Here is a 113358-nt window from a genome sequence, read left to right on the forward strand (position 1 = left end):
CCGATGCGTGCGGCCGAGGAAGCCTGGCGCTTTCGCACCGGCAATCGCTAGCGGGTCAGCGTCGACGGATCGTTGAACTGAACGCCCGGGCCGACGATGACCACCCCGGCCATCAGCACCGCCGCCGTCGCCGCAAGGGCGGCGGCGCCCAGGGCTGCAGCCGCGCTCGGGCGAGTTTCGACCATGACCAACTGCGCCTTTGCGGCAGCGATCTTGGCGGCGATGTCTTTTTCGGCGGTCAGTTTCACGCCCGCATCCTGCGTTCGCGCGGGTTAAAATGCGCTTTACCGCCGCGCCGGCTTGGCGCGGAGGCGCGTCGCGCCTAGAAGCCAAGGCATGATCCTCGTCGTCGATAACTACGACAGCTTCACCTACAACCTCGTCCACTACCTCGCGGAGTTGGGCGCGCCGACGCATGTGGTGCGCAACGACGACCTGACGGTGGACCAGGCGTGGGCGCTGAACCCCGCCGCCGTCCTGCTGTCGCCCGGCCCCTGCGCGCCGGACCAGGCCGGCATCTGCCTGTCCCTGATCGAGACGGCGCCGGCCGCCATGCCGATCCTGGGCGTCTGCCTGGGCCATCAGGCCATCGGTCAAGCATTCGGCGGCGAAGTGATCCGCGCCAAGACCCTGATGCATGGCAAGACCTCGCCGATCCTGCACGAGGGTCACAGCGTCTTCGCCGGCCTGCCCTCGCCCTTCACCGCAACCCGCTATCATTCGCTGGCCGTCAGGCGCGAGACCCTGCCTGCGGACCTGGAAGTCACCGCCTGGACCGCCGACGGCGAGATCATGGGTCTTCGGCACCGCAGCCGCCCGATCCACGGCGTGCAGTTCCACCCGGAATCGATCGCCACCGAACACGGCCACGACATGCTGGCCAACTTCCTCGACATCGCCGGCGTGAAGCGCCTCGCGGCCGCCTGATCGTGGCGGAAGGGTTCAAGCCGATCCTGGCCCGGCTGGTCGAGGGCCAGCCGCTGACGTCGGAACAGGCGCACGACTTCTTCGCCGCCTGCCTGCGGGGCGAGCCGACGTCGTCCCAGGTCGCCGCCGCCGTCACCGCCATGCGGATGCGCGGGGAGACGGTGGACGAGATCGCCGCCTTCGCCGCCGCCATGCGCGAGGCGGCCCTGACGCTGGACCATCCGCACGAGGTCATCGACACCTGCGGCACCGGCGGCGACGGCCAGCACACCTACAACATCTCCACCGCCGCCGCCCTGGTGCTGGCCGGAGCCGGGCTGAAGGTCGCCAAGCATGGCAATCGGGCGATGTCTTCGAAATCAGGCTCTTCGGACGTTCTGTCGATCCTGGGCGTCAACCTGATGGCGGATCGGGCGCAGCAGCGGCGCGCGCTGGACGAGGCCGGTATCTGCTTTCTGTTCGCGCCCGCCTATCACGGGGCCATGCGTCACGTCGGCCCAGTGCGGGCCGAGATCGGTTTTCGCACCGTATTCAATCTTCTGGGGCCGCTTTCGAACCCGGCGTCTGCAAGACGTCAGGTGATGGGCGTCTATGATCCCCGTCTGCTGGAGCCGCTGGCCCAGGTGTTGGGACGGCTGGGCGCTACGCGCGCCTGGACGGTCCACGGCCAGGGTCTGGACGAACTGGCGACCTCCGGCCCGACAGACGTGGCCGAATGGAAGGACGGGGCGATCCGACGTTTTCAGGTCACGCCCGAAGACGCCGGCCTGCCGCGCAGCCCCATCGACGCCATTCGCGGCGGCGACGCGGAAGAGAACGCCGAGGCTCTGCGCGCCTTGCTGGCGGGCCAGAACGGCCCCTATCGCGACATCGTCCTGCTGAACGCCGCCGCCGCCTTGGTCGTGGCCGACAAGGCGGCCGATCTGGCCGAAGGCGCCGCCCTCGCCGCCGCCGCCATCGACGACGGCCGGGCCGCCGAGGCGTTGGATCGTCTGGCCCGCATCACCACCACTCCGCTGGACCCCGAAGCCGACGCATGACCGACGTTCTCGACCGCATCGCCGCCTATAAGCGCGAGGATGTCGCCGCCCGAAAGACGGCCACGTCCCAGGACGCGATCGAGGCTCTGGCCAAGGCCGCCTCGGCGCCGCGCGGCTTTCGCGCCGCGCTGGAGCGGGTCGGCGAGGAAACCGGCCGCCCCGCCCTGATCGCCGAGATCAAGAAGGCCAGCCCGTCCAAGGGTCTGATTCGCCCCGATTTCGATCCGCCCGCCCTGGCCCGCGCCTATCAGGCCGGCGGCGCCGCCTGTCTTTCGGTGCTGACCGACGGTCCCAGCTTCCAGGGCGACGACGCCTATCTGGCCGCCGCGCGCGACGCCGTCGTCCTGCCCTGCCTGCGCAAGGATTTCCTGGTCGATCCGTGGCAGGTGGCCGAAAGCCGCGCCCTCGGCGCCGACTGCATCCTGGTCATCCTGGCCATGATCGACGACGCGCTGGCGGCCGAACTGCTGGCGGAGGCCGAACGGTTCGGCATGGACGCCCTGATCGAGACGCACGACGAAAACGAAATGGCCCGCGCCTGCGCCCTAGGCGGCGATCTGGTGGGGGTCAACAACCGTTCGCTGCGGACGTTCGAGGTCGATCTGGAAGTGACCGAGCGTCTGTCGATGCTCAGCCCCGTGCGCGCCCTGCTGGTCGCGGAAAGCGGCATCTTCACGCCGGACGACGTCGCGCGCGTTTCCGCCGCCCACGCCCAGGCGATACTGGTCGGCGAAAGCCTGATGCGTCAGGCCGACGTCGAGGCGGCGACGCGGACCCTGCTGGCGGCCTGAAGCGCGCCCCTTCCGGTCAAACGGACGGTCGAGCGAAGCCGTTAAGTTGACATTAGGAAGGAACACTTACAGAACATCGTCAATGTTCACGGCCCGTTCCGATTCTGCGGAGGGGCGCTTGAGGGCTTGGCGATGCTCACGCGCAAACAGCACGAACTGCTGATGTTCATCCACGAACGGATTCAGGAGACGGGCGTCTCCCCTTCGTTCGACGAGATGAAGGAGGCGCTGGACCTGGCCTCCAAGTCGGGTATCCACCGGCTTATCACGGCGCTGGAGGAGCGGGGCTTCATCCGTCGTCTGGCCCACCGGGCGCGCGCTCTGGAAGTGACCAAATTGCCCGAACAGGCGACTGCCGGCGCGCCGCGCGGCCGGGCCGGGTTCAAGCCCGACGTCATCGAAGGCGGCGCACCCGCACGCGAGGCCGCGCCCATGGCCGCCAACGACACGCGCGAACTGCCGCTTCTGGGCAAGATCGCCGCCGGCACCCCCATCGCCGCCATCCAGCACGAGCAGGAGCGTCTTCCCGTGCCGGAATCCATGCTCGGCAAGGGCGATCACTACGTCCTGGAAATCGAGGGCGATTCGATGATCGAGGCGGGCATATTGAACGGCGATCTGGTCGTGATCCGCCGGGGCGACACTGCGACGAACGGCGAGATCGTGGTGGCCCTGGTCGAGGGCGAGGAAGCCACCCTGAAACGCCTGCGTCGCAAGGGCGGCTCCATCGCGCTGGAACCCGCCAATCGCAACTACGAGACCCGCATTTTCGGCCCCGATCAGGTCGAGGTTCAGGGCAAGCTGGTCGGTCTCATGCGCCGCTATCACTGACGTCGGGGTCGGGCTGGCGCGTCCAGGGACGGTTTCCGCGCACGTCGGTCGTCCGGACCGCACGCCAGCCTTCGCCGTCGCGCCACAGCTCGACCGCTCCGCCCCGGGCGAAATCCACGCCGTCCAGAACCAGACGGTCGGCGCAGGATGCGGGCAGGTTCGTAACGACAGCCCGCACGCCGACGACATCGGCCGCTTGGCACAATGAAGCCAGACGCTCGGAATCGGGCGCCCGCTTTCCCCACCACAGCGCGACCGGACCGGCAGCCGCGCTTTGAGGCCGGCACGAGAAGCGATCGCAGGTCCAGCCGTCCGCATCGCGTCCGATCAGCGCCATTCCCCGTCGACGAGACCACAGGTCGGCGGCGAATTCCCGTACGCCCGGCCGGACCACAACCGCCTCGCCCTGTCGGCTGAAGGCCGCGTTGGTTCCGCCGTCGCCGATCCAGAGGTCCGGCGCCGGCGGCCTGTGCCAGATCAGCACCGCCGCCGCCAGCGGCAGGCCCAGCCAACGCAGCCGCCCGCGCCACAGACAGATGAACAGCACGCCCACGAAAGCGATGAGCAGAACGAAATCGGGCGCGCTGGGTATGGTTCGAACGGCGCCCGGTAGATGCGCCGTCCACGATCCGATCGCCAGCATCAGATCGACGCCCCATCCCGCCACGGCCAGGAAGGGACCGCCCAGTCCGACGGGCTCCAGCACCGCGCCCAGCGCCAACGCAGGCATCAGGATGAAGTCCGCCACCGGCGAAGTCCCCAGATTGGCCAGCAGGCCGTACATGGCGGTGCGGTTGAAATGCTGCATGGCAAACGGCCCGGTCGCCAGACCCGCGACCACGCTGGCCGCCACCGCCGCCGTGATCCAACCTGAGAACCTTTGGATCGCCAGAATCGGCCAGGGGGCGGAGATTTCGCGCGGACGTTTGGGCCAGGCCTCGACCAAGGCCACCAGCGCTGCCGTCGCGGCGAACGACATCTGAAAACCGGGCGTCACCACGGCCTCGGGCTGGAGCGCCAAGACGACGAAGGCCGCCACCGCCAGACCGTGCATCGTCACCGCCTGCCGATCCAGCAGGATGGCGAGAAAGGCGATGGAGGCGGTGATGGCCGCCCGCTCGGCCGGCGGCGGCGCGCCGGACACCACCAGATAGGCGGCGATGGCCGACAGGCCCGCCAAGGCCGCGACCTTCTTGCCCGGAACACGCAGCGCCAGCCAGGGCCAGGCCGCGACGCCCAGCCGCACGCCGAAGAAGACGAACCCGCCGACGATGGCCATGTGCAGGCCCGAAACTGACAGGATGTGCGCCAGCCCGGAATCGCGCATTACATCCAGGTCTTCCTGATTGATCCAGGTTTCGTGGCTGGTCGTCATGGCCGCCGCGATCCCGCCGGTTCGCTCGCCCAATCGCGCGACGATCCGCCGGGCCAGACCATAGCGCGCGCCGTTGACCGCCATCTCCAACCGCAACCGCCATGGCGCGTGCGGCAAGTCGGCGGCGCGCGTCTCGCCCAGCGCGAAGGCCACCCCGCCCATGCCCTGGAAGAAGGCGTTGCGGCCGAAGTCATAGGCGCCAGGGCTGGCGGGCGCGGGCGGCGGGTTCAGAATGGCGAACAGTCGGATCGCCTCGCCCGGACGCGGCGGCTGGCCGCGCACCGTGGCTCTCAGCCTGACCGGCGTCTGATCCGGCGACAGGCCGCGAATCCAGACCGGGGCGATCACCACGCGCGCGCCGCGCTGGCCGGGGCTGTCCACATCGACCACCCAGGCCTCGATCACCGTCGGTTCGCTCAGCGTCGGGGCAATGGGGGCTGCGACGAAGACCGTGCGCGCCTTGGCCGCCGCCAGCCCGGCCGCCAGACAGGCGATCATCAAAAGGGGCCATGTGACCCGGCGCGACCGTCCCGCGCCCTTGGCCGCGCCCCAGACCCCGAAGGCCACGACAGCCGCCAATCCCAGCGGCCAGAACGCCGGCTCGAACCGCAAGACGAAATAGACGGCGCATCCGCCGCCGAACGCCACCGGCCCCCATAACCGCCATCTCGACGCCTGGGCGGCGACCTGATCGACCAGCCAAGATCGCAATCGCGCGCCGGGGGTAGGTTTTGCCGCATCGGGGCGTATAAGGGCCTCGCCTACGGACCCCTCCCCCATGACCCTGCCTTCCTCGACTGTCGTCACCCGCTTCGCCCCCTCGCCCACAGGCTATCTGCATATCGGCGGGGCGAGAACCGCATTATTCAACTGGCTGTACGCCAAGAGACACGCAGGACGTTTCCTGATCCGTGTCGAGGACACCGACCGCGAACGCTCCACCGACGCGGCGGTCAAGGCGATCTTCGACGGCCTGAGCTGGCTGGAGCTGTTCGCCGACGAGGAGCCGGTGTTCCAGTTCAGTCGCGCCGACCGGCACCGCGAGGTGGTCGATCAGTTGCTGGAAACGGGCCACGCCTATCGCGACTTCGCCTCGGCCGAGGAAACCGGCCGTCTGCGCGATGCGGCCAAGGCCGAGAAACGCAGTTTCGAATCGCCCTGGCGCGACCGCCAGCCCACCGTGGACGATCTGGCCCTGCCCCACGTCGTGCGCTTCCGCCGGCCGCAATCGACCACGGTGACGGTGCCGGACGAGGTTCAGGGCGCGGTCAGTTGGTCGACCGACGATCTGGACGACCTGGTCTTGCTGCGTTCGGACGGCGCGCCGACCTATAATCTGGCGGTCGTGGTGGACGATCACGACATGGGCGTGACCCACGTCATTCGCGGCGACGACCACCTGAACAACGCCGCGCGTCAGAGCCTGATCTACGACGCCCTGGGCTGGACCCGCCCGGTCTTCGCCCACATCCCGCTGATCCACGGCCCGGACGGCGCGAAACTGTCCAAGCGTCACGGCGCTCAGGCGGTCCATGAATACGCCGAAATGGGCTATCTGCCCGAGGCGATGCGCAACTATCTGGCCCGCTTGGGCTGGGCGCACGGCGACGACGAACTGTTCAGCGACGCCCAGGCCATTGCTTGGTTCGATCTGGCCGGCATCGGCAAGGCGCCCGCGCGGCTGGACTTCGACAAACTGGCCCACGTCAACGCCCACTGGCTGCGTCTGGCCGACGACGAACGCCTGGCCAAGCTGGCGCTGGACGCCCACCTGCAGAAGGGTCACGCCCTGGCCGAGGCGGACGAGGCCCGGCTTCAGCGCGCCATGCCCTTCGTCAAGGACCGCGCCAAGACGGTGCTGGATCTGGCCGATCAGACAGCCTTCGTGCTGAAGACCCGCCCTCTCACCCTCGATGACAAGGCCCGCGCCCTGTTGTCGGGCGAGACGATGGACCGCCTGTCACGCCTGCGCGACCGGCTGGCGCTGTTCCAGTCCTGGGACGTCTTCGCCCTGGAGGCGGAGCTTAAGGCCTTCGCCGAATCCGAGTGCGTAGGCTTTGGAAAAATCGGCCCGCCGATGCGCGCGGCGCTTACCGCAGGGTCAGCTTCGCCCGACATCGCACGAACTTTATCCGCTCTGGGACGCGACGAAAGTCTCGGGCGCTTGGATGATGCGCTGCAACAGACTAAGTGATCACCCACAAACCGAAAAGCGCCCGAGGCCTCCCTGCGCCTGGACGTATGATGCAAAGGGGCATTCATGACTGAACAAGCCAAAACCGCCGGCTCGGCGACCTTGTCCTTCGAGGACAAGACCATCGAGTTGCCGGTCCTTTCGGGCTCCACAGGCCCGGACGTCATCGACATCCGCAAACTCTATGCGGGGACGGGCGCCTTCACCTTCGATCCCGGCTTCACCTCGACGGCGGCCTGTGAATCGGCCCTGACCTATATCGACGGCGACGCCGGCGTGCTGCTGCACCGCGGCTATCCGATCGACCAGTTGGCGTCGAAGTCCAACTTCCTCGAAGTCTGCCACCTGCTGCTGCACGGCGAACTGCCGACCGCCGCCCAGTTCGAGAAGTTCGAAGAGAACGTGACGCGGCACACCATGCTGCACGCCCAGTTCGACCGCTTCTTCGAAGGTTTCCGCCGCGACGCCCACCCGATGTCGATCATGGTCGGCACCGTCGGCGCCCTGTCGGCCTTCTATCACGACAGCCTGGACATCCATGATCCGGTGCAGCGCGACATCTCGGCCATCCGCCTGATCGCCAAGATGCCGACCATCGCGGCCCGCGCCTACAAGTACCACGTCGGCCAGCCGTTCATCTCGCCGCGCAACGACCTGTCCTACGCCGAAAACTTCCTGCGCATGTGCTTCGCCGTGCCGGCCGAGGACTATCACGTCGATCCGGCCCTGGTTCGCGCCATGGACCGCATCTTCACCCTGCACGCCGACCACGAGCAGAACGCCTCGACCTCGACGGTGCGTCTGGCCGGTTCGTCGGGCGCCAATCCGTTCGCCTGCATCGCCGCCGGCATCGCCTGCCTGTGGGGCCCGTCGCACGGCGGCGCCAACGAAGAGGCGCTGAACATGCTCAAGGAAATCGGCACGCCCGACAAGATTCCCGAGTTCATCCAGGGCGTGAAGGACCGCAAGTACAAGCTGATGGGCTTCGGCCACCGCGTGTACAAGAACTACGATCCGCGCGCCAAGGTCATGCAGCAGTCGGCCTATGAGGTTCTGGCCGCCACGGGCCGCGAGAACGATCCGCTGTTCCAGGTCGCCAAGGAGTTGGAGAAGGTCGCCCTGTCGGACGAATACTTCACCTCGCGCAAGCTGTTCCCGAACGTCGACTTCTATTCGGGCATCACCTTGTCGGCGATGGGCTTCCCCACCACCATGTTCACCGTCCTGTTCGCCCTAGCCCGCACCGTGGGCTGGATCGCCCAGTGGCAGGAAATGATGGCGGACCCGTCGCAGAAGATCGGCCGCCCGCGTCAGCTGTACACCGGCCCGACCGAGCGCGACTATGTGGCGATCAATCAGCGCGGCTGATCGAAGGCTCAAACGCTGAACGACAGAACGCCGGGGTTTTCCCCGGCGTTTTTGTTTGGGCGCTCAGACCAGTCGCAGGTCGCGGAAACGGGCGGCCAGGTCGTCCAGATCGCGGTGCATATGGGCCACGCCGATGGCGGCGGCGCCCAGGGCCATGTCGTCGCCCTCGACCGCGATGGACAGCGCCAGGCTCTGGTCGATAGGCCCCAGAGGATCGGCCGCCTTGCCGCGCGACAGCCCCTCCAGCCGTTCGACGGCGCGGGCCGCATCTTCGGACCAGGGCGCCAGCCGGCCATCCGCCCCCTCGTCATGAAAACCGCGCCCCAGGATGACGATGTCGCTGCGCACCCGCCAGAAGGCGCGAACCAGGGCGGCGCGGTCGGCCGTCTCGCGCTGCACGCCGGGGAAGTCGACGACGTTCCTGGCGGCCTGTCCCAGGGCGTCCAGCCGGCGCTTCAGGTCGGCGTGACGCCGCGTGATCTCGGCCGCATCCCTGGCGTCGCCCTTCGCGACGAGGGCCAGCAGGACCGCCGCCTCCCCGGCCGCCTCGCGCGCCTGCAGGGCGAAGGCCTGTCGGGCATGGCGGGGGAACAGGGCCAGGATGGCGATCACCCCGACGCCGCTGCCCACCAGAATCTCCATGACCCGGTCCAGCGCCAGCGACGCCGGCCCTTCCGAACCCGCGCCCCCGGCGATGACGATGGTCGCCGTGACCGGCGCGATCTTCAGCCAGGGTCGCCCGGCCCCGAAGAAAGCCAGAACCGCCGTGGAAACCGCGATGCTTAGGGCCAGGCTTTCCATTCCTGGCGGTCGGACGAAGGCGATCGCCGCACCGACCAGGGCGCCGGTCACTGTGCCGATGGCCCGGTCCCGCGCAATGCCGACCACGCCGCCCCCGACGCTGGCCTGGACCACCACGATGGCGGAAATCACGCTCCAATAGGGATGGGGCAGACGCAGGAGCGTCGCCAAATAGAGCGCGGCCGTCGCGGCCACCGCCATCTGCAGGGCCGCCCGAACCTCGGCCGCGCGACGGGGGCTGAGGGCGCGGGCCATGTTCAGCCGGCCTTGGCGGCGATGACGCGCAAGACGGCGTCGGCCGCGAGTTCCGACGGATCGGGTCCGCCGCGCCCCATCTGGTCCAGCGCCGCCGTCTGACGCCGCGCCTGCTCTCGCGCGATCCCGGGATCGGACAACAGACGACCCACGGCGGGCGCCAGCAGGGCGGGCGTCGCCTCCTGTTGGATATATTCCGGCGCGATCCGTTCGTCGGCGGCGACGTTGAACAGGGTGATGTGCTTGGCCGTCACCATCCGCTTCATCAGCGGATAGGACAGGCCGTCGATCTTGTAAGCGATGACCATGGGCGCCCCGGCTAAAGCCAGCTCGGTCGAGACCGTGCCGCTGGTCGCCAGGGCGACGTCGGCGGCGCGCATGGCGTCGTATTTCTCGGCCTCGTCCACCAGATGCACGCGGAAGGGCCAGGTCGCGATCCGACCGGCCACGTCGCCGGCGACCGTGCCTGCGGCGATGACGGCGATCTCAAGGGCCGGATCGGCGGCCTTCAGCCTTCGCACCGTCTCCTCGTAAACGGGCGTCATGCGCGCGATCTCGCTGGGGCGACTGCCGGGCAGGACCAGCAGAAGCCTGGCGTCCGCCGCTATGCCGCGTCGTTCGCGAAAAGCCGCCCCGTCCGCATGGGCCATGTCGATATGCAGGGCGGACGAACCGACCACGGTCGTCGCCAGCCCCTCGCGCTCGAACCAGGGCGCGTCGAAGCCGTAAAGAGCCAGCAGATGATCGACCGCGCCAGCCAGCGTCCTGGCCCGGCCGGGACGAGAGGCCCAGACCTGCGGGCCGACATATTTGATCAGAGGCACGTCGGGCCGGGCGGTGCGAATGGCCTTGGCGACGCGGATCGTGAAGCCCCAGCTGTCGATCAGGACCACGGCGTCGGGCTTCTCGCGCTCGGCCAGAGCCGCCGTCTCCGCGACCCTCCGCTTGACCTTGCCATAGGCGCGCAAACCGTCGATCCAGCCCAGGATCGACAGTTCGGCGATGTCGAAGGGGCTGACGACGCCCTCGGCCGCCATGCGCGGCCCGCCGACGCCCACGAAGGTCACGTCGTCACCCAGCCGCGTCCTCAGCGCCTTGGCCAGGCCGGCGCCCAGGGCGTCGCCCGACGCCTCGGCGGCGACCAGCATGATCTTCAGCGGCCGGCTCACCGTTCCTCGCCCCAGACGAACAGGCCCAGACGATCCGCCGCCGCGACGATGGCGGAGCGGTCGATCAGGATCAGCCGACCGGCGACCCCGCCGATGCCCGCCAGTCCCGCCGCCGCCGCCAGTTCCACCGTGCGCGGGCCGATCACCGGCATATCGACGCGCAGATCCTGGATCGGCTTGGGCGCCTTGGCCAGCACGCCCTTTCTGTCGGAGGACGAGCCCCGCAGATCGGCAGGCAGCTCCGCGACGCGCCCCAGCATGGCGTCCGTCCCCTCTTGCGCCTCGACCGCCAGAACCAGTCCGTCGCAGACGACCGCCCCCTGGCCGATGTCCAGTTCGCCCGATCTTTCCGCGACATGCAGGGCCTTCTTCAGGTCCGACAACTGTTCGGGGGTCGGCGTCCTGACGCCCAGAGCGCCGGCGCCCAGCATCTCTCCACCCAGAATGTCGTCGGCGCCTTCCACGGCGAAACCCTCTGCCTCGAACACCGACAGGATCTTGCGCAGCAGGGCGTCGTCGCCCCTCGACGCCGCCGCCACGATGCCGGGCAGCAGGGTCGCGCCCTTGAAGTCGGGCTTCAAGGTCTTGAAATCCGGGCGGCTGACGATGCCCGCCAGACAGACGGCGCCGCACCCTTGCGCCTTCAGCGCCTTCAGGATCGCCCCGATCTGGGCCATGCCGAAATCGTCGCCGGGCCAGCGCGCCAGATGCGGATCGGCGAAACCGTCCAGCCGCACAACATAGATCGCCCGCCTCTCGGCCTCGCAACGCTGGGCCACCGCCTGGGGCAGGTCGCCCCCGCCCGCGATCAGGCCGAGCTTGACGCTCATTCCGCGTTCGGCAGGCACAGCGGCCGCTTGCCGCCCTCGCGGATGAAGGTCAGGATTTCGACGATCTCGGGCAGGTCGGCATAGTCGGCCGCCACCCGATCAACGCGGCCGGCGAACTCGCCCCCGCCCTCGAACAGCTCGCGATAGGCGGCCAGCAGGCGCCGCACCTGATCCTTGCCATAGCCCTTGCGCTTAAGGCCGATCAGGTTCAGCCCGCGCAGCCGCGCATGATTGCCCCAGGCCGAGCCATAGGGAATGACGTCGCGCGTTACGGCCGCCAGCCCGCCGATGATCGCCCCCTGCCCCACCCGACCGTTCTGGTGAACCGCGCACAGGCCTCCCAGGAACACCTTGTCCCCCACCTGAGCATGACCGCCCAGGGTGGCGTTGTTGGCCATCACGACATTGTCGCCCACCACGCAGTCGTGACCGACGTGGGCGCCCGTCATGAACAGATTGTTCGATCCGACAACGGTCACGCCCGTTCCCTGCGGCGTGCCCCGGTTGAAGGTGCAGTGTTCCCGGATCAGATTGTTGCGCCCGATCTCCAGCCGCACCGGCTCGCCCTTGTAGCCATTGTGCTGCGGATCGCCGCCGATCACGGCGAAGGGATGGATCGTCGTGTCCGCCCCGACCGTCGTGTCCTGCTGGACCACCACATGGCTGACCAGACGCACGTTGTGGGCCAAGGTCACGTTCGGCCCGACCGTACACCACGGCCCGACCTGCACGCCGTCGGCAAGGACGGCGGAGGCGTCGACGATGGCGGTCGGGTGAATGCTCATCCGGCGGCCGGCTCCGGCACCGTCACGACCATGGCCATGAACTCGGCCTCAGCGGCCAGCTTGCCGTCAATGAAGGTTTCGCCCCGGAACTTGTAGGCGTCGCCGCGCGCCTTGATCACCTTGACCTCCATGCGGAGTTGGTCGCCGGGGCGTGCAGGCTTGCGGAAACGCACGCCGTCGATGGACATGAACATGATGACCTTGTCCGCCACCGCGACGTCCAGCGTCTTGGACATCAAAAGCGCGCCGGTCTGGGCCATGGCCTCGACGATCAGCACGCCCGGCATGACCGGATCGATCGGGAAATGGCCGGGGAAGAACGGTTCGTTGTGGGTGACGTTCTTGATCCCCACGATGGAGGTCCGGGGCACGAATTCCTCGGCCTTGTCTACCAGCAGGAAGGGATAGCGGTGCGGCAGCCGCCGCATCACCTCGGCGTAATCGATCTTGCCGTCTTCGCTCATCCCTATGATTCCTTCGGGGCCTTCTTTGATGAGGCCTGTTTGGCGAGCCAGACGGTCTCGCGCAAGAACTGTCGGATCGGACGGGCGGGATAACCCGACCAGGTTTCGCCCGCCGGAACGTCGGCCAGCACCCCGGCGCCGGCCGCGACGCGCGCGCCCTCGCCGATGGCGGTGTGGTCGCCGACCCCCGCCTTGCCGCCGAAGATGACATTGTCCCCGACCGTGACCGAGCCGGAAATGCCCGTATTGGCGGCGAGGAGGCAGTTGCGCCCGATGACGCAGTTGTGGCCCACCATGACCAGATTATCGATCTTGGTGTTCTCGCCGATGACCGTGTCGTCATAGGCGCCGCGGTCGATGCAGCTGTTGGCGCCCACCGTCACCCCGTCCTGCAGGATGACCCGGCCCAGCTGCGGAATGTCCATCACCCCGGCCTGGGTGCCGGTCGCGCCGAAGCCCGCCTCGCCGATCCGCGCGCCGGCGTACAGTTTCACGCGGTCACCGATCAGGGCGAAGCCGACGCTGACATTGGCGCCGATCACGCAATCGCGGCCGATCTGGACGCCGGGGGCGATGACGCTGTTGGCCCCGATGCGAGAGCCGCGACCGATGCGGACGCCCGCGCCCAGCACGGCGCCCGGCTCGATCACCACGCTGTCGTCCTCGGCCGCCTCCTCGCGCGAGATGGCGGCGTCCATCAGGATGGGACGGTGCAGCAGGATCGACGCCCTGGCCCAGGCGGCCTGGGGCGTGCGCGAAACGATAATGGCCGCGTCCGCCGGCGCCGCGTCCACGGCCTCCGGCGGCACGATCACGCAGCCGGCGCGGGTTTGCGTCAGCGCTCCAGCGAACTTGCGGTCGCCCAGAAACGCGATCGCGCCCCCGTCCGCTGAGGACAAGGGCGCGACGGAGGCGATCATGCGATCCCCGCCCCGTTCGACCTCCCCGCCGATCCTGGCCGCCAGATCGGCGACGTTGAGGGCCGGCAGGGTCTCGAAGAAGCGGGAATCAGGCATGGAGTCTTAGCGCGCGGCGGCCGGTTGCTGGGCCTGCGTCTGAGCCGGGACGGTCATGCGGTTGAAGCTGAGCGTCGGCAGGGCGGTGTTCAGGCGCTGGATGGCCAGGTCGGTCAGGTCCATGGCCGGGTTCATCATGAAGACGCTTTCGCGGTCCAGCAGCAGGCCGCAGCCCTTTTCCTGGTACAGGGCGGTCAGGATGGGCGACACGGCCTCGGTGATCGCCTGGCGCTGCATACCCAGGGTATAGCGCAGCTCGTTCTCGCGGGTGGCTTCCAGCTGCTGGGCTTCCTGCGCGCGTTGCTGCAGGGCCTGACGGCGCTGTTGCAGCTGGTCGGCCGACAGGCTGGCGCCCGAGGTCTGCAGCTGCTGGGCCTCGCTTTGGATTGCGGTGGCGTAGGGTTGCAGTTCGCCCTGAACTTCCTGGGCCAGTTGCTGCATCCGGGTTTCGACGGCCTGACCGGCCGACGACTGGGCCAGCAGACGGGCGTTGTAATAGACGCAGACGCCGGGGATCACCGGGCCGGGGTTGGTCGGCGCGGCGGCGGCCTGCTGGGTCGTTGCGGCCGAAGCGGCCGAGGCGAGAAGCGAAGCGGCGGCGGTCGCCGCGATGATGAGAGCTTTCATGGGATTTCCTCGTGCGGTCGAAAGCGCCGCGATTAGAACTGGGTGGAGGTCGAGAAGCGGAAGGATTCGGTCTTGTCGTAGTCTTCCTTGGACAGGACCTTGGAGATGTCGAAGCGGATCGGACCCATCGGCGACTTCCAGTGGATGCTGACGCCGGCCGACGCGCGCAGGGACAGCTCATCGGCGATGTTGGGGTTTATCGTGCCGGCGGTCGTCAGCTTGTAACGATCGTCCAGCACGCCCAGCGTCCCGACGTCCGCGAACAGCGAAGTCTTGATGCCATACTGTTCGGGCAGATAGTTCGGCACCGTCAGTTCGACCGTGCCGATGGCGTAGAAGTTGCCGCCCAGGGCGTCGGTCGTCCTCAGGTCGCGCGGCCCCATGCCGGCGGTCTCGAAGCCGCGGAAGCTGTTGCCGCCCTTGAAGAAGCGGTCGTTGATGCGGATCGGATCGCCGTTCCAGCCCGTGACATAGCCGGCCGAACCCTGCAGGCTGACCACCCAGGCCGGCGTGATGCCATAGTACCAGCTGGCGTCCGCCTCGGTCTTCACATAGTTCACGTCGCCGCCCAGACCGGCCAGATCCTGGCGCAACGAACCGGCCCAACCGCGCGTCGGACGCACCGGATCGTTGGTGTAGTTCATCTGCAGCGTATAGCCGATGGACGAGTTGATGTAGCTTCCGACCTGGTCGCACAGCGCCGACGATCCCTGCCCCGCGCCCGCGCAATAGCCGGCCGGTACGATGATCTCGTCAGACTTCAAGAAGTAGCGCGTACTGAGCAACATATTGCCGTTCAGCGGATAGGACAGGCGCAGGCCGCCGCCGGTCGAACGGTAGTCATAGGACGAATATTTGCTGAGATCGTAGCGCGAGTGGAACAGGTCGAAGCCCGCGCGCAGGTCGCGGCCCAGGAACTTCGGCTCGGTGAAGCGGAAATCGACCTGTTGACGCAGCGAACCCCATTCCAGGCGCGCGACCACGTTCTGGCCCCGTCCCCGGAAGTTCCGCTCGGAAATGCCCAGGTTGACGGTGAAGGAGTCGACCGAGCTGAAGCCCGCGCCGACCGACAGTTCGCCGGTGGGCTGTTCCTGCACATTGACGTTGATGATCGAACGATCGGGCGCGCTGCCGCGCGTTTCCTCGACCTTCACGTCCTTGAAGAAGCCCAGGGCGCGCAGGTTGTTGCGCGACCGCTCCATCAGGGCGCGGTTGAAGGCGTCGCCTTCGGTCAGCATCAGTTCGCGACGGATGACCGGGTCGATGGTGCGGGTGTTGCCGACCACATTGATGCGGTCGATGTACACGCGCTGACCTTCGGAGACGTTGAAGGTCACGTCCACCTTGTCGGTCTCGGGATTGGCGCGATAGGTCGGATTGATCTCGACGAAGGCGTAACCGGCCGAACCGGCGGCGAAGGTCAGGGCGTCGACCGCCTGTTCGATCTTGTCGCTTTCGTACAGGTCGCCCGAGCGGATCGGGATCAGACGCTGCAGGAAGTCGGCGTTCAGACGGTCATTCTGGGTGACGACCTTGACCTCGCCGAAGTTGTACTTGTCGCCTTCGTTCAGCGTCAGGGTCAGCTGGAACGCCTGATCGTCAGGCTGCAGTTCGGCGACCGAAGACACGACGCGGAAGTCGTAATAGCCCCGGTTGGTGTAGAACTTGCGCAGCTGTTCCTGATCGTATTCCAGGCGGTTGGGATCGTAGTTGTCATTGTTGGAGAAGAACTTCCACCAGGTCGACTTCTCAGTCACCATCACGCCGCGCACGTCGCGGTCGGAGAAGGCGTGGTTGCCCAGGATGTTGATCGCGCTGATGCCGGTCTGCGGCCCTTCGTTGATCTCGAAGATCACGTCCACGCGGTTTTGATCCAGCTGGACCAGCTTGGGCGTGACGGTCGCGGAGATGCGGCCCTGCAGGCGGTACAGTTCGACGATGGAGCCGACGTCTTCCTGCACCTTGGCGCGGGTGTAGATGCCGCGCGGGGCCAGCGTGACCTCCTTGGTCAGCTTGTCCTGCGACAGCGCCTTGTTCCCCTCGAACACCACCTGGTTGATGATCGGGTTTTCCTTGATCTGGACGATCAGGTCGCCGTTCTGCACGCCCAGTTGCACGTCGGCGAACAGGCCGGTGCGTGACAGGGTGCGAACCGCGACGTCCAGAACCGAGGCGTCCACCGCGTCGCCGGGGCGGATCGGGAGATAGGACAGGACCGTCGTCTGGTCGATCCGCTGCGCGCCCTGAACCAGGATGCGGTTGATCGTGATCGTCTGCGGCGCGGCGACCTGGACGTGCGGAACCTGTTCGGCGGCGGCGCCTTGAGCAGCGGGCGCAGGCGTCGGAGCCGGCGTTGCGGGCGTGGCTTGCGCCGGCGCGGTCTGGGCCAGGGCGGGCGCGCCGAGGCCGGCGGCGACGGCCAGCGCCAGCAGGCTGGAACGGGTGCCAAGTCGGACGGCGGCGCGAGAGGTCATGTCATTCATTCGGGAAACCATCGGGGGCTGGCGTCGGCTCACGAGACGAGCCCGCCGAGGAATTGGAAGAGGTTTTGCTTCTGTAGGTCGTTAAACGTCGCGAACAACATAAATCCCGCCAAAAGCGCAAGGCCTGCACGATAGCCCATCTCCTGGAACCGCGCCGACACAGGTCGCCTGGCTACGGCTTCGTAACCGTAGAAAAGCAGATGCCCGCCGTCGAGGATCGGAATGGGAAGCAGGTTTAGAAAGCCGATTCCAATCGAAAGTATGGCGGCTAAGGTCGTCAGCGTCAGCAGCAGGTTGGAGGCGATCGCTCCGGGTTGGGGATCGGCCTTGATCGCCGCCGTGGTCAGGGCCCCGGTCGCCTTGGCGATGCCCACCGGGCCGCTGAACTGATCGCCGGACTCGCGGCCGGTCGCCAGGCGCCCCAGATAGGTCAGGGTCGAGCCGATCACCTCCCCCGTCTGGCGCACGCCCTCGACCACGGCGCCGACCGGGCCGTATCGCACATGACGAACATCGGCGGCGGTCGAACCCAGGCCCAGGCCGATGCGGCCCACCTTGACGCGGCCGGCGACGGGATCGTTCTCCTCGCGCCGCTCGGGAACCGCCGTCAGATCAAGCGTCTGCGCGCCGCGCTCGATGGTGAAACGAACCGGGTCACCGGTCGACAGCATCACAGTGCGCGTCACCGCGCTTCCGTCCTTGATCGGCTTGCCGTTCACGCCGGTGATCAGATCGCCGACCTGGAAACCGGCGGCGGCGGCGGGCGATCCCGCCTGCACCAGAGCCACGCGCGCCGGGCGCAGTTCCACGCCCACGGCCATGAAGACCAGGGCGAAGATGGTGATGGCCAGGATGAAGTTGGCGATCGGTCCCGCGGCGACGACCAGGGCGCGCTGCCACAACGGCTTGAAATGGAAATAGTCACGCTCGGCGCCGGGACCGCGCTCGGCGACGACCCGTTGGCGCAGCTTGTCCAGCCCGGCCTGGTCCGGCACGCTGGACGCATCCAGATCGCCGGAAAACTTCACGTAGCCGCCCAGAGGCAGCCAACCCAACCGCCATTCGATGCCGTGGCGATCCGTCCGGCTGAACACGGCCTTGCCGAAGCCGACCGCGAAGCGATCCACCTTCACGCCAAAGGCGCGCGCGACCAGAAAGTGACCCAGTTCGTGGATGGTGACGATGAAGGTCAGCACCAGCAGGAACGAGGCGATGGAGATCAGAACCTGACCCAGGACGCCCAGCATTCGAAAATCGTCTCCCCTGGCCTGCTATTCAGGCCGCGTTCGCAAGACCGGCGATTACGGAACCGGCCATTCGACGTGTCTCGGCGTCGACCGACAGGGCCGCGCCGCAGGCGTCTCCAGAGCCGAAAACCATCCCCGCTTTCGTCGCACGCTCAAGGGTTTCGGCGACGACTGCGGCAATATTGAGAAAGGCCAGCTTCCGGTCAAGGAAGGCGAAGGCGGCGACCTCGTTAGCGGCGTTGAACACGGCCGGCGCCGCGCCCCCCGCCTTCAACGCCTGACGCGCCAAATCCAGGGCCGGGAAACGCGCCAGATCGGGCGCCTCGAACGTCAGTCGCCCCAGGGCGGCCAGATCCAGCCTGGGCGCCGGCCAGGCGATGCGATCCGGCCAGGCCAGGGCGCAGGCGATCGGCGTGCGCATGTCCGGCGGCCCCATCTGCGCCAGGGTCGATCCATCCACATACTCCACAAGGCTGTGGATGATCGATTCCGGGTGGACGACCACGTCAATCCGGTCCTGCGGCATGTCGAACAGATAGGCCGCCTCGATCATCTCCAGGCCCTTATTGGCCATGGTGGCGCTGTCGACCGAAATCTTGGCGCCCATGCTCCAGTTCGGGTGGGCCACGGCCTGTTCCGGCGTGATCGCGCCCATCCGCTCTCGCGGGGTCTGGCGGAACGGCCCGCCGGAGGCCGTCAGGATCAGCCTGGACACCCGTGCCGGCGCCTCGGCCGGAAAGACCTGAAAGATGGCCGAATGTTCGGAATCGACCGGGATCAGACGCCCCCCTGCCCGCCTGACCCGCTCGATCAGGGCGGGACCGCAGCAGACCAGGCTTTCCTTGTTGGCCAGTGCCAGGGTCGCGCCCGTCCCGGCGGCGGCCCAGGCCGACTTCAGACCGGCGGCCCCGACGATGGAGGCCATGATCCAGTCGGCGGGGCGGGTCGCCGCCTCGACGATGGCGGCCTCGCCCGCCGCCGCCTCGATCCCCGTTCCGCTCAAGGCGGCCCGCAAATCGTCCAGACGCGCCGGATCGGCGGTGACGGCCACGCGCGGCGTCCAGCGTCGGGCCTGTTCAGCCAGTCTGGCGATATTGGCGCCGCCCGTCAGGGCCTCGACCTCGAACGCCCCGGTGCCCGTGGCCTCCGCCTGGGCCATCAGGTCCAGCGTCGAGGAGCCGACCGATCCGGTCGCGCCCAGCACGGTGACGCGGCGACGGATCACGCGGCGCGCTCCAGCATCAGAACCAGCAATCGTCCGGCCGCCACCACGACCACGGCGAACATCAGACCGTCGACGCGGTCCAGCAGGCCGCCGTGTCCGGGAATAGTGTTGCCCGCATCCTTGACGCCGAACCGCCGCTTCAGCGCCGACTCCCACAGATCGCCGGCCATGGTGGCCAACGCCGCCGCCAGCCCCAGGATGGCGCCCCAGACTACGGTCAGGGCGCCCATATCGACCCAGGCCGTCATCAGCGCGCCGGCCGCCGCGCCCGCGACGATGCCGCCGATGAAGCCGGACCAGGTCTTGTTCGGTGAAAATCGGGGCCACAGCTTCGGCCCGCCGAAGGTCGATCCCGCCAGATAGGCCACGATGTCGGCCGACCAGGCCACGGCGAAGACCAGCACGGTCCAGTGCAGGCCGATGAGGCTGTCCACCCCGCGCAGCCAGATCAGCAGGACGGCGGGCCAGCCCAGATAGAGGACGCCATAGGCGGCATCCAGCGCCTCCTGCCCCCGGCTGCGGGCATAGACGCCGGCGGCGGCCGCCCCGAACACCAGCATGATGAAGGCCACCGACATCACGCCGAAATGGGCGCTGATCACGGCCGCGACGACGCCGAATCCGACGGCCCCGCCCATGACGCGGCGGGCGTGGGGCGCGCTCATCGCCGCCCATTCGAACGCCAGAACGATGCTGGCCGCCACCATCAGCCCCAGGAACCAGACGCCCCCGGCCCAGGTCGCAGCCACGGCGGCGGGCGCCAGGACGACGGCGGATGCGGCGCGCAGCGCGATGTCGCGGGTCTTGACCGGCATCAGGCGGTTTCGCGCAAGGCCGCGTCCTCGCGGCCGCCATAGCGCCGCTCGCGCCGGCCGAACGCCGCGACCGCCTCGGCCAGGGCCTTGGGGCCATAGTCGGGCCACAGGATGTCCTGGAACACCAGTTCGGCGTAGGCGGCCTCCCACAACAGGAAGTTCGACAGCCGCTGCTCGCCCGACGTCCGCACGATCAGGTCCAGCGGCGGCGATCCCGCCGTGGCCAGTCCGGCCTCGAAGGTCTTTTCGGTCAGCGGTTCGGTCGTCTCGCCTGACGCCAGACGCGCCATGTGCCGCCGCGCGGCATCCACCAGATCGGCCCGCCCGCCATAGTTGAAGGCGACCTGCAGCAGGAAGCGATCATTGTGCGCCGTCTGCGCCTCGGCCTTGTCGATGATGGCGGCGATGTCGGGGGGCAGGCCCTCGCGCCGGCCCAATATCTTCAGGCGGACGCCGGCCTTCTCCAGCCGCGCCAGATCGCTGGCCACATAGGTCCGCACCAGACCCATCAGGTCCGACACCTCTTCCTCTGGCCGGCTCCAGTTCTCGGTCGAGAAGCCGAAGACGGTCAGGCATTCGATGCCCAGGTCCGGCGCCGCCTGGATGGTCCGTTTCAACGCCTGAACGCCCTCGCGGTGGCCCAGGGCGCGCGGCAGCCCCCGCGCCTTCGCCCAGCGGCCGTTGCCGTCCATGATGATGGCGACATGGCGCGGCCCATCGGAACGTGGGCCCTGGCCCGAAGGCGCGGCGCGGTCTGCCGTCATCTGTCGTGCGATCCCTTCGGGCCCAAGCCGTTTCGCCTCAGACCTGCATGATCTCTTGTTCCTTGGTCTTCAAGGCCTCGTCGATGCGCTTGATGGCCGCGTCCGTGTCCTTCTGGACCTCGGTTTCCATCTTCTTCTGTTCGTCCTGGCTGATCTCGCCGGCCTTCTCGGCCTTCTTCAGATCGTCGTTGGCGTCGCGACGGACGTTGCGGACGGAAATCTTCTGCTGTTCGGCATATTTGCCGGCCAGCTTGACCAGATCCTTGCGGCGTTCCTCGGTCAGCGGCGGCACGGGGATGCGCAGGGTCTGGCCGTCGACGATGGGGTTCAGGCCCAAGTTGGCGTTGCGGATGGCCTTTTCGACGGCGACGACCATGCCCTTGTCCCAGACGCTGACGCTGATCATGCGCGGCTCGGGCACGCTGATGGCGGCGACGGCGGTCAGCGGCGAGGCCGAACCATAGGCCTCGACCCGCACCGGCTCCAGCAGTCCGGCGTTGGCGCGTCCGGTGCGCAGGCCGCTGAACTCTTCCTTCAGGGCGGCGACGGAGCGGTCCATGCGGTCGCGATAGGTCTTCAGCTCGGGTTTTGCCATGATCTTGGTCTCTCTTCGTTTTTCCTGGTCGCGCGAACGCTTACGCGGCGTCCTGAATGACCGTGAACGTGCCTTCGCCGGTCAGGGTCCGGCGCAGCGAATTGTCTTCCCGGATCGAGAAGACCACGATGGGGATGCCCGTGTCGCGCATCATGGCGATGGCCGAGGCGTCCATGACCCGCAGATCCTTGGCCAGCACGTCCTGATAGGTCAGGGTCTCGTAACGGGTCGCGGTCGGGTCCTTCTTGGGGTCGGCGGTATAGACGCCGTCGACGCTGGTGCCCTTCAGCAGGGCGTCGCACCCCATTTCGGCGGCGCGCAGGGCGGCGCCCGAATCCGTCGTGAAGAAGGGGGCGCCCACGCCGGCGGCGAAGATCACCACCCGCCCCTTTTCCAGATGACGCAGGGCGCGACGACGGATGTAGGGTTCGGCGATGGCGGCCATCGGAATGGCGCTCTGCACGCGGGTCGAGACGCCGATCTTCTCCAGCGCCGACTGCATCGCCAGGGCGTTCATGATGGTGGCCAGCATGCCCATATAGTCGGCCTGGGCGCGCTCCATGCCCGCCGCCGCCTTGGACAGGCCGCGGAAGATGTTGCCGCCGCCGATGACCAGGCAAATCTCGATCCCCTCGGCCGCCACGTCGGCCACGGCCTTGGCGACGGTGTCGACCGTCTTCATGTCCACGCCGAACGACTGATCCCCCATCAGCACCTCGCCGGAGACCTTCAGCAGGACGCGCTTGTAGCGGAAGGTTTTGGGGGCGTCGGGCATGTGCGGAGAGTCCGTTGGCTGCTGCGCCCTTGAATCAGGCGGCTTCTTATAGACGAAGGGCGCGCCGGCCATCAAAGCCGAACGCGCCCTTCTGATACAAAACCCTCACGAATGAGGGGATAGGGGCTTAGGCGCCGCCCATCATGGAGGCGACTTCCGACGCGAAGTCGGGGCCTTCCACCTTCTCGACGCCTTCGCCCAGCGCCAGACGGACGAAGCCGGCTAGGTGCAGGTTGGAGGAGCCCAGTTCCTTGGCCGAGTTGGCGACCAGCTGTTCGATGGTCACGTCCGGGTCCATGACGAACGGCTGCTTGGACAGCACCACGTCCTTCTGGAACTTGTTGATCTGGCCTTCCACGATCTTGGCGATCATGGCTTCCGGGCGACCTTCTTCCTTGGCCTTTTCGGTCAGAACGGCGCGTTCCTTCTCGATGGCGGCGGGGTCCAGGTCGTCAGTGTTCAGCGACAGCGGGGCGGTCGCGGCGACGTGCATGGCGATCTTGCGGCCCAGTTCGCGAAGCGCGGTCTTGTCGCCCTCGCCTTCCAGGGCCACCAGCACGCCGATGCGGCCCACGCCCGGCGAAACCGCGTTGTGGACGTAGGTCGAGACGACGCCTTCCGACACCGACAGACGGGCGGCGCGGCGCAGCTGCATGTTCTCGCCGATGGTGGCGATCATGTTGGTCACTTCGTCCTGGACCGTCTTGCCGGATTCCAGTTCGGCGCCGTGCAGCGCCTCGACCGTATGGTGTTCCAGGCCCAGTTGGGCGAACGACTTGGCGGCGTTCTGGAACAGCTCGTTACGGGCGACGAAGTCGGTTTCCGCGTTGAATTCGATGGCGGCGGCGACTTCGCCCTTGCCGTCTTCCTTGGACGCCACGGCGACCAGGCCTTCGGCGGCGACGCGGTCGGCCTTCTTGGCGGCCTTGGACAGGCCCTTGGCGCGCAGCCAGTCGATGGCGGCGTCGATGTTGCCGTCGTTTTCCTGCAAGGCCTTCTTGCAGTCCATCATGCCGACGCCCGAACGCTCGCGAAGCTCCTTCACGAGGGCGGCAGTGATCTCGGCCATGTTCTTCTCCTTGGGGGATTCGTATGTGGGAACGGCCGGACTGACTTAGCCCGGCCGTGTGTCAGTTCGTCAGGCGGCGTTCACGCGAACGCCGCCGTCCGGGGCGATCAGCCCGCAGCCTTCTCGGTTTCGACCGCGTCGTTGGCTTCCGAAGTGGCGGCCTGGGCGGCCTCGTCGGCGACGGCGGGTTGAGCGGCGGCTTCCAGTTCGGCGGCGGCGCCTTCCGTGCCGGCCGGAGCGGCGTCAGCGGCGACCGGAGCCGAGGCTTCGCGCAGCATCGGCTCGACCGGGGCTTCCGAAGCGCCCAGGTCCACGCCCGAGGCCGAGGCGCCGGCGGCCAGACCGTCCAGAACCGCGTCCGCGATCAGGTCGCAGTAGGTCTGGATGGCGCGGGCGGCGTCGTCGTTGCCGGGGACCGGATAGGTGATGCCGTCCGGGTCCGAGTTGGTGTCCAGGATGGCGATGATCGGGATGTTCAGCTTGCGGGCTTCCTGGATCGCGATCGCTTCCTTGTTGGTGTCGATCACGAACATGATGTCCGGGATCGAACCCATGTCCTTGATTCCGCCCAGCGACAGTTCCAGCTTGTCCTTCTCGCGCTGCAGGGTCAGCAGCTCCTTCTTGACGCGACCTTCGCCGCCATTGTCAAGAATGGCTTCCAGTTCACGCAGACGGGCGATCGAGCCCGAGACGGTGCGCCAGTTGGTCAGCGTGCCGCCGAGCCAACGGTTGTTCATGTAGTATTGGGCGCAGCGCTTGGCGGCCTCGGCGACCGGCTCGGAGGCCTGGCGCTTGGTGCCGACGAACAGGACGCGGCCGCCCTTGGCGGCGACGTCGCGCACGGCCACCAGAGCCTGGTGGAACAGCGGCATCGTCTGCGACAGGTCGATGATGTGGATGTTCGAGCGCGAACCGAAGATGTAGCGGTCCATCTTCGGGTTCCAGCGGTGCGTCTGGTGGCCGAAGTGGGCGCCCGCTTCCAGCAGGGTGCGCATCGAGAATTCAGGCAGAGCCATGATCGTTCAGTCCTTTTTCCGATCAACGTGGCGCGGGGGATTAAAGGTCGAATGACCCTCGGAATGGTGCGTATCGGGATTTCTCCCCGAATCGCGCCTCACCCGCGTTGCGAAATGCGGGGCCATGTAGGCGGAACGGCCCCAAATAGCAAGCGCTGCGTCGCACAGCAGAAAGGCGGCCTCTGTCGAGACCGCCTTTCCGTTTCAAGCCTTTGACGCGACCTTACTTCATCGCATCCAGCAGGGCCTGGGCGCGGTCGCGGTGCGCGGTCACGGGCGCGACCAATTCGCGGGCCAGGGTCGATAGGGCCGGCGCGTCCGTATTGCCGGCGAAACCGTTGAGCAGGGTCAGGGTCTCGTTATGGGCCGCGACCTGCTGGTTCAGATAGACCTTGTCGAAGTCGCCCGGCGTGGCGGCGTTCAGATTGTCGATCAACCCCTTGCGGCGTTCGTCCAGCGCGGTCGGGACGGTCACGTTGGGACCGGCGGTGGCGACGGCGGCGCCCAGCTTCTCGCCGGCGGCCGTGTGATCCTTGGTGATCATGGCGGCCAGAGCCTTCACATCGGCGTTGGTGGATTTGGCGGCGGCGATCTTGGCCGCTTCCAACTCATACATATTGCCGGTTCCAAGGCCGGTGACGAAGCCATCGACGGTGTTGGCGCCCATGGTCATGGCCGAGGTCTGGCCGACCACGCCCGAGGTCGCGTCCTGGGTGGCGTTGACGGCTTCGCTGGTGTTCTGGGCGGCGCTGTCGCCGCCCTGGTTGCAGGCGGCGAGAAGGGCCAGCGAGGCGACGCTGGCGATGGCGAGATATTTCATTGGAACAGTCTCCCTATGGACTGACCAAACCCATCACGCGGCCGTGAGGTTCCGAAATATCAAAAGCTTAGCTATAAGGTTACAGGGTGAAAGGGCTGACGAAGGAAACGCCGACTTGACGCTGATGGTCGCCATACCGGCTCATGAGGCGAGTTCGGGAAGGCTGTATTCCAGATCGTAGCGGTGTTCGCCCTTGTCGATCGTCAGGTGGAAGACGCCGCTTATGCCCGCCAGATCCCCCGTCCCCGAACCGGGAACGATGGTGATCAGCAACGCCTGTCCCTCCGCCGTCATGACGCCTCGATGGACCAGCACGAAACTGCCGTTGCGCCCGTTCACCGCGCCCGTCACGCGCTCCATGGCGACATAGGCCCCGGACTGACCGTCGCGGACGGCCAGCATCTCCCCCGCGCCGGTTCCCTCGATCCCGCCGTGAAAGGTCTTGGCCAGGATCATGCGGCCCGGCAGGTCGGGGGCGGCGTCGGAGTCCGCTGGCGCGGGCGTTATGGAGACCTGGAAGGTTCCGGCGGCGTGCGACATTAAGGTTTTCTCCTAAATAGCGGGCGGCTTGGGATCGGCGGCGGCGGCCCCGGTCAGACCGAGACTCAAAGCCAGAAGCGCGCCGATCATCAGGCGTCCTCCAGCATCACGACGCCGGGCGCCGACTTCAGCGCCCCGCGCAGGGCGCCGTCCAGGCGATAGCGGCCGGGCAGTTTGACCTCGACCTCCCTCCCCTGCTCCAGCCCGGCGATCATCAGGGAAATCTCTCCCCCCTTGCCGATGGCGCCGGAGCGGGCGCGCTCCAGCCGCCCCTTCAGCGCCTCGGCGTCGGCGGTTCGGGCCGAGACGTGGATGCGCAGGCCGATGTTGGCGTCGTCCAGCAGATTGTCCATGCGCGACGCATCGTCGCCGAAGAACCGCACCTCGCCCTCGGACGCCTTGGCACGGACACGCACCATGACCGAGGCGCCCGGCTCCAGCACCTCGCGGCATTTACGCAATTGTTCGGGCGGGAATAGGCATTCGAACTCGCCCGTCGGGTCCGAGAAGGTGACGAAGGCGAATTTCTCGCCGGTGCGGGCGCTGGCGCGCTCTTGCTTGCGGCGGACCACCCCGGCCATCTGGAACGCCTCGTGCCCGCCCTCAGCCAGAGGAATGGCCTCGGCGACGAAGGTGACGCGCTTGCGTTTCAGGGCCGAGGTCATCTCGTCCAGCGGGTGGCCCGACAGATAGAAGCCGACGGCCGACAGCTCGTGATCCAGCCGTTCCGGCCCGACCCAGGGTTCGACCGTCTTCAGGCGCGGCCGCGCGGCATGGGCCTGATCGCCGCCGAACAGCGACACCTGGGACGACGCCCGCTCGGCCGCCACGCTCTGGCAATAGGCCATCAGCACATCGGCCTGTTCGACCAGCTGGCGACGGTTGGGATGGATGCTGTCGAAGGCCCCGGCCTTGGCCAGCCCCTCCAGAGCGCGCTTGTTGACGCTGCGCGGATCGACCCGCTCCAGGAAGTCGAAGATGTCCGCGAACCGGCCGCCGGTCTCGCGCACCTCGATGACGTGTTTCATCGCCTCCAGGCCCACGTTGCGGATGGCGCCCAAGGCATAGAGAACCGCCCCTCTTGCATCGTCCCACGCCACGTCGAAGTCGGCGGACGATCGGTTGATGTCGGGCGACAGCACCGGCACCTCGAACCGGCGCGCATCCTGATAAAAGACCGCCAGCTTGTCGGTGTTCGACAAATCCAGGCTCATCGAGGCGGCGAAGAATTCGACCGGCTGATTGGCCTTCAGCCACCCGGTCTGGAACGAGATCAGGGCGTAGGCGGCGGCGTGGGACTTGTTGAACCCATAGCCCGCGAACTTGGCCACCAGGTCGAAGATGGAGCCGGACTGGCTTTCCGGCACGGTCTTTTCCAGGGCGCCCTTGACGAAGCGCGCCCGCTGGAAATCCATCTCCTCCTTCTTCTTCTTGCCCATGGCTCGACGCAGCAGGTCGGCCTCGCCCAGGCTGTAGCCCGCCAGGATCTGGGCGATCTTCATCACCTGTTCCTGGTAGATGATGACCCCATAGGTCTCGGTCAGCACCTCCTTCAGGCTGGGGTGCAGATAGTCGACCTCGGCCCGACCGAACTTGCGGTCGATATAGGTGTCGATCATCTCCATCGGCCCCGGCCGATACAGCGAGATCAGGGCGGTGATCTCCTCGATGGAGCCGCAGCGCATCTTGCGCAGGGTGTCGCGCATCCCCTGGGATTCCAGCTGGAACACCCCGACCGTCTGGCCAGACGCCATCAGCTCATAGGTGCGCGCATCGTCCAGCGGCAACTGGTTCCATTCCGGCGCCGCGCCGCGCCGCTCCAGATAGCCCCGCGCCCGGTCCAGCACGGTCAGGGTCTTCAGGCCCAGGAAGTCGAACTTCACCAGACCCGCCGGCTCGACCCACTTCATGTTGAATTGGGACGCCGGGATGGTCGAACGCGGGTCTTGATACAGCGGCACCAGCTCGGTCAGCGGCCGGTCGCCGATGACGATGCCGGCGGCGTGGGTCGAGGCGTTGCGGTACAGCCCCTCCAGCTCCAGCGCCGTCTCCAAAAGAGTCTTGACCGCCGGCTCGGCGTCCCTCGCCTCCTTCAGGCGCGGTTCCAGATCGATGGCCTGGGCCAGGGTGACGGGATTGGCCGGATTGTTCGGCACCATCTTGCAGAGCCGGTCCACCTGGCCCAGCGGCATCTGCAGCACGCGCCCGACGTCGCGCAGCACGGCCCGCGCCTGCAGGGTGCCGAAGGTGATGATCTGGGCCACCCGGTCCTTGCCGTAGTGGGCCTGGACGTAGTCGATGACCTCTTCGCGCCGCTCCTGACAGAAGTCGATGTCGAAGTCGGGCATGGAGACCCGCTCGGGGTTCAGGAACCGCTCGAACAGCAGGCCGAACCGAAGCGGGTCCAGGTCGGTGATGGTCAGGGACCAGGCCACCAGCGAGCCGGCGCCGGACCCCCGCCCCGGCCCGACCGGTATGCCGTGTTCCTTGGCCCATTTGATGAAGTCCGACACGATCAGGAAGTAGCCGGGGAACCCCATCTGCTGGATGATCCCGACCTCCCATTCCAGCCGGGTCCAGTATTCCTCCTCCGGCACGGCGGGCGTCACCTGGGTCAGACGGACCTTCAGCCCCTCGCGCGCCTGGTGGGCCAGTTCGTCGGCCTCGGATCGTCCCGCCCCGGTGTCGAAGCGCGGCAGGATCGGCGCATGGGTCTGGACCAGGAAGGCGCAGCGCCGGGCGATGTCGATGGTGTTGTCGCAGGCCTCGGGCAGGTCGGCGAACAGGTCGCGCATCGCCTCGGCCGACTTGAACCAGTGTTCGCCGGTGATGCGGCGACGATCTTCCTGCCCCGTAAAGGCGCCGTCGGCGATGCACAGCAGGGCGTCGTGCGACTTCGCCTGGGCGGCCTTGGCGTAATAGACATCGTTGGTGGCGACCAGCGGAACGTCGTTGGCATAGGCCCATTCGACCAGCCCCGGCTCGGCCCGCCGCTCGTCGTCCAGACCGTGGCGTTGAAGCTCGACATAGAAGCGGTCGCCGAACGCGGCCTTCATCTCGGCCAGCGCCCCGGTCGCCTCGGCCGCCTTGCCCTGGGCGAACAGCGGATCGACCGGGCCGTCGGGACCGCCCGACAGCAGGATCAGTCCTTCGGAGCGCGCCACGACCTGATCCCAGGCCACCCCCGGCTCGGCCATCTCGCCCGCATCCAGATAGGCCGAGGACGACAGGGCGCACAGGTTCAACCAACCCGCCGCATCCTGGGCCAGCAGCACCACGGTCGGCGTCTTGGCCCAGCGCGCATTGACCTGGCCGCCGATGCCCACGACCGGCAGGGCGCAGGCGACAATGGGCTGGACGCCCGCGTCCTTGGCCGTCTGGCTGAACTCCAGCGCACCGAACAGATTGGCGCGGTCCGCCACGGCCACGGCGGGCATTCCGGCGTCCGCCGCCAGCTTGCCGACCTTGCTGGCCTTGATCGCGCCTTCCAGCAGCGAATAGGCCGAACGAACCCGCAGATGGACGAAACCCTGGCTGTTCATCGGCTGGCTCACTGGATCTCCGTCTCGGGCGGCGACGCAAAGTCCGCCACCATCACACCTGCTGCGAGTCTCACATCCTGCGCCGGGCGGCCATCGCAAACCAGAGGCCCGGCTTCATCATCCCCAGAAGAGCCACGAACCGACGGCCGCCCGCACATGAAAAAACAGAGTCTGAATCGTCTGAACTTCGCCTATCGCCTTGATTTCCTTGATTTCCTTGACGCCGAATTCAGACGGTATCCACCGACGTCTGAATTCTCAGACGGCGGTGACGCTGAACGCCAGGGTCCAGACCATCCACACGAAGCCGCCGCAGCAGGCCAGGGACAACATATCTCTCATCAGACGGGGCATGGCTTTCCTGAACCTCGCAACTGTTCCTTATTCGTTCTATGTTCTATGTATGTTCCCGTCAAGCGCCCGCCGTCGGGAAACCGAATGTCTCTGGCCGACGTATTGCCAATCAGATGACGAAAGGTCATGGCGATGCGGTTCAGGGTTTCCCTTCTGGCGGCGGCGGTCTTGGTGGCGGCGCCGGTCGTTTACGCCCAGGCGCGTGCGCCGACGTTGCAGACCGCGATTTTCGCCGGCGGCTGTTTCTGGTCCGAGGAAAAGGCGTTCGACGGCCTGCCCGGCGTGCGATCCGCCGTTTCGGGCTTCGTCGGCGGGCATACGGCTAATCCGACCTATGAGCAGGTGGTGCGCGGCGGTACCGGCCATATGGAGGCGGTGCAGGTTACGTTCGATCCGCGCGTGGTCAGCTATCGCACCCTGGTGGATCGCTATTGGCGCACCATCGACCCGACCGATCCGAACGGCCAGTTCTGCGACTACGGCCCGTCTTATCGGTCGGCCGTCTTCGCGACGCGCGAGCAGAGGGCCGACGCGGTCGCCTCGCGCGATGCGGCCATGCGGGTGCTGAGAAAGAGCTTCACCACCCCGGTCGTCGGCATCCAGCGCTTCTGGCCGGCGGGCGCGGAGCATCAGGATTACGCCAGGCGGCACGCCGCCAGCTATCAGGCCTATCGGCTGGGCTGTCGGCGGCCGGAACGGCTGCGCGCCATCTGGGGCGACGCGGCCGTCAGCTGATCAATAGGCGTGGCTTTCGGCCGCGCGTTCTTCCAGATGGCCGTCGCGCAGGGCGAAGACCCGGTCCATATGCCCGGCCAGTTCCATATTGTGGGTGGCGATCAGGGCGGCGACGCCCGTGGTCTTGGCCAGATCGCGCAGGGATTCGAACACCGACTGGCTGGTGGTCGGGTCCAGATTGCCCGTCGGCTCGTCGGCCAGCAGCAGACGCGGGCCGTTGGCCAGGGCGCGGGCGATGGCGACGCGCTGCTGTTCCCCGCCCGACAATTGCGCCGGCTGGTGGGTCAGACGCTGGCCCAGGCCCAAGGCCGTCAGGGTGACTTCGGCGCGCTTGCGGGCCTCGTCCTGGGCCAGGCCGGCGATCCGCATGGGCAGGGCGACGTTGTCGCGCGCGTCGAACTCGGGCAGCAGGTGGTGGAACTGATAGACGAAGCCGATCCGTCCCAGACGCAGGCGCGTGCGGGCGCGTTCGTCCAGATCGCCGACCGGCTCGCCGTCGATGGCGACCGTGCCGCTGGTGGGCTTTTCCAACAGGCCGGCGGCGTGCAGCAGCGACGACTTGCCCGAGCCCGACGGGCCGATCAGTCCGACCAGTTCGCCCGGATAGACGTCCAGATCGACGCCCTTCAGCACGGTCAGACCGCCCTGGGCGGTGTCATAGGTACGGGTCAGGCCGCGCACCGACAGGATGGGGGCCTTACTCATAGCGGAGCGCCTCAACGGGATCGATGCGGGACGCATTCCACGACGGCGGCAGGCTGGCGATACAGCTCATCAGCAGCGACCAGAAGGCGACCCAGGTCACGTCGACCGGATCGACCAGCGCCGGAATGGCGTCCAGCATATAGACGTCGGAATCGAACAGCTTGGTCTGCAGCACCCATTCCAGGAAATGCTGGATCGACCCGATGTTCCAGCAGAACAACAGGCCCAGCAACAACCCGGCCAGGGTGCCCGCCACGCCGATCATGGCGCCGGCCATGAAAAAGACGCGCAGGATCGCCGACGGGCTGGCGCCGATGGTGCGAAGGATGGCGATGTCGCGGCCCTTGTTCTTCACCAGCATGACGATGCCGGAGATGATGTTCATGGCGGCGATGGCCACGACCAGGCCCAGGATGATGCTCATGGCCACCCGTTCGACCTTCAGCGCGCCATAGAAGGCGGCCAAGCGTTCGCGCCAGTCGCTGACGACCGAGCCTGGGCCTGCGGCGGCGCGGATGGCGGGGGTCAGGGCGCCGACCTGATCGGGATCGTCCACCTTGATCTCGATGGCGTCCCAGACGCCTTCCTTGCCGAAGAACAGCTGCTGCTGCTCCAGCGGCATGAAGATGAAGGCGCGGTCGTAATCGGCGGCGCCCGAGCGGAACAGGCCGCCGACGAAATAGGTCTTCTCCAGTCCGCCCAGATTGCCGAAGGCGCTGTCGGCGCCGGTCGGAGAATACAACGTCACCGGATCACCGACGCGCAGTCCCATGGAGTTGGCCAGGGCGGCGCCGACCAGGATGCGATCCCCGCCATACGGCCCCTTGCCGAAGCCGGCGCGCTCCTCGGGCGTCAGGCTGTCGAACACATATTGGGTCTTGGCCAGATCCTCGGGACGGATGCCCTTGGCGATGGCGCCCGTGGTGTAGCTGCCGACGCGGATCAGGCTTTGCGCCTCGTTCAACGGATTGGCGCTGGCGACGCCCGGCACGGCCTGGATGCGCTTCAGCGCGGCCTCCCGATCCGGCGAGGTCAGCACCGGCCCCTGCACATACATATGGCCGTTGAAGGCCAACATCCGGCCCAGCAGTTCGCTGCGGAAGCCGGACATGATGCTCATCACGCTGATCAGCACGGCGACGGCCAGCATGATGCCGATGAAGCTGATGACGGCGATGGTCGCCACCCCGCCCTCCTTGCGCTTGGCGCGCAGGTAACGAAGGGCCAGACCGATCTCCCACGAGGAGAAGGCGCCGGACGGGCGGGACGGCAGGCTCAAGCGGTCAGCCTTTCGATGGCTTCGGCCAGCGGGACGGAGACCTTTTCGCCGGTGGCGCGTCGCTTCAGCTCGACCACGCCGTCGGCCAAGCCCTTGGGCCCGATGGTCAGTTGCCACGGCACGCCGATCAGGTCGGCGGTGGCGAACTTGCCGCCCGGACGTTCGTCGGTGTCGTCGTAGAGGACGTCCTTGCCGCGTTTTTCCAGCTGGGCCACCGCGTCCTCGCAGGCGGCCGAGACGGCCGCGTCATTGGCGCGCAGATTGATGACGACCACGTCGAACGGCGCCACGGAGTCGGGCCAGACGATGCCGCCCTCGTCGTGACTGGCCTCGATGATGGCGCCCAGCAGACGCGAGACGCCGACGCCATAGCTGCCCATGTGGACCTCGGCGTCCTGACCGTCGGGTCCGGCGACCTTGGCCTTCATCGGCGCCGAATATTTCGTGCCGAAATAGAAGATGTGGCCGACCTCGATGCCGCGCGCGGACAGGCGGTCGTCCTCGGTCGTCCTGGCCTCGAACTGGGCCTGGTCGTGCATTTCTTCGGTGGCGGCGTAGAGGGCGGTGCGTTCGTCGAACACGGCCTGAACCGCTTCCGGGCTGAAGTCGTCGCCGGGCGCGGGCATCTCGACCAGTTTGCGATCGCAGAAGACTTCGCTTTCGCCCGTTTCGGCCAGGACGATGAACTCGTGGCTCAGTTCGCCGCCGATGGGGCCGGTGTCGGCGCGCATCGGCACGGCCTTCAGCCCCAGCCGGGCGAAGGTGTTCAGATAGGCGGTGAACATGCGGTTGTAGGCGACGCGGGCCGCCGCTTCGTCCACGTCGAAGGAATAGGCGTCCTTCATCAGGAACTCGCGCCCGCGCATCACGCCGAAGCGCGGACGGCGCTCGTCGCGGAACTTCCACTGGATATGAAACAGGTTCAGCGGCAGCGACTTGTAGGACTTCACATAGGCCCGGAAGATGTCGGTGATCATCTCCTCGTTGGTGGGGCCGTACAGCAGCTCGCGCTCGTGCCGGTCGGTGATGCGAAGCATCTCGGGGCCATAGGCGTCGTAACGGCCGCTCTCGCGCCACAGGTCGGCCAGTTGCAGCGTCGGCATCAGCAGTTCGACCGCCCCTGCCCGCATCTGCTCCTCGCGCACGATCTGCTCGATCTTGCGCAGCACCTTCAGACCCAGCGGCAGCCAGGCGTAGATGCCGGCGGCCTCCTGTTTGATCATGCCCGCGCGCAGCATCAGCTGGTGCGAGACGATCTGGGCGTCCGAAGGGGCTTCCTTCAGCGTGGGCAGGAAAAAGCGCGACAGGCGCATGATCGGGAATCCTAAGGCGTAGAGACGAAACAAGGCTTTAGCCGCTGGACCGGGGCGAAAGCTAGACCGGCTTGCGCTTTAGACCGCCGGGGCCTGCGAGAAGTCCGGCAGGGGCAGCCAGCCGGTGAAGATCAGCACCATGACGCCGACCCAGACGATGGCCGAGACCCAGGTAGTGGTCAGGAACTTCTTCTTCAGGTTCGGGGTGCGGGGCGCGCCCCATTGGGCGCCGTCGGTCGGCGGCTCGTGCGTTTCCTGCGACGTGCCGAGCGGCAGGACGGCGAACAGCACCGTCCACCAGACGATGATGTAGATGCCGATCATGGTCAGGGGGCCGATGGGCATGACGGACCTCGTCTTAAGGGTGCGGCCGGCCGACGCCGTAGCGGGCGGCGAGATAGGGGGCGATGGCGTGGTCCTGCAGGAAACGACGGCCGGTCGCCGCGCTGATCTCGGCCTGGGGCCAATCCAGTTCGCCGTCCAGGATCAGGATCGGACAGCTCTGATGCGCCTCGCCCACCTGTGCGATGACCGGCGGACGCGGCTTGGCATGATCCAGATAGACCACATCCAGCGCGTCGCGAAGTTGCGGATAGAAGGCCAGGACGCCCTCGATATAGGCGCCGGGCGGACAGAACCACGGTCCACCCTGGTCGTCATGCCAGTCGGGATTCAGCAGAAAGAGCGTCTCGGCCATGCCCCAGCCTATAGCCGATGCGGGCGGCCTGTCGCGACCGCTAATCGCATCGGGCGGCCCGGCCGTTCGGGTTCCAAACAGCCGGGTTCGATCAGACGCGCAGGACGACCGTCTCGACGATGGGACGACGATCCCAGACCTGCTGACTGGCCTTCTTCAGAACGCGGGCGATGGCCTGTTCGACCACCATCTCATCCTCCAGAGCCTCGCCCTTCAGGTTCTTGACCACCTGTTCGACACGCTCGGCCAGATCGTCCAGCACGTCGCCCAGCGGCTTCTGCAGATCGCCGGGCAGGCCCACGCTGCGGATGTCGATGTCGCTGACGATGCGGCCGCGCTTGTCCAGGGCGAAGCTGACGATCAACACGCCGTTGGTCGAGGCGTGGCGACGTTCCTTAAGCGCCTCGCCCTGTTCCGTGACCAGCATCCCGCCGTCGACATAGAGGCGGCCGTTCGGCACCTCGTCGACGATCTGGGCCGGCCCGGGCGCCAGGCGAACCATGTCGCCGTTGCGCGGCGTGACCGTTTCCTTGACCCCGACCTCCTTGGCCAGGTTGGCGTGTTCCAGCAGGAAGCGCCGCACGCCATGGGTCGGCACCGCGATCTGCGGCCGCGCCCATTCGTACATCTGCTTCAACTCGTCGCGGCACGGGTGGCCGGAGACGTGGATGCCGGGGTGATCCTTCTCGGTGTAGAGGCGCACGCCGCGATCCGCGAGCCGGTCCTGCAGATTGCCGATGGCGAGTTCGTTGCCCGGAATCTGACGCGATGAGAAGATGCAGTGGTCGCCCAGACCCAGTTTGACGGTCGGATGGGTGCCGTCGGCGACGCGCGACAGGGCCGCCCTCGCCTCTCCCTGGCTGCCGGTGCAGAGATACAGGATCTGGTCGGCGGGCCAGACGCGGGCCTCCTCGTCCGACAGGAAGGGTTTGACGTCCTGCAACATGCCGACGTGTTTCGCCGCCGCCGTGATCCGGTGCATCGACCGTCCGGCCAGAGCGACGCGACGCCCGCAGGCCTCAGCCGCGCGGATCACGCTGTCCATCCGGGCGACGTTCGAGGCGAAACAGCCTACGGCGACACGGCCCTTCAGGGTCGAGATCAGCTTGGAGATGGCGACGGCGACATCGCCCTCGGACCCGGCGACGCCCGGCACGAAGACATTGGTGGAATCGCACACCATGGCCAGCACGCCCTCGTCGCCCAGGGCGCGGATGGCGGGGGCGTCGGTCTTGGTCCCGATCACCGGCTGGTCGTCGATCTTCCAGTCGCCGGTGTGGAACACCGTGCCCAGAGGCGTGTCGATGGCCAGGCCGCTGGGCTCGGCGATCGAGTGGGTCATGTTGACGAAGGTGACGCCGAACGAACCGATGTCGACCGTGCCGCCCAGCGGCACCTCGATCAATTCGACCTGATCCAGAATGCCGCGCTCGCGCAGCTTGTCGCGGATCAGATAGGCGGTGAAGGGCGTGGCGTAGATCGGCGCCTTGATGCGCGGCCACAACCAGCCCAGGGCGCCGATATGGTCTTCGTGCGCATGGGTCAGGACGATGCCCTTGATCGTCTCGCCCTGCAGATAGGTCGGATCGGGCACGATCACATCCACGCCGGGCGTGGACAGGTCGCCGAAGGTGACGCCGACGTCGACGATCAGCCATTCACGGTTCGCCTCTGGGCCGAAGCCGTAGGCGTTCAGGTTCATACCGACCTCGTCCGAGCCGCCCAGCGGCAGGAAAACGAGTTCGTCTTGGTTTTGCTTTTTCATTCAGTCAGTCAGATGGGCGTTACGACGCCAGATTGCGAGGAGGCCGCGAATAGTCAGGTCGGAATCGAAATGGTCGATGCTGTCGGTCGCGCCTTCGAACAGGCTGGCGACGCCGCCGGTGCCGATCACCGTCATGGGCCGACCCCATTCGGCCTTGATGCGCCCGACCAGGCCTTCGATCAGCGAAACATAGCCCCAGAAGACGCCGGACTGCATGGCCTCGACCGTGCCGCGACCGATGACGTGGTCGGGACGCTGGATGGCGATGCGCGGCAGTTTGGCCGCCGCCTCGTGCAGGGCCTGGAGCGACAGATTGATGCCCGGCGCGATCAGCCCGCCCTCGAACGCGCCGTCGTCCGCCACGATGTCGAAGGTCGTCGCCGTGCCGCTGTCGATCACGATCAGGTCGCCGGAATAGAGCAGCTTGGCCCCGATGGCGTTGACCAGACGGTCGGCCCCGGCCTCGCTGGGCTTTGCGATCCGCACGTCGATTCCCAGATCGACGTTCTCGCCGATTACCAGCGGTTCGATGTTCAGATAGCGCCGCGCCAGATTTCGCAGGTTGAAGATCGATTGCGGCACGACGCTGGAGATGATGCAGCCCGTCAGGTCCGCGACCGCCATCCCCTTCATCACCATCAACTGGTTCAGCCAGACAGCGTATTCGTCCGCCGTGCGGCTGGCCTCGGTGGCCGCGCGCCATTGGGCGATCCAGTCCGAACCGTCGTGAACGGCGAACAGCGTATTGGTGTTGCCCTGCTCGATGGCCAGCAGCATCAGACGGTCTTTCCGAAGAAGACGTCGCCGGCCGAAATCAGCCGCACCGAACCATCGGCCAGACGCAGACGCAGGGCGCCGTCCGGCTCCACCCCCTCGGCCAGCCCCTCGATGGTCTCATTGTCCAGACGCGCCGTGCAGGGACCGTTCAGCCCGGTCAGACGGCTGGTCCAGGCGTCCAGCACCGGCTCGAACCCCATCGTCTGCCAGCGGCCCCACCAGACGGCGAAGGTCTCGGCCAGGATTTCCGCGGCGGCCTCGATGGGCGGGGCGAAGGTCAGGTCGTCCCGCAGCTTTTCGGCGATGGCGGCCGAGGCGCGTTCGGTGCCCTCGGGCGCATGGGTCAGGTTCACGCCGATGCCGATGGCCAGCCACAGCCCGCCCGCCGGATGGGGGCCGCTTTCGATCAATATGCCCGAGACCTTACGGCCGTCCAGCAGCACGTCGTTGGGCCATTTGATCGAGACCAGGGCCGGCGACACGAACACATCCAGCAGGTCGGCGACCGCCAGGGCCGTGACGAACGTCGTCTGGGCCGCTTCGCGAGCCGATCCATGAAACCTGATGAGCAGGGTCGCAGCCAGATTGCCCGGCTTGTCGATCCACCCCCGTCCGCGACGGCCGCGCCCCGCCGTCTGGCGGCGCGCGATGATCCATTTCGGCCCAACCTCTCCGGCTTCCGCCAGCCGACGAGCCTCCGACAGCGTCGAATCGATCTCGTCCAGTATGACCAGGGAGGCGGGCGTCAACGCCCTAACCGTTCCCGAAGCCGGCGCTCGCGGCCTTGGTCAGCGGCTCCAGCCAGGTCAGACCGACGATCACCAGCGGGAAGGCGAAGGCCGCGCAGGCCCAGCCGACCCATTTGGCCTCGACCGGCGCGGCGTCGGTGGCGATGTCGTCCAGCGGCGCATCGAACCACATCAGCTTGATGACGCGCAGATAGTAGAAGGCGGCGACGACCGAGGCGACCAGACCGGCGGCCGCGACAGGCCACAGGCCCGCGTCGGCGGCGGCGCCGAACACATAATACTTGCCCCAGAAGCCCGAGAACGGCGGCATCCCCAAGACCGACAGCGACAGCACCGTCAGGGCCACGGCCGTCAGCGGACGGTCCTTCTTCAGACCGGCCAGATCGGCGATGCGACGGATCGGACGGCCCGACTTGGACAGCGACAACAGGATGGCGAAGAAGCCCAGCTGGTCGATGACATACAGGGTCATGAACATCAGCATGGCCTGCAGCCCCTCGGCCGTGCCCGCCGCGATGCCCAGCAAGGCATAGCCGATGTTGGCGATCGACGAATAGGCCAAGAGGCGCTGGATGTCCTTCTGCGCCAAACCGCCGAAGGCGCCGACGACGAAGCTGATCAGGGAGATGGCGATCAGGACCTGGGACCACTGGGCGTGGGCGTCGCCGAAACCGTGTTCCAGCGCACGCGCGATCAGGACCATGGCCGCGACCTTGGGCGCCGTGGCGAACAGGGCCACGACCGGCGTCGGCGCGCCCTCATAGACGTCGGGCGTCCACATATGGAACGGCGCGGCCGAGACCTTGAACGCCAGACCGCAGATCAGGAAGACCAGACCGAACACCAGGCCCGGGCCCGGCTTGGCGGCGGCCACGGCGGCGATGTCGTCGAAACGCATCGAACCGGCGAAGCCGTAGATCAGGCTGGCGCCATACAGCAGCAGGCCGGACGACAGGGCGCCCAGGACGAAATACTTCAGGCCCGCTTCGGACGCCTTGACGTCGTTGCGGTGGAAAGCGGCCAGGACATAGAGGGCCAGCGAATGCAGCTCGATCCCGACATACATGGAGATCAGGTCGCCCGAGGACGCCATCATCCCCATACCGGCCGAGGCCAGAACGATCAGGACCGGATATTCGAACTTGGCGATCCGGGTGCGCGCCATCCAGCCGTCGCCCAGGACGACCGCGACGGCCGCCGAGAGATAGATCAGGCTCTTGGCGTAGATGGCCAGCGGGTCGGCGACATAGGCGCCGTTGAAGGCGACACCCCACGGGCCGACGATGGCGATGACGGACGCGGCGATCAGCAGCAGCACCGACAGGATCGACACTAGGCGGGCGCTCTTTTCGCCGACGAAGGCGCCGACCATCAGCAGGACCAGGGCGCCGACCGCGAGGGTGACTTCCGAGGCGGCGAGATGCAGGGCGGAGGACAGATCAGGCATTATGGTCTCACCCGCCGATCGCGGCGCGATAGGCGCTGGTCAGGGCCTCGACGGCGGGCCCGGTGTAATCGAGGACGGCGGCCGGATAGACCCCCAGCCAGATGGTGCCGACGATCAGCGGCACGAACAGCAGCAGTTCGCGCTTGTCGATGTCGGTGATGGTCTCAAGCTTCGGATTGGTGATCTCACCGAACATGACCGCGCGGTACAGGGTCAGGGCGTAAACCGCCGAGAAGATCACACCCGAGGCCGCCACCAGCGCCGCCCAGGTCGAGGCGTGATAGGCGCCCGTCATGGTCAGCACTTCGCCGATGAAGCCCGAGGTGCCCGGCAGGCCGACGTTGGCCATGGTGAACATCAGGAAGATGGCCGCATACCAGGGCATCTTCGACGTCAGGCCGCCGTAGAAGGCGATCTCGCGGGTGTGCATCCGGTCGTAAACGACGCCGACGCACAGGAACAGCGCGCCCGAGATCAGGCCGTGGCTGATCATCTGGAAGACGGCGCCCTGCATGCCCACGTCGTTCCCCGAGAAGATGCCCAGGGTCACGAACCCCATGTGGGCGACCGACGAATAGGCGATCAGCTTCTTGATGTCGGTCTGACGCCAGGCGACCAGCGACGTATAGACGATGGCGATCACCGACAGGGTGAAGACCAGCGGGCGGAACATCTCCGACGCCATAGGGAACATCGGCACGTTGAACAGGATGAAGCCGTAACCGCCCAGCTTCAGCAGGATGCCGGCCAGGATGACCGAACCAGCCGTCGGCGCCTGAACGTGGGCGTCGGGCAGCCAGGTGTGGACGGGCCACATCGGCATCTTGACCGCGAACGAGGCGAAGAAGGCCAGCCACAGGATCGGCTGAACGGCCGGATCGAAGGCGAAACGCTTCAGTTCGGGAATGCTGGTCGTTCCCGCCGTATGCGCCATCCACAGCATGGCCAGCAGCATCAGGACGGACCCCAACAGGGTGTAGAGGAAGAACTTGTAGGCGGCGTAGATCCGGTTCTGACCGCCCCAGATGCCGATGATCAGGAACATCGGGACCAGGGTGCCTTCGAAGAAGATGTAGAACAGGAACAGGTCCAGCGAAGTGAACACCCCGATGACCAGCGTCTCCAGCACCAGGAAGGCGATCATATATTCGACGACGCGCGTCTCGATCGACTTCCAGCTGGCCAGGATGCAGATCGGCATCAGGAAGGCCGTCAGCAGCATGAACAGGACCGAAATCCCGTCGACGCCCAGGTGATAGCTGGCGCCCGCGAACCACGGGAACAACTCCACGAACTGATAGCCGGTATCGGCCGGGTCGAAGCCCGAGACCAGCACGACCGAAACCGCCAGCACCACCAGGGTCGTGATCAGGGCGATCCAGCGGGCGGCCGGCGCGGTCGCATCGGCCGACTTCGACGTCAGCCGGGCGACGAAGATCGCCAGGGCCCCGACCAGGGGCAGGAATGTAACGAGGCTCAGGATGTAGGGCACGAGATCAGGCTCCCCACGCGAGGATGGCGAAGGTGAGCAGACCAGCCACCCCGAGCAGCATCACGAAGGCATAGTGATAGACATAGCCGGACTGGATCTTGGCCAGTCGAGCGGCGGATTTCAGCGACACCCAGGCGGCGCCGTTCGGCCCCAGCCCGTCGATGATCTTCACGTCCAGGATCTTCCAGAAGAAGTCGCCGATGGCCTTGAAGCCGCGCACGAAGACGAAGTCGTACAGCTCGTCGAAATACCACTTGTTGTAGAGGAAGCGGTAGATGACGCCGTTCCGCTCGGCCATGCGGCGGCCCATGCCTTCGCGGGCGACATAGATCCAGTAGGCGAAGGCCGTGCCGATCAGCGTCAGGATCAGCGGCGACCACTTCACCCAGGTCGGGACCGAGTGGCTCTCGTGCAGGACGTGGTTGTGTTCGCCGGTGAAGATCGCCCCGCGCCAGAACTCGCCCTCGTGGTGGCCGATGAAGTGCGGCGCGAAGACGAAGCCGGCGGCGACGGCGCCGACCGACAGCAGGATCAGCGGAACCAGCATGACCAGCGGGCTCTCGTGCGGCTTCAGCGGGCCGTGATGTCCGTGGTCGTCATGGGCGTGATCGTCATGACCATGCGCGTCGTCGACCGGCTCGGAATGGGTTTCCAACTGGGCGTGCGAGGCATGGTTGTCCTCGTGATGCGCGTCGCCCTCTTCCTTCCACACCGGCTTGTTGTGGAAGGTCATGAAGATCAGACGCCACGAATAGTAGGCCGTCAGACCGGCGGCGATGATGCCGACGAAGAAGGCGAACAGGCCGATGGCCGAGTGCCCCGAGGCCGCCGAGGCGTAGGCGCTCTCGATGATCGAATCCTTGGAATAGAAGCCGGCGAAGCCGCCGACGCCGGGAATGCCTAGGCCGGTGATGGCGATGGTGCCGATGGTCATCACCGCATAGGTGACGGGCAGCAGCTTCCACAGACCGCCCATCTTCCGCATGTCCTGCTCGTGGTGCATCCCGTGGATCACCGAACCGGCGCCCAGGAACAGCAGGGCCTTGAAGAAGGCGTGGGTGAACAGGTGGAACATGGCCGCCTGATAGGCGCCGACGCCCGCCGCGAAGAACATGTAGCCCAGCTGCGAACAGGTCGAATAGGCGATGACGCGCTTGATGTCGTTCTGGGTCAGGCCGACCGTGGCGGCGAACAGGGCCGTGATCGCGCCGATGATGGCGATGATCTGGGCCGCGCCCGGCGCGTGTTCATAGATGGGGCTCAGCAGGCAGACCATATAGACGCCCGCCGTCACCATGGTCGCGGCGTGGATCAGGGCCGACACGGGCGTCGGGCCTTCCATCGCGTCGGGCAGCCAGGTGTGCAGGAAGAACTGGGCCGACTTGCCCATGGCGCCGATGAACAGCAGGAAGCCGGCCAGGTCCAGCGCGGACCACTGGACGCCCAGGAACTCCCAGGTCGTGCCGGCCTTGGTTCCGATCAGCGGGAACAGTTCGGCGAAGTTGATCGTGCCGTACATCCAGAAGATCGTCATGATCCCCAGGACGAAGCCGAAGTCGCCGACCCGGTTGACGACGAAGGCCTTGATGGCGGCGGCGCTGGCCGTCGGCTTCTTGTACCAGAAGCCGATCAGCAGATAGGACGCCAGCCCCACCCCTTCCCAGCCGAAGAAGATCTGCATGAAGTCGGCCGCCGTCACCAGCGCCAGCATCATGAAGGTGAACAGCGACAGATAGGCGAAGAAGCGCGGCCGGCTGTCGTCCTCGGCCATGTAGCCCCAGGAATACAGGTGAACCAGCGACGACACGCTGGTGACCACGATCAGCATGGTCGCCGACAAGGCGTCGATGCGGATCGACCAGGCCGACTGGAAGTCGCCCACATTGATGAAGGGCGCCAGACTGATCGTGAAGGGCTCCAGATGGCCCCAGGTCCACTGGCCGAACACCGTCCAGGCGACAGCGCACGAGAAGAACAGCAGGCCCGTGGTGACGGCCTGCGACGGGATATTGCCGATCCGGCGTCCGAAGAAGCCGGCGATGGCCGCGCCCAGCAGCGGGGCGAAGATCCCGAGAATGACGAGGGTATGGAAGGTCACGCTCAGCCCTTCATCACGGAGGCGTCGTCCACGGCGATGTCGCCGCGGTTACGGAAGAAGGTCACCAGGATGGCCAGGCCGACGGCGGCCTCGGCGGCGGCGACGGTCAGGACGAACATGGCCATGATCTGCCCGCTGATCTCGTTCAGATAGGCCGAGAAGGCGACGAAGTTGATGTTCACGGCCAGAAGGATCAGCTCGATCGACATCAGGATGATGATGACGTTCTTGCGGTTCACGAAGATGCCGAACACCCCGATGGTGAACAGGATCGCGGCGACCGTCAGATAGTGGGTCAGACCGATCATCACAGAAGCTCCTCGGCGCTGACGCCCTCGCCCGTGGCGGCGGGCTTGATCTCGACCGACTTCAGACGGTCGCGGTTCACCTGATCGCCGGGGTTCTGGCGCTTGATATGCGGCTTGTGCCGCAGCGTCAGGGTGATGGCGCCGATCATGGCGATCAGCAGCACGATCCCGGCCGCCTGGAAGAAATAGACATAGTCGGTGTAGAGGACGCGACCGATGGCCTCGACATTGGTGACGCTGGCGTCAGGCGCGCCCGGCGCCGGCAGGCCCGCCGCCGCCCCGCCCTGCACCACGGCGACCGAGACGATGATCATTTCGGCCAGCAGCACGGCGGCGATGATCGCCCCCAACGGCAGATAGCGCGCATAGCCTTCGCGCAGCTTCAGGAAGTCCACGTCCAGCATCATGACGACGAACAGGAACAGCACCGCGACCGCGCCCACATAGACGACGACCAGCAGCATCGCCAGGAACTCGGCCCCCAGCAGGACGAACAGACCCGCCGACGAGAAGAAGGCCAGGATCAACCACAGCACGCTGTGCACCGGGTTGCGCGCGGTCACGACCAGAAGGCCGGAAACCGTGGCGACCGCCGCCAGCAGATAGAAGGCTATGCCTTGCAGCATGTCGGGACGAAGCCCCTTTCGTATCGGCCGCGACCCCGTCTGGAATCGGCGACCCGTTTAGCGAGATGCGCCTTAGCGGTAAGGCGCGTCGAGTTCCAGATTCTTGGCGATCTGCCGTTCCCAGCGGTCGCCGTTATCGAGCAGGCGTTGCTTGTCGTAGAGCAACTCTTCGCGCGTCTCGACGGCGAATTCCGAGTTCGGCCCCTCCACGATGGCGTCCACCGGGCAGGCCTCCTGGCACAGGCCGCAGTAGATGCATTTGACCATGTCGATGTCGTAGCGGGTCGTGCGGCGGCTGCCGTCGGCGCGCGGTTCGGCCTCGATGGTGATGGCCTGGGCCGGGCAGATGGCCTCGCACAGCTTGCAGGCGATGCAGCGTTCCTCGCCGTTCGCATAGCGACGCAGGGCGTGTTCGCCCCGGAAGCGCGGCGATTGCGGATTGCGCTCGAACGGATAGTTCACGGTCATCTTGGGCCGCGCCATATATTTCAGCGACAGGCCGATGGCGCCGATGACGTCCAGCATCATCGCGCCCTTGGTCGCCTGGACGATACGGGTGAACATCAGAGCTTATCCTTGAGAACGGGCGTCGTCGCAGCGACCATCACGACCCCACCACGAACACGCGCCAGGCCGACACGATCACGACCGCGACCAGCGAGGTCGGCAGGAAGATCTTCCAGCCCAGGCGCATCAGCTGATCGTAGCGATAGCGCGGCACGAAGGCCTTCACCATGGAGATCATTACGAACCAGAAGACGGTCTTAGCCATGAAGGTCAGCAGATAGATCGCATAGGCGACCCAGACCGGCAGGCTGTCCATCCAGGCCTGCGGCACGCCGGGGTTCCAGCCGCCGAAGAACAGCAGGCTGATCATCGCCGACATGAAGACGATGTTGACGTATTCGCCCATCATGAACAGCAGATACGGGGTCGAGCTGTATTCGACTTGATAGCCGGCGACCAGCTCGGACTCGGCCTCGGGCAGGTCGAACGGCGGACGGTTGGTTTCGGCCAGGGCCGAGATGAAGAAGATGATCGACATCGGGAACAGGATGACGACCAGCGGCCAGGTGTCGGCGCCGCCGCCGAAACCGTACCAGTTCCAGAACATCCCCTTCTGGCTCTCGACGATGGCCGATAGGTTCATCGTGCCGGCCAGCAGGATCACATTGATGATGATCAGGCCCAGCGAGACTTCATAGGACACCATCTGCGCCGCCGAACGCAGCGAGCCCAGGAACGGATACTTCGAGTTCGACGCCCAGCCGCCCATGATGATGCCGTACACGCCCAGCGACGACACCGCGAAGATGTACAGGATGCCGACGTTCAGGTCCGACACCACCCAGCCGGGGGCGAACGGAATGACCGCCCAGGCCATAAAGGCCAGGATGACGGTGATGATCGGGGCGATGATGAAGACCGCCTTGTCGGCGCCGGCCGGGATCACGACCTCCTTCAGCACGAACTTGATCATGTCGGCGAAGGATTGCAGCAGGCCGAAGGGACCGACGACGTTGGGGCCCTTGCGCATCTGCACCCCGGCCCAGACCTTGCGGTCGGCCAGCAGCAGGAAGGCGACGGCTATCAGCACGCCGACCGTGATCAGCAGCACCTGACCGACGGTGATCAGCGTCCAGCCCAGGGGGGTGGCCCAGAAGGAAACGGGGTCCATGGCTTACTCCGCCGCCATCGCGACCGGCTGGGTCCGCAGGGCGGACAGCTCGGCCATGGTCGCGCTGGCGCGCGCGATCGGGTTGGAAAGATAGGGGTCGGCGATGACCGACACGAAGGCCCGGTCGCCCAGATCGCCCTTGGCGCCCAGCGACGCCACGTCGAACGCCGCCGGCGCCGGCAGATAGTCGATGCGGCCGAAGGTCGGATGGTCGCCCATCAGCTTGTCGCGCAGCTGCTCCAGCGTGTCATAGGGCAGCGTCTGGTCCACACGGGCCGACAGGGCGCGGATGATGGCCCAGTCTTCCTTGGCCTCGCCCTTCGGGAACACCACGCGCTCGGTCATCTGCACCCGGCCCTCGGTGTTGACGTAGAGGCCCGACTTCTCTGTATAAGCCGCGCCCGGCAGGATGACGTCGGCGCCGTGCGCGCCGCGGTCGCCGTGGCTGCCCAGATAGACGCGGAAGGCGTTGGAGCCGGTCGGATCGACCTCGTCGGCGCCCAGCAAGAACAGCACGTCCAGCGCGTCCGGCTTCAGCATTTCCGAAACCGTCAGGCCGCCGTCAGCCGGGACGAAGCCCATGTCCAGACCGGCGACGCGCGCGGCAGCGTGGTGCAGGACGTTGAAGCCGTTCCAGCCGTCCGCGACGACGCCGACGGTCTTGGCCAGGGCGCCCAGGGCGTTCAGGACGGCCGAACCGCCCTCCCCGCCCAGCGCGCCGGCGCCGACGATGATCGCCGGCCGCTCGGCCTTGGTCAGGAAGTCCAGCGCCGACTTGGGCAGCTTGGCCAGGGTCTGCGTTCCCGCGCCCAGATAGGCGTAGTCGAAGGTCAGGTCGGCCTGTTCGCCGATCAGGCCGATCTCCATGTCGCCCTTCAGCCAGGCCTTGCGCAGGCGGGCGTTCAGCAGCGGCGCCTCGGTGCGCGGATTGGCGCCGACGATCAGAACGGCGTCAGCCTTTTCAAGCCCTTCCAGGCCGGAGTTGAACAGCCAGCCCTCGCGCGGGCCATAGCCCAGCGCGGCGCCGTCTTGGCGGCAGTCGGTGTTGTTCGACCCCAAGGCGCGGAACAGGTCCAGCGTCGCCTTCATCGACTCGGCGTCCTGCAGGTCGCCCGCGATCACGCCGATGCGGTCGGACGGCGCGGCCTTCAGCTTGGCGGCGACGGCGTCCAGCGCTTCGTTCCACGAGGCGGCGCGCAGCTTGCCGTTCTCGCGAATCCACGGGCGGTCCAGACGACGCGCGGTCAGGCCGTCGACGACATAGCGGCTCTTGTCCGACAGCCACTCCTCGTTGACGCCCTCGTTGACGCGCGGCAGCACGCGCATGACCTCGGACCCGCGATAGTCGGCGCGGATGTTCGAGCCCAAGGCGTCCATGACGTCGATGGTCTCGGTCTTCTTCAGTTCCCACGGACGATAGTGGTACTGCCAGGGGCGGTGCGTCAGGGCGCCGACCGGGCACAGGTCGTTGACGTTGCCCGACAGTTCGGACGCGACCGACTTCTCCAGATAGGTCGTGATTTCAGCATCTTCGCCGCGCGAGATCATGCCGATGTCCGGCACGCCGGCGACCTCGGTGATGAAGCGGACGCAGCGGGTGCACTGGATGCAGCGCGTCATGAAGGTCTTGATGGTGGGGCCCATCGCCTTCTCTTCGACCGCGCGCTTGTTCTCCGAATAGCGCGAGCCGTCGCGGCCATAGCCGACCGACTGGTCCTGCAGGTCGCATTCGCCGCCCTGGTCGCAGATCGGGCAGTCCAGCGGGTGGTTGATGAGCAGGAACTCCATCACCCCTTCGCGGGCCTTCTTGACCATCGGCGTGTCGGTGAAGATTTCCTGGCCATCGGCGGCCGGAAGCGCGCACGAGGCCTGGGGCTTCGGCGGTCCGGGCTTCACCTCGACCAGGCACATGCGGCAGTTGCCGGCGATGGACAGGCGTTCGTGGTAGCAGAAGCGCGGGATTTCCTGCCCTGCGCGTTCGGCGACCTGGAGCACGGTCATGCCGGGCTCGAACTCGGTTTCGACGCCGTTGACCTTGGCGATAGGCATCAGCGGGCCTCTTGCTTGGCGGCGGGAGCCGCCATTTGTACATCCACGGACATCGGCTGACCGTCGCGGAACAGGCCCGCGCCGTCGGCTTCCGCCCGACATTCGAATTCCAGCCGGCCGCCATCGACCGGCGCGCGCCACGACACCTGGGCCGTGCGTTCGTCGGTGGCGGTGAAGGCGACGGCGTCGCCCTCCTGGCCATACATGCGGTTCACGACGTCGCGGCAGGCCGCTTCGAGGTTCGCCGGAGCCGCCGGCGCCGCGACCGGCGCAACCTGGGCCGACGCCGCCGCAGGCGCGGTCGGCGCCTGTGGCGCAGCCTTTTTCCCCTCGCCGCAAGCCGCGAGGGTCGGAAGCGTCAGCAACAGGGCGACGGCGAGGCGCATCCCTACTCCGCCGCGATGGCGTGGCCGGCGAAGTTCGCGCGGCGGCTGCGATAGTTGGCGATCCGCTCTTCGATCTCGTGACGGAAGTGACGGATCAGGCCCTGAACGGGCCAGGCGGCGGCATCGCCCAGAGCGCAGATGGTGTGGCCCTCGACTTGTCCGGCGACGTCCAGCAGCAGGTCGATCTCCGACGGATCGGCCTCGCCCACCGCCATCCGTTCCAGCACGCGCCACATCCAGCCGGTGCCTTCGCGGCACGGGGTGCACTGGCCGCAGCTCTCATGCTTGAAGAAGTAGCTGATGCGGGCGATCGCCTTCACGATGTCGGTCGATTGATCCATCACCGTGACGCCGGCCGTCCCGAGGGACGAACGCATCTCGCGCATGGAATCGAAGTCCATCAGCACCGTCTCGGCCTGTTCGCGCGTGATGACCGGGCAGGACGCGCCGCCGGGGATGATGGCCTTCAGATTGCTCCAGCCGCCGCGCACGCCGCCGCCGTGATCCTCGATCAGCTGGCGCAACGGGATCGACATGGCCTCTTCGACCACGCAGGGCGTGTTCACATGGCCCGACAGGGACATCAGCTTGGTGCCGGTGTTGTTCGGACGGCCGAAGCCAGCGAACCAGTCGGCGCCGCGACGCAGGATCGTGCCGACGACGGCGATGGACTCGACGTTGTTCACGGTCGTCGGGCAGCCATACAGACCTGCGCCGGCCGGGAACGGCGGCTTCAGGCGCGGCTGGCCCTTCTTGCCTTCCAGCGATTCCAGCAGGGCCGTCTCTTCGCCGCAGATATAGGCCCCGGCGCCGTGGTGGATATAGACGTGGAAGTCCCAGCCGTGGACGTTGTCGTCGCCGATCAGCCGGGCCTCGTAGGCCTGTTTGACGGCGGCTTCCATCCGCTCGCGTTCCAGCACGTATTCGCCGCGCAGATAGATGTAGCAGGCATGGGCCTGCATCGCGAAGCTGGCGATCAGCGCGCCTTCGATCAGCAGGTGCGGATCATGGCGCATGATCTCGCGGTCCTTGCAGGTCGCAGGCTCGGATTCGTCGGCGTTGATGACCAGGTAGTGAGGACGATCCTTCACTTCCTTGGGCATGAACGACCACTTCAGGCCAGTCGAGAAGCCGGCGCCGCCACGGCCGCGCAGGCCCGAGGCCTTGACGTTGTTGATGATCCAGTCGCGACCAAGGTCCAGCATGTCCTTGGTGGCGTTCCACGCGCCGCGCGACTTCGCCCCCTCTACGCCCCAGTCGTGCAGGCCGTACAGGTTGGTGAAGATGCGATCCTTGTCTTCGAGAATGCCGACCATCTTCAGTTCCGATCTCCGCGCGTGCCTGCGCGCTTCGTCATGCTACGGCCCCAGAGCGCGATCCCGACACCCATGACCGCGATCACCGCGCCGACGGGTATCATGATGTCCAGATCGACCGGGATTACGCCCATCAGCGTCAATACGATCAGCCCCAAACCAACAACCACGTCGATCAGGCCGAGCAGGTAGAAGGTTTTAAAATCAACAGGCTTGGCTTGCTTCGCCATCACAGCCCCTCCGCCAGACGGCGCTTGTGGTGGCGCGTGCGCATCCAGATGGCCGCGAGGACCATCACCCAGCCGGCCGCCAGCATGAAGTAGGAGAGATTGACCGCCCAGGCCCCGACCGCGCCCTGGCGCGACATCAGGACCAGCACGGCCGCGCCGACGACCATGGCCAGGCCGCCGGCCCGCAACGGACGCCCCACGCCCCGTAGTTCCTTGCGATAGGCCGCGCGGCCCTCGTCGGTGTTCAGATCGGGCGGCGACATCAGGCCGGGGCCTTCTCGACCGGGGCCGGATCGCTGTTGGGCAGCTTCTTGATCGGCTTGGCTGCCGAACCGTCATACAGTTTGGCGTCCAGCAGAGTCCTGGCCCCGCCTTCCGGCGCCGCATTGGTGCGACCGATGTAGGAGCCGCGCTCCGGCGTCTTGCCGGCGGCGAAATCGTCGATGATCTGGCCGATCGTCTCGGGCGTCAGATCCTCGAAATAGTAGTCGTTGATCTGGGCCATCGGCGCATTGGAACAGGCGCCCAGGCATTCGACTTCCTGCCAGGTGAAGCGGCCGTCGGCGGACAGATGATCCTTGGGACCGATCTTCTCCTTGCAGACGCGCATCAGCTCGTTGGCGCCGCGCAGCATGCAGGGCGTCGTGCCGCACACCTGGATCAGCGCCGTCTTGCCGACCGGCTCCAGCATGAACATGGTGTAGAAGGTCGCGACCTCCAGCACCCGGATATAGGCCATGCCCAGAAGGTCGGCGATGGCGCGGATGGCGGGCTCGGAGACCCAACCCTCCTGCTTCTGCACCAGCCACAGGACCGGGATCACCGCCGACTGGCGACGCCCTTCGGGATATTTTTTGATCCACCATTCTGCCTTGGCCATGGTGTCGGCCGAGAAGGCGAACGAGGCGGGCTGTTCCTTGGCGAGACGACGAACGCTCATCGGTCCACTTCTCCGAAAACGATGTCGAGCGAGCCCAGGATGGCGGACACGTCGGCCAGCTGGTGGCCCCGGTTCATCCAGTCCATCGCCTGCAGCGAGCGGAAGCCCGGCGCCGAGATCTTCACGCGATAGGGTTTGTTGGTGCCGTCCGACACCAGATAGATGCCGAACTCGCCCTTGGGCGCCTCGACCGAGGCGTAAACCTCACCCTCGGGCGTCGAGAAGCCTTCGGTGTACAGTTTGAAGTGATGGATCAGCGATTCCATCGACCGCTTCATCTCGCCGCGACGCGGGGGGACGATCTTGTTGTTCTCGACCATCACCGGCTCGCCGGGGCAGTTGCGCAGCTTGTGGATGCACTGCTCCATGATCCGCACAGACTGCTTCATCTCCTCGATGCGGACCAGATAGCGGTCCCAGCAGTCGCCGTTCTTGCCGACGACGACGTCGAACTCCAGATCGGCGTAGCATTCGTAGGGCTGCGACTTGCGCAGGTCCCAGGCGATGTCCGATCCGCGCAACATGACGCCGGTGAAGCCCCAGGCCAGGGCCTGTTCCTTGGACACCACGCCGATATCGACGTTGCGCTGCTTGAAGATGCGGTTTTCCGTGACCAGGCTTTCGATGTCCTTCAGCGCCGGCGGGAACTCGTGGCACCAGCGGCCGATGTCGTCGATCAGGTCCATCGGCAGGTCCTGATGGACGCCGCCGGGACGGAAATAGTTGGCGTGCAGACGGGCGCCGCAGGCGCGCTCGTAGAACACCATCAGCTTCTCGCGCTCCTCGAAGCCCCAGAGCGGCGGCGTCAGGGCGCCGACGTCCATGGCCTGGGTCGTCACGTTCAGCATGTGCGACAGGATGCGGCCGATTTCCGAATACAGGACGCGGATCAGCTGCGCCCGGTACGGAACCTCGATGCCAAGCAGCTTCTCGATGGCCAGGCAGAAGGCGTGTTCCTGGTTCATCGGCGAGACGTAGTCCAGCCGGTCCAGATAGGGTACGTTCTGAAGGTAGGTGCGCGCTTCCATCAGCTTTTCGGTGCCGCGGTGCAGCAGGCCGATGTGCGGATCGACGCGCTCGACGATCTCGCCGTCCAGCTCCAGCACCAGACGCAGCACGCCGTGCGCTGCCGGGTGTTGCGGGCCGAAGTTGATAGTGAACTTGCGGTCTTCCATCTCGCGCGCGTGGGCCGTGCGGGTGTCCAGGTCGTCCTCGAACACATCGACGCCCAGCGGCGCCACGGTGGGGTTTCCGTCAGCCATTACGCCTGGCCTCCCGCCTTTTCGTCGCCCGGCAGGACCGGCGCGGGGTATTCGGCGCCTTCCCACGGCGACAGGAAGTCGAACGTGCGGAACTCCTGGGTCAGCTTGACCGGCTCATAGACCACGCGGCGCTGTTCCTCGTCGTAACGGACCTCGACATAGCCCGTCATGGGGAAGTCCTTGCGGAGCGGATGCCCCTCGAAACCATAGTCCGTCAGCAGGCGGCGCAGGTCCGGGTGGCCCGAGAACAGCATGCCGTACATGTCGTAGGCTTCACGCTCGAACCAGTTGGCGGCCGGATAGACGCCGATGATCGTCGGCACGGGCTGAACCTCGTCGGTCGACACCTTGACGCGCAGGCGCGCATTCCGGGTCAGCGACATCAGGTGATAGACGACCTCGAACCGCTCCTTGCGATCCGGGTAGTCCACGCCGCACAGGTCCAGCAGCTGCTGGAAGCCGAACTGGTCGCGCAGCGCGATCATCACCTCGACGATCCGCTCGCGCGGCGCCACCAGCGTCAATTCGCCAAAGGCCACCTGGGCCTCGACGCCCAAAGCACCCACCATTTCCGCGCCCAGCGGCGTCAGAACGGCCTCGTGTTGAGCCTGGACAGCAAGGGAGGTCATCGGTCGATCGTCCCTGTGCGACGGATCTTCTTCTGCAGTTGCAGCAGGCCGTAGAGCAGCGCCTCGGCCGTCGGCGGACAGCCCGGAACATAGACGTCCACCGGCACCACCCGGTCGCAGCCCCGAACGACGCTGTAGCTGTAGTGGTAGTAGCCGCCGCCGTTGGCGCAGCTGCCCATCGACACGACGTAGCGCGGGTCGGGCATCTGGTCGTAAACCTTGCGGATGGCGGGGGCCATCTTGTTGGTCAGGGTGCCGGCGACGATCATCAGGTCCGACTGACGCGGGCTGGCGCGCGGAGCCATGCCGAAGCGTTCGACGTCGAAACGTGGCATCGACATCTGGATCATCTCGACGGCGCAGCAGGCCAGGCCGAAGGTCATCCACATCAGGGAGCCGGTGCGCGCCCAGTTGATCACGTCGTCGGCGGCGGCGACCAGATAGCCCCGCTCGCCCAGCTCCATGTTCACGGCCTCGAAGAACTTGTCGTGGACCTTGGGGTCATAGCCTTCGACGGTCGAGCGGGCCCCGGCGCCGGCCGGAACCAGCGGCGCGCCCGATGCGGACACCAGGCCCGCGGGCTTGGAAGCGGCGACTACTCCCATTCCAGGGCTCCCTTCTTCCATTCGTAGATGAAGCCGATGGTCAGCACGCCCAGGAAGACCATCATCGACCAGAAGGCGAACACCATGCCGGCGTGCGACAGGTCGAACATCGACACCGCCCACGGGAACAGGAAGGCCACTTCCAAGTCGAAGATGATGAACAGGATCGACACCAGATAGAAGCGGATGTCGAACTTCATGCGCGCGTCGTCGAAGGCGTTGAAGCCGCACTCATAGGCCGACAGCTTCTCGCTGTCCGGGCTCTTCGGCGCCAGCAGCAGCGGCAGCACGATGAACAGGACGCCGATGAAGGCCGCGACGCCGGCGAACACCAGCACGGGCAGATATTCTAAAAGAAATGCGTTCATTCGAAGAACCTCGTCCGCCGGGGAGAGGCGGGATTCGGCGCTTCTTAGACCCAACAACGTCGCCGTTCAAACCCCTGCGGCCATTGGCTTTTCATTGAGAATGGATCGCAAGTTCGCGGGCCATATGTCGCAGGCCCGGCGCTTGCGCGTCTCGCGTCGCCAAAGCCCTATGGCGGTCCCACTCGCGTAACCGAAAGTCATCCGAATGAGCGTCGCCAGCCGCGCCCTGAACGCCGTGGAACGGATCGGCAATCGCCTGCCCGACCCGGTCTTCCTGTTTCTGTGGCTGATCGGCGGACTGATCGTGCTGAGCCTGGTCGGGGCGGGCCTGGGCTGGTCGGCGGTCAATCCCGTCACCGGCGACCGGCTGGCGGCGCAAAGCCTTCTGTCAGGCGAGAATCTGGAGCGGCTGATCATCGGCATGCCGCGCACCCTGGCCGACTTCCCGCCCCTGGGCATCGTCATCACCATCATATACGGGGCCTCGGTCGCCGAGCGGACGGGCCTGTTCGCCACCGCCATTCGCGGCGCCCTGCTGAATGCGCCGCGCGCGATACTGACGCCGGTCGTGGTGATCACCGGCATGGTGTCCCACCATGCGTCGGACGCTTCCTATGTCGTGGTCATTCCGCTGGCGGCGGTGATCTTCGCGGCGGCCGGGCGTCATCCGCTGGCGGGGCTGGCCGCCGGTTTCGCCGCCGTGTCGGGCGGATACGCCGGCAATCTGTTTCCGGGAGCCAGCGACGCCCTGATCCTGGGGATCACCGAGCCGGCCGCGCGGCTGATCGACCCGTCCTATTCGGTCAATATCGCCGGCAACTGGTTCTTCATCGTCGGCGTCGTCTTCGTCTTCACCCCCATCGTCTGGTTCCTGACCGACCGGGTCATCGAGCCGCGCCTGGGGGTCTGGATGCCCGCCGAAGGCGTCGCCGCGCCCAAGGCCTCGGAAAAGGAGCCTCTGACGGCCGCCGAAAAGCGCGGGCTGAAGTTCGCCGGACTGGCCCTGATCGGCATGATCGCGCTGTGGGCGCTGATCACCGTCCTGCCCGGCTCGCCCTTCGTGGACCCGGATGCCGATCCCGAACAGCGGTTCAATCCGCTCTACAAGTCCCTGGTCGCCTTCTTCGCCGTCACCTTCTTCGTCACCGGCGGGGCCTATGGCGCAGGGTCCGGGGCGATCCAGTCGCACCGCGACCTGGTGACGATGATGCGCGACGGCATCGCCCAGCTGGCGCCCTATATCGTGCTGGCCTTCTTCGCCGCCCATTTCGTGGCCATGTTCAACTGGTCCGGCCTGGGGCCGATCCTGGCCGTCCATGCGGCGGCGGGGCTGAAGAGCATCGCCCTGCCCGCGCCGCTGCTGCTGATCTGCGTGGTCTTCGTCTCCTGCTTCTTCGACCTGTTCATCGGATCGGCCTCGGCGAAGTGGTCGGCCCTGGCGCCCATCGTGGTGCCGATGTTCATGCTGCTGGGTATTTCGCCCGAGATGACGACCGCCGCCTATCGCATGGGCGATTCGGTGACGAACATCGCCACGCCGCTGATGAGCTATTTCCCGCTGATCCTGACATTCGCCCAGCGATGGGACCCGCGATTCGGCCTGGGGTCGCTGATGGCGACCATGCTGCCCTACGCCGGGGCCTTCCTGATCGCGGGGCTCTGCATGGTAGCGGCCTGGGTGGCGTTCGACCTGCCGCTCGGGCCTGGCGTGGGCGTCCACTACGAGCCGCCGCCGCCCGCCGTCGCCGCGCACGAGCCGGCGGGCGGCGGCCTGGCCGGCCCGCACAGCCCGCCCCAGGCGGCCGTCGTCGCTCCGTCCACAGCCCCGTCGCGCTGAGCGGCGTCTTTCTCCGAAATGGTCGCTTGACGCGCTGGGTCGGGCCGCCTAAACGACGCCCCTCGCCGGGGCGCACATCCGCTTCGGCCGGGAAACGCGGGTGTAGCTCAGTTGGTTAGAGTGCCGGCCTGTCACGCCGGAGGTCGCGGGTTCGAGCCCCGTCACTCGCGCCACTCTCTCTAGAGATAGAAAGAGTGGCGCACGCCGCCTTCCCAAAAAGCTTTCGAAACAGCTCAAAAGTTTCGACCTGATACGCGGGTGTAGCTCAGTTGGTTAGAGTGCCGGCCTGTCACGCCGGAGGTCGCGGGTTCGAGCCCCGTCACTCGCGCCACTTCTTTTCCAGACATCGTTATAAAGAAGTGGCGCGCCCCCGCCTGCACGAGCCAAGCGCCTGGGTTCAATCAATCAAATCCCGTCATTCCGGGGCGTCCGCAGGACGAACCCGGAAGCCAGAAGACGTGCATCCGGCGTCGGAGGCGTTCAACAGCGCGACCGTGGCCCTGGGTTCCGGGTTCTTCGCTGTGCTCAGCCCCGGAACGACGAACTGGGAGGCCCGCCCCCTAATGCAGATGCAGTTCCGCGTCCGGGGCCATGAAGGCCGTCTCGCCGGTCAGTTGGCCATAGACGGCGCACAGATCCTCGAACACGCGGTTCCAGGCGAACTGGCTGACCGCCTTTTCGCGCGCAGCCCGGCCGATGGCTTCGATGTCGCGGGCGAACAGGGCCTCGACCGCCTCGGCGTAGTCCGTCGCCTCGGCGCGCGCGGCCAGTTGCCCGACGGAATCGTCCACCGTCTCGGCCACGCCGCCCGCGTTGACGCCCACGACCGGCCGGCCGCAGGCCATGGCCTCCAGCACGATCAGGCCGAACGGCTCCTTGTCGTTGGCGTGAACGAAGGCGTCGCAACTGGCGATGATCTTGGCCACGGCGCGGGGATCGGTTTCGTAAGGCAGGGAGATGACCCGATCCTCGTCCGGCATCCCCGACCCGGCGCCGACCAGCACCAGATGATAGGGCGCGCCAAGCTTCTGAACCGCCTCGATCAGGACATCGACGTTCTTTTCCTTGGCGGGCCGGCCGGCGAAGCACAGCAGACGCGCATCTTGGTCCAGACCCAGCCGGTCCAGCAGCCATTGCCGGTCGCGACGCTCGGGCCGGAAGGTGTCGATCTCGACGCCCAGCGGCCGGATGACGATATTGTCCACGCCCGCCTCTTCCAGACGCCGGGCGATGAAGCGGCTGGGCGACACCACGCGGTCGAACTGGGAGAACAGACGCGCCCAGCGCTTCTCCACCGGCTTCTTGGCCCATTCGCCGAAGTGCAGCGCCGCGAGGCCCGCCGGATCGGAATGGCAGAAGCCGACGACCGGGCATCCGACGCGCTGGCCGGCCTCCAGGGCGCCCTGCCCTGCCGTATAGGGATCGCCCGCCTCGATGATCGACGGCTTCATCGCCGCCACCCAGGCGCTCCAGCGCTTGACCGAGGTGGGCCAGCGATAGCCGTCGCCGAACGGCAGTTTGGTGGCGCGCAGCCGCACCACCCCGTCCGACCCCGCCTTGTGCCGCGCGCCCGGCACGATCAGCGAATGGCTGACGCCCGGCCGATTGGCCTCGATCCACGCCTTCTTGGACAGCAGATAGCGTTTCACCCCGCCCGAGCGCGGGGCGTACAGCATGGTGGTGTCCACCAGACGCGGCCGCTGATCCATCGCCGCCGCCTTCAGGGCGCGCAGCGTGTCGGCGACTTCCACATCCAGCCCCGGAATCAACCGGAGTTCGCTTTCCTGGACGTCGAGGTCGGTCATGCTCATGGGGCGTTCTCGTGCGGCTTGGGCTGTCGAACGCCGAAGGGGTTCGTTGGATGCGTCCCGGGGACGCGGCGCCGAGCCTTTCGTGGCCCGTAAACCCGGCCGTGGCAAAGCTCAAGAGCGGCCTCGTCAAATCGCTCCGTATTCGCCGCAAAGCTCGGGTTTCGCAGAACGCCAGTCTCGTCATAGACAGGGCCGCCGACGGTTGCGGCCTTGTATTCGCCTCAAATTCGATAAACTTGAGGAAGGCTGGCGCAGACCCTGCTAAAGGGTCGCCTGTACCGTTGTGCGTGACCACCAGGGGTTTCTACCGAATGCGTATTCTGCTCGCGACCGCCGTGGCGATCGCCCCTTTGATGGTCGCCACCGGGTCTCAAGCCGAGATCGTCATCTCGAACGCCCGCACCACGCCGATCCAGACGTCGACCGCGACCGGAACCGGCCCTGACAACATCCGCCTGGCCAGCGGCGGCAGCGTCGCGGTGACGTCGGGCGCGGCGGTGACGCTGGATTCCAGCCACTCGGTCGATCTGGACAGCGGCAGCTCCATCACCATGGACAAGTCGGCCGACGGCTCGACCGGCATCCTTGTCAACGGCGGCAACACCGGATCGGTGACGGTCGGCGGCTCCATCACCGTCAACGACACCCAGGAAACCGCTGACGTGAAAGACACCGACGGCGACGGCGACCTGGACGGTCCCTTCGCGACCGGAACCGGCCGCTATGGCGTGCGCGTCGTCGGCCCCTCGCCCCTCACCGGCAACGTCCTGGTCGAAAGCACCGGCGCGATCACGGTCGAGGGCAACAACTCTTATGGCCTGGCCGTCGAGACGGGCCTGAACGGCAAGCTGCAGAGCCTGGGCACGATCCGCGTGACCGGCGACAATACGGCGGGCATCCGCACGACCGGGCCGATCTCCGGCAACGTCGATCTGGCCGGCACGATCTCGGCCCTGGGCGCCAATGCGACCGGCGTCTCCATCGAGGGCGACGTGGGCGGCGCGCTGAAGATCCATTCCTCGGTCGTCGCCACCGGCTATCGCTACACCACCCCGCCGCCGGCCCGGCCGGCGACCGGCACCTTCGACAACGCCACCACCCTGTTCCTCGATGAACTGGACGCCGACGACCTGCTGCAGGGCGGACCGGCGGTTCGCGTCGCCGGCAATGTCGCGGGCGGCGTCCTGCTCGACAAGGCGCTGGCCTATTCCGCCGCCGGCATCGACGGCGACGACAACAACAATGGCGTCAAGAACGGCGACGAGGACGACGACGGCGACGGCATCAAGAACCGCGACGATCCCGACCGCAACGGCAACGGCATCCCCGACGCCAGCGAGACGACCGCTTCCATCACGTCGCTGGGCGGCGCCCCGGCCCTGCTTGTGGGCTCGACCAGCCGCGCGGTGACGCTGGGCGCGGTCGGCACGGGCGATGCGGCCTATGGCCTGATCAATCGCGGCTCCATCACGGCGTCCGGCCTGTATTCGGGCGTCGAGGCGCGCGCCGTCCAGCTGGGCGTCACAGGCGGTCAGGCCGTCAACGTCGTCGGCGGTGTGCGGAACGAAGGCGGCGTGTCCTCGACCGCCTTGGACGCCAACGCCACCGGCCTGTGGATCGGCTCGGGCGTGACCGCCCCCGCCATCGTCAACACGGGCGCCATCCAGGCCGTCGCCTCCGGCAAGCAGACCCAGAACGCGACCGGCATCCTGATCGGCGCCGGCGCCAATGTCGGCTCCCTGACCAACACGGGCAACCTCGTCGCCTCCTTCGGCGGCAATCAGGGTTCGGCCGTGGTCATCCACGACCAGTCGGGCACGCTGAGCCAGCTGAGCAACGCCGGCTCCATCATCGGCTCCCTGTCCCCCAATGCGACCGACACCAATCCGGTGACGGGCACGGTCACGGCCATCGACCTGTCGGCCAACACCTCGGGCGTCACTCTGCGCCAGTACGGCATCCCGGCCGCCGCCGGCAGCACAGCTGTCGACACCGACAAGGACGGGGTGCCGGACGCCAACGAACCGGCCATCGTCGGCGCGATCAAGCTGGGCTCGGGCGCCGACACGCTCAACATCGAAAACGGCGTCGTCAACGGCGACATCGATTTCGGCGCCGGGGCGGACAAGCTGAACATCAGCGGCGGCGCCGTGGTGACGGGCGCGATCAAGAACGCCGACAACCTGCTGGACATCAATATCGGCAAAGGCACGCTGAACGCGACCCAGACCGGCGCCGTGGGCATCTCCAGCCTGAACGTCGGCTCGGAAGGGTCGCTACTGGTCAATCTGGACCCGGCCAACAACCGCGCCGGCGGCTTCAACGTCAGCGGCAATGCGACCCTGGCCACCGGCTCTACGCTGGGCGTGCGCTTCTCCTCGCTGCTGGACGGACCCAAGCGGTTCGACGTCATCACCGCCGGCTCGCTGAACGTCGGCCAGATCAACCAGAGCCAGCTGACCGACAATTCGCCCTACCTCTATGTGGTCGAGGCCGGGGTTAATCAGTCGGCCAACACCCTCTATGTCGACGCGCGCCGCCGCACGGCCGTCGAGGCCAGCCTGATCCCGGTCGAGGCCTCGGCCTATGACGCCGTCTATGCCGCGCTAGGCTCCAATGAGACGGTGCGCAACCTGTTCCTGTCGCAGACGAACCGCGACGGCTTCATCAACGCCTATGAGCAGATGCTGCCCGACCACTCGGGCGGTCCCCTGATGTCGTTGTCGGCCGGCGTCGACGCCGTGACCCGCGCCTTGACCGGCCGCAACGCCGTCGCCGCCCCCGGCGAAACCAGCGCCTGGGTGCAGGAGATCAACTTCTACGCCGACAAGGACAAGACCGATTCCTACGGCTTCCGCTCCGAAGGCTTCGGCGTCGCGGGCGGCGTGGAAAAGGGCACGGGTCTGGGCGCGCTCGGCATCTCGGCCGCCTTCACCTCCTCGGACATCAAGGACCCCGAGGCCGAGGCCGAAGAAGTCCTGTCCGCCAACCTGCTGGAGCTGGGCCTCTACTGGCGCGCTCAGGGCCAGTACTGGACGACCTGGGCCCGCGCGGCCGGCGGCTACGCCAGCTTCAGCGCTGACCGCTCGCTGGTCGCCAGCGGTGTCTATCTGAACAACAAGTCCGACTGGCACGGCTGGACCGCCGCCGTCGCGGGCGGCGCTTCCTACGAGCGCAACTTCGGACGCCTGAACATCCGCCCGGAAATTTACGGCGAATATTTCAGCCTGTCGGAAGGCTCGCGCAGCGAAAAGGGCGGCGGCGACGGCTTCGACCTGAACATCGATTCGCGCGACGGCCACATCTTCTCGGCCGTGGCGGCGATGAACGTCGGTTACGGCTTCGGCCGCAACGGCTGGATTCGCCCGGAACTGCGCGTCGGCTATCGCCAGAACATCTCGGTGGACGCCGGCAAGACCATCGCCCGCTTCGCCAGCGGCGGTCAGGACTTCACCCTGTCGCCGGCCGGCATCGAGGGCGGCGGGCCGATCTTGGGCTTCCGCCTGAACTTCGGCAACGAGCTGGGCATGCTGTCGTTGACCGGCGACGCGGAGCTGCTGGAGGATTACGTCCGCTACTCCCTACTGCTTAGGGCCAGCTTCCGCTTCTGATCGAAACAAACCCTGAAAACACGAAAGGCCGCCGGAGCGATCCGGCGGCCTTTTGTTATGGTAGGCGGCGACGGGTTCGAACCGCCGACCCTCTCGGTGTAAGCGAGATGCTCTGACCAGCTGAGCTAGCCGCCCTCAAATCGGAGACGGGCTTATGCCCGTCCCGCCTCAACCGTTCAAGGCGCTTTTCAAGCCTTCGCCGGGGCGAAAGCGCGCGGTGCGCGAGGCCGGGCGGGCCACGGCGGCGCCGGTCTGGGGATTGCGGGCCACGCCGGCCTTGCGATCCACGGCGACGAAGCTGCCGAAGCCGATCAGCTTGACGTCCTGGCCCTTGGTCAGGGCCTCGGCGACGCCGTCGGTGAAGGCCTCAAGAGCCGATTTCGCCTGGTCGCGGCTGATATTCGCCGCCGTGGCCATGCGGCCGATCAGTTCTGCCTTGGTCATTGTCGCCTCCCAGCCGAATCACTAAAGGTCAGATCGGCGGTTGCGTCAAAAGCGAAACGCCGCCGGAGCGTGTCTCCGGCGGCGTCCTGACTTCAACCGGGCGTCAGTGGCTGACGGTTGCGGCCGGCCCGTCGAGCGGCGGAACGGGCGCGGGCAGCGGTTCGGCCGCCTCGTCCCACTCCACCGGAGTCAGGGTGCCGACCAGCGCCCATTTCAGCGCCTCGTCCGCCGTGGAGATCGGCACGATCTCCAGTGCCGACTTCACATTGTCGGGCACATCGGCCAGGTCTTTCTCGTTCTCCTGCGGGATCAGCACGGTCTTGACGCCAGAGCGCAGCGCCGCGAGCAGCTTCTCCTTCAGGCCGCCGATGGCGGTGACGCGGCCGCGCAGGGTGATCTCGCCGGTCATGGCGATGTCCTTCCTGATCGGAATGCCGGTCAGGACCGACACCATGGCCACCGTCATGGCGACGCCGGCGGACGGGCCGTCCTTGGGCGTGGCGCCGTCCGGCACGTGAACGTGGATGTCGATCTTCTCGAACACCGGCGGCTTGACGCCGAAGGCCAGGGCCCGCGAGCGGACGTAGGAGGCCGCCGCCGAGATCGACTCCTTCATTACATCCTTCAGATTGCCGGTCACGGTCATGCGGCCGCGACCGGGCATCTTGATAGCCTCGATGGTCAGGATGTCGCCGCCGAACTCGGTCCAGGCCAGGCCGGTGACGATGCCGACCTGATCTTCCTCGTCCGTCTCGCCATAGCGGAACTTCTTGACGCCCGCATAGTCGGCCAGCTTGGCCTCGTCGACCGTGATCGACTTGGCGCCCGTCTTGGCCATTTCGCGGACGGCCTTGCGCGCCAGACCGCCCAGAGCGCGCTCCAGCGAACGCACCCCGGCCTCGCGGGTGTAGTAGCGGATCAGGTCGCGGATCGTGTCGTCCGGCACGATCAGTTCGCCGTCCTTCAGCCCGTGGTCCTGAAGCTGCTTGGGCAGGACGTGACGCTTGGCGATCTCGACCTTCTCGTCCTCGGTGTAGCCCGACACCCGGATGATCTCCATCCGGTCCATCAGCGGCTGCGGCATGTTCAGGCTGTTCGCGGTCGTCACGAACATAACCTGCGACAGGTCGTAATCCACCTCCAGATAGTGGTCGCCAAAGGTCGAATTCTGGGCCGGGTCCAGCACCTCCAGCAGGGCCGAGGACGGATCGCCACGCCAGTCGGAACCCAGCTTGTCGATCTCGTCCAGCAGGACGAAGGCGTTGGTGGTCTTGGCCTTTTTCATCGACTGGATGATCTTGCCCGGCATGGAGCCGATGTAGGTCCGGCGGTGGCCGCGAATCTCGCTCTCGTCGCGCACGCCGCCCAGCGACATGCGGACATATTCACGCCCGGTCGCCTTGGCGATGGACTTGGCCAGCGAGGTCTTGCCGACGCCGGGAGGGCCGACGAGGCACAGGATCGGCCCCTTCAGACTGCCGGTGCGGGCCTGGACGGCCAGATATTCGATGATCCGTTCCTTGACCTTCTCCAGACCGAAGTGATCCTCTTCCAGGATGTCCTCGGCCTTCTGCAGGTCGATCGGCTTCTGCTTGGCCTTGCCCCACGGCACGGACAGCAGCCAGTCCAGATAGTTGCGGACCACGGTCGATTCCGCCGACATCGGGCTCATGTTGCGCAGCTTCTTGACCTCGGCCTCGGCCTTGGTGCGGGCCTCCTTGGACAGGCGCGTCTTACGGATGCGCTTCTCCAGGTCCATGATCTCGTCGCGCGCGTCGTCGGTCTCGCCCAGCTCGCGCTGGATCGCCTTCATCTGCTCGTTCAGATAATATTCGCGCTGGGTCTTCTCCATCTGGCGCTTCACGCGCGAGCGGATCTTCTTCTCGACCTGCAGGACCGAGATTTCGCCCTCCATCAGGCCATAGACCTTCTCCAGCCGCTTGGGCACGTCGAAGGTTTCCAGCAGGCCCTGTTTGTCGGTGATCTTGACCGACAGATGGGCGGCGACCGAGTCCGCCAGCTTGGAGGCGTCGGTGATCTGGGGGATGGAGCTGAGGGCCTCGGGCGGCACCTTCTTGTTCAGCTTCACATAGTTTTCGAACTGCTCGACCACGGCGCGCAGCATGGCCTCGGCCTGGGAGGCCTCGCCCGGTTCGTCGGCGATCTCGACGGCCTCGGCCTCGAAATAGTCCTCGCGGTCGGTGAAGCGGGTCAGGTGCGCGCGGCCCTTGCCCTCGACAAGCACCTTCACCGTGCCGTCGGGCAGTTTCAGCAGCTGAAGCACGCTCGCCAGCACGCCGATGGGATAGATGGCGTCCGGCGACGGATCGTCGTCCACGCTGTTCTTCTGTGTCGCCAGAAGAATCTGTTTCTCGCCCTTCATGATCTCGTCGAGCGCCTTCACCGACTTCTCGCGGCCGACGAACAGCGGCACGACCATGTGCGGGAAGACGACGATGTCCCGCAGCGGCAGGACGGGCAGGGTCTTGGTTTCAGTCATGATGCACATACTCCCGGGCCATTGCGTATCTCCGGCCCGCCGCCACGGTCGCCCGGACAACAGGCCCGGACAGCGCGTGACGACCCGTCGATTCCGACGGCGTTCGGATGAGTATGTGGTTTGAAAGACCCGCGGTTCAAGCGTGGCGGGCGAACGGCCCACATCTGCGTGGTCGCAAGGGTGCGTTCGGGAGCGGACAGAGGTGATCGGCCTCGCGCTTTCGCAGCGAAGTCATGGAGGGCTGGGCGGAGCGCCGGGCCTTCGCCCGGAGTATGATTAGAGATTACCGTTTCGACGAAGGTGTTGACGCTCCGCGCGGAAGGTTGGCCTGCAAGCTCGGGGCGTCGAGCGGTGGCGGTCTTATCGCCTAACCCCATAAGCCTGCGACGGGTCGGCAGGGTCTGCGAAACCCCGTCCCGAGTGCGATCGAGTATCCCCCTCGACCCTCCGACGGCGCTCCATGAGTCGCCGCCGGCGCGATGGAGTTTCACCACCGCTCCCGTTCCCTCCGCTCTCGCCGCCGCAAGGTCGCAGGCCAGGCGAGCCCTCCATGCGACGAGACGGGGCTAGAATACGCGCGTTTCGGAGGGGGGATGGGAGATGGGGTACATAATTCGCCAAGCGGCTGGATTCGCTGGGAAACCACCAGCGTCATTGCGATGGCTAGGCGTAATGCACGCCCTCCAGACCCGTCATCCTCGGCCTTGTGCCGAGGCCCCACGGTAAGGCAGGTGCGAAAGTTGGAGACGGCGCACAACAGTTCTTGCGCCCGCCCTTTGACCGCGCGGCGGACGGGTGGGGGCTCGGCACAAGGCCGAGGATGACGGAATGGAAAGCGAGGATGACTGAGTGGAAGGAAAACGAAGCGCTGTGCGGTTTCGAGTTCCCCTCCACCGCACGAAAAAGGCCGGGGAAGTCGCCCTCCCCGGCCCTCGTTCTTCGGTTTTCAGGCTCGATCAGGCGGCGCCGTCGGCCTTTTTCTTCGAGGCTTCCGAATAGATCAGCAGGGGCTGGGCCTTGCCGTCGATGACTTCGGCGTTGACCACGACCTCTTCGACGCCTTCGAAGGTCGGCAGTTCGAACATGGTCTCCAGCAGGATGCCTTCCAGGATCGAACGCAGGCCGCGCGCGCCGGTCTTGCGGGTGATGGCCTTCTTGGCCACGGCGGTCAGGGCGTCGTCGGTGAAGGTCAGTTCGACATTCTCCATCTCGAACAGACGCTTGTACTGTTTGACCAAGGCGTTCTTCGGCTCGGTCAGGATCGTGACCAGGGCCGCCTCGTCCAGATCCTCCAGCGTCGCCAGAACCGGCAGACGGCCGATGAACTCGGGGATCAGGCCAAACCGCATCAGGTCGTCCGGCTCGACGCCCTTCAGGATGTCGCCGGTGCGACGCTCGTCGATTTCCTTGACCTGGGCGCCGAAGCCGATGGAAGCCCCCGCGCCGCGCGCCGAAATCACCTTCTCAAGGCCGGCGAAGGCGCCGCCGACGATGAACAGGATGTTGGCGGTGTCGACCTGCAGGAACTCCTGCTGCGGATGCTTGCGCCCGCCCTGCGGCGGCACGGAGGCGACGGTGCCTTCCATGATCTTCAGCAGGGCCTGCTGCACGCCCTCGCCCGACACGTCGCGGGTGATCGAGGGATTGTCGGACTTGCGCGAAATCTTGTCGATCTCGTCGATATAGACGATGCCGCGCTGGGCCCGTTCGACGTTGTAGTCGGACGCCTGAAGCAGCTTCAGGATGATGTTCTCGACGTCCTCGCCCACATAACCGGCTTCGGTCAGGGTGGTGGCGTCGGCCATGGTGAAGGGCACGTCGATGATGCGCGCCAGCGTCTGGGCCAACAGCGTCTTGCCCGAGCCGGTCGGCCCGATCAGCATGATGTTCGACTTGGCCAGTTCGACGTCGTTGTTCTTCGTCGCGTGGTTCAGGCGCTTGTAGTGATTGTGAACCGCGACCGACAACACCTTCTTGGCGTGGGCCTGGCCGATGACATAGTCATCCAGCACGTCGCGGATTTCCTTGGGCGAAGGCACGCCGTCGGTCGTCTTCTTGAAGCCGATCTTGTGCTCTTCGCGGATGATGTCCATGCACAGTTCGACGCATTCGTCGCAGATGAACACGGTCGGGCCCGCGATCAGTTTGCGGACCTCGTGCTGGCTCTTTCCGCAGAACGAGCAGTACAGGGTGCTTTTGGCGTCGGAACCGGCTGCTTTGGTCATAGACCCTTATCTCACTCCCGCGGTGCGGACCGAAATGGCCCGTAACGCGCTTCCCTCACGTTGATTCCAGCAGACTGGACGCGAAGGTCTTCAAAAAATGACAATCACCCATCACACGTTCCACGACAACCCCGAAGGCGATGGGGGATTGTTGCAGTGCGTGGATGGATCAGTGTCGACGGGGATCAAGGCGAATGTCTGACATGGGAAATCCGGGGCCGGAGCGCCAGTCCCCCCGCCCGGAGCAGCCGATCGTGGCCTTCGATTTCGACGGCACACTGACGATTCGCGACAGCTTCACCGAGTTCTTGCGCTGGCGCGCCGGGCCGGGGGGATGGGCGCTAGGCTTGGTCAAGCTGGCGCCCGCGCTCGCCGCCTATGCGCGCGACCGCGACCGGGGGCGGATCAAGGCGGCTTCGGTGCGCGAGTTCCTGCACGGCGTGGACCGCCCTACGCTGGAGGCGGAGGCGGCGGCGTTCGCCGATCAGATCTGGCCCCGTTTCATGCGGCCCGACGCGCTGAAGGTCTGGGACGACTGGGGGCGACGGGGCGCCCACCGCGTCATCGTGACCGCCTCGCCGGTCACAACGGTCGCCCCGTTCGCGAAACGCCTGGGCGCCGAGGCCCTGCTGGGGACCGAGTTCGTCTTCGACGCCGACGATCGGATCACCGGCGACTTCGCCGGCCCCAATTGTCGCGGCGCGGAAAAGGTGCGGCGGCTGAAGGCCGCCTATGGCGACACCATGACGCTGGCCGCCGCCTACGGCGACACCTCGGGCGACACCGAAATGCTGGCGATGGCCCAGGAGGCCGGGTTCCGGGTCTTTACGGAAAAGCCCTGACCTCAGTTGCCGTCGGCGTCGACGTCGAACACCATCGGCTTTCCGCGCGTGGTCGGGTCCCAGCCCGCCGCCATGATGGAGGCGACGGCGGTGCGGACCGCATCCACATTGACCCGCTGCTTCTCGACGTCCGGCCGGCCGTTGGGGCGCAGCGGCGGCGGAAACTGGACGATGGCCTCGCGCTTGTAATCCAGATGGCGCAGCGACACGGCCATCCCCTCCCAGACATTGCCGCCCTTGGGCCGGGGCTGGCGACGCAGCTCCCACACATAAGCCTCGCCATCGACCTCGACCTGGCCGGTTTGATCTCGCGTGAACTGCATGACGGCTCCGATAGCACAAATGAAAAGGGCGCGCCGCGATGGGCGCGCCCTTTTCGAACTGCAGTACGCCTATCCTTCAAACTCGAAAAACAGGCACTCCACTCTCCTCAAGCCTCTTTCCCGGGAAAAAGATTTCCAGCAAATCAATCATTCCAGAAGCAGCGAAACTTAGAGACTGAATACTGGTCGCTCCAAAAAACTCACGCTCATATGTTTCCTCAGCCGTGAAAGTAATCTTGCAGGCCCAACAACTCATTGATGAATGAATAACAGGCTTGTGAATTCGAACCGCTACATCGCGCTCTCCCGAGATGAGAGAATCAAATTTGAAATCTAGAAAATGACCTAAAGACTCCGACATTGAGCTAGGCATCCTCCATATCTAGCCATATTAGCTGCATGGCATATCGCCGCCTGAGACGTGAAACCATAGGTCGAACATTCGATTGCTTCGACCTCCATTTCCACAGTGCAGGTTTCTTCACACCACTCTCTAGTGGATTGACAATCTTTTTCAGGGCCTGCCAACGAATTGGATGGCGTGCAAACCCCCAACAAAACAGCGATGCAGAAAATAGGCCGAATACGATTCGCTATCCGATTCACTACGTCCCCCCTAGACACCGATTAAGACACAACTCCAAATATCAATAAACTCGACCAAAGAGAGAATTTCAACATAGATGGTTAAGTGACTGTTTCAAAAGTTCAGCCCATCATCGGTGTTTACAAGTTCAAGTCTGCGGGTTTTGCGAAAACACGGGGTTCACCAAGAAAATCGGCCGATACGCTGCATTTGAAGATGGCTTCGCCTATCTAGCCCAGCCGGTTCAGCATCAGACGGACCATCGCCCATCGGATCATGGCGACACTGTTCACAATCAGACGCTCGTGATCCTTGTCCAACCGGCGATAGTCGCCGAGCCATGCGAACGTGCGTTCGACTACCCAGCGCTGCTTCGCTGGCACGAACCGCTTGGCGGTCTGGGCCAAGTTGGCTGAGATTTCGACGCGCGCACTGAGGGTCTCACACAGCCATTGTCGGAACGGTTCGCCCCCGTAAGCGCCGTCCGCATAGACGACCTCGGGTTCATGATCGATCCAATCAGCAATGCGACCGAGAATGCGTCGAGCGCCGCGTGTGTCGTGAACATTGGCCGGCGATACGGCGACGTCGACCATTAGGCCCAACGTATCTACGACCATGTGTCGCTTGCGGCCTTTGACGCGCTTGCCGCCGTCATATCCTCGGTTTCCGCCAGCCTTCCCAGTCTTCACGGACTGGGAGTCGATGCAAACCACGCTGGGGCACGGATCTCGATATTCGAACACGCGAACCATTCGATACAGGGTGCGCTGAATGTCGGTGATGATGCCCTGCTGCTGCCACTGGACGAAGTAGCGATAGACCGTTTGCCAAGGCGGGAAGTCATGCGGAAGTTGCCGCCACTGGCACCCGGTTCGAACTAGATACAGGATGGCGTCGACCGTTCGACGCAGTGAGGTGGTTCGAGGTCTTCCGCCTAGTCTAGCCGGTGGAAGGAATGGGGCGACGTGTCCCCATTGGTCGTCTGTCAGATCAGTCGGATAGTTCCGCACTTGAAACGCTCATCATCAGCCATTGTAGACGAGCGCTTTACAAAAGTCAAATAATGCCTTATAATCAGATAGTTAGTGTTTCACGTGCGTTGCGTTCGTTGATGCGCTAACTACTACCTGTCGCTTGGTCGCGATTGACAACGAGCAGCCTCCCTTGTCGGGTGGCCTGCTGAATAAAACACCCGCTTGGGTGCGCGCTTGCGTGTGCCTGGGAAATAGGCAGGGCGTGTCTCACTCGTTGTCCACGCGACCAACCACCTGGCTCCAGCGGAGCCGGGAGGTCTGGTTCAACAGGCCCTTGGTCGGGCCGACATCGAGGAAGTTATGACTGAAAACCTATCTGGCTCCCAAGCCGAGAAACCCGACACAAAGGGACTTTGGGAAACATTTCGAGCGATCAGATCGATCAACGAAGCTCGGCAACTGCTGAAAGCGGCTTTGTTCGCTGGCCTAATACAACTGGCACAATCGGTGTTCGATTTCCTTCATCTGCTCGATCAGCCCGTTGACCCGAACTTCACGCAAGACGAGCTGGTCGGCTATTTTTGGATCTTCAACGGCTTGATCCTGCTTGTTGTGGCAGCGGCCGTTTGGGGCGTTCTGAGCAAGAAAAGCCGTTTCGCTGCGGCTGTGCTGATCGTATTGAGCGCATTGAGTTTCGTTGGTGCGCTGATGTCGCTGAACGAGCTTGAGGGCACGCTTCGGTTGGCCGTGATCCTGCTCGGCGGGACCGCGGTGTTTCTGTCGATCCAGGCACTGCGAGCCGCAAATGCCTACCGGCGTTTCAGCGCAAGTCCAACCGTCTGACCACAAAATGCGTGAAACTGCGTTCTGACAGTTTGCGCCAGGGTAATCGTGCTCGGGTGTGGGTGGAGAGTTGCTGCTCTCCACCCACTGCCCGAACATCAACATTGCCTAGGAGCATAAATGTCCGAGCATAATGCATTTACAATACAGTGGTTTATCGATGCGGAACGCCACCTAACTGGTGGTGAAACCATCCCTGCCGCCAAGATTCGAGCCGACTTGGATCGGCTCTATCGCGAATGGGTCGAACGCCGACAAGATTGACCGACCTGGAGCGGCTGGGAGACTGGCCGCTCCTATAATCCTTGTCGTTCGAAACGCTCGGCTTCCGCTTGGACGGCAGGATTATCGCGGTAGTTGGCGTTCATATAAAATGGCACCTTGAACGATACGCGGTGCGTCTGCTCAGCTTTGGCAGAGCTTGTTTTCCGCCCTTGGCCGCCAGCTTCGATTCCAGCTTTGGCCAAGCTGGCAACTCTGATCTCTCCATGAACGCGGCCAGAGTCAGAGCCAGCCTTTTCTTCGGACTCACCGACGACAATGGAGACGTCAAAGTCAACGTAACTGCGGTCATCGACGCGCTCACCACTGATCGTAACCGGATTGATGGCGACATAGTTGCGGGACTTGAGATCGCCATCTCAACGCCAATGGCGATCTCATAAAGCGTGTCTTGGATAAATTCGCTGAGCCTCATTCAACCATGCTGCACCATTTTCCGTGGGCGGCATACTGGCTGACTTTTGAAACGGTCACTAAGGCGTCATACGGTTTTCACCCCGTCGGCGTCAGCCTGTTCGCGGCGGTCATAAACGTGGTCCACGATGCCCCAGGCTTTGGCTTCCTCGGCCGACATGAAGTGGTCGCGATCCAGCGTCTTCTCGACCTCCTCATAGGTCCGGCCGGTGTGGTGGACGTAGATTTCGTTCAGGCGGCGCTTGGTGTAGCGGATGTCGGCGGCGTGCAGTTCAATGTCCGACGCCTGGCCCCGGAACCCGCCCGACGGCTGGTGGACCATGACCCGCGCGTTCGGCAGGGCGATCCGCTGCCCCGCCGCGCCCGCCGTCAGGATCAGCGAGCCGGCCGAGGCCGCCATGCCCATCACCACGGTCGAGACTGGCGACTTGATGTATTGCATGGTGTCGTAGATCGCGAGCGCCGACGTCACCTGACCGCCGGGGCTGTTGATGTACATGCTGATTTCCTTTTTCGGATTTTCCGATTCCAGGAACAGCAGCTGGGCGCAGATCAGCGACGCCATCCCGTCCTCGAACGGCCCCGTCAGGAAGATGATCCGCTCGCGCAGCAGACGCGAGAAAATATCAAAGGACCGCTCGCCCCGGCTGGATTGCTCCACCACCATCGGCACGAGGTTCATGTTCATCAGTTCGATCGGATCGCGCATCAGGGCCTTCTCGGGAATGCTGGGAACGGGCGACTCAGAGGCCACACGTCTTGTCAGTCTGCATATCGCGTCATGAGGACCGGCTTACAAGGCCAAGAGCGGACACGAAAAAGGCGGAGGCCCTGCGACCTCCGCCCTTCGAGCGCCGGAAGATGGTGAAGATCAGGCCTCTTCGTCTTCTTCCTTCAGCAGTTCTTCCTTGGTGATCGGCTTGTCGGTGACGTCGGCGACGCCGACGATCAGGTCGACGACCTTCTCTTCATAGATCGGCGCGCGCATCTGGGCGGCGGCGTTGGGGTTCTGGCGGTAGAAGTTCAGAACGGCCTGTTCCTGGCCCGGATAGTTGCGGGCTTCCTGCAGGATGGCGGCGTTCAGCTCCTGGTCCGTGACCTGGACGTTGTTGGCGCGGCCGATTTCGGCCAGCACCAGACCCAGGCGCACACGGCGCTCGGCGATCTTGCGGTATTCGGTCTTCAACTCGTCGTCGGACTTCTTGGCGTCGTCTTCCGGCAGGCGGCCGGCGGCCTTGTCGGCCTCGACCTGTTGCCAGATGCCGTCGAACTCGGCGTCCACCATCTTGGGCGGCAGCGGGAAGTCGTGGGCTTCGTCCAGCTGGTCCAGCAGGGCGCGCTTCAGCTTGAAGCGGGCGGCGCCGGCGTATTGCTGGTCCAGGTTGGACTTCAGCAGTTCCTTCAGCTTGTCCAGCGATTCCAGGCCGATGCGGGTGGCGAACTCGTCGTCGATCTTGGCTTCGGCCTCGGCCTTGATGGCCTTCACCTTGATGTCGAAGGTGGCCAGTTTTCCGGCCAGATGGGCGGCCTGATAGTTTTCCGGGAAGGTGACTTCGATCGTCTTCTCTTCGCCGACCTTGGCGCCCGTCAGCTGCTCTTCGAAGCCGGGAATGAAGCGGCCCGAGCCGATCACCAGGTCCGCGTCCTCGGCGGCGCCGCCATCGAAGGGTTCGCCGTCCAGCTTGCCCAGGAAGTCGATCGTCAGCTGGTCGCCCTCGGCGGCCTTGACGGTCTTGCCCTTCTTGTCCTCGTAGGTCTTGGCCTGACCGGCCAGTTCCGTCAGGGCCTCGTCCAGATCGGCGTCCGAGGCTTCATAGGTCGGGCGTTCCAGCTTCAGGGTCTTGGGATCGACCGGGGTGAAGTCCGGCATGATCTCCAGCGACATTTCATAGGCCAGGTCTTCCTGACCGGCGATGACCTTGTCCATATCGGAGGTCAGCTTCATCTCGGCCGGGGCGGCGGGACGAATCTTGGCTTCGTCCAGAGCCTTCTGGCTGGTTTCGTTCAGCTCGGCGTTGATGATCTCGCCCATGAACTCACGGCCGAAGGTCTTCTTGACGTGGGCGACCGGCACCTTGCCCGGACGGAAGCCCTTCAGCTTCACCTGCGGGGCGACTTCCTTGACGCGGGCGTCGAGCTTCTCGTTCAGCTCCGCGACGGGAATAGTGACCGCGATCACGCGGCTGAGGCCTTCGTTCGACTTTTCGACGACTTGCATGGTCGGGATTCTGACGCTCTGGGGCGCATGAGCCGTCGAGACGGCCGGCGCGGAATGGATAAAGCAAGAAGGCCGCCCCGTGTGGAGCGGCGCCTCGAAGCCCGCCCTTATGTCGAGAAGGGCCCCAAAGGTCAACGCGAGCGTGATCGCGGCCGGTGGTTTCGCGCATCGACCGGCCCTATGTTGGCCCGATGAGCCAGCCCGCCTCCCCCATCGGCGTCTTCGTCACGCCCGTCACCCCGCTTCAGCAGAACTGCACGACCGTCTGGTGTACGGCGACGAACAAGGCCGCCGTCATCGATCCCGGCGGATCGGTGGATGCGGTTCTGGGCGAGGTGCAACGGCGCGGCCTGACGCTGGATCAGATCTGGATCACCCACGGCCATCTGGATCACGCGGGCGGCGCCGCCGAGATGCAGGAGAAGACGGGCGTTCGGATCACAGGCCCGCAGAAGGCCGATCAGTTCTGGATCGACCGCATCGTCGAAAGCGGCCGGATGTACGGCCTGCCCGACGCCCGCCCCTTCACGCCCGACCGCTGGCTGGAGGACGGCGACACGGTCAGCCTGGGCGAAACGGAATGGGAAGTGCGCCACTGTCCCGGCCATACGCCCGGCCATGTGATCTTCTTCAATCGGGCGGCGCGATTCGCCCAGGTCGGCGACGTGCTGTTCAAGGGATCGGTCGGACGCACCGATTTTCCGATGAGCGATCCGCCCGCCCTGATCCGTTCGGTGGTGGAAAAGCTGTGGCCGCTGGGCGACGACGTGACCTTTGTGCCGGGTCACGGGCCGATCTCGACCTTCGGCGAGGAACGCCGGACCAATCCGTTCGTCTCCGATGCTGCGCTAAGGAAAGCGCCGATCCGGCTCGAGCCGGTCGGCCCCGCCTGACGATCAGCGCCGCAGCCACAGACCGATAATGACGCCAAGACCCAGGGCGTACAGAGTCGTGCGCATCGGCTCCTCGCGGATGCCCTCGCGCGCATCGTCGATCTGGTCTGAGACCTTTTGGCGCACCCGCTCGGCGTCGTCCCTGACCGCCTGACGCACGGAGGCGGTGGGGGCGAAACTGTCGCTCTCGCCCGAGCCCAGGATGGCGTCGGCTTCGCGGTCCAGTCGCTGGGTCAGGGTGTCGTCCTCGACGACGATGTCGTCGGGGGTCGGGGCGGCGATGGGGCTCTGGGTCATGTCGGTCTCCGGGTTCGCAGATCAAACCAGCCGCGTCCCGCGAGGTTCCCCTGCGGCATGAAGGCGCGCAAGCCACGCGAACGCCGGGTCGCGCCGGGCGTTGTCTCCTGAACCCAAGGAGATCGCCATGACCTATATCGAACCCACGCCGCCCGGCGCGCCACAGCCCGAAATCCCGCCCGCGCCCACGCCCGAACCCGAGATCGCGCCGTCCGACACGCCCGACGAAGTTCCGCCGATGGAACCCGGCGGCGGGGGCGAAGGTGATTCGCGACCCTATGGCTGACGCCGAAAGTCGAGGCGCGAACAGATGCTCAGAGCCGTGACAGTAAAACAGGGTTCCAAACGGAACCGTCACGGAGTCACTGGGTTCACTTCAGCAAGCGCAACGGCGACACTGAAAGGAACACCGATGGACAGCCAACCCACCCGCCCCTCAGGCGTTTCCAAGCGAGGCTTTGCTTCAATGGACCCGGAACGTCAGCGCGAGATCGCGCGCAAGGGCGGCGCCAGCGTGCCCAGCGAGAAACGCAGCTTCTCCCAGGATCGCAGCCTGGCCGCACAGGCGGGCCGCAAGGGCGGCGAGGCCTCGCATGGCACCAAGAAAGACCCGGCGGAAAAGCCGGACTGAGGGCTTCGGCCCTCGCTAAAGATCAAAGGGCGGCTCATTTCGATGAGCCGCCCTTTTTCGATGTCGCGAATGAAATCGATCAGCCGCGCAGAAGCGACAGGGCCACGCTGGGTTCCGGCGATACGTCCAGACGCGACAGGGTCCAGCCCGCCGCCTCGGCCATGGCGGCGATGGTCTCCGGCGTGAACTTGCGCGAGCTTTCGGTGTGGATCGTCTCGCCCTCCATGAAGCGGAAGGTCCGGTCGTTGACGCGGGCCGTGGTGGGTTTCACCGCGCGAAGATGCATTTCCATCCGCGAGGCGTGGGCGTTCCAGATCGCCTGGTGAGCGAAGGCGTCCAGGTCGAAATCGGCGTCCAGCTCGGCGTTTGCCCGGACCAGCAGGTTGCGATTGAAGGCCGCCGTCACGCCCTGCGCATCGTCATAGGCCGCGACCAGAACGCCCGCTTCCTTGACCAGATCGGTCCCCAGGATGAACAGACTGCCCTCCCCCAGCATTCGCCGGGCGGCCGTCAGGAAACGCACCGCCTCGTCCGGGTGCAGATTGCCGATGGTCGAGCCGGGGAAGAAGCCGATCCGCCGCCCCCTGGGCAGGTCGTCAGGCAGCGGCGACAGATGTTCGAAATCGCCCAGCACCGGCTGGACCCGCAGGCCCGGATAGTCGGCGCCGATCCGGTGGGCGGCGTCCAGCAGGGCGCTCTCGCTGATGTCCAGCGGCACATAGGCGCCCAGGTCCGGCGCGGCGTCCAGCAGGATGCGGGTCTTCTCGCTGGCGCCTGATCCGAACTCGACCAGAACCGCATCGGGTCCGAAATCGGCGGTCAGGTCCGCCGCCTTGTCGCGCAGCAGGGCCGTCTCCTGCCGCGTCGGATAATATTCCGTCAGGGTGGTGATGTCCTCGAACAGGCGCGACCCTTCGGCGTCGTAGAACCATTTGGGCGGCACGGCCTTCTGCGGCTGCGAGAGGCCCTCGATCAGGTCGCGGCGAAAGGCGCGGGTCTGGGCGTCGTCCGCGCGGGTCGCGAACGGATCGTCGCGACGCCCTGCGGCGTCTTCGGCTAGTCTCAGACCCATGAAGGCCCACCTTTGCTGAGGATAGTAGAAGTTGCGGTATGTCGGCCGCGCATGGCCCGGCGGCGTGGCGAAGGCGCCGCCGCGCAGCACCATCTGGTTGGCCATGAACTTGCCGTTGTATTCGGCGGCCGTGCCGGGCGTAGGCTGGAACCCCGGATAAGGGGCATAGGCGCTGGCGGTCCATTGCCACACCTCGCCCGACAGGTTGGAGAAGGCGTGGGCCTGCGTCGTCGCCGCGTGTTCCCACTCCGCCTCGGTCGGCAGCCGCTTTCCGGCCCAGCGCGCATAGGCGTCGGCCTCGTAGAAGCTGATGTGACGCACCGGGGCGGCCGGATCGACGGGCGCGCGGCCGGTCAGGCCCATCGCCGTCCAGCCGTCGCCGTCGCGCCGCCAGTAATGGGGCGCGGTCCAGCCCTCGGCCTTCACCACCGCCCAGCCGTCCGACAGCCACAGATCGGCGCGGCCATAACCGTCATCGGCCATGAACCTCAGCCAGTCGCCGTTCGTCACCAGATCGGCGGCCAGGGCGAACGGCTCCAGCCAGACCTTGTGGGCGGGGCCTTCGTTGTCGAAGGCGAAGCCCGCGCCGTCGTGACCGATCGTGACCAAGCCGCCGGCGAAAGCGACCACGCCGCCGCGCGCAGGCTGAAGGAATTCTACGCGCGGCTCGACCTCATAGGCGGCGGGGTCCAGCGGCGAGCGCGACATCAGGTTCAGAATGTCCATCAGGAACAGCTCCTGATGCTGCTGGTCGTGATGCAGGCCCAGTTCCAGCAGATAGCGATGCTGACCGCCCGACGGCGCCTGGGCCAGCCAGTCGATCATCCGCCGGTCGACCTCGCGGCGATAGGCCAGCACCTCCTCGACCGAGGGCCGGGTCATCAGGCCGCGCTGATGACGCGCCACCCGCTCGCCGAGCGCCTCGTAGTAGGAGTTGAACAGCTGTTGGAAACGCGGATCGACCGGCCGATAGGCCGGGTCGTCGCCCAGGATCATCGCCTCAAAGAACCAGCTCGTGTGGGCCAGATGCCATTTTCCGGGACTGCAATCCGGCATGGACTGGGCCGACAGATCCTCGACCGACAGTCCAACCGCCAGCTCGACCATGGCGGCGCGGACGGCCCGGTAACGAGCCACGTCGGCCGCTGTCCCCGCATCGGGTTCGAAGCGTGCATTCATATCGGCCGTTCCGTGGCGTGCCCGCTCGACGACCTCGACTAAACGCCCTGCCGTTCCCTTATCGTTCTAACGCCCTCGCCCGGATCAGGTTCCCAACCGATTGGGTCGAAACGCTTTTTGGTCAGCGCACCGGACGCCCGCCGTGTTTGGCGTACTCCAGCCGGGCGATGGTGCGGTTGTGAACCTCGTCCGGGCCGTCGGCGATCCGCAGCGTCCGCACCCCGGCGTACAGTTCGGCCAAAGGCGTATCGCCCGACACGCCAGCGCCGCCGAACGCCTGAATGGCGTCGTCAATGATCTGCAACGCCATCTTCGGCGCGGCGACCTTGATCTGGGCGATCTCGGAACGGGCGTTCTTGGCCCCGACCTCGTCCATCATCCAGGCGGCCTTCAGCACCAGGAGGCGGCACATCTCGATATTGGTGCGGGCGTCGGCGACGCGCTGCTCCCACACCGAATGCTCGGCCAACGACTTCCTGAAGGCCGTGCGGTTCAGCAGGCGCGTCACCATCAGCTCCAGCGCCCGTTCCGCCGCCCCGATGGTGCGCATGCAGTGATGGATACGGCCCGGCCCGAGGCGCCCCTGCGCGATCTCGAAGCCCCGGCCCTCTCCAGCGATCAGGTTCTCGACCGGCACGCGGACGTTCTCCAGCACAACCTCGGCATGGCCGATGGGCTTCTCGTCATAGCCGAACACCGACAGCATCCGCTCGACGCGGAAGCCGGGCGTGTCCACCGGCACGATGATCTGGGACTGCTGGGCGTGGGTGGCGGCGTCCGGGTCGGTCTTGCCCATGACGATGGTCACGGCGACGTTCGGATGGCCCATATTGGTCGACCACCATTTGCGGCCGTTGATGACATAGTGATCGCCGTCGCGCTCGATCCGGGTCTGGATGTTGGTGGCGTCCGACGAGGCCACCTCCGGCTCGGTCATCAGAAAGGCCGAGCGGATTTCGCCCGCCATCAGCGGCTTCAGCCAGCGGTCCTGCTGGGCCGCGTCGCCGTACATGTGCAGCACTTCCATATTGCCGGTGTCGGGGGCGTTGCAGTTGAACACCTCGGCCGACCATAGATGCCGGCCCATCATCTCAGCGAGCGGCGCATATTCCAGATTGGTCAGGCCCGCGCCGTGTTCTCCGGGCAGGAACATGTTCCACAATCCGGCCTCGCGCGCGGCGGCCTTCATCGTCTCCATGACGGGCGGCTGGCGGGTCGAATCCTGATGCACCTGGGCGAAATATTCGGCCTCGCGCGGGATCACCTGCTCGTCCAGGAAGCGGCGGACGCGGGCGTGCCAGTCCAGGGCGCGGTCGGAGTGTTTGAAGTCCATGTCGTTTCCTCTTTCCCGTTCGCGCCTCTGCCGGACGCTGCATACAAAAGCGGCGCGGCCCCGGTCAGGAGCCGCGCCGCCATGACTGGTCGTCAGACGGGCATCAGCGCTTCAGCAGCGGAGCCAGCTTCTGGGCGATCATCATGTCGCCGGCGATCTTCAGCTTGCCCTGCATGAAGGCCATCATCGGGTCCAGCTTGCCTTCCGACAGGGCCATGAAGTCATCCCACTTGATGGAGACGGTGGCGTCGGCGGGCTTGTCCTCGTTCGTCACCGTATTCGGCACCGAGGCGCCGTCGATGAAAATCTTGCCCTGGTCGCCCAGGTCGAGCTTGACGGTCTTTCCGAGGCCGGAGTTGTCGCCGACGGCGCCGCGGATGTGTTCGGTGACTTGTGCGAGATCGGGCATTGGGGCGTCTCCCTGTTGGACGGTGTCGTTACGGGTTAGCCCGCATCGACGGGGGCGCCAAGATCACGTCGGGGAAAGGTCGGATCACTTCTGGTCGGGTTCGCGCGCATAGAGGGCCGCCGCGCCCACGGCGACCATGAAGAAAACGAAGGCCGCGACGATGGCGGCGATGAAGGGAATGGCGGCTTCGGGCATCGGAAATCTCCTTTGTCCGCCTTGTGCGTCCGACCGATCCGGATCGCCTTGACCAGGATCAAATCCTCAGCCGTCGGGATCGCCGTCGCGAAACCGCCACTTCATGGCCAGCACGCCCGACGCCATCACCAGAGCGCAGGCATTGGCGACCGTGACCGGCCACGCCTTGGTCATCACCCCATAGACGACCCACAGCACGAAACATGTCACGGTCAGAGAATAGGTTTTCAGACTGACCGAGGATGCATCCCGTTCCTTCCAGATCTTGACGGCCTGGGGCGCGAAACTGGTGATGGAACACACGGCCGCCGCCGAGCCGACGACATTGGCGATCAGGTCGCTCATCGCCTACGTCCGGCCGCGGCATCCGTTTGTCCCGACATTCACCCTCTCCCTACGCCAGACCTGATCAAGGCGCGGCGCGGGGAAAGGATGCGTCGCTCTCGCCTACTGCGCCCGCTTGCCGATGGTGCGGTCCAGGAAGTCCAGATAGGTGCGCCATTGCTGCAGCTGGCGCGGATCGCCGCGAACGCCGTGGCGCTGGCCGGGATAGAGCATCATCTCGAACGGCACGCTCCTGGCCTGCAGCGCGTCGATCACGCGCGTCGCATTGCCGAAGATGACGTTGTCGTCGGCCATGCCGTGCAGGATCAGAAGACGGCCGGTCATGTCGTTCAGACGCGGCAGGATGTCGGTGGCGGCATAGCCTTCCGGGTTGTCCTGGGGCGTCGACATATAGCGTTCGGTGTAGTGGGTGTCGTACAGGCTCCACTCCGTCGGCGCCGCGCCCGCCAGGGCCGCCGCAAGGTTCGCGTCCTTGTCCGTCAGGGTCAGCAGGCTGAGGAAGCCGCCGAAGCTCCAGCCCATGACCGCGATATGGTCGGCGTCGACGTAAGGCAGCGTCTTCAGCCATTGCGCGGCCTGGGCCTGGTCCTCGACGGCGGGGATGCCGAGGCGGCGGTAGATGCTGGTTTCGAACGCCTGCGACCGATCGCCCTCGCCGCGATTGTCGACGCGGAAGACGATATAGCCCGCCTCGGTCAGCAGTTGGTTGGTCAGGGGCTGCCAGCTCTTCTGTACGCCCGCCCCGGTGCCGGGGCCGCCATAGACCTGCATCACCACCGGATATTTCTTCGAAGGATCGAAGCCGGGCGGCGTGGTCATGCGCCAGACCAGCGTCTGGCCGTGGCTCTGCATCGTACCGAACTCGGGCGTGCGCAGGCGCGAGACGTAGGGCGCGAACGGATGGCCGGCGTCGAGCCTGTTCTCCTCGATCCAGCGCACGCGCGTCCCGTCGATGCGGTACAGGGCCGATTGCGTCGGGGTCGCCGGGTCGGAATAGTTGCCGACATAGGCCGTCGCCGGGCCGTTGACCGACACCGTCCACCAGCCGCCGCCCGGCGTCACCGCGACCGGATCGACCGTGCGGTTCAGATTGGCGCGGAACATCTGCTGCTCGATCGGCAGTTCCCTGCCGTCGCGCATCGAGGCGGTGAAATAGACGTCGCCCGTCTGTTCGTTGACCCCGTCCAGATGTTTGACCGGATAGTCGCCGCGCGTGATGGCCCGCAGGCGTCGCCCGTTGCGGTCGTAAAGATACAGGTGCCGCCAGCCGCTGTCCTCGTTCGACCAGATGAACCGGCCGTCCGACAGGACGCGGAAATCGTCGTTCAGATCGACCCAGGCCGACGCCTTCTGGCTCAGGATCACGCGCGAGGCGCCGGTGGTCGGATCGACGCTCAGCAGGTCCAGCGTCTTCTGGTCGCGCGACTGGCGCTGGACGTACAGGGTCTTGCCGTCGCCGGACCAGTTGACCCGCGCCAGATAGATGTCGGTGTTGGCGCCCAGGTCCACCTTGACCCGCGCCCCGCTGTGCAGGTCGCGCACATACAGTTCGACCACCGCATTGGGCCGGCCCGCGCGGGGATAGCGCTGCTCGACCATGGTGGCGCCGCCGCCCGTGATCTCGAAGCGCGGCACGATGTCCACCGGGCTTTCGTCCACGCGGGTCAGGGCGATGTAGCGCTCGTCGGGGCTCCACCAATAGCCGGTGTCGCGGTCCATCTCCTCCTGGGCGATGAACTCGGCCGTCCCCCAGCTGATCAGGCCGGCGCCGTCGTCGGTGATCGGCGTCTCCTTGCCGCTGGCCAGATCATAGACGATCAGGTTCTGGTCGCGGACATAGGAGACGTAGCTGCCCTTGGGCGACACCTTGGCGTCGATCTCGTCGGCGGGCGTCTGGGTCAGGCGGCGCACCTTGCCGTCGGCGCGATTGGCCAGGAAGATGTCGCCTTCCAGCGGCGCCAGGATGTAGCGCCCCTGCTGGTCCCACGAATATTCCACCACGCCGCGCGCGCTGATCCGCATCCGCTCGCGCCGGGCCTTTTCGGCCTCCGACAGTTCGCCCGCATCGGGAACCAGCGCCCGCGCGTCGATCAGCTTATAGGGTTCGCCCGGCCCTGTCGGGGCGGCCCACAGGTCCTGGACATCCACATTGTCCTCGCGCGAGCGCAGGAAGGCGACCAGCTGACCGTCGGGCGACAGGCTGACCCCCTTGGCCACCGGCCCGTTCAGACTGGGGCTGGAGAACACCCGCTCGGGCGTAAGGATGTTGGAGGGCGTCTCCTGAGCCCATGCTTGGCCTATTTGGGCCGAAGTGGCGGACAGGAGGATGGTGGAGGCGAGAAGGACGGTGCGCATGGGGCCGGACGCTAGACGCGCTTCTGCAAGCCGTCACGAGGAAATGTCGTCGCCGGTCGAAAGGCTTTTTCTTCCCTGCGAAGGGTTCTCACATTAGACAGGCCCCACCATGACCGACGCCGCCGTTTCTCCCGCCCCTGCCCCCGCGCCCGTGAAGGCCAGCCCGTTCAACGAACTGGAGGTTCTGTGGGTCCGCCACTGGACCGACAGCCTGTTCAGCTTCGGCGTTCGGCGGCCCGACGACTTCCGCTTCCGTTCGGGCGAGTTCGTGATGATCGGCCTGCCGGGCGAAGACGGCGGCAAGCCCGTGCTGCGCGCCTATTCCATCGCCAGCCCCGGCTGGGCCGAGGAGCTGGAGTTCTTCTCCATCAAGGTCGCCGACGGTCCCCTGACCTCGCGCCTGCAGAAGATTCAGCCGGGCGACACGGTGCTGATGGGCAAGAAGCCGACCGGCACCCTGGTTCTGGACGCCCTGACCGGCGGCGAGCGTCTGTTCCTGATCGGCACCGGCACGGGTCTGGCGCCCTGGCTCAGCGTCGCGCGCGATCCCGAGACCTATTCCCGCTTCGGCCATGTCTATGTGATCCACACGGTGCGCGGCGTCGCCGACCTGGCCTATCGCGACTTCTTCACGCGCGAGATCCACGACGATCCTCTGATCGGCGACGAGGCCAAGGGACAGTTGACCTACTATCCGACCGTCACCCGCGAGACGTTCGAAACGCCGGGCAGAATCACCGACCGCATCAAGTCCGGCGACTTCTTCCGCGACCTGGGCCTGCCCGAAGGGTTCGACCCCGCCCGCGACCGCGCCATGCTGTGCGGCTCCATGGCCATGATCAAGGAAGCCGGCGAACTGCTGGAGACCTATGGTCTGAAGGAAGGCTCCAACGCCGAACCCGCCGACTACGTCCTGGAACGCGCCTTCGTCGGTTGACGCTTGAATAATCCGCTCATCCCGGCGAAAGCCGGGACCGAGTTCTTTGGGCGATCCGTCTTTCGCGACCATCCGCGCCCTTGATCCCAGATACCGGTGTGGCGAAAGCACTGGGTCCCGGCTTTCGCCGGGATGAGCGGAAAGTTTTGATGTCCCACCCTGCCCCCGTCGCAGCAACCTTCACTGTCGATCCGCGCGTCGATCCCGCCGAATGCCAGTCGATGGCCGAGGTCCGCCAGGGCGTCGACGCCCTTGATCGCGCCCTGGTCGCCCTGCTGGCCGAGCGTCAGCGCTATATGGACGCCGCCGCCCGCATCAAGCCCGACCGCGACGCCGTCTTCGACCAGACCCGCATCGACGACGTGGTGGCCAAGGTTCTGGTCGCCGCCGAGGCGCACAACCTGTCGCCCGACATCGCCGAACCCGTCTGGCGCCTGCTGATCGACCGCTGCATCGCCCACGAGTTCGCGACCTACGACCGCACGCGGCCCTAAGCCTCCTTTTCCGCTCATCCCGGCGAAAGCCGGGACCCAGTGCTTTCGCATTGTCTCCGCGTGGGATGACCACCGGCCCTCAATCTCAAACGATTTTCGCCCAAAGTTCTGGGTCCCGGCTTTCGCCGGGATGAGCGGTGAAATTAGGCAACGCGGCTCAAGGGATCGGGCGCCTACGCGCGCCAGCCATCCGATCGACTCGAAAAATCCGACTGCAAAACAATACGCTGCATCGCAGCAGCGTCAATCGACCGAACGCCCTGTCCAGGCACCCTATACTGTCGGCTGGTCTTTGACATCGCCGAGCCGCGCCCGCCGAAATTGCACCTTATTGCACTTTGCACCTTTTTTCGGGTGCAGTGCAATTTCAACCCCTAAGCCCTTAGTCCGCGCAGCATCAGTGCGTGGCGATAGGCCGCCACGTCCGCGAGCGCCGCCTGCATCGCATCGCGCACCCGATCCAGCGCGGGCGCGGCCAGGGCCGGGTCCGCACTCTCCGCCTCGGCGCAGATCGCCGCCAGATCGCGCGCGCCGATGCCCGCCGCCGCGCCCCGGATGGTGTGAACCCCGTCGCGCCAGCCCTCGCCCCTGGGGTCCAGCAGGGTAGACCACAGGGCGGCCTGGTTGACGAACAGGCCCAGCACCTCCTCGTTGATCGCCGCATCGCCGCCCGTCATGGCGTCCAGCACGGTGAAATCGACCGCGCCGGTCAGATCGCGCAGCGCCATCAGGCGGCCGTCTCCTCGCCCTTGGCCAGGCGCGAGTTCCGCGACGACCACAGCAGATAGATCGCCACCCCGATCACGTTCCAGATCACGAAGCCGATCTGCGTCACCGACTTCAGGCTCAGGAAGAAAATGATGCAGCCGATCACGCTGATCGCGCCCACCAGCGGCCATAGCGGCGCCTTGAACACCCGCTTGCGCTCCGGCTCGCGGATGCGCAGCACGATCAGGCACACCCCGACCGAGCAGAAGGCCGCCAGCGTCCCCGCATTGGCCAGCGACGCCAGCTCGTCCAGCGGCAGCAGACCCGCCAGGATCGCCACCACGACGGCGGTGAACACCGTCACCACCGCCGGCACGCCCCGGCTGGACACCTTGGCCAGGCGGCGCGGCAACAGGCCGTCGCGCGCCATGCCCAGGAAGATGCGGCTCTGGCCGAACAGGAAGGCCAGCAGCACGGTCGGCAGGGCCACCACCGCCGCCGCCGCGATCCACTGGGCCGCCGTACCCTGCCCCATCTGACGCAGGATCAGGGCCAGGGGCTCGGGGCTGCTGGCGAAGGTCGCGACCGGCCGCGCGCCGATCGCCGCCGCCGCCACCACCAGATACAGCGCCGTGCAGACCAGCATGGAGCCGACGATGCCGATGGCCAGGTCGCGCTCGGGCCGCTTGGTCTCCTCCGCCGCCGTCGAGATGGCGTCGAACCCATAGAAGGCGAAGAAGATGATCGCCGCCGCCGCCATCACCCCCGTCTGAACGAAGGGTGCGCCGAATCCGTTGGGCATGAAGGGGGTGAAATGCTCGGGCTTGAACGCCGGCAGGGCGATGGCGACGAAGACCACCAGCGCCGCGATCTTGATCAGCACCAGGACCGCGTTCAGCGTCGCGCTCTCCTTGGCGCCCCACAGCAGAAGTCCCGCTGCCACGCCGATGATGGCCACCGCCGGCAGATTGACGATCCCGCCCGCGTGCGGCCCGGCGACCAGGGCCGCCGGCAGATCGACGCCCAGTCCGCTCAGGAAGCCGACGGCGTAGCCGGACCAGCCGACCGCCACGGCGCTGACGACCAGCGAATATTCCAGGATCAGGCTCCACCCCACGATCCAGGCGATCATCTCGCCCAACACCGCATAGGAATAGGTATAGGCGCTGCCCGCCGTCGGCATCATGGTCGACAGCTCGGCATAGGCCAGGGCCGCGCAGGCGCACACCAGACCCGCCAGACCGAAGCTGATCAGCACCGCCGGTCCCGCCAGCCCCGCCCCCACCCCGATCAGGGTCAGGATGCCGGTGCCGACGATGGCCCCGACGCCCAGCGCCAGCAGGTGCGGCCAGCTCAGCGTCGGCTTCAGTCGCGGCCCGTCGCGCGGCGCCAGCATGGCGTCGATGGATCGACGTCGGTTCCAGAAGGCCATGATGCGAACTCCCCTCGCCGCTCGTCCGGCGGCTGATTCCGCCGGGACCATAGCCCGCGAAAGAAAGTTTGCGAAAGCGCTTGCCAACCCCCGAACCGCTGGGTAGTAGGAGCGCCCTTCGGCAAAGGCGTCCGCCCCGCCGAAGACATGACGATCAGTGTGGGTGATTAGCTCAGTCGGTAGAGCAGCTGACTCTTAATCAGCGGGTCCACAGTTCGAACCTGTGATCACCCACCATCGTCCTTCCTTCGAAATCGCCGCCTCTACCCTGCCTAAGCGCCCATTGGCGCCGAGGCGCGCGCCCATTCGCCGCTTCGGGGTTGGATTCGGCGGCGCACGGCTTAAATGCCAGACCCCGCTCGGACGGGTGATTTCGGAACGGACGCGCAGATGGCCGACTACGACTATGATCTCTTCGTCATCGGCGCGGGGTCCGGCGGGGTGCGGGCGGCGCGGCTGACGGCGCTGGACGGCAAACGGGTCGCGGTCGCCGAGGAGTTTCGCGTCGGCGGCACCTGCGTCATTCGCGGCTGCGTGCCCAAGAAGTTCATGGTCATGGCCTCCGAGGTCAGCCACGCGCTGCAGATCGCCGAGGGCTATGGCTGGTCGTTCGACAAGGCCGAGTTCGACTGGCCCCGGTTTCTGGAGGCCAAGGACGTCGAAATCGCGCGCCTGTCGGGCATCTACGCCGCCAATCTGGGCAAGGCGGGCGTCGAACTGGTCCACGGCCGGGCGATCCTGAAAGATGCCCACACGGTCCAAATCGTCGGCAAGGACCGCACCGTCACCGCCGAGAAGATTCTGATCGCCACCGGCGGCCGGCCGTGGAAGCCGGAGGATTTGCCCGGCATCGAACACGCCATCACGTCGGAGGAAGCCTTCCATCTGCCCGAACTGCCCAAACGCATCCTGATCGCGGGCGGCGGCTATATCGCGGTGGAGTTCGCGGGCATCTTCGCCGGTCTGGGGGTGGAGACGACCCTGATCTATCGCGGGCCCAACATTCTGCGCGGCTTCGACGACGACGTGCGCGCCCATCTGGCCGGCGAGATCGAGAAGCGCGGCATCAAGGTCATCCTGGGCTGCCAGCACCAGTCGATCGAGAAGACCGAAACCGGCCTGGTCAACCATCTGGAAAACGGCATGAAGCTGGAGACGGACGTGGTCATGTTCGCCACGGGCCGTATTCCCTACGTCAAGGACCTGGGTCTGGAGACGGCCGGCGTCGCGTTGAACGACCAGGGCGCGATCACCGTCGATCCCTATTCGAAGACCACCGCCGACAATATCTGGGCCATCGGCGACGTGACCGACCGGATGAACCTGACCCCCGTGGCCATCCGCGAGGCGGTGGCCTTCCACCAGACCGTCTATCGCGACAATCCCCAGCACTTCGACTACGAGGCCGTCGCCACCGCCGTCTTCAGCCAGCCGCCGGTCGGGGTCGTGGGCCTGACCGAGGCAGAGGCGCGGCGGTCATGCGCCAAGGGGGTGGACGTCTATGTCACCCGCTTCCGCCCGATGAAATACGCCTTCACCGGCTCGGACGAGCGGGTGCTGATGAAGCTGGTGGTCGACGCCGACAGCCAGCGGGTCGTCGGCGTCCATATCGTCGGTCCCGACAGCCCGGAGATGATCCAGCTGGCCGCCATCGCCGTGAAGGCCGGCCTGACCAAGGCCCAGTGGGACGCGACCTGCGCCGTTCACCCGACCATGGCCGAGGAACTGGTCACGCTGAAGGAGAAGCAGTCGCCGGCGACCTCCGCCGGCTGACGCGCGCCTTCAGGGCCGGGGCCGCTCGCGGAACCGTTCCAGCAGGTCCAGCCGCGCGCTGAACGGCACGGGCGTCACGGTCGGCCCCGTATTGCCGAAGTTCATCAGCCGGGTGTCCCCCGCCCTCGCCTTGGGCCATTCGGGACGACCGACGCCGTTCGGATCGCCCGAGCGCGCGAAAGCGGTCCAATAGCCCATCATGACGTCCGAGGCCTTCTTGTCCCGCTCCTCCACCGGATACGGCAGGGTGTTCAGCGTGCCGAACACATAGGGCCGTTCGATCGCATGGGTGGCGCCGCCGTGCGGCTCCGGGTTCTTGGGCGACGAGATGTCGAACCGATAAAGCCACGACGGATGCCCGGCCCTGGTGTGCAGACGCGCCAGCATCCGGGCCGGCTCGGAGAAGACCAGGTCGGTGATCACCAGCTTGTCGAACGCCTCCAGCCCGCCATAGGCCTGGACCGCGTCGGCCCGCTCCAGCCAGGTCATATCGTCGTCGATCTGCCCATAGCCGTTGCGGTCGGTCGGCCGCATCCACCAGAACTCGGCGCTGTTGGTGCCGATGATGAAGGGCACGGCCGCCTGGCGACCGGCTTTGAAAGCGGCCTCCACCGTGGACGGCACGACCCGGCCGTCGATCAGGGTCAGGTCGCCATTGGCGAACACCGGCGGCGGCGTCAGGAACAGGTCGGCGGGCGCGGCGCGCAGGTCCGCCGCCGTGCGAAGCCCGGCTCCATAGGCCCAGACCTCGCCCCGGTCCCGCGCGGAGGGGGCGCCGTGCGGCCCCTTGCGATCCAGCGGCGTCTGCAACTCACGGCCCAGGCCCGACTGAACCACGGCCCGGTCGAACAGGCCCCGCGCCGGCGGCGAGATCATCAGCCGCGTCACGATGGCCCCGCCCGCCGATTCGCCGAAGATGGTGACGTTCTCGGGGTCGCCGCCGAAGGCCGCGATATTGGCCCGCACCCATTTCAGGGCCGCCGTCACGTCCATCAGGCCATAGTTGCCCGCCGCCTCGCCCGCCGGTCGCTCGGCCGCCAGGGCCGGATGATCGAAAAAGCCCAGCCGTCCCAGCCGATAGTTCAGCGTGACGACCACCATGCCCCGCCTAGCCAAAGCCGAACCGTCATAGAGCCGCGCGGTGCCCGAACCGTTCACCAGCCCGCCGCCGTGAATCCAGACCATGATCGGCGCCGGCTGGGCCGTCGCCGCCGGACGCCAGACGTTCAGGTTCAGACAGTCTTCGCTCATCGGCAAGGGGCCGACGCCGGGATCGCCGCCGGGCGGCGCCTGAATGCAGATCGGCCCATAGGCGCCGGCGTCGCGCTGTCCCTGCCAGGTCGGCGCGGGGCCGGGAGGACGCCAGCGTCGGGCGCCCGTGGGCGGGGCGGCATAGGGGATGTTCTTGAACGCAACCACGTCCGCCTCGGCGCGTCCGGTCAGGACGCCCTGCGAAATGCGGACGGTGGGTTGGTCGGCTGCGGGCGCCATCATGAGCGAGAGGGTGGCGAAGACGCCGGCGATTGTCATCCTCGCTGATTAGCAAATCCTGACGATGGGCCAATGGTCTTGCGATCACAGTTGGCGTCATCTTCGGCGAACCGTTTGGCCCGTCGTGCGTTAGCGCCAAGCTAGGCGGGGTAAGCGTTGAACGATCCGAAGACATCAGACGGCCTGACGCCCATGCAGGCTGCGGCCTTGAGCACCGCGTTCGAAAGCTCGCCCAACGCCTATCTGCTGCTGTCCCCCGATCTGCGGATCGTCGCCGTCAACCGCGCCTATGAAGAGGTGACGGGCGGTCGGCGTCAGGACATCGTGGGCCAGGCCCTGTTCGCCGCCTTCGATTCCGGCCCCGGCTCCGACGCGCCGGAAAACGTGCGTCAGGTGCGCGATTCGCTGGAAAAGGCCCGCGATACCCGCAAGCGCGATCATCTGGCGCTGGTGCGGTTCGCAGTGGAGAAGACCCTGCCGGACGGCTCCGTAGGCTTCGTCGAACGGGTGTGGAGCGCGACGCACACGCCGCTGCTGAACGCGGCCGGCGAGGTCGAACTGATCCTGCAGCACACGATGGACGTCACCGACCTGTCGCCCGCGATTCGACCCGACGAGCCGACCACGGCGCTGGACGCCATCGTGGGCGGCTCGGTCCTGCGCCGCGCCCAGTCGGTGCAGGAGGACAACCGCCGACTGGAGCGCGAGCGCAATCGCCTGGTCGAGATGTTCATGCAGGCGCCGGGCTTCGTCGCCATCCTGTCCGGGCCGGATCATCGGTTCCAGATGCACAACGACGCCTATGGCCAGTTGATCGGCCGACGCGACATCTCCGGCCGGCCTGTGCGCGACGCCCTGCCCGAACTGGAAGGCCAGGGCTTCTTCGACCTGCTGGACAGCGTCTTCGAGACGGGCGAACCCTATGAAGGCCGCGAGAGCGCCGCCCGCCTTCAGCGCACGCCCGACGCGCCGCTTGAGACCGTCTATCTGAACTTCATCTATCAGCCGATCCGAGACGGATCGGGGGCCGTCGTCGGCATCTTCGTCCAGGGGCATGACGTGACCGACAACGTCATGGCCGCTCAGCGGCAGAAGCTGATGATCGACGAACTGAACCACCGGGTGAAGAACACCCTGGCCACCGTCCAGTCCATCGCCATCCAGACCGCCCGGTCCAACACCGACCCGGCCGGGTTCGCCGAGACCTTCCAGTCCCGGATCATGTCCCTGTCGCACACCCACAACCTGCTGACGCAGAGCCATTGGGAAGGCGCCGATCTGCGGGCCATCCTGCAGCACGAGACCGAAGCCTATGGCCCCGCGCGGGTCAGTCTGGTGGGTCCGGCCGTCTCGCTTGAGCCGCCGGTGGTGCTGTCGCTGGGCATGATCTTTCACGAACTGGCGACCAACGCCGCCAAATACGGCGCCCTGCACACCCCCGACGGGCGCGTGCTGATCGACTGGTCGCTGGCCGACCAGCGCGACCGAAAACTGCGGCTGACATGGCGCGAGATCGGCGGGCCGAAAGTTACGATACCGGACAGAAGAGGCTTCGGTAGTCGTTTGATTGAACGAAACATTCGCCATGATCTGGCGGGCGAGATCGATCTGGTTTACGCCGCAGACGGATTGATCGCGGAGCTTACGATTCCGCTCGACAGGACCGCCGCCCAATGACCCAGCCCCTGACCGGCCGCCGCGTCCTGATCGTGGAAGACGAGTCGCTCGTCGCCATGCTGATCGAGACGATTCTGGAAGACATGGAGTGCGTGCCGGTCGGCCCGGCGTCCACCATCGAGGAAGGCCTGGCCCTGGCGCGCGACGCCGAGGGACTGGACGCCGCCCTGCTGGACGTCAATGTCGCCGGCCAGCAGATTTTCCCGGTCGCCGAGGCGCTGAAGGCGCGCGGCGTGCCGTTCGTCTTCTCCACCGGCTACGGCGAGGGCGGCCTGCCCGAGGCGTGGCGCGGCCAGCCGACGGTGCAAAAACCCTTCACCGAGGCCGCCATCCGCGACGCCCTGATGAAGGTCATCGGCGTCGCCGAGGTCTAGGTCGGCATTCGTCGCGGCGCGAACCAGCCCACATCGGTCAACTGGACCGAGCCCGCGACCGCCAGCACCTTCAGCGTATGGGTGATCAGCCGCCTGGCGCGCGGCCGGCTGCCCTCGAACGCATCGACCAGATCACCCGGCGACATCGGCACGCCTTCCTTGCGCAGGATGGCGAGCAGGCTCGACGCCAGAACACCCGGCTCCTCCGGCAGCAACGCCTTTTCGCGCGAGGTCGGCAGCGTCGGTTGCGGGCGCCGGACCACGGCGACCTGCCGGACCTTGTCCGCCTGATAGGCGGGTCGGACGAAGGCGATCTCGCCGGACGCTTCCCGGTCGGCGCGGGCCTGGTTCAGGCCGATCAGGCGGTCCACGATCTGGGCGTCGGTCAGGTCGTCGGGCCAGCCGTAGGCGCGCGACACCTGCTGATCCAGACGCTGGTGCAGATGGTCGATCAGGCCGATGCAGGCCGCCTCCTGCGCCGCCCGCTCGGCCTCGGTCAGGGCCTCGGCCCGCCCCATGCGCGCCCGGTCGTTGTAAAGGCCCGTCATGGTCTGGGATGTATTGTCGCGCAGCACCCCGGCCCTCAGGGCGTCCAGCTCCTCGGCCAGCACGGCGATCTCGGCCGCCGCCGCTCCCGTCAGATCGGGGAAGGGAAAGGCGTCGAAACAGACGCCCTTCACATAGACCGCCTCTCGCTCGTATTCGCCGATCCGCCCGGCGTTGGCGGCGAACCAGGCGCGATGATGCCGCGACGACAGCACCCCCAGCACCGCCGGATCGTCGCTGGCGATCACCACAAGCTTGTTGTCCGGCAAGATGGAGGCGTCCAGGAACCGGAACCAGCGGTGTTTGGCCGTCTCGACCGTGACGATGTAGCGGTTCAAGCCCTGCAGGGCCGCCCGAAGATCGCGACGCGGTTCGCCGAATATCCACCAGTTGTCGCGGTATGACGCCCTGTTATTGCGGTCCCGTTCGGGCTTCACCGCTTCGAGCAGGTGCTGGAACAGCAGGGGGTGGCGACGGCGCGCCTCGGCCTCCTCCCAGCCGAACAGGTCGATGACCTGCACGCCCCGGGGCCGATCCGCCAGGTCGCGCCCGTTGCGATAATCCCGAACCGGCGATGGCGCATCGGCGTTCGAACCGGCCAGCAGCGCCCTGGCCCGTTCGGGCGTGACCTGAAAGCCCGCTCCCATCAGTTGCACGCCGCGATAGGCCAGGCCGGCGTTGGCCTTGAGCGGGCGAATCTGGGTCAGACGACTATCCAGCATCAGGTCGGCGCCGATGTCGCCGTGCCGCTCCTCGAACATCAGGGCTTCGGCGTCGACAGGTCGCAGCCAGCGTCCATGACCGTCCGGCTCGCCCCGCTCCGCGACGGACATGGCGATCCTGACATCGGCGCATCCGACGCCCCTGACCCAGGGGTGGCCGGGGATGGCGAAGGCCAGCCGGATCGGCGGCGAGGCGCGCAGATGATGGTCGATCACCCGGCGCGAAAAGGTCTGGGTGATCGAATTGGTCGTGATGAAGCCGAACCGGCGCAGGATCGATCCCGGCGCCTTCAGGATTTCAGCCGCGCGGTCCCACCACAGGGTGACGAAGTCCGCCGACAGGAACCGCCCGCCCCTGATCGTGGCCAGGGCGTCTACATAACCGTCGCCCAGTTCGCGTCTCAAATCCTTGCCGCCGATGAAGGGCGGATTGCCGACGATGAAATGCACGGACGGCCACGGCGCCGGGCGCGGATCGACATAGGTTTCGGCCTCGCGCCCGCCCGCCGACCGTCCCGGCGCCGTCTCCATGCGCGCCCATTCCAACAGGGCGTCCGCGTGTCGGATCGTGCGAAAGTTCTTCAGGATCGGCTCGGAAGGCGACGCGCCGCCCGTCGCCTTGAAATACCATTGCAGATAGCCGATCCACATCACCATCTCGGCGATCCAGGCGGCGTTGGCGTTCTTCTCGACGCCATAGAACTGCTCCGGGCTGACGACCTGTCCTTGGAAGGCCAGAACGCCCTGGTGTTCGCCCATTTCGCCCAGGGCGCCGAACACCTCTTCCTCCAGATCCTTCATCATCCGCATGGCGACATAGAGGAAGTTGCCGGTGCCGCAGGCCGGGTCCAGGACGCGCGTCTTGCACAGGCGCTCGTGGAAGGCATGAATGCGGCGACGCGCCTTCACGCCATCGCCCTGCATGAAGTCGGCGAACGCCTCGCCCTCGACGGCCTCCCATTCCGCGCGCAGCGGCTCCATGATCGTCGGCTCGATCAACCGCTCGACATAGGCGCGCGGCGTATAATGGGCGCCCAGCTCCGCCCGTTCCGCCGGATCGAGCGCCTGTTCCAACAGCGTCCCGAAGATGGCCGGCTCCACATCGGTCCAGTCGCATTTCGCCGCCGCGATCAGGGCCGACAGCTCCTCCTCGGTGATCGGAAGCGTCTCGACCGTCTGGTAGAGGCCGCCGTTGAAGCGACGGATGCGTTGCCGGGTCGCGACGCAATAGCCGCCCTGATCCATGGTGTTGAACAGTTCGCGCGCGCCCTCGTGAAACTGATCGGCCGTGCCGCGATGGCTTTCAAGCAGGGTCAGAAAGCTGCGCTGTTCGATCAGTTTGATGCTGTCGGCGAACATGGCGAAGATGCACTGCATGACGAACCGGGCCGTCTTGGCGGCCTGGGCCGCGCGCTCCACCCGCCCCAGGCCCTGCTGGCGCCGGCCGTTGATCGACTTGACCAGCCAGGCGAGCGACGTCGCGATGTCGGTCGTGACCTCGGCGGATCGGGCGGCCGGGTCCAGCGACATCGGATCGGTCCAGACCCGACGCAGCCGCTCGCGCACCTCGGGCGAGCGCAGCTGGTCCAGGGCGATGCGATGGCCCGCGCGGTCGGGAAACGGCGCATAGATCTTGCCCTGTCGCGCGAAGTCGGACCACAGCTCGATCGACCGGCCGACATCCACGGTGATCAGGAACGGCGGCCATTCATCCAGCGCCTTGGCGTAGTTTTCCGCCTGGCGTTTGGCGATGCGCATGACGCGATCCAGCGCCTGTTGTGACGGCGCACGCGATCTGGCGGCGGGTCTGTTCAGCCGCGCAAGTTGCGCGGCCGGGTCCAGCGGGCCGCCGTCCCGACGCTTGCGCGACTGCTTGGCCTCCAGAACGAAGCAGCCGCGTCTGGCGCAATCGATCCAGCCCGTCGTCGTCAGTCCGTTGTCGTGACGAAACTGGATGGGGCGTTCGAAACAGTAGTCCAGGTCCCCCGCCCGCTCGTCATCGGGGGCCGGGGCGCCGATCAGTCGGCAAAGCTGGATGATGAAGGTCTGATAATGGGCGCGCTCGCTGATCGGCGCGGCGGACCAGTGGGCGATGAAGGCGTCCACATCGTCTGATTGTTCTGCGAGCATGCAGACAATCTAAAGTTACCTCACAGCGAAACGCAACCTATGCGAGCCGTCCGTCCACATAGGTCGCATGATGCAGCGGCTTGCCCAGCCAATAGCAAAGCTCGGCCGGGCGGGAGATGTCCCAGATCGCCAGATCGGCGGCCTTGCCGGGTTCGAGGGTTCCGACCTGATCCAGCATCCCCAGCGCGCGGGCGGCCTCTCGCGTCGCGCCGGCCAGGGCCTCTTCCGGCGTCAGGCGGAACTGGACGCAGGCCAGGTTCAGCGCGGCGGTCATGGAGGCGACCGGCGAGGTGCCGGGATTGCAGTCGGTGGCGACGGCCATTCGCACCCCATGACGGCGCAGCAGATCGACGGGCGGCGCCTGGGTCTCGCGCAGCATCAGATAGGCGCCGGGCAGCAGGACGGCCACGACGCCGGCGGTGGCCATGGCGGCGACGCCTTCCTCGGTCGCATGTTCGATGTGATCGGCGGACAGCGCCCGATGACGCGCCGCCAGCGCCGCCCCGCCGCCGTTCGACAGCTGATCGGCGTGCAGCTTGACCGGCAGGCCCAGCGCGCGCGCCCTGTCGAACAGTCGCGAAACCTCCTCGGTGGAAAAGGCGATGGGCTCGCAATAGGCGTCGACCGCATCGACCAGGCCCTCGGCATGGGCGGCCGGCAGGATGTCGTCGATGGCCAGATCGACGTAGGCGGCGCGGTCGTCGCGATATTCGGGCGGCACGGCGTGCAGGCCCAGATAGCTGGTTCGGACGCGCACCCCGCCCTCGCGGCCGATGCGGCGGGCGACGCGCAGCATCTTCAGCTCGGTTTCGCGATCCAGCCCATAGCCGGACTTGATCTCGACCGTGGTCACGCCGGTCGCCTTCAGACCGGCCAGCCGGCCCATGGCCGAGGCGAACAGGTCGTCTTCGGACGCCGCCCGCGTCGCCTTGACCGAGGAGACGATGCCGCCGCCGGCGCGGGCGATCTGCTCATAGTTCGCGCCGCCCAGCCGCTGCTCGAACTCGGCAGAACGGTCCCCGCCGAACACCAGATGGGTGTGACAGTCGATCAGTCCGGGCGTGATCCAGCGTCCGTCCAGCCGCTCGACCTGGGCGCCCTCCACGGCCGGCAGATCGGCGCGCGATCCGACCCAGGCGATGCGGCCGTTCGCGATCACGACCGCCGCGTCGGTGATGGCGCCATAGAGCGCCGCGCCCTCGACCAGGGTGGCGACGTGACAGTCGATCAGCAGGCAGTCGGCCTTCATCGGCGGATGTCCTTCATATGGCCGGGCGAAAAGCGCGCGACCAGATCGTAGCGGTCGCCGGGGAAGGTCTGCCACACCCGCGTCACCCCCTGCCCGTCCCGCCACGTCCGCCGCTCGACGCACAGACAGGCGGCGTCAAGCTTCAGGCCCAGAAGGCGCGCGGCGGTCGGGTCCGCCTCAATGGCGGAAATCCGGTTCTCGGCCTCGGTCCAGGGTTCTGAGGTCAGAAGCCAGCCGCCCGGCGCAAGCGTCTGAAAATCCACATCGACCGCCTGAGGCGCGGCGGCCAGCGCGATCAACCGATGCTCCAGCGCCAAGGGCGTTCCGTCCGCGCTGTGAAGACAGGTCAGGTCCAGCAACCGGCCTCCGGCGGCCAGTTCGGTCTCGTCGTCGTCGCGTGCGTCACGTTCCACGCGATCCAACAGCGCATAGCCATAGGCCTGTCCCCTCGCCGCCACCTCGGCCTGCAGGTCGGGAATGGACAGGACGGCGGCGTGGGCCTTGGGCTGGGCGACGAAGGTGCCGGCGCGGCGGCGGCGCGTCACCAGCCCCCGTCCCGCCAGTTCAGAAATCGCCTTGGACACCGTCATGCGCGAGCAGCGATAGGTGTCGGTCAACTCGTGTTCGAACGGAATGCGGTCGCCGGGCGACAGCTCGCCGGACAGGATGCGGCGCTCCAGATCGGCGTAGATGCGCTGGTGCAGCGTCATGCCGTCGCCTCGCCCAGCACCCGCAGCAGGGCCTGGCGGTAACGCGCCTGAATGGCGTCGCGGGCGATATGGCGGCCGTTCGTCACCACCTCGCGCCCCGCCCGCCAGACCGAACGGATCGGGCCGGATCGCGGTGCGCCGAAGATCCAGCTGTCCAGAACCGCATCGCCCGCGCGTCCGGCGAAGGCGATCCCCTCGACATCCAGCGCCACGATGTCGGCCCAGCCGCCCACGACCAGAACCGCCGCCGCCCCGCCCGCCTGCGCCCCGCCCGCCAGGGCGCGGTCATGGAGGGCGCGGCCCGTCGATCGCTGCGGATCGGCCATGACCGCCCGGCCCCGCCGCGCCAGCCGCTGGCTGTATTCCAGCATCCGCAGTTCTTCCGCTGCGCCGATCTGGACGTTGGAATCCGTGCCGATGCCGAACCGTCCGCCGGCCTGGGCGAAATCGACGGCGGGAAAGACGCCGTCGCCCAGATTGGCCTCGGTGATCGGACACAGGCCGACCACGGCGCCGCGATCCACGATCCCGCGCCACTCCGCCTCGGTCACATGGGTCGAATGGATCAGGCACCAGCGCGGATCGACCGGCGCATTGGCCAGCAGCCATTCCACCGGCCGCGCCCCGGACCAGTCCAGACAGTCCTCGACCTCCCTGGTCTGTTCCGAGACGTGAATGTGGATCGGCCCATCGCCCGCCAGCGCCGGCATCATCGCCAGTTCGTCGGGAGAGATGGCGCGCAGGCTGTGGGGCGCCACGCCGACCACGGCGCCGTCCAGCCCGGCGACCAGGGCGCGGCAACGCGCCGTCAGATCGGCGAACCCGTCCAGATCGGTGACGAACCGCCGCTGGCCGTGGGCGGGCGGTTGGCCGCCGAAACCGGCGTGGGCGTAGAAGACCGGCAGCAGGGTCAGGCCGATCCCCGTCGTCCGGGTCGCCGCCACGACCCGACCGGCGATCTCGGCGATGTCGGCATAGGCCGCGCCCGACGGATCGTTATGCAGATAGTGAAACTCGCAGACCTGGGTGAAGCCGCCCTCCAGCATTTCCATGAAGGCCAGGGCGGTGATGGCCTCGATCTCCTCCGGCCCGCCTCGGTCCAGAAAGCGATACATCAGCGCCCGCCAGGTCCAGAAGTCGTCGTCCGACGGCCCGCGCGCCTCGGTCAGACCCGCCATCGCCCGCTGGAAGGCGTGGCTGTGCAAATTGGTCATGCCGGGCAGAGCGACGCCCTGATCCGCTTCGCCCGGCGCCCGCTCGACGCCGGTTTCCAGCGTGGCGATCCGTCCGTTCGCCAGCCCGATCCGCACCCCTGTCGCCCAGCCGTCCGGCAGCAGGGCGGCCTGGAACCAGAGGCTGCGATCCACAGGGTGCGCTTCAGGGGTCACTGGACAGGTCCGCGTCTCTACGATCAATATGTCTAGACATACCACGACGGATCGATTTGGCGAGGGAGGCTGAAGCGGATGAAGGACTGGCTGACCATCCAAGAGGGTTCGGCGCCGCTGGTGATCGGCCTACCGCACACCGGAACCGGGATTCCGCCCGAGATCGAGGCGCGGATGACCTCGCCCTGGCTGGCGCGCAAGGACGCGGATTGGTGGGTGGACCGGCTCTACGACTTCGCCGCCGACATGGGCGCGACCGTGGTGCGGACGGCGATCTCGCGCAGCGTCATCGACGTGAACCGCGACCCGTCCGGCGCGTCCCTCTATCCCGGCATGACGACGACGGGGCTTTGCCCGACCGAGACCTTCGATGGCGAACCGCTGTATCGCGAGAGGCAGGCGCCCGACGCGGACGAGATCGCGGAGCGGCGCGCCACCTGGTTCGATCCCTATCACGCCGCTTTGCAAAGCCAGCTGGATCGGCTGATCGCGCGCGGCCCGGTCGTTCTCTATGACGCCCATTCGATCCGCTCGGTCGTGCCGCGCCTGTTTGAGGGCGAACTGCCCCAGTTCAACATCGGCGACAACGACGGGGCGACCTGCGCGCCCGAACTGACGCAAGGCGTCGAGGCCGCCTGCGCCATCAGCGGCTCCAGCCTGATCGTCAACGGCCGGTTCAAGGGCGGCTGGACCACGCGCCACTATGGGCGGCCCGGCGCGGGGATACACGCCATCCAGATGGAGCTGGCCGACCGGGGCTATATGGCCGACCCCGCCGGGTCGGTGTCGCCCGACAACTGGCCCAGCCCCTATCGACCCGAGCAGGCGGAGGCGATGCGGGGCCATCTGCGCCGCGTCCTCGGCGCCTGCATCGCCTTCGCAGAAAGCCAGAGATGAACACGCCGAACACCCGTATCGTCCGCAGCCCGCGCGGGCCGGACATGACCGCCAGGACCTGGGCCGCCGAGGCCGCCCTGCGGATGCTGATGAACAATCTGGACCCCGAGGTCGCCGAGCGACCGCAGGATCTGGTCGTCTATGGCGGCATCGGCAAAGCGGCGCGCGACTGGGCCGCGTTCGACCGTATCGTGGAAACCCTGCGCGCGCTGGAACCGGACGAAACCCTGCTGGTCCAGTCGGGCAAGCCGGTCGGCGTCTTCCGCACCCATGTCGATGCGCCGCGCGTGCTGATCGCCAACTCCAACCTGGTGCCGAAGTGGGCGACCTGGGAGCATTTCGGCGAACTCGATCGCAAGGGGCTGATGATGTACGGCCAGATGACGGCCGGATCGTGGATCTACATCGGCACCCAGGGCATCGTGCAGGGCACCTACGAAACCTTCATGGAGGCCGGGCGCCAGCACCACGGCGGCGACTGGTCCGGCAAATGGATCTTGACGGCGGGGCTGGGCGGCATGGGCGGCGCCCAGACGCTGGCGGCGACCATGGCCGGTGCATCGTGTCTGGCGATCGAATGCCAGCGTAGCCGGATCGAGATGCGGCTGAAGACCCGCTATCTCGACGTCATGGCCGAAACGCTGGACGAGGCGCTGGCCCTGATCCAGCAGGCCAAGAAAACCGGAAAACCCATATCCGTCGGCCTGTTGGGAAATGCAGCCGATGTTCTGCCTGAACTGGTGAAGCGCGGCGCCCGCCCCGATCTGGTGACGGATCAGACCAGCGCCCATGATCTGGTCAACGGCTATCTGCCCTCCGGCTGGACCGTGGCGGATTGGGAAGATCGGCGCGTCAGCGATCCGGCCTCGGTTGCGGCGGCGGCGCGCAAATCCATCGTCGCCCATGTGCAGGCCATGCTGGACTTCCAGTCGGCGGGCGTTCCGGTGGTCGATTACGGCAACAACATCCGCCAGGTCGCCTTCGACGAAGGGGTGACGAACGCCTTCGACTTCCCCGGTTTCGTGCCCGCCTATATCCGCCCGCTGTTCTGCCGGGGCGTCGGGCCGTTCCGCTGGGCCGCCCTGACCGGCGATCCCGAAGACATTCGCAAGACCGACGCGGCGATGAAGCGTCTGTTCCCAGACAATGCGGGCCTGCATCGCTGGCTGGACATGGCGGGCGAGCGGATTGCCTTCCAGGGTCTGCCCGCCCGCATCTGCTGGATCGGCTTGGGGGACCGCCACCGCGCGGGTCTGATGTTCAACGCGATGGTGGCGTCCGGCGAACTGTCCGGCCCCATCGTCATCGGCCGCGACCATCTGGATTCCGGCTCGGTCGCCAGTCCGAACCGCGAGACGGAGGCCATGATGGACGGATCGGACGCGGTCAGCGACTGGCCCTTGCTGAACGCCCTGTTGAACACGGCGTCGGGCGCGTCCTGGGTGTCGCTGCATCACGGCGGCGGGGTCGGCATGGGCTATTCCCAGCATTCGGGCGTCGTCATCGTCGCCGACGGCACGCCGGAGGCCGCCCGGCGGCTTGAGCGCGTCCTGTGGAACGACCCGGCCACGGGCGTCATGCGCCATGCCGATGCGGGGTACGACATCGCCCGCGCCGCCGCCCGCGAACACGAACTGAACCTGCCCAGCCTGAAGGCCTGACGATGACCACCCTGACCCTCGGCGACGCGCCCCTGCCCCTGTCCCAGCTACGCGCCGTGCTGGACGGCCCCGTGACGGTGACGATCACCCCCGCCGCCTGGGCCGACGTTGAAAAGGGCGCGGCGACCGTAGCGGCCATCGTCGCGGAAGGCCGCACCGTCTATGGGGTAAACACGGGTTTCGGCCTGCTGGCCAACACCAGCATCGCGCCTCAAGACCTTGAGACGCTTCAGAAGAATCTGGTGCTGAGCCACGCCTGCGGGGTCGGCCCGTCGTTACCCGACGGGGTGACGCGGCTGTTGATGGTCCTGAAGATCGCCTCCTTGTCGCGGGGCGCCTCTGGCATTCGGCGCGAGACGCTGGAGGCCCTGATCGCCCTGGTCAACGCCGACATCCTGCCCTGCATTCCATCCAAGGGGTCGGTCGGGGCGTCCGGCGACCTGGCGCCCCTGGCCCATATGTCCTGCATCCTGATCGGCGTGGGCGAGGCGCGGGCGGGCGAGCGGACGCTGGAGGCCGAGGCGGCATTGGCGCGCGTTGGTTTGTCGCCGCTGACGCTGGGACCGAAGGAAGGTCTGGCCCTGTTGAACGGCACCCAGTGTTCGACCGCGCTGGCTCTGGCCGGCCTGTTCGCGGCCGAGGCCGTGTTCGCGGCAGGCATGGCGGCGGGCGCACTGTCGGTCGATGCGCTGAAGGGGTCCGACGCCCCGTTCGATCCGCGCATCCACGCCCTGCGCGGACAGCCTGGCCAGATCGCCGTGGCCGCCCGGCTACGCGCCCTGATCGACGGTTCGGCCATTCGCGACAGCCACCGCGACGACTGCGCCAAGGTGCAGGACCCCTATTCCCTGCGCTGCCAGCCTCAGGTCATGGGCGCGGTGCTGGACGTGCTGAAGACCGCCGCCGCGACGCTTGAGCGCGAGGCCAACGCCGTGACCGACAACCCGCTGGTCTTCATCGAGGACGGCGACGTGATCTCGGGCGGCAACTTCCACGCCGAACCCGTTGCTTTCGCAGCGGATCAGATCGCCATGGCGCTGTGCGAGATCGGCAATATCTCCGAGCGCCGCACCGCCATCCTGGTCGATCCGAAGATGAGCGAACTGCCGGCGTTTCTGGTCAAGGAGAGCGGCCTGAACTCCGGCTTCATGATCGCCCAGGTCACGGCCGCCGCCCTGATCGCCGAAAACCGCATGATCGCCCATCCGTGCAGCGTGGACACGGTCCCGACCAGCGCCAATCAGGAAGACCATGTCAGCATGGCCACCCACGGCGCGCGCCGCCTGCTGGACATGGCCGAGAATGCGGCGACGGTCGTGAGCATCGAACTGCTGTCGGCGGCGCAGGGGATCGAATTCCATCGTCCCCTGACCAGTTCGCCGGCGCTGGAGCAGGTCTTCGCCATCGTGCGCGAGGCCGCCGCTCCCTATGCCAGCGACCACTATTTCGCCCCCGACATCGCTCGCGCGACGGACGGCGTTCGGGCGGGTCGTTATCGGGCCTTTGCGAGCGACCTGCTGCCGTCCGCCTGAGATCAGCCGGCCAGCACGCCCAAGTGCTCCAGGAGGATCATCGTGCCCAGGCCGATCAGGGCGACGCCGCCCACGATCTCGGCCGCCTTGCCGAACTTCTGGCCCACGACCCGGCCGATCAGCATGCCGAAGGTGGTCAGGATGAAGGTGGTGCAGCCGATCGAGGCGGCGATCACCCAGATGTTGGCGCCGATGAAGGCCAGACCCACGCCGATGGCCGCCGCATCGATGCTGGTGCCGACGGCGGTGGCGATCAGGGCCCAGGGGCCGGAGCGGCGGGGTGCGGCGTCCTCGTCGGCGTCGCGCGGCTTGGCGCCTTCCCAGATCATCTTGCCGCCGACGATCAGCAGCAGGGTGAAGGCGATCCAGTGATCGATCTTCTCGACCAGGCCGGCGGCGATGAGGCCCAACCCCCAGCCGATCAGTGGGGTGATGGCCTCGATCACGCCGAACACCAGACCGGCCTTGATGGCGGCCGGCACGGTCGGTCGGTGAGACGCCCCTCGCCCCACGGCGGCCGCGAAGGCGTCCGTGGACATGCTGAGGGACAGGACGGCGATGGTTCCTGGGGTCATGCGAACAGACTCCACCGGGCAGGCGACAGCGGTCCCCTCGCCGGCCGGTGCGGCGGTGGAACGCGCTGGTCTCGCTAGGCGGTGATCCGCTGATCGCGCCACGCGCCGAGGCGCGAGTGTGTTGACGCGATCCCGACGATGCGACGCCGGAAGCTACTCCCCAACAGGAGGCGGCGCTCTACACGACCGGGCGCGCGCTTGGCAACCGCCGGCGATCAGTCGAAGGGTCGCAGAGGCGCCCGGCGCAGCGCCGCCAGATTGGCGGAGTCGGTGCAGAAACAGACGGTTCGCAGCTGGCGCATCACCTGCTGAAAATGTGCGATCACCGCCTCGGTCGAGGTCGCGGCCGCCGCCAGGACGCCCGCCGCCTGCCCCACCAGATCGGCGCCCAGCCGAATCGCCTTGGCCGCATCCACCCCGTCGCGGACGCCGCCGGAACCGATGATGACGGCTTCCGGGCAGGCGCGACGGACGTCGACGAGGGCCTGGGCGGTCGGCGCGCCCCAGTCGGAGAAGGCGGCGGCGTGGGCCTTGTCCAACGGGTCCGACGCCCGCTCGCCCTCCACCAGCGCCCAGTTGGTCCCGCCCGCGCCCGCGACGTCCACCGCCGCCGCGCCCATGTCGATCAGCCGCCGGGCGGTGCGGCCGGACAGGCCCGCGCCGGTTTCCTTCACCACGACCGGCGCCTCAAGCTTCAGGATCAAAGCCTCCAGCGCCGCGCCCACGCCCCACCAATCGCGATCGCCCTCGGGCTGACACGCCTCCTGCAGCGGGTTCAGGTGAACGACCAGGGCGTCGGCGTCGATCATGTCCATGGCTCGCCGCGCCTCGTCCGGGCCGAAGCCGCGCGTCAGCTGGGCCGCGCCGATGTTGGACAGGATCACCGTGTCGGGCGCGCGGCGACGCAGCGTCCGGTCCAGACCGGCTTCGGCCCCGCCCTCGATCGCGGCCCGCTGCGATCCCACCGCCAGGGCGACGCCCAGATGCTGGGCCGCCTCGGCCAGACGGGCGTTGATCGCCTCGGCCCGACTGGGGCCGCCGGTCATGGCGCTGATCAGCAGGGGCGCCTTCAGCCGCCGTCCCAGGAAGTCGGCGCCCAGGTCGATCTTGTCGTGGTCGAGGTCCGGCAGGGCCTCATGCACGAAATGCACGCGGTCGAAACCGGCTTCTCGCGCATGACGCCCCCGCCCCGCCAGAACGACGTCCAGATGCTGGTCCTTCCGATCGGGCGGGGCGGCGTCGCTCATGCGGATTACTGGGACGACGTCTGGCTCCGCGCCTCGCCGCTGCGCGTGCTGGCGGCGGGCTGGCGTTCGACCGTCAGGGCGTAGGCGCCCGTCTGGTTCGGGCCATAGGCGCGGGCGCGCACGACATACCAACCGTCGTCCGGCGCGGTCCAATCCAGCTTGGCATGGGCGTCCGACAGGCCGTCGTCGTCCGTCGCCAGGCTGGAGAAATCGCCGTCATCGTCCTGTCGGCCCAGATCGATGAAGGAATCGAAGGCGTTGGACACCATGGTCAGCCGTAGCTTCTCATCCTTCTTGGCCTGGAAGCGATAGGCGTCGAAATAGGCGCCTTCGTCCGTCATGGCCGACGCCGCCTTCAACACTCCGCGCACGGTCGAACCGACCAGCAGGCTGCCGGGCTTGGGCTCCGGCCCGCGATCCGACAGTTCGAAGGAATACAGGCCCTTGCCGTCGCCGCTCAGCGGCATGGCGCGCACGACGTAATCGCCGTCGTCCGGCAGGGTGAAGGTCAGGCGCGAATCCGTGCCCTCGGCCAGGCCGTCGTCGTCGCTGGCCAGAACCTCGAAGTCCTCGCCCGCCTTGCCGATCTCCAGATAGGCGTCGAAGTCGCCCGAACGCAGGATCGCCTGGACCCGCTGGCCCTTGGTCCCGCTGAACGTATAGGCGTGATAGTGTTTGCCGTCGTCGCCCTGCGGGTCCGCATCGGTGATCTCGCCCTCTGCGGTCTGGCCGAAGACGGCGGGCGTGGGCGGCGGCGGCGGGGCCGTCTCCGTCAGCTTCAAGGTATAGTCGCCCTCGGCCTCGTCGCCGAAACCGCGGGCTTCGATGATGTAGTCGCCATCGGCGTCCAGGGTGCGGCCGATGCGCGAATCGGTGCCCGAGCCCGCGCCGTCGTCGTCTTCCGCCACCGTCGTCCCGTCCGAGGCGCGGCGCAGCGTCAGATAGGTGTCGAACTCGCTGGACTTCATCTCGATGGCGATGCGCTGGCCGGCGGTTCCGGTGAAGCGATAGGTGTCGGCGCGCTGGCCGGCGTCGTTCGTGGCGCTTTGTGCGTTCAGTTCGCCCTTCACATCGTCGCCGACCGCGATCGGCTTGGACGGCGGAGCGGGCGGCGCCTCGGCGAGACCCAGCTCATAACGCCCCAGCCGCTCGTCTATGCCGGTGGCGCGGATGATGTATTCGCCCGCCGACGGGGCCGTGAAGATCAGGCGCGAGTTCAGCCCGCCGCCCGCCGCATCGTCGTTGTTGGCGATCTCGGTGAAGTCCGGCCCGTTCATCCGGCCGACCCGCACCAGGGGATCGATGTCGCTGGAATCCAGGGTGATGACGAAACGGTCGCCCGCGTTTGCGCGGAAGGCGTAGGCATCGTAGCGGCCGCCGTCCTCCTGCTCGGGATCGCGGTCCGTCAGCTCGCCGCTGACGGTCGAACCGACGCGAATGCCGGTCGGGCGCGGGGCGCGCGGTGCGGGCGGGCGCTCCTGCAGCGACAGCCGATAGTCGCCGCCGTCCAGTCCGCTGAGCGTGCGCGCCCTCAACACATAGACGCCGTCCCGTTCGGGCGTGAAACGCAGGCGGGCGTTGGTGCCGTCGCCCAGACCGTCGTCGTCCTGGGCCAGGGCGTCGCCCGTTGCGCCGTCGGCATAGACCTCCAGATAGGCGTCAAACGCATCGGAGCGCAGAACGGCCTCCAGACGCTGGCCGGCCCGAGCCTGGAACCGATAGTCGTCGTAGCGATATTCGTCGTCCGCCGCCCTGGCGTCGCCGTCCGTCAGGGCGCCGTTGACGCTGGCGCCGATCCGCAGGGGTTGGGCCTCCTGCGCCAGGGCGTGACCTGCGGCTCCGATCAGGGCGATCAGGCTGACGGCGGCGGCGAGCGAGGGACGGCTCATGAATTTCTCCAGCTTTGGACCGGGATCATAGACGACGAACCGCCGCGGCTGTAAATCGCCGCCATCCTGAAATTTCCCGCCAGACGGAGCCGCCATGTCGGTCGAACCCCAGTCCGCGACCCTGATCGACGGCAAGGCCTTTTCCGCAACGCTGGTCCAGCGCGTCGCCGCCGCCGTCGAGCGCCTTGAGGCGGATCACGGCGTCAAACCCGGTCTGGCGGTCGTCATCGTCGGCGAGGACCCCGCCAGCCAGATCTATGTCCGCAACAAGGGCGAGACGACCCTGCGCGCCGGTATGCGATCCGACACCCATCGTCTGGCCGAGACGACCAGCCAGGCCGAGCTTCTGGCCTTGATCGCCCAGTTGAACGCCGATGCGGGCATCCACGGCATTCTGGTTCAACTGCCCCTGCCTGCCTACATCGACGCGACCGTGGTGCTGGACGCCATCGCCCCGGACAAGGACGTGGACGGGTTCCACGTCGTCAACGCCGGTCGCCTGGCCGTGGGTCTGCCGGGCCTTGTGCCCTGCACGCCGCTGGGCTGTCTGATGCTGCTGAAGGATCAGCTGGGCGATCTGTCGGGCCTGAACGCGGTCGTGGTGGGCCGATCCAACATCGTGGGCAAGCCGATGGCGCAACTGCTGCTGGGTGAAAGCTGCACCGTCACCATCGCCCATTCGCGCACCCGCGACCTGCCGGCCGTCTGCCGCGAGGCCGATATTCTGGTGGCGGCGGTCGGACGGCCCGAGATGATCCGAAACGACTGGATCAAGCCCGGCGCCACGGTCATCGACGTCGGCATCAACCGCGTGCCGTCCGCCGATCCGGTCAAGGCCGCCGAGGGCAAGACCCGCGTCGTCGGCGATGTGGCCAAGACGGCCGTGGAGGTCGCCGGCCGCCTGACCCCGGTTCCCGGCGGCGTCGGCCCCATGACCATCGCCTGTCTGCTGGCAAACACCTATTCGGCCGCCTGCCGCATCAACAATATCGAACCGGAGCCATTGGGCGCTTGATGCATTGTCGCGGCGGGCCGATATTCGGCCCAACGGCGATCGTCGCCGACAGGGAGATGTCATGGTCCGCCTCAACGCTCGCGCGCTCGCCGTCGGCGCCGTCCTTCTGATCACGCCTGCGGCCGCCGGTTGCGGCTACAACACCATTCCGACCAAGCAGGAGCGCGCCGAGGCCGCCTGGGCCGACGTGCAGAGCCAGTATCAGCGCCGCGCCGATCTGGTTCCCAATCTGGTCGCCACCGTCCAGGGCGCGGCGATCCAGGAGCGCACCACCCTGACGGACGTGATCAACGCCCGCGCCCGCGCCACCTCGGTCAACGTCTCGGCCAGCGACCTGAACAACCCTCAAGCCTTCCAGCAGTATCAGGAGGCCCAAGGCCAGCTGTCCGGCGCCCTGTCGCGCCTGCTGGTCACGGTGGAAGCCTATCCCCAGCTTCAGGCCAACCAGAACTTCCTGACGCTGCAGTCGCAGCTGGAAGGCACCGAGAACCGCATCCAGATCGCCCGCCGCGACTATAACGAGGCCGTGCGCGACTATAACACCACCCTGCGCACCTTCCCGCAGGTGATCTGGGCCAAGACTCTGCACGGCGGTTCCAAGCCCATGCAGCTGTTCACCGCCACCGCCTCCGCCCAGTCGGCGCCGCAGGTCAACTTCAACCTGAACGCCCCGCCGTCCAACGCCTCCGCGCCCGGCGGCGGCGCGCCCGCCGTCGCGCCCGGTTCCACCCCGCCGGCCCAGTGACACGCCCTCACGCGCCGGGGCGACGTCCGACCGGCGTCGCCGCCTGGCTGATCGGCCTGGCCGTCGTCCTGCTGTTCGCCGTTCCGGCGATGGCGCAGTCCAGGATCGCGTTTCCACCCCTGACCGGCCGCGTGGTCGATCAGGCGGGTCTGCTCGATCCCGCGACCGAACAGGCCCTGACCGAAAAGCTGGCGGCGCTTGAGGCCGCGACCAGCGATCAGCTGGTCGTCGTCACCGTCAGCAGCCTTCAGGACCAGGAGATCGAGGACTACGGCTATCAGCTGGGTCGCGCCTGGGGCATCGGTCAGAAGGAAAACGACAACGGCGCGCTGCTGATCGTCGCGCCCAATGAGCGCAAGGTCCGGGTCGAGGTCGGCTATGGGCTGGAGCCGATCCTGACGGACGCCTTCTCGTCCCAGGTCATCCGAGACGACATCCTGCCGTCCTTCCGCGACGGCGATTACAAGACCGGCGTGGTCAAGGGCGTGGACGCCCTGATCGCCCAGCTTTCGCTGGACCCGGCCGAGGCCCAGGCCCGCGCCAAGGCCGTCGCCGACCAGCAGACGACGCATAAGGGCGGATCGATCGCGCCCCTGATGATCGTGGCGCTGATCTTCCTGTTCATGTTCATGGCCGCCGCACGCTCGGGTCGCGGGCGGCGCAGCGGCGTAGGCTCGGTCCTGCTGTGGGCCGCGTCAGAGGCGCTGCGCAACTCGGGCCGGGACGGCGGCGACTGGGGCGGCGGCGGAGGCGGCGGGTTCGGAGGCGGGGGCGGTTTCGGCGGCGGCGGCGGCGGGTTCGGCGGCGGCGGAGCATCGGGAGGATGGTGATGCAGATCTCGGACAGCGACCGCACCCGCATCGCAGAGGCCATCGCCGGCGCCGAAGAACAGACCTCGGGCGAAATCTTCTGCGTCGTGTCGCGGCGGGTCTCGTCCTATCTGGACGTCAGTCTGGCGTGGGCGGCCGGCGCCGCCCTGATCGCGCCCATCGTCTTCGTCCCCCTCGTTCTGGACCTGCGCTGGCCCGTCGGCGGATGGGAGGCGGCGCATCAGGCGGCCGAGGCGGCGAGCACCGGACAGGCCCTGGCGATTTACGCCCTGTCCCAGGCGGTGGTGTTCGTCGGCGTCTTCCTGCTGACGCGGATTCCGGCGCTGCGTCGTCTGGCGACGCCCGCCGGCGTGCGGCGCGGCCGGGTGCGAAAGGCGGCCCTGCAGCAGTTCCTGGCCCACGGCGTCCATGTGACGCGCGAACGCACCGGCGTCCTGATCTTCGCCGCCTTGGACGAACATCAGGTCGAGCTGATCGCCGACGAAGGCATCCACGCCAAGGTGGAGGAAGGCGCCTGGGCCCAGGCCGTCGCCGCATTGACCCGAGAGTTGCGCGCCGACAAGCCCGTCGAAGGCTTTTCCGCCGCCATCGGCCTGTGCGGCCAGATGCTGGCCCGGCATTTCCCGCCGCGCGCGGACAACCCCAATGAGTTGCCGGATCATCTGATCCTGCTGTGAATCGTCGTATCGGGGTCGCAATCGAGGACCACAAGGCCTAGCCCACGGTCGAAGCCAGACGACATTCCCACGCCATGCCCCGCCTTCTCACCTACAATGTCCACCGCTGCGTCGGCACAGACCGCCGGCTGGACGTCGAGCGCATCGTCGCCGTCATCGGCGAATACGAGCCGGACATCGTCTGCCTGCAGGAGCTGGATGTCGGGCGTTCGCGCACCAACGGCGTGGATCAGGCCCGCGCCATCGCCGACGGTCTGGTCATGACCTCGCGCTTTCATCCGGCGATGCGGATCGAGGCCGAACAGTATGGCGACGCCATCCTGACGGCGCACCCGGAACGACTGATCCGCGCCGACAGCCTGCCGACCGTCGCCGGCATTCCGGGGCTGGAGCCGCGCGGAGCCATCTGGTCCGAGATCCAGATCGACGGCGTGGCCCTGAACGTGTTCAACACCCATCTGGGTCTGGTGCCGCGCGAGCAGCGGTTACAGGCCGCAGCGCTGGCGGGTTCGGGCTGGCTGGGCGGCTGCACAGGCCCGACGCTGCTGGCGGGCGACTTCAACGCCACCTCGATCACCCGCCCCTATCAGACCCTGTGCCGCAGTCTTGAGGATTGCCAGCGTCAGCTGGGGCTGAAGCCCAGCGTGAAGACCTTCCCCTCGGCCTTTCCCGCCATCCGCATCGACCACTGTTTCGTCAGCCCGCACATTCGCATCCGCGCGGTGCGCTCGGCCTTTTCGCCCCTCGCGCGGGTGGCGTCGGACCATTTGCCGCTCATCGTCGATTTCGACGTGGTTCAGCCCGGCGCCTGACCGCCTTCGGACGCCGGTCGCGTGCGGTGCGAGCGGTTCAGTCGTTTCCACGGTCGCCAGGCGTCGGTCGAGGATGTGGGATCACCCAGCTGCCACTCCGCGAACATCCGCTGGATGCGCGTCGGCGGGTCCGAGCCCAACGGCTTCAGCCGATCCGTCTCGAAGCTGCAGATCGCCTGACCGACCGAGCCGAACACCCCCTCCACCGCCGCATAGTCCTCGGTCGCCACGCCCAGCCAGTGGGCGATGGTGCGGTGGCGATGGGCGGTGATGACCGCACGACCCGCCGCATCGGTCGGCTCGGCGGCGATGTCGCATTCGGTGTCCAGCCCCATCGACCGATTGTTCAGATTGGTCGAGCCGATCCGCAGCAGCCGGTCGTCGATGATAGACATCTTGGCGTGGACGATGATCCGGTCGCCGTCCTCGGTCAGGGGCGCGAAGGCGAAGAACCGATTGTATTTGTCCGCCTGCTCCAGCCGATACAGCACCTCGGCGCGCGCGGTGTCCATCGTCAGGCTGTCGAACCAGCTGGGGCTCTTGGCCGTGGAGACGACGACGATCTGCGGCCCGTCCGGTTCGGCCAGACGCTGGGCCAGCGCCGCTGCGATCACGGGCGAGGTGAAATACTGGTTCTCCAGATAGATCAGCCGTCTGGCGCGTCGGATCGATTCCAGATGCAGGGCCTCGCTCTCGCGCACCTCGCGCCGTCCGCCCCATTTGGGCTCGGTGCGGGCGATGCCGACCGGCACGTCGGTCATCTGCACCGGAACCCCGTCGGGCCAAGGATCGCCCTCGACCTCGTCGGGGATGGTGCGCTCCCAGGTGGCCTTGAACCAGCGTTCGCGCGCCAGATCGCCCAGCGCCCGCGCCGCCGGGCCGTCCATCACCGACATCACCTCGTGACGCGCCTTGCAGATCACGCCGCTGGGCAGGGCGCGACGCGGATCGCCGTCCAGATGCTCGTCGGAATCCCAGCGGTCGGTCGAGATGTCGCCCCCGCCGCAGAAGGCGATCTTGTCGTCGATCACCACGACCTTCTGATGGTGGCAGGCGCCGATGGGACCGGGCGAATCCAGCCGGAACTCCACCATCCGCTTGCGGAACCAGCGCTGGGCGCGATGGGGATAGAAGCCCTGCGACGCCGCGATCAGTAGCGGCGACTTCCAGATCAGCAGCCGCACGTCCAGGTCCGGCTTCTTCTTGACCAACATCCTCAGCTGCCGGCCGATCTCGGCGCTCTTGTCGCTCGGGCGCGTTTCGGGGTCCAGGTGGGTGCGCGGATCGAACTGCCAGCCCAGAAGGACGATGGACCGTTCCGCCTTCTGAATGGCCGAGGACAGGGCGTCGAAATAGGCTTCGTTTTCCATCAGCACGGAAAACCGATGGGCGACCGCCGAGGTCCACAGACCCGGCCCCGGCTCCAGCAAACTGCCGTCGTAACTGTCGCCGCCTTGCCCCATGCAACCCCTTTGCCTGATTCGCGTGACACGGTGTCGGAGCGCCCTGTCCTCCGTTTCACGCGGTGGGCGCCGGGTCAATCTTTGACGGCGCGCGGCCATGAGGCGGGATTGTGACGTTCGTCGATCTGGGGCATAAGGTGCGGGGTGGTCGAGGCCGCGAGGGAGGGTGAAATGCAGGGACTGATCGAGCTGATCGCCGGCTTCATCGCGTTGCTGGCCGCGGCCGTCCTGTCGCAGTTCGGCGTGAACACCCACAACGCCAACCATTCCGACCGCGAGGTCCGCCGGGTCGTCGAATGTCAGGACGCCGCCGCCTCAACGGCTGCGGTGGAAGGCAAGCGCGACTGCTGAGGCGGCGCTCGCTCGGGCGTCGATCGACAGCTTAGGCGCGCCAGCAGGTTCCGTCCGCCTCATTCCTGTTCTAGGGTCTCGAAGGCGCTGTCGGACGCCTGCGTAGAGATCGAGTTTTTGAGCTGATGAAGTCTCCCAAACGGCCGCCGCTGAAGCTGACCGACGAAGACGTCGTCGCCCCCGTCGATGCGCCGTCCGTCGAGGAGACGCCGCTCGCCGAGGCCGGGATCGAACCGGAACCCTTGACCGACGCCGATCTGGAGATCGTCCAGCCCGCCTTCGAACGGCCGATGTCCGAACGCCGCCGCCGTCGCCTGCTGGAAGAACAACGGCAGGCCGAGGAGCGCGCCGCCGCTCTGGCGCCGACCGCAGACCCCGACGCGCGCTCGAACGCCGAAGTCGAAATGGCCGTCGCGGCCGGCAAGCCCCCTGCCCCGTTCGAACTGTCGTCGCCCCCCGCCGTCAAGCCGGTCGTCGCCAAGCGGACGAACGAGCCGTCAGGCCGCCATGCCTATCTGATCGCCGGCGTCGCCTCGGCCCTGTGGATCGGCGGCGTCGCTTCCTGGGCCGCCTATGAGTTCGGCGCGGGCGGGGCGGAGCTGGACCCGCTGCGCATCGCCATCTACGCCCTGATCGCCCTGGCCCCGGCGGGCCTGGCCATCATGCTGGCCCATGCGGTGCGGCAGGGGGCGGGTTTGGCCGCCGAAACCCGTCGCGCGCGTCAACTGGCCGAGGCGCTGGTCGCCCCGACCGCCCTGGCCGCCCAGCAGACCGGCGACGTGCTTCAGTCCCTGCGCTCCGACATCGACCACGCCGCCCTGGCGGCCGAGCGGGCGCGCCACGACATGGCCCTGCTGCGCGAAGCTCTGGCCGAAGAGACGGCGCGTCTGAACGAGGCGGCCGACAACGCCGGGCGCACCGCCCGTCGTCTGGCAGAGAACCTGGGCCGCGAGCGCGATCAGATGCAGACCCTGGGCCTGCATCTGGACACCCAGGCCACCGGCGTCATCGACGCGGTCGAACGTCAGTCCCGCATGGTGGCGGACGCCTCGGACCTGGCCCAGGCCCAGTTGCGCGAGGCCGAAGCGGCGCTGGCCGCCCGCGCCGCCGATCTGGCCGCCGCCGCCGGCGAGGCCCAGGACGCCGCCCGCGTCGCCGCCGAGGACCTGGCCCGCCAGACGATCCGGCTGGAGAACGCCGGATCGGGCGTGGCCGAACAGATTCAATCGGTCGAAGAGGGCTTGGGCCAACAACGCGCCTCGCTGGTCACGGCCGCCTATGCGCTGCGTACCGATCAGGAGGACTTCTCCGCCCAGGTCGAGAGCCAGCGCGCCCAGTTGGTCGAACATCTGTCGGCGACCCGCGCCGCCGCCGGCGATCTGGACCGCACGACCCAGACCTCGGTCGACGCCCTGCGCGATCTGGTCGAGGCCGCGACCGATCAGTTCCGCGCCCTTGTGGATATGTCCCAGCGCGAGGCCGACGGCTTCGATTCCGCCACCAAGGTCGCCCTGGACCGTTTCGAGGCCCTGGCCGCCGAGGCCCGCGACGCCCTGATGGAGGAAACCCGCCGCGCCCTGGAGCAGATGCGCGCCACGGCCGAGGATTCCCGCGCCGCCGCCGCCGACGCCGCCGAACAGGCGCGTCTGCGCGCCGACCGCTTGGGCGAAACCCTGTTCGACGCCGCGCAGAAGGCCGACAACGCCGCCGACGCCCGTATCGAGGATGCGCGTCGCATCGTGGGCGAAACCTCCGGTATCGTGGAGGAGGCCGGCGAACGCATGGTCAATCGTCTAGAGGCTCTGGTGGGTCGCCTGAACGAGGCCCTGTCCGAGATCGACACCGCCGTCGCCGACATCGACGAACGCGCCGCCCGCCTGCCCCAGGAGGCCCGCGCCCGCGCCGAGGCCGTGCGGGCCACGGTCGAGGACGGTCTGGCGTCGCTGGCCGCCGCCTCGCGCAAGGCCGCCGAGGACACCGAGGCGCTGGACCTGGGCTTCCAGGAGCGGGTGCGCCGAAACTACGACATGCTGACCGAGGCTGTGCGGCTGATGGGGGTGGTGTCCGGCGACGCCGCGCCCGCCCGCCGTCGTGACCCCTCGCCCGAGCCCGAACGCACAGAACCGCGCGCGCCGCGAACGCCGATCCCGCCGCCAGTCGATGACCGCAAGATCGGCCTGCGCAGCCGCCTGCGTCTTGAACCGACCGAAGCGCCGCGTCCCTCGGCCGATGACCGTCTGGACTGGAGCGATCTGGTGACGCACGACGACGGCGACCAACCGTCGTCGGACCTTGACGTCCCCGCCGCGACCGCCGGCCCCACGCCGGCCGAGGCCGACGCCCTGTCCGAGCGGGTGATGGCCGCCATTCGCCGCATGGGCGTCGATCCCAACGCCCTGCTGCCCCGCTCGCGGGTCGAGGAGGCGGCGCGCGCCATCGGCAAGGGCGACCCAGACGGCGGGCGCCAGATCGTGCGCCGCGTGGCGCCGGCCGCCGTGCGCAGCGTCTCGCGTCGTGTGCTGAGCGACGCGGATTTGCGCGCCGACGCCGAACGCTATGTGCGTCACTTCGCCGGCGGCCTGGCCGCCTCGGCTCGCGCGGGCGACACGACGGCGGTGCAGACCGCCCTGGCGTCCGACGCCGGACGCGCCTTCATGTTGCTGGACGCGGCCGTCGGCGATCTGGGCTAGGAAACCGCGCACTTGACGATGAACCCAAGTTGCCGCCACTTGCGGTTCACCGAACTGTCACGGGCGGGGCGATGGCCGGCACAATGAGCGAGATCGACAGCCCAGCGAGCGGCGACGCCAGAAATGGCGACCGCCGCCCCGGCATCATCATCTGCGCCTATGAGGGCGAAGACGCGGGCTGGGATCTGGTCGAGGACCTGTCCGGCGAGATCTGGAGCCCGGCGGGCGCGCGCGCCGTCCCCATTTCCGGCAACGACCCCGACGCCCTGGCCTCGACCCTGGCGGCGCGACTGGGCAGCGGCGACTGCCGGGCCGTCCTGCTGGTCGGCCGCACGCACAAGGGTCAGGGCTTCCGCGTCCAGATGCGGGCCGAGAACCGCACGCTGGACTACAAGCATCGCCTGTCCAGCACCGGCCCCGGCGTCGCCCGCGCCACCGCCCCGGTCGCCGACATCCTGCGCGCCCTGTCCGCCGCCGGTCTTCAGGCCGACGCCTCGTCCGAGGCGGAAGAGGACGCCGGTTCCTATCTGCTCTATCGCGTTCTCGCCG

Annotated in this window: 104 protein-coding genes, 4 tRNA genes and 1 riboswitch (2 of these 109 only partly in view); of the genes, 36 read left to right on the top strand and 72 right to left on the bottom strand. The window is 66.9% G+C overall.

What is annotated here, in order from left to right; translation table 11 throughout:
- Positions 1-51, top strand: partial view of an anthranilate synthase component I gene (gene trpE, locus SH203_RS01390; protein ID WP_087119082.1) — the 3' end only. Its footprint begins 1470 nt before the window's first position; 51 of the gene's 1521 nt are visible here — the last part of the coding sequence; its start codon lies beyond the left edge, outside the window; the stop codon is at positions 49-51.
- On the opposite strand, the gene SH203_RS01395 is transcribed toward trpE, so the two are convergent.
- Positions 48-248, bottom strand: coding sequence for a peptidoglycan-binding protein (locus tag SH203_RS01395; protein ID WP_087119083.1), 201 nt, complete (start codon positions 246-248; stop codon positions 48-50). The genes trpE and SH203_RS01395 overlap by 4 nt on opposite strands.
- A gap of 88 nt (positions 249-336) precedes the next feature.
- Here SH203_RS01395 and SH203_RS01400 point away from each other — a divergent pair, with 88 nt between their 5' ends.
- The 4 genes from SH203_RS01400 to lexA all read left to right on the top strand — a co-directional run bounded on the left by SH203_RS01400 (position 337) and on the right by lexA (position 3589).
- Positions 337-927, top strand: coding sequence for an aminodeoxychorismate/anthranilate synthase component II (locus tag SH203_RS01400; RefSeq protein ID WP_087119084.1), 591 nt, complete (start codon positions 337-339; stop codon positions 925-927).
- A 2-nt stretch (positions 928-929) separates the two neighbouring features.
- Positions 930-1967, top strand: coding sequence for an anthranilate phosphoribosyltransferase (gene trpD / locus SH203_RS01405; RefSeq protein ID WP_087119085.1), 1038 nt, complete (start codon positions 930-932; stop codon positions 1965-1967).
- A complete protein-coding gene (gene trpC, locus SH203_RS01410; protein ID WP_087119086.1) occupies positions 1964-2758 on the top strand; it encodes an indole-3-glycerol phosphate synthase TrpC in 795 nt (264 codons plus the stop codon). Before trpD ends, trpC begins: the two co-directional genes overlap by 4 nt.
- 132 nt (positions 2759-2890) lie before the next feature.
- Positions 2891-3589 (top strand): transcriptional repressor LexA, encoded by a 699-nt coding sequence (gene lexA, locus SH203_RS01415; RefSeq protein ID WP_087119087.1) that lies wholly within the window; start codon positions 2891-2893, stop codon positions 3587-3589.
- Here the strand turns inward: lexA and SH203_RS01420 are convergent.
- Positions 3570-5675, bottom strand: coding sequence for a ComEC/Rec2 family competence protein (locus tag SH203_RS01420; protein ID WP_234989342.1), 2106 nt, complete (start codon positions 5673-5675; stop codon positions 3570-3572). The two genes, lexA and SH203_RS01420, sit on opposite strands and share 20 nt — an antisense overlap.
- Before the next feature lie 67 nt (positions 5676-5742).
- Here SH203_RS01420 and gltX point away from each other — a divergent pair, with 67 nt between their 5' ends.
- Both gltX and gltA read left to right on the top strand, forming a co-directional pair.
- Positions 5743-7158, top strand: coding sequence for a glutamate--tRNA ligase (gene gltX, locus SH203_RS01425; RefSeq protein ID WP_087119089.1), 1416 nt, complete (start codon positions 5743-5745; stop codon positions 7156-7158).
- A gap of 66 nt (positions 7159-7224) precedes the next feature.
- The gene (gene gltA / locus SH203_RS01430) at positions 7225-8526 is read left to right on the top strand and encodes a citrate synthase (protein ID WP_087119090.1); all 1302 of its coding nucleotides are present in this window, start codon (positions 7225-7227) and stop codon (positions 8524-8526) included.
- Positions 8527-8589: 63 nt separating this feature from the next.
- Here the strand turns inward: gltA and SH203_RS01435 are convergent, their stop codons facing one another.
- From SH203_RS01435 to dnaE, 19 genes are all read right to left on the bottom strand, one after another.
- Positions 8590-9582 (bottom strand): FUSC family protein, encoded by a 993-nt coding sequence (locus SH203_RS01435; RefSeq protein WP_087119091.1) that lies wholly within the window; start codon positions 9580-9582, stop codon positions 8590-8592.
- Positions 9583-9584: 2 nt separating this feature from the next.
- Entirely contained in the window at positions 9585-10751 is a 1167-nt protein-coding gene (lpxB, locus tag SH203_RS01440) for a lipid-A-disaccharide synthase (protein ID WP_087119092.1), read from the bottom strand.
- A complete protein-coding gene (locus tag SH203_RS01445) occupies positions 10748-11581 on the bottom strand; it encodes an LpxI family protein (RefSeq protein WP_087119093.1) in 834 nt (277 codons plus the stop codon). The genes lpxB and SH203_RS01445 overlap by 4 nt, the downstream gene beginning before the upstream one ends.
- Entirely contained in the window at positions 11578-12366 is a 789-nt protein-coding gene (lpxA, locus tag SH203_RS01450; protein ID WP_087119094.1) for an acyl-ACP--UDP-N-acetylglucosamine O-acyltransferase, read from the bottom strand. Before lpxA ends, SH203_RS01445 begins: the two co-directional genes overlap by 4 nt.
- Positions 12363-12830: a 3-hydroxyacyl-ACP dehydratase FabZ gene (gene fabZ / locus SH203_RS01455; protein ID WP_087119095.1), complete on the bottom strand. Its 468-nt coding sequence runs from the start codon at positions 12828-12830 to the stop codon at positions 12363-12365. The genes lpxA and fabZ overlap by 4 nt, the downstream gene beginning before the upstream one ends.
- Before the next feature lie 2 nt (positions 12831-12832).
- Positions 12833-13846 (bottom strand): UDP-3-O-(3-hydroxymyristoyl)glucosamine N-acyltransferase, encoded by a 1014-nt coding sequence (gene lpxD, locus SH203_RS01460; RefSeq protein ID WP_087119096.1) that lies wholly within the window; start codon positions 13844-13846, stop codon positions 12833-12835.
- Positions 13847-13852: 6 nt separating this feature from the next.
- Positions 13853-14473: an OmpH family outer membrane protein gene (locus SH203_RS01465; protein ID WP_087119097.1), complete on the bottom strand. Its 621-nt coding sequence runs from the start codon at positions 14471-14473 to the stop codon at positions 13853-13855.
- A gap of 32 nt (positions 14474-14505) precedes the next feature.
- Positions 14506-16956 carry an outer membrane protein assembly factor BamA gene (gene bamA / locus SH203_RS01470; protein WP_087119098.1) on the bottom strand — a complete coding sequence of 817 codons (2451 nt, stop codon included), beginning with the start codon at positions 16954-16956 and terminating at the stop codon, positions 14506-14508.
- Between the two features lie 29 nt (positions 16957-16985).
- Positions 16986-18203, bottom strand: coding sequence for an RIP metalloprotease (locus tag SH203_RS01475; RefSeq protein ID WP_087119099.1), 1218 nt, complete (start codon positions 18201-18203; stop codon positions 16986-16988).
- 28 nt (positions 18204-18231) lie between these two features.
- Positions 18232-19428 carry a 1-deoxy-D-xylulose-5-phosphate reductoisomerase gene (gene dxr, locus SH203_RS01480; RefSeq protein ID WP_087119100.1) on the bottom strand — a complete coding sequence of 399 codons (1197 nt, stop codon included), beginning with the start codon at positions 19426-19428 and terminating at the stop codon, positions 18232-18234.
- The gene (locus SH203_RS01485; RefSeq protein ID WP_087119101.1) at positions 19425-20243 is read right to left on the bottom strand and encodes a CDP-archaeol synthase; all 819 of its coding nucleotides are present in this window, start codon (positions 20241-20243) and stop codon (positions 19425-19427) included. The genes dxr and SH203_RS01485 overlap by 4 nt, the downstream gene beginning before the upstream one ends.
- A complete protein-coding gene (uppS, locus tag SH203_RS01490; RefSeq protein ID WP_087119102.1) occupies positions 20243-21007 on the bottom strand; it encodes a polyprenyl diphosphate synthase in 765 nt (254 codons plus the stop codon). The genes SH203_RS01485 and uppS overlap by 1 nt, the downstream gene beginning before the upstream one ends.
- A 37-nt stretch (positions 21008-21044) precedes the next feature.
- A complete protein-coding gene (frr, locus tag SH203_RS01495) occupies positions 21045-21602 on the bottom strand; it encodes a ribosome recycling factor (protein ID WP_087119103.1) in 558 nt (185 codons plus the stop codon).
- A 40-nt stretch (positions 21603-21642) separates the two neighbouring features.
- Positions 21643-22377, bottom strand: a complete 735-nt coding sequence (pyrH, locus tag SH203_RS01500) for a UMP kinase (protein ID WP_087119104.1) — start codon at positions 22375-22377, stop codon at positions 21643-21645.
- A gap of 127 nt (positions 22378-22504) precedes the next feature.
- The gene (gene tsf, locus SH203_RS01505) at positions 22505-23446 is read right to left on the bottom strand and encodes a translation elongation factor Ts (protein WP_087119105.1); all 942 of its coding nucleotides are present in this window, start codon (positions 23444-23446) and stop codon (positions 22505-22507) included.
- A gap of 107 nt (positions 23447-23553) precedes the next feature.
- Positions 23554-24462, bottom strand: coding sequence for a 30S ribosomal protein S2 (gene rpsB / locus SH203_RS01510; RefSeq protein ID WP_087119106.1), 909 nt, complete (start codon positions 24460-24462; stop codon positions 23554-23556).
- A gap of 223 nt (positions 24463-24685) precedes the next feature.
- Positions 24686-25282, bottom strand: coding sequence for a DUF4142 domain-containing protein (locus SH203_RS01515; RefSeq protein WP_087119107.1), 597 nt, complete (start codon positions 25280-25282; stop codon positions 24686-24688).
- A 141-nt stretch (positions 25283-25423) separates the two neighbouring features.
- Positions 25424-25822 carry a DUF3224 domain-containing protein gene (locus SH203_RS01520; RefSeq protein ID WP_087119108.1) on the bottom strand — a complete coding sequence of 133 codons (399 nt, stop codon included), beginning with the start codon at positions 25820-25822 and terminating at the stop codon, positions 25424-25426.
- 89 nt (positions 25823-25911) lie between these two features.
- On the bottom strand, positions 25912-29364 hold the full coding sequence (dnaE, locus tag SH203_RS01525) for a DNA polymerase III subunit alpha (RefSeq protein WP_087119109.1): 3453 nt from the start codon (positions 29362-29364) through the stop codon (positions 25912-25914).
- A 480-nt stretch (positions 29365-29844) separates the two neighbouring features.
- Here dnaE and msrA point away from each other — a divergent pair, with 480 nt between their 5' ends.
- Positions 29845-30453, top strand: coding sequence for a peptide-methionine (S)-S-oxide reductase MsrA (gene msrA / locus SH203_RS01530; RefSeq protein ID WP_087119110.1), 609 nt, complete (start codon positions 29845-29847; stop codon positions 30451-30453).
- Here the strand turns inward: msrA and SH203_RS01535 are convergent, their stop codons facing one another.
- From SH203_RS01535 to SH203_RS01655, 25 genes are all read right to left on the bottom strand, one after another.
- Entirely contained in the window at positions 30454-31158 is a 705-nt protein-coding gene (locus SH203_RS01535) for an ABC transporter ATP-binding protein (RefSeq protein WP_087119111.1), read from the bottom strand.
- Positions 31151-32437: a lipoprotein-releasing ABC transporter permease subunit gene (locus SH203_RS01540; RefSeq protein ID WP_087119112.1), complete on the bottom strand. Its 1287-nt coding sequence runs from the start codon at positions 32435-32437 to the stop codon at positions 31151-31153. The genes SH203_RS01535 and SH203_RS01540 overlap by 8 nt, the downstream gene beginning before the upstream one ends.
- Positions 32434-33750, bottom strand: coding sequence for a proline--tRNA ligase (gene proS / locus SH203_RS01545; protein WP_087119113.1), 1317 nt, complete (start codon positions 33748-33750; stop codon positions 32434-32436). Before proS ends, SH203_RS01540 begins: the two co-directional genes overlap by 4 nt.
- A gap of 78 nt (positions 33751-33828) precedes the next feature.
- A complete protein-coding gene (locus tag SH203_RS01550; protein WP_087119114.1) occupies positions 33829-34095 on the bottom strand; it encodes a DUF1467 family protein in 267 nt (88 codons plus the stop codon).
- Between the two features lie 13 nt (positions 34096-34108).
- On the bottom strand, positions 34109-34447 hold the full coding sequence (locus tag SH203_RS01555; RefSeq protein ID WP_087119115.1) for a DUF3088 family protein: 339 nt from the start codon (positions 34445-34447) through the stop codon (positions 34109-34111).
- A 91-nt stretch (positions 34448-34538) separates the two neighbouring features.
- Complete coding sequence (locus SH203_RS01560) at positions 34539-36212, bottom strand: ribonuclease J (RefSeq protein ID WP_087119116.1); 1674 nt, start codon at positions 36210-36212, stop codon at positions 34539-34541.
- Positions 36213-36992: a type III pantothenate kinase gene (locus SH203_RS01565; protein WP_087119117.1), complete on the bottom strand. Its 780-nt coding sequence runs from the start codon at positions 36990-36992 to the stop codon at positions 36213-36215.
- Entirely contained in the window at positions 36989-37738 is a 750-nt protein-coding gene (locus tag SH203_RS01570) for a biotin--[acetyl-CoA-carboxylase] ligase (RefSeq protein ID WP_087119118.1), read from the bottom strand. Before SH203_RS01570 ends, SH203_RS01565 begins: the two co-directional genes overlap by 4 nt.
- Positions 37739-37742: 4 nt before the next feature.
- Positions 37743-39185, bottom strand: coding sequence for an NADH-quinone oxidoreductase subunit NuoN (gene nuoN / locus SH203_RS01575; RefSeq protein ID WP_087119119.1), 1443 nt, complete (start codon positions 39183-39185; stop codon positions 37743-37745).
- A 7-nt stretch (positions 39186-39192) separates the two neighbouring features.
- Positions 39193-40677, bottom strand: coding sequence for an NADH-quinone oxidoreductase subunit M (locus SH203_RS01580; RefSeq protein ID WP_087119120.1), 1485 nt, complete (start codon positions 40675-40677; stop codon positions 39193-39195).
- A 4-nt stretch (positions 40678-40681) separates the two neighbouring features.
- Entirely contained in the window at positions 40682-42775 is a 2094-nt protein-coding gene (nuoL, locus tag SH203_RS01585) for an NADH-quinone oxidoreductase subunit L (RefSeq protein WP_087119121.1), read from the bottom strand.
- 2 nt (positions 42776-42777) lie between these two features.
- The gene (nuoK, locus tag SH203_RS01590; protein ID WP_039247409.1) at positions 42778-43083 is read right to left on the bottom strand and encodes an NADH-quinone oxidoreductase subunit NuoK; all 306 of its coding nucleotides are present in this window, start codon (positions 43081-43083) and stop codon (positions 42778-42780) included.
- The gene (locus SH203_RS01595; RefSeq protein WP_087119122.1) at positions 43083-43709 is read right to left on the bottom strand and encodes an NADH-quinone oxidoreductase subunit J; all 627 of its coding nucleotides are present in this window, start codon (positions 43707-43709) and stop codon (positions 43083-43085) included. Before SH203_RS01595 ends, nuoK begins: the two co-directional genes overlap by 1 nt.
- A gap of 72 nt (positions 43710-43781) precedes the next feature.
- Positions 43782-44273 carry an NADH-quinone oxidoreductase subunit NuoI gene (gene nuoI / locus SH203_RS01600; protein ID WP_017503987.1) on the bottom strand — a complete coding sequence of 164 codons (492 nt, stop codon included), beginning with the start codon at positions 44271-44273 and terminating at the stop codon, positions 43782-43784.
- Positions 44274-44313: 40 nt separating this feature from the next.
- Complete coding sequence (gene nuoH / locus SH203_RS01605; RefSeq protein WP_087119123.1) at positions 44314-45387, bottom strand: NADH-quinone oxidoreductase subunit NuoH; 1074 nt, start codon at positions 45385-45387, stop codon at positions 44314-44316.
- 3 nt (positions 45388-45390) lie between these two features.
- Complete coding sequence (gene nuoG / locus SH203_RS01610; protein WP_087119124.1) at positions 45391-47436, bottom strand: NADH-quinone oxidoreductase subunit NuoG; 2046 nt, start codon at positions 47434-47436, stop codon at positions 45391-45393.
- A complete protein-coding gene (locus SH203_RS01615; RefSeq protein WP_087119125.1) occupies positions 47436-47822 on the bottom strand; it encodes a hypothetical protein in 387 nt (128 codons plus the stop codon). The genes nuoG and SH203_RS01615 overlap by 1 nt, the downstream gene beginning before the upstream one ends.
- Before the next feature lie 2 nt (positions 47823-47824).
- A complete protein-coding gene (gene nuoF / locus SH203_RS01620) occupies positions 47825-49138 on the bottom strand; it encodes an NADH-quinone oxidoreductase subunit NuoF (protein WP_087119126.1) in 1314 nt (437 codons plus the stop codon).
- A gap of 2 nt (positions 49139-49140) precedes the next feature.
- Entirely contained in the window at positions 49141-49368 is a 228-nt protein-coding gene (locus tag SH203_RS01625; RefSeq protein WP_087119127.1) for a hypothetical protein, read from the bottom strand.
- The gene (locus tag SH203_RS01630) at positions 49368-49631 is read right to left on the bottom strand and encodes a hypothetical protein (protein ID WP_087119128.1); all 264 of its coding nucleotides are present in this window, start codon (positions 49629-49631) and stop codon (positions 49368-49370) included. The genes SH203_RS01625 and SH203_RS01630 overlap by 1 nt, the downstream gene beginning before the upstream one ends.
- Positions 49631-50308, bottom strand: coding sequence for an NADH-quinone oxidoreductase subunit NuoE (gene nuoE, locus SH203_RS01635; RefSeq protein ID WP_087119129.1), 678 nt, complete (start codon positions 50306-50308; stop codon positions 49631-49633). The genes SH203_RS01630 and nuoE overlap by 1 nt, the downstream gene beginning before the upstream one ends.
- Positions 50305-51483, bottom strand: a complete 1179-nt coding sequence (locus SH203_RS01640; RefSeq protein ID WP_143275677.1) for an NADH-quinone oxidoreductase subunit D — start codon at positions 51481-51483, stop codon at positions 50305-50307. Before SH203_RS01640 ends, nuoE begins: the two co-directional genes overlap by 4 nt.
- An 86-nt stretch (positions 51484-51569) precedes the next feature.
- Positions 51570-52199 (bottom strand): NADH-quinone oxidoreductase subunit C, encoded by a 630-nt coding sequence (locus SH203_RS01645; RefSeq protein ID WP_087119130.1) that lies wholly within the window; start codon positions 52197-52199, stop codon positions 51570-51572.
- Positions 52196-52825, bottom strand: a complete 630-nt coding sequence (locus SH203_RS01650) for an NADH-quinone oxidoreductase subunit B family protein (protein WP_087119131.1) — start codon at positions 52823-52825, stop codon at positions 52196-52198. The genes SH203_RS01645 and SH203_RS01650 overlap by 4 nt, the downstream gene beginning before the upstream one ends.
- Positions 52795-53172: an NADH-quinone oxidoreductase subunit A gene (locus tag SH203_RS01655; RefSeq protein WP_055753485.1), complete on the bottom strand. Its 378-nt coding sequence runs from the start codon at positions 53170-53172 to the stop codon at positions 52795-52797. Before SH203_RS01655 ends, SH203_RS01650 begins: the two co-directional genes overlap by 31 nt.
- A 205-nt stretch (positions 53173-53377) precedes the next feature.
- Here SH203_RS01655 and SH203_RS01660 point away from each other — a divergent pair, with 205 nt between their 5' ends.
- The 3 genes from SH203_RS01660 (at position 53378) to SH203_RS01670 (ending at position 55340) form a co-directional block, all read left to right on the top strand.
- Positions 53378-55009 carry an AbgT family transporter gene (locus tag SH203_RS01660; protein ID WP_087119132.1) on the top strand — a complete coding sequence of 544 codons (1632 nt, stop codon included), beginning with the start codon at positions 53378-53380 and terminating at the stop codon, positions 55007-55009.
- 96 nt (positions 55010-55105) lie between these two features.
- Positions 55106-55182 (top strand) — tRNA-Asp (locus SH203_RS01665).
- Positions 55183-55263: 81 nt separating this feature from the next.
- Positions 55264-55340: transfer RNA gene (locus tag SH203_RS01670), tRNA-Asp, on the top strand.
- Between the two features lie 229 nt (positions 55341-55569).
- On the opposite strand, the gene SH203_RS01675 is transcribed toward SH203_RS01670, so the two are convergent.
- On the bottom strand, positions 55570-56820 hold the full coding sequence (locus tag SH203_RS01675) for a glycosyltransferase (protein ID WP_087119133.1): 1251 nt from the start codon (positions 56818-56820) through the stop codon (positions 55570-55572).
- Positions 56821-57131: 311 nt separating this feature from the next.
- Here SH203_RS01675 and SH203_RS01680 point away from each other — a divergent pair, with 311 nt between their 5' ends.
- A complete protein-coding gene (locus SH203_RS01680) occupies positions 57132-60431 on the top strand; it encodes an autotransporter outer membrane beta-barrel domain-containing protein (protein ID WP_087119134.1) in 3300 nt (1099 codons plus the stop codon).
- A gap of 58 nt (positions 60432-60489) precedes the next feature.
- Here SH203_RS01680 and SH203_RS01685 read toward each other — a convergent pair.
- The 4 genes from SH203_RS01685 to clpX all read right to left on the bottom strand — a co-directional run bounded on the left by SH203_RS01685 (position 60490) and on the right by clpX (position 65600).
- Positions 60490-60566: transfer RNA gene (locus SH203_RS01685), tRNA-Val, on the bottom strand.
- A gap of 33 nt (positions 60567-60599) precedes the next feature.
- Positions 60600-60875, bottom strand: coding sequence for an HU family DNA-binding protein (locus tag SH203_RS01690; RefSeq protein WP_087119135.1), 276 nt, complete (start codon positions 60873-60875; stop codon positions 60600-60602).
- A gap of 103 nt (positions 60876-60978) precedes the next feature.
- The gene (gene lon, locus SH203_RS01695) at positions 60979-63375 is read right to left on the bottom strand and encodes an endopeptidase La (protein WP_087119534.1); all 2397 of its coding nucleotides are present in this window, start codon (positions 63373-63375) and stop codon (positions 60979-60981) included.
- A gap of 956 nt (positions 63376-64331) precedes the next feature.
- A complete protein-coding gene (clpX, locus tag SH203_RS01700) occupies positions 64332-65600 on the bottom strand; it encodes an ATP-dependent Clp protease ATP-binding subunit ClpX (RefSeq protein WP_087119136.1) in 1269 nt (422 codons plus the stop codon).
- 194 nt (positions 65601-65794) lie between these two features.
- Here clpX and SH203_RS01705 point away from each other — a divergent pair, with 194 nt between their 5' ends.
- Positions 65795-66442, top strand: coding sequence for an HAD-IB family hydrolase (locus SH203_RS01705; RefSeq protein ID WP_087119137.1), 648 nt, complete (start codon positions 65795-65797; stop codon positions 66440-66442).
- A gap of 2 nt (positions 66443-66444) precedes the next feature.
- Here SH203_RS01705 and SH203_RS01710 read toward each other — a convergent pair whose 3' ends face one another.
- Positions 66445-66765: a hypothetical protein gene (locus SH203_RS01710; RefSeq protein ID WP_087119138.1), complete on the bottom strand. Its 321-nt coding sequence runs from the start codon at positions 66763-66765 to the stop codon at positions 66445-66447.
- 816 nt (positions 66766-67581) lie between these two features.
- The gene (locus SH203_RS01715; protein ID WP_087119139.1) at positions 67582-68364 is read right to left on the bottom strand and encodes an IS5 family transposase; all 783 of its coding nucleotides are present in this window, start codon (positions 68362-68364) and stop codon (positions 67582-67584) included.
- Between the two features lie 324 nt (positions 68365-68688).
- Between SH203_RS01715 and SH203_RS01720 the strand changes: the two genes are divergently transcribed.
- The 3 genes from SH203_RS01720 (at position 68689) to SH203_RS01725 (ending at position 69836) form a co-directional block, all read left to right on the top strand.
- Complete coding sequence (locus SH203_RS01720; protein WP_143275660.1) at positions 68689-69171, top strand: hypothetical protein; 483 nt, start codon at positions 68689-68691, stop codon at positions 69169-69171.
- 120 nt (positions 69172-69291) lie between these two features.
- Positions 69292-69435 (top strand): hypothetical protein, encoded by a 144-nt coding sequence (locus SH203_RS15455; RefSeq protein ID WP_159457519.1) that lies wholly within the window; start codon positions 69292-69294, stop codon positions 69433-69435.
- Positions 69436-69566: 131 nt separating this feature from the next.
- Positions 69567-69836 (top strand): hypothetical protein, encoded by a 270-nt coding sequence (locus tag SH203_RS01725; protein ID WP_143275661.1) that lies wholly within the window; start codon positions 69567-69569, stop codon positions 69834-69836.
- A gap of 98 nt (positions 69837-69934) precedes the next feature.
- On the opposite strand, the gene SH203_RS01730 is transcribed toward SH203_RS01725, so the two are convergent.
- Entirely contained in the window at positions 69935-70576 is a 642-nt protein-coding gene (locus SH203_RS01730; RefSeq protein WP_087119535.1) for an ATP-dependent Clp protease proteolytic subunit, read from the bottom strand.
- A 162-nt stretch (positions 70577-70738) separates the two neighbouring features.
- Positions 70739-72085: a trigger factor gene (tig, locus tag SH203_RS01735; RefSeq protein WP_087119142.1), complete on the bottom strand. Its 1347-nt coding sequence runs from the start codon at positions 72083-72085 to the stop codon at positions 70739-70741.
- A 191-nt stretch (positions 72086-72276) separates the two neighbouring features.
- On the opposite strand from tig, the gene SH203_RS01740 reads away from it, so the two are divergent.
- Positions 72277-72978 (top strand): MBL fold metallo-hydrolase, encoded by a 702-nt coding sequence (locus SH203_RS01740; protein ID WP_087119536.1) that lies wholly within the window; start codon positions 72277-72279, stop codon positions 72976-72978.
- 3 nt (positions 72979-72981) lie between these two features.
- Here SH203_RS01740 and SH203_RS01745 read toward each other — a convergent pair whose 3' ends face one another.
- Positions 72982-73275: a hypothetical protein gene (locus tag SH203_RS01745; protein ID WP_087119143.1), complete on the bottom strand. Its 294-nt coding sequence runs from the start codon at positions 73273-73275 to the stop codon at positions 72982-72984.
- 127 nt (positions 73276-73402) lie between these two features.
- On the opposite strand from SH203_RS01745, the gene SH203_RS15585 reads away from it, so the two are divergent.
- Together SH203_RS15585 and SH203_RS01750 are read left to right on the top strand one after the other, a co-directional pair.
- On the top strand, positions 73403-73561 hold the full coding sequence (locus SH203_RS15585; protein WP_200808758.1) for a hypothetical protein: 159 nt from the start codon (positions 73403-73405) through the stop codon (positions 73559-73561).
- A 126-nt stretch (positions 73562-73687) separates the two neighbouring features.
- On the top strand, positions 73688-73906 hold the full coding sequence (locus SH203_RS01750; protein ID WP_087119144.1) for a general stress protein: 219 nt from the start codon (positions 73688-73690) through the stop codon (positions 73904-73906).
- A 79-nt stretch (positions 73907-73985) separates the two neighbouring features.
- Here SH203_RS01750 and egtB read toward each other — a convergent pair whose 3' ends face one another.
- From egtB to SH203_RS01775, 5 genes are all read right to left on the bottom strand, one after another.
- Complete coding sequence (egtB, locus tag SH203_RS01755) at positions 73986-76157, bottom strand: ergothioneine biosynthesis protein EgtB (protein WP_087119145.1); 2172 nt, start codon at positions 76155-76157, stop codon at positions 73986-73988.
- A gap of 121 nt (positions 76158-76278) precedes the next feature.
- On the bottom strand, positions 76279-77490 hold the full coding sequence (locus SH203_RS01760; RefSeq protein ID WP_087119146.1) for an acyl-CoA dehydrogenase family protein: 1212 nt from the start codon (positions 77488-77490) through the stop codon (positions 76279-76281).
- 103 nt (positions 77491-77593) lie between these two features.
- Positions 77594-77899, bottom strand: a complete 306-nt coding sequence (locus SH203_RS01765; RefSeq protein WP_087119147.1) for an SCP2 sterol-binding domain-containing protein — start codon at positions 77897-77899, stop codon at positions 77594-77596.
- A 261-nt stretch (positions 77900-78160) separates the two neighbouring features.
- Positions 78161-78439, bottom strand: coding sequence for a SemiSWEET family sugar transporter (locus tag SH203_RS01770; RefSeq protein ID WP_087119148.1), 279 nt, complete (start codon positions 78437-78439; stop codon positions 78161-78163).
- A 102-nt stretch (positions 78440-78541) separates the two neighbouring features.
- Positions 78542-80794 carry a S9 family peptidase gene (locus SH203_RS01775; protein ID WP_087119149.1) on the bottom strand — a complete coding sequence of 751 codons (2253 nt, stop codon included), beginning with the start codon at positions 80792-80794 and terminating at the stop codon, positions 78542-78544.
- A gap of 109 nt (positions 80795-80903) precedes the next feature.
- Between SH203_RS01775 and SH203_RS01780 the strand changes: the two genes are divergently transcribed.
- The gene (locus tag SH203_RS01780) at positions 80904-81731 is read left to right on the top strand and encodes a ferredoxin--NADP reductase (protein WP_087119150.1); all 828 of its coding nucleotides are present in this window, start codon (positions 80904-80906) and stop codon (positions 81729-81731) included.
- Between the two features lie 149 nt (positions 81732-81880).
- Positions 81881-82225 carry a chorismate mutase gene (locus SH203_RS01785; protein WP_087119151.1) on the top strand — a complete coding sequence of 115 codons (345 nt, stop codon included), beginning with the start codon at positions 81881-81883 and terminating at the stop codon, positions 82223-82225.
- Between the two features lie 374 nt (positions 82226-82599).
- On the opposite strand, the gene SH203_RS01790 is transcribed toward SH203_RS01785, so the two are convergent.
- Both SH203_RS01790 and SH203_RS01795 read right to left on the bottom strand, forming a co-directional pair.
- Positions 82600-82953, bottom strand: coding sequence for an Hpt domain-containing protein (locus SH203_RS01790; protein WP_087119152.1), 354 nt, complete (start codon positions 82951-82953; stop codon positions 82600-82602).
- A complete protein-coding gene (locus SH203_RS01795; RefSeq protein WP_087119153.1) occupies positions 82953-84365 on the bottom strand; it encodes an amino acid permease in 1413 nt (470 codons plus the stop codon). The genes SH203_RS01790 and SH203_RS01795 overlap by 1 nt, the downstream gene beginning before the upstream one ends.
- Before the next feature lie 161 nt (positions 84366-84526).
- On the opposite strand from SH203_RS01795, the gene SH203_RS01800 reads away from it, so the two are divergent.
- Both SH203_RS01800 and gor read left to right on the top strand, forming a co-directional pair.
- A tRNA-Lys gene (locus SH203_RS01800) sits at positions 84527-84602 on the top strand.
- Positions 84603-84755: 153 nt separating this feature from the next.
- Positions 84756-86138 carry a glutathione-disulfide reductase gene (gor, locus tag SH203_RS01805; protein WP_087119154.1) on the top strand — a complete coding sequence of 461 codons (1383 nt, stop codon included), beginning with the start codon at positions 84756-84758 and terminating at the stop codon, positions 86136-86138.
- 9 nt (positions 86139-86147) lie between these two features.
- Here gor and SH203_RS01810 read toward each other — a convergent pair whose 3' ends face one another.
- Complete coding sequence (locus SH203_RS01810) at positions 86148-87668, bottom strand: carboxylesterase/lipase family protein (protein ID WP_087119155.1); 1521 nt, start codon at positions 87666-87668, stop codon at positions 86148-86150.
- Positions 87669-87836: 168 nt separating this feature from the next.
- Here SH203_RS01810 and SH203_RS01815 point away from each other — a divergent pair, with 168 nt between their 5' ends.
- On the top strand, positions 87837-89306 hold the full coding sequence (locus tag SH203_RS01815; protein WP_200808759.1) for a sensor histidine kinase: 1470 nt from the start codon (positions 87837-87839) through the stop codon (positions 89304-89306).
- Positions 89303-89680 carry a response regulator gene (locus SH203_RS01820; RefSeq protein WP_087119157.1) on the top strand — a complete coding sequence of 126 codons (378 nt, stop codon included), beginning with the start codon at positions 89303-89305 and terminating at the stop codon, positions 89678-89680. The genes SH203_RS01815 and SH203_RS01820 overlap by 4 nt, the downstream gene beginning before the upstream one ends.
- Here SH203_RS01820 and SH203_RS01825 read toward each other — a convergent pair.
- Genes SH203_RS01825 through SH203_RS01840 form a run of 4 tightly spaced genes read right to left on the bottom strand, consistent with a single transcriptional unit; the run spans position 89677 to position 96404 of the window.
- On the bottom strand, positions 89677-93078 hold the full coding sequence (locus SH203_RS01825) for a DNA methyltransferase (protein ID WP_087119158.1): 3402 nt from the start codon (positions 93076-93078) through the stop codon (positions 89677-89679). The genes SH203_RS01820 and SH203_RS01825 overlap by 4 nt on opposite strands.
- 37 nt (positions 93079-93115) lie before the next feature.
- Entirely contained in the window at positions 93116-94327 is a 1212-nt protein-coding gene (hutI, locus tag SH203_RS01830; RefSeq protein WP_087119159.1) for an imidazolonepropionase, read from the bottom strand.
- A complete protein-coding gene (gene hutC, locus SH203_RS01835; RefSeq protein WP_087119160.1) occupies positions 94324-95037 on the bottom strand; it encodes a histidine utilization repressor in 714 nt (237 codons plus the stop codon). The genes hutI and hutC overlap by 4 nt, the downstream gene beginning before the upstream one ends.
- The gene (locus SH203_RS01840) at positions 95034-96404 is read right to left on the bottom strand and encodes a formimidoylglutamate deiminase (RefSeq protein WP_087119161.1); all 1371 of its coding nucleotides are present in this window, start codon (positions 96402-96404) and stop codon (positions 95034-95036) included. Before SH203_RS01840 ends, hutC begins: the two co-directional genes overlap by 4 nt.
- A gap of 99 nt (positions 96405-96503) precedes the next feature.
- Here SH203_RS01840 and hutG point away from each other — a divergent pair, with 99 nt between their 5' ends.
- From hutG to hutH, 3 genes are read left to right on the top strand one after another with little or no spacing between them, the layout of a single operon-like run.
- Entirely contained in the window at positions 96504-97322 is an 819-nt protein-coding gene (gene hutG / locus SH203_RS01845) for an N-formylglutamate deformylase (protein WP_087119162.1), read from the top strand.
- Complete coding sequence (gene hutU / locus SH203_RS01850; RefSeq protein ID WP_087119163.1) at positions 97319-98983, top strand: urocanate hydratase; 1665 nt, start codon at positions 97319-97321, stop codon at positions 98981-98983. Before hutG ends, hutU begins: the two co-directional genes overlap by 4 nt.
- A 2-nt stretch (positions 98984-98985) precedes the next feature.
- A complete protein-coding gene (gene hutH, locus SH203_RS01855) occupies positions 98986-100515 on the top strand; it encodes a histidine ammonia-lyase (RefSeq protein ID WP_087119164.1) in 1530 nt (509 codons plus the stop codon).
- 2 nt (positions 100516-100517) lie between these two features.
- Here the strand turns inward: hutH and SH203_RS01860 are convergent, their stop codons facing one another.
- The 3 genes from SH203_RS01860 to SH203_RS01870 form a co-directional block, all read right to left on the bottom strand.
- Positions 100518-101090, bottom strand: a complete 573-nt coding sequence (locus tag SH203_RS01860; protein ID WP_087119165.1) for a manganese efflux pump MntP family protein — start codon at positions 101088-101090, stop codon at positions 100518-100520.
- A 27-nt stretch (positions 101091-101117) separates the two neighbouring features.
- A riboswitch (yybP-ykoY riboswitch) is annotated at positions 101118-101261 on the bottom strand.
- A gap of 44 nt (positions 101262-101305) precedes the next feature.
- Positions 101306-102337: a type 2 isopentenyl-diphosphate Delta-isomerase gene (fni, locus tag SH203_RS01865; RefSeq protein ID WP_087119166.1), complete on the bottom strand. Its 1032-nt coding sequence runs from the start codon at positions 102335-102337 to the stop codon at positions 101306-101308.
- A gap of 5 nt (positions 102338-102342) precedes the next feature.
- Positions 102343-104226: a PPC domain-containing protein gene (locus tag SH203_RS01870; protein WP_087119167.1), complete on the bottom strand. Its 1884-nt coding sequence runs from the start codon at positions 104224-104226 to the stop codon at positions 102343-102345.
- Between the two features lie 94 nt (positions 104227-104320).
- On the opposite strand from SH203_RS01870, the gene SH203_RS01875 reads away from it, so the two are divergent.
- The 5 genes from SH203_RS01875 to SH203_RS01895 all read left to right on the top strand — a co-directional run bounded on the left by SH203_RS01875 (position 104321) and on the right by SH203_RS01895 (position 108305).
- Entirely contained in the window at positions 104321-105241 is a 921-nt protein-coding gene (locus tag SH203_RS01875; protein ID WP_087119168.1) for a bifunctional methylenetetrahydrofolate dehydrogenase/methenyltetrahydrofolate cyclohydrolase, read from the top strand.
- A 61-nt stretch (positions 105242-105302) separates the two neighbouring features.
- Positions 105303-105986: a LemA family protein gene (locus SH203_RS01880; protein WP_087119169.1), complete on the top strand. Its 684-nt coding sequence runs from the start codon at positions 105303-105305 to the stop codon at positions 105984-105986.
- Entirely contained in the window at positions 105983-106816 is an 834-nt protein-coding gene (locus SH203_RS01885) for a YgcG family protein (protein ID WP_087119170.1), read from the top strand. Before SH203_RS01880 ends, SH203_RS01885 begins: the two co-directional genes overlap by 4 nt.
- Positions 106816-107493 carry a TPM domain-containing protein gene (locus tag SH203_RS01890; RefSeq protein WP_234989343.1) on the top strand — a complete coding sequence of 226 codons (678 nt, stop codon included), beginning with the start codon at positions 106816-106818 and terminating at the stop codon, positions 107491-107493. Before SH203_RS01885 ends, SH203_RS01890 begins: the two co-directional genes overlap by 1 nt.
- 74 nt (positions 107494-107567) lie before the next feature.
- On the top strand, positions 107568-108305 hold the full coding sequence (locus SH203_RS01895) for an endonuclease/exonuclease/phosphatase family protein (protein ID WP_087119172.1): 738 nt from the start codon (positions 107568-107570) through the stop codon (positions 108303-108305).
- Here SH203_RS01895 and SH203_RS01900 read toward each other — a convergent pair.
- Positions 108290-109768 carry a phospholipase D-like domain-containing protein gene (locus tag SH203_RS01900; protein ID WP_087119173.1) on the bottom strand — a complete coding sequence of 493 codons (1479 nt, stop codon included), beginning with the start codon at positions 109766-109768 and terminating at the stop codon, positions 108290-108292. The two genes, SH203_RS01895 and SH203_RS01900, sit on opposite strands and share 16 nt — an antisense overlap.
- Before the next feature lie 171 nt (positions 109769-109939).
- Between SH203_RS01900 and SH203_RS01905 the strand changes: the two genes are divergently transcribed.
- The 3 genes from SH203_RS01905 to SH203_RS01915 form a co-directional block, all read left to right on the top strand.
- On the top strand, positions 109940-110119 hold the full coding sequence (locus SH203_RS01905) for a hypothetical protein (protein WP_087119174.1): 180 nt from the start codon (positions 109940-109942) through the stop codon (positions 110117-110119).
- 125 nt (positions 110120-110244) lie between these two features.
- Positions 110245-112809, top strand: coding sequence for a tipN (locus SH203_RS01910; protein WP_087119175.1), 2565 nt, complete (start codon positions 110245-110247; stop codon positions 112807-112809).
- 83 nt (positions 112810-112892) lie between these two features.
- A protein-coding gene (locus tag SH203_RS01915) for a hypothetical protein (RefSeq protein ID WP_200808760.1) crosses the window boundary here: on the top strand, positions 112893-113358 show its 5' portion. It continues 143 nt past the right edge of the window; the window shows 466 of its 609 coding nt (coding positions 1-466); it begins with the start codon at positions 112893-112895; its stop codon lies beyond the right edge, outside the window.

It is taken from the genome of Brevundimonas sp. SH203 (assembly GCF_002157625.1).
GTDB lineage: Bacteria > Pseudomonadota > Alphaproteobacteria > Caulobacterales > Caulobacteraceae > Brevundimonas.

What these genes read in the sequence shown, in the direction of transcription:
- SH203_RS01900 (WP_087119173.1), bottom strand. Translation starts at nt 109,768, where the DNA reads ATGGGGCAAGGCGGCGACAGTTACGACGGCAGTTTGCTGGAGCCGGGG.
- SH203_RS01775 (WP_087119149.1), bottom strand. Translation starts at nt 80,794, where the DNA reads ATGCGCACCGTCCTTCTCGCCTCCACCATCCTCCTGTCCGCCACTTCG.
- SH203_RS01870 (WP_087119167.1), bottom strand. Translation starts at nt 104,226, where the DNA reads ATGAGCCGTCCCTCGCTCGCCGCCGCCGTCAGCCTGATCGCCCTGATC.
- SH203_RS01745 (WP_087119143.1), bottom strand. Translation starts at nt 73,275, where the DNA reads ATGACCCAGAGCCCCATCGCCGCCCCGACCCCCGACGACATCGTCGTC.
- SH203_RS01640 (WP_143275677.1), bottom strand. Translation starts at nt 51,483, where the DNA reads ATGGAAGACCGCAAGTTCACTATCAACTTCGGCCCGCAACACCCGGCA.
- SH203_RS01675 (WP_087119133.1), bottom strand. Translation starts at nt 56,820, where the DNA reads ATGAGCATGACCGACCTCGACGTCCAGGAAAGCGAACTCCGGTTGATT.
- egtB (WP_087119145.1), bottom strand. Translation starts at nt 76,157, where the DNA reads ATGAATGCACGCTTCGAACCCGATGCGGGGACAGCGGCCGACGTGGCT.
- SH203_RS01795 (WP_087119153.1), bottom strand. Translation starts at nt 84,365, where the DNA reads ATGGCCTTCTGGAACCGACGTCGATCCATCGACGCCATGCTGGCGCCG.
- hutG (WP_087119162.1), top strand. Translation starts at nt 96,504, where the DNA reads ATGAAGGACTGGCTGACCATCCAAGAGGGTTCGGCGCCGCTGGTGATC.
- SH203_RS01875 (WP_087119168.1), top strand. Translation starts at nt 104,321, where the DNA reads ATGTCGGTCGAACCCCAGTCCGCGACCCTGATCGACGGCAAGGCCTTT.
- SH203_RS01710 (WP_087119138.1), bottom strand. Translation starts at nt 66,765, where the DNA reads ATGCAGTTCACGCGAGATCAAACCGGCCAGGTCGAGGTCGATGGCGAG.
- uppS (WP_087119102.1), bottom strand. Translation starts at nt 21,007, where the DNA reads ATGACGGCAGACCGCGCCGCGCCTTCGGGCCAGGGCCCACGTTCCGAT.
- SH203_RS01740 (WP_087119536.1), top strand. Translation starts at nt 72,277, where the DNA reads ATGAGCCAGCCCGCCTCCCCCATCGGCGTCTTCGTCACGCCCGTCACC.
- SH203_RS01890 (WP_234989343.1), top strand. Translation starts at nt 106,816, where the DNA reads ATGCAGATCTCGGACAGCGACCGCACCCGCATCGCAGAGGCCATCGCC.
- SH203_RS01655 (WP_055753485.1), bottom strand. Translation starts at nt 53,172, where the DNA reads ATGAACGCATTTCTTTTAGAATATCTGCCCGTGCTGGTGTTCGCCGGC.
- gltX (WP_087119089.1), top strand. Translation starts at nt 5,743, where the DNA reads ATGACCCTGCCTTCCTCGACTGTCGTCACCCGCTTCGCCCCCTCGCCC.
- fni (WP_087119166.1), bottom strand. Translation starts at nt 102,337, where the DNA reads ATGAGCGACGCCGCCCCGCCCGATCGGAAGGACCAGCATCTGGACGTC.
- SH203_RS01785 (WP_087119151.1), top strand. Translation starts at nt 81,881, where the DNA reads ATGTCCCACCCTGCCCCCGTCGCAGCAACCTTCACTGTCGATCCGCGC.
- trpC (WP_087119086.1), top strand. Translation starts at nt 1,964, where the DNA reads ATGACCGACGTTCTCGACCGCATCGCCGCCTATAAGCGCGAGGATGTC.
- nuoF (WP_087119126.1), bottom strand. Translation starts at nt 49,138, where the DNA reads ATGGTCGGCATTCTCGAAGACAAGGATCGCATCTTCACCAACCTGTAC.
- SH203_RS01690 (WP_087119135.1), bottom strand. Translation starts at nt 60,875, where the DNA reads ATGACCAAGGCAGAACTGATCGGCCGCATGGCCACGGCGGCGAATATC.
- nuoK (WP_039247409.1), bottom strand. Translation starts at nt 43,083, where the DNA reads ATGATCGGTCTGACCCACTATCTGACGGTCGCCGCGATCCTGTTCACC.
- SH203_RS01595 (WP_087119122.1), bottom strand. Translation starts at nt 43,709, where the DNA reads ATGCTGCAAGGCATAGCCTTCTATCTGCTGGCGGCGGTCGCCACGGTT.
- lpxD (WP_087119096.1), bottom strand. Translation starts at nt 13,846, where the DNA reads ATGCCTGATTCCCGCTTCTTCGAGACCCTGCCGGCCCTCAACGTCGCC.
- SH203_RS01820 (WP_087119157.1), top strand. Translation starts at nt 89,303, where the DNA reads ATGACCCAGCCCCTGACCGGCCGCCGCGTCCTGATCGTGGAAGACGAG.
- SH203_RS01895 (WP_087119172.1), top strand. Translation starts at nt 107,568, where the DNA reads ATGCCCCGCCTTCTCACCTACAATGTCCACCGCTGCGTCGGCACAGAC.
- SH203_RS01720 (WP_143275660.1), top strand. Translation starts at nt 68,689, where the DNA reads ATGACTGAAAACCTATCTGGCTCCCAAGCCGAGAAACCCGACACAAAG.
- lon (WP_087119534.1), bottom strand. Translation starts at nt 63,375, where the DNA reads ATGACTGAAACCAAGACCCTGCCCGTCCTGCCGCTGCGGGACATCGTC.
- SH203_RS01760 (WP_087119146.1), bottom strand. Translation starts at nt 77,490, where the DNA reads ATGGACTTCAAACACTCCGACCGCGCCCTGGACTGGCACGCCCGCGTC.
- SH203_RS01810 (WP_087119155.1), bottom strand. Translation starts at nt 87,668, where the DNA reads ATGACAATCGCCGGCGTCTTCGCCACCCTCTCGCTCATGATGGCGCCC.
- SH203_RS01750 (WP_087119144.1), top strand. Translation starts at nt 73,688, where the DNA reads ATGGACAGCCAACCCACCCGCCCCTCAGGCGTTTCCAAGCGAGGCTTT.
- SH203_RS01615 (WP_087119125.1), bottom strand. Translation starts at nt 47,822, where the DNA reads ATGCGCCTCGCCGTCGCCCTGTTGCTGACGCTTCCGACCCTCGCGGCT.
- frr (WP_087119103.1), bottom strand. Translation starts at nt 21,602, where the DNA reads ATGGCAAAACCCGAGCTGAAGACCTATCGCGACCGCATGGACCGCTCC.
- SH203_RS01550 (WP_087119114.1), bottom strand. Translation starts at nt 34,095, where the DNA reads ATGCCCATCGGCCCCCTGACCATGATCGGCATCTACATCATCGTCTGG.
- nuoE (WP_087119129.1), bottom strand. Translation starts at nt 50,308, where the DNA reads ATGAGCGTTCGTCGTCTCGCCAAGGAACAGCCCGCCTCGTTCGCCTTC.
- SH203_RS01825 (WP_087119158.1), bottom strand. Translation starts at nt 93,078, where the DNA reads ATGCTCGCAGAACAATCAGACGATGTGGACGCCTTCATCGCCCACTGG.
- SH203_RS01860 (WP_087119165.1), bottom strand. Translation starts at nt 101,090, where the DNA reads ATGACCCCAGGAACCATCGCCGTCCTGTCCCTCAGCATGTCCACGGAC.
- SH203_RS01730 (WP_087119535.1), bottom strand. Translation starts at nt 70,576, where the DNA reads ATGCGCGATCCGATCGAACTGATGAACATGAACCTCGTGCCGATGGTG.
- SH203_RS01770 (WP_087119148.1), bottom strand. Translation starts at nt 78,439, where the DNA reads ATGAGCGACCTGATCGCCAATGTCGTCGGCTCGGCGGCGGCCGTGTGT.
- SH203_RS01705 (WP_087119137.1), top strand. Translation starts at nt 65,795, where the DNA reads ATGTCTGACATGGGAAATCCGGGGCCGGAGCGCCAGTCCCCCCGCCCG.
- SH203_RS01790 (WP_087119152.1), bottom strand. Translation starts at nt 82,953, where the DNA reads ATGGCGCTGCGCGATCTGACCGGCGCGGTCGATTTCACCGTGCTGGAC.
- nuoN (WP_087119119.1), bottom strand. Translation starts at nt 39,185, where the DNA reads ATGCCTGATCTGTCCTCCGCCCTGCATCTCGCCGCCTCGGAAGTCACC.
- gor (WP_087119154.1), top strand. Translation starts at nt 84,756, where the DNA reads ATGGCCGACTACGACTATGATCTCTTCGTCATCGGCGCGGGGTCCGGC.
- SH203_RS01765 (WP_087119147.1), bottom strand. Translation starts at nt 77,899, where the DNA reads ATGCCCGATCTCGCACAAGTCACCGAACACATCCGCGGCGCCGTCGGC.
- nuoG (WP_087119124.1), bottom strand. Translation starts at nt 47,436, where the DNA reads ATGCCTATCGCCAAGGTCAACGGCGTCGAAACCGAGTTCGAGCCCGGC.
- SH203_RS01680 (WP_087119134.1), top strand. Translation starts at nt 57,132, where the DNA reads ATGCGTATTCTGCTCGCGACCGCCGTGGCGATCGCCCCTTTGATGGTC.
- bamA (WP_087119098.1), bottom strand. Translation starts at nt 16,956, where the DNA reads ATGAATGACATGACCTCTCGCGCCGCCGTCCGACTTGGCACCCGTTCC.
- SH203_RS01445 (WP_087119093.1), bottom strand. Translation starts at nt 11,581, where the DNA reads ATGAGCGTCAAGCTCGGCCTGATCGCGGGCGGGGGCGACCTGCCCCAG.
- pyrH (WP_087119104.1), bottom strand. Translation starts at nt 22,377, where the DNA reads ATGCCCGACGCCCCCAAAACCTTCCGCTACAAGCGCGTCCTGCTGAAG.
- SH203_RS01435 (WP_087119091.1), bottom strand. Translation starts at nt 9,582, where the DNA reads ATGGCCCGCGCCCTCAGCCCCCGTCGCGCGGCCGAGGTTCGGGCGGCC.
- SH203_RS01645 (WP_087119130.1), bottom strand. Translation starts at nt 52,199, where the DNA reads ATGACCTCCCTTGCTGTCCAGGCTCAACACGAGGCCGTTCTGACGCCG.
- tig (WP_087119142.1), bottom strand. Translation starts at nt 72,085, where the DNA reads ATGCAAGTCGTCGAAAAGTCGAACGAAGGCCTCAGCCGCGTGATCGCG.
- lexA (WP_087119087.1), top strand. Translation starts at nt 2,891, where the DNA reads ATGCTCACGCGCAAACAGCACGAACTGCTGATGTTCATCCACGAACGG.
- rpsB (WP_087119106.1), bottom strand. Translation starts at nt 24,462, where the DNA reads ATGGCTCTGCCTGAATTCTCGATGCGCACCCTGCTGGAAGCGGGCGCC.
- clpX (WP_087119136.1), bottom strand. Translation starts at nt 65,600, where the DNA reads ATGACCAAAGCAGCCGGTTCCGACGCCAAAAGCACCCTGTACTGCTCG.
- SH203_RS01910 (WP_087119175.1), top strand. Translation starts at nt 110,245, where the DNA reads ATGAAGTCTCCCAAACGGCCGCCGCTGAAGCTGACCGACGAAGACGTC.
- msrA (WP_087119110.1), top strand. Translation starts at nt 29,845, where the DNA reads ATGGCGATGCGGTTCAGGGTTTCCCTTCTGGCGGCGGCGGTCTTGGTG.
- hutH (WP_087119164.1), top strand. Translation starts at nt 98,986, where the DNA reads ATGACCACCCTGACCCTCGGCGACGCGCCCCTGCCCCTGTCCCAGCTA.
- SH203_RS01660 (WP_087119132.1), top strand. Translation starts at nt 53,378, where the DNA reads ATGAGCGTCGCCAGCCGCGCCCTGAACGCCGTGGAACGGATCGGCAAT.
- fabZ (WP_087119095.1), bottom strand. Translation starts at nt 12,830, where the DNA reads ATGAGCGAAGACGGCAAGATCGATTACGCCGAGGTGATGCGGCGGCTG.
- SH203_RS01465 (WP_087119097.1), bottom strand. Translation starts at nt 14,473, where the DNA reads ATGAAAGCTCTCATCATCGCGGCGACCGCCGCCGCTTCGCTTCTCGCC.
- proS (WP_087119113.1), bottom strand. Translation starts at nt 33,750, where the DNA reads ATGCGCCTGTCGCGCTTTTTCCTGCCCACGCTGAAGGAAGCCCCTTCG.
- hutU (WP_087119163.1), top strand. Translation starts at nt 97,319, where the DNA reads ATGAACACGCCGAACACCCGTATCGTCCGCAGCCCGCGCGGGCCGGAC.
- hutI (WP_087119159.1), bottom strand. Translation starts at nt 94,327, where the DNA reads ATGAAGGCCGACTGCCTGCTGATCGACTGTCACGTCGCCACCCTGGTC.
- SH203_RS01880 (WP_087119169.1), top strand. Translation starts at nt 105,303, where the DNA reads ATGGTCCGCCTCAACGCTCGCGCGCTCGCCGTCGGCGCCGTCCTTCTG.
- nuoH (WP_087119123.1), bottom strand. Translation starts at nt 45,387, where the DNA reads ATGGACCCCGTTTCCTTCTGGGCCACCCCCCTGGGCTGGACGCTGATC.
- hutC (WP_087119160.1), bottom strand. Translation starts at nt 95,037, where the DNA reads ATGACGCTGCACCAGCGCATCTACGCCGATCTGGAGCGCCGCATCCTG.
- dnaE (WP_087119109.1), bottom strand. Translation starts at nt 29,364, where the DNA reads ATGAACAGCCAGGGTTTCGTCCATCTGCGGGTTCGTTCGGCCTATTCG.
- lpxA (WP_087119094.1), bottom strand. Translation starts at nt 12,366, where the DNA reads ATGAGCATTCACCCGACCGCCATCGTCGACGCCTCCGCCGTCCTTGCC.
- tsf (WP_087119105.1), bottom strand. Translation starts at nt 23,446, where the DNA reads ATGGCCGAGATCACTGCCGCCCTCGTGAAGGAGCTTCGCGAGCGTTCG.
- SH203_RS01905 (WP_087119174.1), top strand. Translation starts at nt 109,940, where the DNA reads ATGCAGGGACTGATCGAGCTGATCGCCGGCTTCATCGCGTTGCTGGCC.
- SH203_RS01485 (WP_087119101.1), bottom strand. Translation starts at nt 20,243, where the DNA reads ATGCCGGTCAAGACCCGCGACATCGCGCTGCGCGCCGCATCCGCCGTC.
- SH203_RS01515 (WP_087119107.1), bottom strand. Translation starts at nt 25,282, where the DNA reads ATGAAATATCTCGCCATCGCCAGCGTCGCCTCGCTGGCCCTTCTCGCC.
- SH203_RS01625 (WP_087119127.1), bottom strand. Translation starts at nt 49,368, where the DNA reads ATGGCGAAGCAAGCCAAGCCTGTTGATTTTAAAACCTTCTACCTGCTC.
- SH203_RS01650 (WP_087119131.1), bottom strand. Translation starts at nt 52,825, where the DNA reads ATGGAAGAAGGGAGCCCTGGAATGGGAGTAGTCGCCGCTTCCAAGCCC.
- SH203_RS01475 (WP_087119099.1), bottom strand. Translation starts at nt 18,203, where the DNA reads ATGCTGGGCGTCCTGGGTCAGGTTCTGATCTCCATCGCCTCGTTCCTG.
- SH203_RS01555 (WP_087119115.1), bottom strand. Translation starts at nt 34,447, where the DNA reads ATGGCCGAGACGCTCTTTCTGCTGAATCCCGACTGGCATGACGACCAG.
- SH203_RS01780 (WP_087119150.1), top strand. Translation starts at nt 80,904, where the DNA reads ATGACCGACGCCGCCGTTTCTCCCGCCCCTGCCCCCGCGCCCGTGAAG.
- SH203_RS01520 (WP_087119108.1), bottom strand. Translation starts at nt 25,822, where the DNA reads ATGTCGCACGCCGCCGGAACCTTCCAGGTCTCCATAACGCCCGCGCCA.
- SH203_RS01535 (WP_087119111.1), bottom strand. Translation starts at nt 31,158, where the DNA reads ATGAGTAAGGCCCCCATCCTGTCGGTGCGCGGCCTGACCCGTACCTAT.
- SH203_RS01630 (WP_087119128.1), bottom strand. Translation starts at nt 49,631, where the DNA reads ATGTCGCCGCCCGATCTGAACACCGACGAGGGCCGCGCGGCCTATCGC.
- SH203_RS01400 (WP_087119084.1), top strand. Translation starts at nt 337, where the DNA reads ATGATCCTCGTCGTCGATAACTACGACAGCTTCACCTACAACCTCGTC.
- SH203_RS15455 (WP_159457519.1), top strand. Translation starts at nt 69,292, where the DNA reads ATGTCCGAGCATAATGCATTTACAATACAGTGGTTTATCGATGCGGAA.
- gltA (WP_087119090.1), top strand. Translation starts at nt 7,225, where the DNA reads ATGACTGAACAAGCCAAAACCGCCGGCTCGGCGACCTTGTCCTTCGAG.
- SH203_RS15585 (WP_200808758.1), top strand. Translation starts at nt 73,403, where the DNA reads ATGACCTATATCGAACCCACGCCGCCCGGCGCGCCACAGCCCGAAATC.
- SH203_RS01560 (WP_087119116.1), bottom strand. Translation starts at nt 36,212, where the DNA reads ATGAAAAAGCAAAACCAAGACGAACTCGTTTTCCTGCCGCTGGGCGGC.
- nuoI (WP_017503987.1), bottom strand. Translation starts at nt 44,273, where the DNA reads ATGTTCACCCGTATCGTCCAGGCGACCAAGGGCGCGATGATGCTGGAC.